This is a genomic window from Kitasatospora sp. NPDC040550 (assembly GCF_055594965.1).
In genome coordinates this window covers 160,207-270,478 of record NZ_JBVIWC010000001.1, presented here as the reverse complement: position 1 = coordinate 270,478, position 110,272 = coordinate 160,207, and the positions used below count along the sequence as shown (strand labels likewise).

Here is a 110,272-nt window from a genome sequence, read left to right as displayed (position 1 = left end):
CGCCGGAGCTGGTGACGACCAGGTCGGCGGCGGCCATCAGGGCCGGGATCCGGTCGGTGTAGCCGAAGGCGTGCAGCCGTGGTTCCCGGCGGGCGGCCGCCCGCAGCCGCAGTTCGAGCTCCTGGTTGCGCCCGGCCACGGCGAGCACGTGCGGTCCGGCGGCGGCCAGCGAGGCGGCGGTGCGGGCGATCGGGCCGAGCCCCCAGGAGCCGGACATCAGCAGCACGCATCCGGCGTCCGCCGGCACGCCGAGGTCGGCCCGCGCCTCGGCCCGGCCGGGCGGCCGGTAGAACGGCTGGCGCAGCGGCGCGGGCAGCACCGCGACCTCGGCGTCGGGCCGGTAGCGGCGCACGGCGCAGGCGGCGACCTCGGAGGTGACCAGGAACAGGTCGGTGCCGTCCTGCACCCAGAGCCGGTGCGGGGTGACGTCGGTGCAGAACACGAAGTGCCGGAACTCCCGCCCCGGCAGCCGGTTGACCGCCGAGGTGGCGGTGGAGAACACCGAGACCACCAGCTGCGGCCGCTGCGTCCGCACGAGCGCGCCGAGCGCCGGAACGAGTCGGCTGCGCGCGGCCGCGTCGGCGAGCAGGGCGAGCCGGGCGCCCGGTCGCAGCGCCGAGAAGTGGAACGCGTCGTAGACCCCGGGCAGGTCGAGCAGCCGCCGGAAGACGGCTTCCCCGGCGGCGCCCGACCGCTGCCCGAGCAGTGCCATCGCGTCCACGGTGCTGGTGCTCCAGCCGCGTTCCCGCAGGGTGTCGGCACAGGCCTGGGCCATCACGTCGTGGCCCTGGCCGAGCGAGCCGGAGACCAGCAGGGCGTGCGGCATCGGGCGGTCCCGGTCAGCCGGCGGCGGGTGCGGTGGTGCCGGCCCGGTACCAGTCGGCGTAGCGGTGCACGCCGTCGGCGAAGTTGGTCCTCGGCGACCAGCCGAGCAGCCGCTTGGCCTGGGCGGAGGAGATCCGCCGCCCGGTGTAGTCGGCCTTGCGCCCGTCGATGTGCTCGATGGTGACCGGCCCGAGCAGCCGGTCGACGGTGTCGGCGATGTCGCGCACCGAGACGGCCGTGGAGCCCTCCAGGGCGAAGGTCTGGTCCTCGGCGGCGGGGGAGAGGGCGCGGACGTGGGCGTCGGCGAGGTCCTCGACGTAGACGAAGTTGCGGCTCTGCCGGCCGTCCCCGGCGATGGTGATCGGCCGCCCCTCCAGCGCGGCCTGGACGAATCGGGCGACGACCAGTTCGTCGCGCATCCGCGGACCGTACGGGATGCCGTAGCGCAGGATGGTGAAGTGCTGTCCGTAGAGCTCGCGGTAGCTGTGCACCAGCATCTCGGCGGCGAGCTTGGTGGCCACGTACAGGTGTCCGCTGTGTTCCAGCTCGATCGGCACGTGCTCGTCCAACTCCTGCTCTCCGCCGTCGAGTTGATCGTCGGTGAGGGCGGCTCCGTAGACCCAGACGGTGCTCGCCAGGACGGTGCGGCTCAGTCCGCTGCGCCGGGCGGCCTCCAGGACGGCCTCGGTGCCGTCGATGTTGGTCCGCACCGCCCGGACGGGGTCGGCGGACACCTGCTCGACGTCGGCCATCGCGGCCAGGTGGTAGACCACTTCGCTGCCGGCCAGCGCCGAGGTCAGGGCGGGCAGGTCGAGGATGTCGAGGCGGGCGTGTTCGGCGTCGGGGTTGAGGTACTTGTCGGTGGTGTCCACGGCGAGGACCTCGTGGCCGGCCGCGATCAGGTGGTCCACGACGTGAGAGCCGATGAACCCGCAGCCCCCGGTGACGGCTATCCGCACGGTCTTGCTCCTTTCGGTCCGGCTGTCCGGCTGTTCGGATGGCCGACTAGCCGGCCATCCGCCGGTGCACGGTGGAGACGGCCTCGATGACCAGCTCCGTCTCGTCCTCGGTCATGTCGGAGTGCACCGGCAGGCAGACCTGCCGGGCGCAGACGTCCTCGGCCACGGGCAGCGGACCGCCCCGGTAGGGGGCGAGGACCGGTTGGAGGTGCAGCGGCAGGTCGTAGACCTCGCCGGACATCCGCACCCCGTACTCCTCGGCGACCGCCCGCTTGAACGCGGCGCGGTCGACGCCGGGCGCCAGCAGCGCCACGTACTTGTAGTAGTTGCCGCGGCTGCCGGGCGGTTCGAGCACCGGGCGCAGGCCGTCGACGTCGGCCAGCGCCGAGTCGTAGCGGCGGGCGACGGCCCGGCGGGTCTCGATGAACTCCTTGAGCCGGCGCAGGTGCACGGCGCCGACGGCGGCGTGCAGCTCGCTCATCCGCCAGGAGTAGCCGAGCCGGACGTGGTGGTTGGTGCCGAAGGAGCCCTTGCCCTGGTCGCGGTGGATCCTCGCCTCGTCGCGCAGCTCGGGCGACTCGGTGAGGATCATGCCGCCCTCGCCGCTGGTGGTGACCTTGGTCGGGTAGAAGGAGAAGGCCCCAGCCAGGCCGAAGGTCCCGGCGGCGCGGCCGCCCAGGCTGCTGCCGTGGGCGTGCGCGGCGTCCTCGACCAGCGGGATGCCGCGTTGGTCGCAGAGCTCGCGCAGGGCGTCCACGTCGGGCGTGACGAGCCCGCCGATGTGGACCAGTACGACGGCTGCGGTATCCGGGGTGAGGGCGGCGGCCAGGGTCTCGGGGGAGAGCGCCAGGGTGGCCGGGTCGACGTCGGCGAACACCGGGCGGCCGCCCGCGTGCACGACGGCACCGGCCGTGGCGTAGAAGGTGACGGCGGGGACGACCACGTCGCGGCCGCGCACGTCGACGCCGCGCAGGACGATCTCCAGGGCGGCCGTCCCGCTGCTCACCGCGACGGCGTGCGAGGCGCCGTGCTCGGCGGCGAAGGCCTGCTCGAACCGCTCGGTCCACGGACCGAGGGTGAGGGCGCCGGTGGTGAGCATCTCGGTCACGGCGTCGGCGACGGCCGCGCGGTCGTTCTCGTCGAACACGATGCGGGCGGCTGGCACGCCCATGGGGCACCTCCGGCGGCGGGCTGGGGTCAGCACCGATCGGGACGGGTCGGCCCGGACCAGGACAGAACGGTCGGGCCAGTGGCCCATCACGCTACTGGGCCGGGGCGGCCGCGGCCCGTCGTCACCGGCCGGCCGGGTGACCCGGGCCTACTCCCGCCGCAGGCCAGCGGGCTGGTCCCGGCTGCTCCCGGTGCGGGGCGTGCGCTCCTCCGTACGGGGGAGGGCCGTACTGCGTCCGCAGTACGCAAACGGCCTGCGCAGGGACGACGACGGAGCAGGGGCCGGCGATCAAGGATTGGTCATGCTGCGAGCGGACCGCCTCCGGGCTCCCGCTCCCGCACCCGTCCCCGTCCGCGCACCTGCTTCCGAATCCGAAGGAGCCCGTTCTCCCGTGGCAACGTTCCTGTACCGCCTTGGCCGATGGGCCTTCGTCCGGCGCCGGCTGGTGACCCTGCTCTGGGTCGCCGTGCTGGCGCTCGCCGGAGTCCTGGCGGCCAAGGCGCCCGCCGCACCCGACGACGGATTCTCGATGCCCGGCACGGAGGCGCAGAAGGCCTTCGACCTGATGAACGAGCGCTTCCCCGGCGGCCACGCCGACGGCGCCTCGGCCCGCCTGGTGTTCGTCGCGCCCTCCGGGCAGAAGATCACCGCCGGCCCGAACCAGCAGGCCGTCGAGAAGACGGTCGCCGAGCTCGCCCACGGCGAGCAGGTCACGTCCGCGGTGGACCCGTTCAAGATGCCGGGCGCGGTCTCCAAGGACGGATCGACGGCCTACGCGACGGTCAGCTACTCCGCCAAGGCGGGCGAGGTGTCCAAGGGCGCCACCGACGCCCTCCAGCAGGCCGCCCAGCACGGCCGGGACGCCGGGCTCAAGGTCGAGATCGGCGGCAACGCGCTGATGGCCAAGCCCGACGCGGGCGGCAGCAGCGAGGCGATCGGCATGGCGCTGTCCGCCGTCGTCCTGGTGATCACCTTCGGCTCGCTGGTCGCCGCCGGCCTGCCGCTGCTCACCGCCGTGATCGGCGTCGGCCTAGGCATGTCGCTGATCACCGCGTTCGGCAGCGCGCTCGGCCTCTCCTCGACCACCGGCACGCTCGCCATGATGCTCGGCCTCGCGGTCGGCATCGACTACGCCTTGTTCATCGTCTCCCGCTACCGGGCCGAGCTCGCCGAGGGCCGTACCCCGCAGGAGGCGGCCGGCCGGGCGATCGGCACCGCCGGCTCCGCGGTGGTCTTCGCCGGCCTGACCGTGGTGATCGCCCTCGCCGGGCTCTCCGTGGTCGGCATCCCGATCCTCGCCAAGATGGGCATGGCCGCCGCCGGGACGGTCGTCATCGCCGTGCTGGTCGCGCTCACCCTGGTGCCCGCGCTGCTCGGCTTCATCGGCCGCCGGGCCCTGCCCCGCAAGGTCCGCAAGGCCCAGGGCGGCGGCGACGGCGCGGCGCGGCCGGTCGGCGCCAAGGAGAACGGCGGCGCCCGCTGGGCCCGGTTCATCGTGCGCCGCCCGCTCGGGGTGCTGCTGCTCGGCGTGGTCGGCCTGGGCGTGCTCGCCGCTCCCGCGCTCGACCTGCGCCTCGGCCTGCCCGGGGACGAGGCCAAGCCCACCTCCACCACCCAGCGGCGCGCCTACGACCTGCTGTCCGAGGGCTTCGGCCCCGGCTTCAACGGGCCGCTGACCGTCCTGGTGGACGTCAAGGGCACCGCGGACCCGAAGGCCGCCGCCGACTCGGTCGCCAAGGCCGTCTCGGGCGTGCCCGGGGTGGTCACCGTGATGCCGCCGATGTTCAACAAGGCGGGGGACACCGCCCTGGTCAACGCCATCCCGGCGACCGGCCCGGCCGAGGCCGCGACCAAGGACCTGGTCCACACCATCCGTGGCCAGGCGGCCGGGCTCAAGGCCTCCACCGGGGCGACCGTCCTGGTCAGCGGTACGACGGCGATGAACATCGACGTCTCGCAGAAGCTCAGCGACGCCCTGGTGCCCTACCTCGCGGTGGTCGTCGGCCTCGCCGTCCTGCTGCTGCTGGTGGTCTTCCGCTCGATCCTCGTCCCGGTCAAGGCGGCGCTCGGCTTCCTGCTCTCGGTGGCCGCCGCGCTCGGTGCCGTCGTCGCGGTCTTCCAGTGGGGCTGGCTGGCCGACCTGATCGGCGTGGAGCAGACCGGCCCGGTGATGAGCATGATGCCGATCTTCATGATCGGCGTGGTCTTCGGCCTCGCCATGGACTACGAGGTGTTCCTGGTCACCCGGATCCGTGAGGCCTTCGTCCACGGCGAGGAGCCGAGCGAGGCCATCGTCACGGGCTTCCGGCACAACGCCCGGGTGGTCACCGCGGCCGCCTTCATCATGATCGCCGTCTTCGCGGGCTTCATCGGGATGAGCGAGCCGATGATCAAGATGATGGGCCTGGGCCTCGCCGCGGCCGTCGCCTTCGACGCCTTCGTGGTCCGGATGACGATCGTCCCGGCCGTCCTCGCCCTGCTCGGCCGCCGCGCCTGGTGGCTGCCGCGCTGGCTCGACCGCCTGATACCCGACGTCGACGTCGAGGGCAGCAAGCTGCACACCGCCGCCCCCGAACCGGCACCGGTCAAGGAGTCGGTCACCGTCTAGGTCCGGCCTCGCCGGCACCGCCCGGCACCGCCGGGTACTACGTGGCACCGCCCCGTCCCGGCCCGGCCCGAGCACCCCTCGGGCCGGGCCGGGCCGTCCAGGCGCCGACCGGCTCGGACACCGGTTCGAGCCCCAACCGTTACCGTTGCTGTCGGGGGCCGCCGCCCGCGCGCCGGCCCCCGACCCGGTACGCCGCACCCCACCGGGGGCCGCGGCGCGACACCGACTGGCAGAACCCGGCGAGGGTGCCGCCAGGGCACCCCGACCCGGAGAACAGGACGATGAGCTACACCTGGCAGCGCCTGCGCCGCGACCACCCCCGGTCGCTGGACGTCGCCGGCGGCGTGGCCCTGATCGGCTTCACCGCCCTCGGCGCCACCGTCGACCAGACCAGCGGCCGCTTCGCCCCGGTCGACCCGGCCACCGGCCTGCTCGCCCTGATCGCCGCCGTCGCCGTGTTCTTCCACCGCCGCTACCCGCGCGCCGTGACCGCCGTCACGCTGGCCTGCACCATGGTGCTGACCTGGACCAGCCCCCGGCTCACCCCGATGCTCGCCACCCCACTGCTGCTCGCCCTCTACTTCCTCGCCACCCGCACCGACCGGGCCACCGCGCTGCGCGCCTCGATCGGCACCGCCGTCCTGCTCACCGGGATGACGCTGATCTTCGGCCCCGGCGGCCCGATCGGCGAGCGGATCGGCGTCCTCGCCTGGGCCCTGCTGCCCGGCGCCCTCGGCGACTCCATCCGCAACCGCCGCGCCCACCTCGCCGCGATCGAGGAACGCGCCGAACGCGCCGAACGCACCCGCGAGGAGGAGGCCCGCCGCCGGGTCGCCGACGAGCGGATCCGGATCGCCCGCGACCTCCACGACGTCGTCGCCCACCACATCGCCCTGGCCAACGCCCAGGCCGGCATCGCCGTCCACCTCATGGACAGCCACCCGGTGCAGGCCCGCGAGGTGCTCAGCCACATCACCGACGCCACCGGCTCCGCCCTCCAGGAGCTGCGCGCCACCGTCGGCCTGCTGCGCCGCGCCGAGGAACCGGCGCCGCTCGAACCCGCCCCCGGCCTGGACCGGCTGCCCGAGCTGGTCAACACCTTCGAGCGGGCCGGCCTGCCGGTGCGGCTCACCGTCGAGGGGGAGGCCCGGCCGCTGTCGCCCGGCGTCGACCTCACCGCCTTCCGGATCGTCCAGGAGTCGCTGACCAACGTCGCCAAGCACGCCCACGGCGCCGACGCCGAGGTCACCCTCTCCTACAGCGGCAGCCGGGTCGCCGTCAGCGTCGCCAACGGCCGCCCGACCAGCCCAGGCCGCCCCCGCACCGCCCTGCTGCCTGCGGCCGCCCCGGGCCAGAGCGGCTTCGGCCTGATCGGCATGCGCGAGCGGGCCGGCGCCGTGGGCGGCCGCCTCACCGCCGACCGGCAGGTGGACGGCGGCTTCCTGGTCACCGCCGAACTCCCGCTGCGCACCGGCGCCCGGGAGGACGTCGCGCCCCCGGCGGGGGGCACCGCCCGGCCCGCAGCCGCCCCCGGACCGGGCCACCCGGCCGGGCCCGTCGGCAGGGACCGGCCCGCCCACGCCTTCTGGCGCGACTGCACCGTCCGGCCCGCCCGCCCCCCCGGCTCCGTCCACCCCACCGGCCCCGTCGGCTCCCCCGACCAGGCCGCCCCCGCCGACCAGACCCGACACGATCACGCCATCCGGAAGGACAAGGACCGCGCATGACCATCCGCGTGCTGCTCGCCGACGACCAGGCCCTGCTGCGCGGCGCCTTCCGGATGCTGATCGACGCCGAGGAGGACATGGAGGTGGTCGGCGAGGCCGCCGACGGCCGGGAGGCGGTGGAACTCGCCCGGGCCACCAAGCCCGACCTCGTGCTGATGGACATCCGGATGCCCGGCGCCGACGGCCTCGGCGCCACCGCCGAGATCTGCGCCGACGAGGACCTCTCCGGCACCCGGGTGCTCATCCTCACCACCTTCGAGATAGACGAGTACGTGGCCCAGGCGCTGCGCGCGGGCGCCGGGGGCTTCCTCGGCAAGGGCGCCGACCCGAAGGAACTGCTCGCCGCCGTGCGCACCGTGGCGGCCGGCGACGCCCTGCTCTCGCCCGCCGCCACCCGCGCCGTGATCGAGCAGTTCCTCGCCCAGCCCGACCCGGCCGCCGCCGCGCCCGCCGAGCGGCTGGCCGTGCTCACCGCCCGTGAGCGCGAGGTGATGTCGATGGCCGCCACCGGGCTCACCAACGAGGAGATCGCCGAGCGGATGTTCGTCAGCCCGTTCACCGTCCGCACCCATGTGCACCGGGCGATGTCCAAGCTGGACGCCCGGGACCGGGCCCAGCTCGTCGCGATCGCCTACCAGTCCGGGCTGGTCCCGCCCGGCCGCCCGTCCTGACGCAGCGTCAGGCCTCCCTCCCGGAAGCCCTTCAAGATCCGGTCCTGGCCGAAAACCGACTCCGAACGGGTGTATCAGCGAGTAGTCTGCCGATGACTCAGAATGAGGAGGATGTTCGTGGAAACCAAGGACACGGCCGGCGAGGTGCGGGCTCTCCAGCCGTTGCCCGAGCGCACGGAGGGCGGATCGCAGGCGTTCGAGCTGCGGCTCGCGCGTCTGCTCCGCGTGCTCGGGGCCGAGGTCGCGACGGGGGCGGACTACGCCGGTGCGGCCCGATGGGAGGTCCACAAGGCGCTCGCCGGTCGGTCCGAGCTGCCCGAGGAGTACTTCGAGCCGCTGCTGGAGGCGGCGGTCCACGACCCCAACCCGAGCTTCAACCGCCGCTTCGTCGAGCCCGCCCTGATCGCCTTCGGCCAGCGCCGGGTCCGGCTGGCCCTGCTCGGCTACCTCCGGACCGGCACCAACCCGGAGCGGGCGGGCGCCGCCCGGGCCTGGTACTGGACGGCGCTGACGGTCGTCGGCGGCCGGCACGCGGCCGCCGACGAGGGCGCCACGGTGCGCGACAGCTGGAACCGGGCCGCACTGCGGGAGTTCGTCGGCAACGAGGACCTGGACGTCCGCCGCTGCATCCTGCCCGGCCTCCCGCTGGTGCCGCGCGCCTACCCGGTCGAGCTGCACACCCTGGTGGAGACGGCGGTCACCATCGCCCGCTCCCACCCCGACGAGTACATCCGCCACCGCGCCGAGGTCCAGACCGGCCTCTGACCCTCGCGCCACGCGTCCATCGGCAGCGCGGACGGGCGCGACCACGCGCCTCTGGACGGCGCTGATCAGCGGGTACTTCTGCAGCGGGAGGCTACCTCACTCACGGGTGCCGCAAAATCTATGCGCGCCGGAGTAGACATTGCTCGCGGGTGGGTCTAACGTTTCTCTCGTAGACAGCAGTCGGCGATACCGGCCAGACACGAACTGGCCGGGGTTGTTGGACAGAAGTTCGCAGTTCGGTCCGGCAGTGGAGTTCCGAAGCCAGGCAGGTGCAGGACGGCGACGGGACTGACTGCCGGACCGGGCGGCCCGCAGGCATCAGGGGCCGCCACCAGCGGTACCGAGCAGTACGCAGTTCAGTGAGTGCAGTACCCGCAGTACGAAAGTGACAGTTCAGTACAGAGGATGAACGGAGGGCGCAAGCGCCATCAGGATCGCCCGGCCCGTGAACACTCGTCCGGGCGGACACCGCAGACCCCAACGCAAGGACGGTGGTTTCCGGTCACGCATTCGCGATCCCCGCACACACCCCACCCCGGGGCAGTGCGGAAATAGAAGGACCGGCCCAGGCCGGTAGATGGTGTTGTTCCCCTTCGGGGCCCCGGAGCCGACACGGCCCCGGGGCCCCTCGACGCGTTCTCCTCGAGAACCAGAGAGGTGCAGTGACTACAACGGCCAGCCCCGACACACCCGACAAGCTCGACGACGACGACTACCCCGCCTACACCATGGGACGCGCCGCCGAGATGACCGGCACCACCCCCGGCTTCCTACGCGCCCTCGGCGAACACCGCCTCATCACCCCACTACGCTCCGACGGCGGCCACCGCCGCTACTCCCGCTACCAACTACGCATCGCCATGCGCGCCCGGGACCTCGTCGACCAGGGCACCCCCATCGAAGCCGCCTGCCGCATCGTCATCCTCGAAGACCAACTCGAAGAAGCCCTGCGCATCAACGAACAACTCCGCCGCACCCAGAACCGCCAGGAACCCACGGCGGACACCTGACCCGCCCGCCAGGCCGCCCCGAGAGCGAGAAGCGGCGGCCTGGTTCGTGGGGCAGGCGGGCTCCGACCCCGTGGAGGCCGCCGGCGCGCAGGGGATTCCAGGAGCCCGCGCCGCCCGGTCTCCCCGGTGCGCCCGGGCCGGCCTAGAGGCTGAGCAGGCCGATGGCGTGGCCGTCGGGGTCGACCACCGGCCACGTGTCCAGGCCGCGGGCGCGCATGGCGGCGGCCGCGGTGGCGGCGGGCATGTCGGCGGTGGCGAACGGGGCCTGGTCGAGGACGATGTCGCGCACCGGGGTGCGCTCGGTGGACCGGGTGCGGGTCTGGAACGGGGCGAGGTGCGGGCGGGTCAGCAGCCCGGCGCAGCGGCCGTCGTCGTCGCGGACCAGGAGGTGGTCGGCGCCGGAGCTGTGCAGGATGTCGATTGCCATGTCGACCATGACGTCGTCGCTGATCTGCAGCTCGGGGCCGGTCATGAGGTCGCCGACCGTGGCGGTGGTCGCGGGGTGTTCGGGGGTGACGGTCATGGGCGGGCTCCTTGGTGTCGGTTCCGCCGGGGCCGGACCGGGGGAGTGGTCCGGCCCCGGGCCTGGCCTCTAGGCGGCGAGGGCGACGCGCCTGGGTGCCCGGCGGCGGCCGGAGGAGCCCCGGGCGCTGCGGCTCGCTCCGTTGGCGCGGGTGTCGCCGCCGGTGGTGGCGGGGCGTCCGCGGCGTCCGCGACTGGTGGCCGCGCCGCGGCGCGGGCGTTCGACGACGGGGTCGGCGATGACGACCGGCACGCCGGTGGGGACGCGGGCGCCGGTGATGCGGGCCAGGTCCTCGTCGCCGGCGGTGACGCGGGTGGTGACGGGGGTGATTCCGGCGGTGGTCATCATGCGGGTCGTCTGGCGGCGCTGGTTGGGCAGGACGAGGGTGACGACGGTGCCGGACTCGCCGGCCCGGGCGGTGCGGCCGCCCCGGTGGAGGTAGTCCTTGTGGTCGGCCGGCGGGTCCAGGTTGACGACGAGGTCGAGGCCGTCGACGTGGATGCCCCGGGCGGCGACGTTGGTGGCGATCAGCGCGGTCACCTGGCCGGTGCGGAACTGCTCGAGGGTGCGGGTGCGCTGGGGCTGGGACTTTCCGCCGTGCAGGGCCGCGGCCTTGACCCCGTTGGCGAGCAGGTCCTCCACCAGGCGGTCTGCGCCGTGCTTGGTGTCGATGAACATGATCACCCCGCCGTCGCGGGAGGCGATGTGGGCGATCGTGGCGTTCTTGTCGTAGTTCTGCACGTGCAGCACGTGGTGCTCCATGGTGCTGACCGCTCCCGCGGACGGGTCCACCGAGTGGGTGACCGGGTCCTTGAGGAAGCGCCGCACCAGGCGGTCGACGTTGCGGTCCAGGGTGGCGGAGAACAGCATCGTCTGGCCGCCTTCGGCGACCTGGTCGAGGAGTTCGGTGACCTGCGGCAGGAAGCCCATGTCGGCCATCTGGTCGGCCTCGTCGAGCACCGTGATGCCGACGCCGTCCAGCTGGCAGTCGCCGCGCTGGATCAGGTCCTTGAGCCGGCCGGGGGTGGCCACCACGACCTCCGCCCCGCGGTTGAGCGCCTGGGCCTGGCGGCCGATCGACATCCCGCCCACCACGGCCGCCATCCGCAGCCGCACCGCGTGCGCGAACGGGGTGAGGGCGTCGGTGACCTGTTGGGCGAGCTCGCGGGTGGGGACCAGCACCAGGGCCAGCGGGCGGCGCGGCTCGGCGCGCCGGCCGGCGGTGCGGGCCAGCACGGCGAGGCCGAACGCGATGGTCTTGCCGGAGCCCGTCCGGCCACGTCCGAGGACGTCACGTCCGGCCAGCGAGTTCGGCAGTGTCGTGGCCTGGATCGGGAACGGCGAGGTGACGCCCTGGCGGGTCAGCACCGACAGCAGCGCCTTGGGCATGGCCAGCTCGTCGAACGTTTCGACGGCGGGCAGCGCCGGGGTGGTGCTCACCGGCATCGTGAACTCCCCCTGCGGGAAGGAGCTTTGACGGGCGCTACGGCCTCCGGTGGGCCGGTCGCCGTAGAAGGAGCTGCCGCCGGAGCGGGAGGAGGCCGAGGAGCGGGAGTTGGCGTTCTGGTACGAGGAGCGGCGGGAGCGGTTCATGCGAGACCTTCCTGGGGCGGCACGTCGCGAGGAAGCTCCGCAGCGCGAGGCGCCGGCAGGAGGCCGCAAGGAACGGGCCGAAAGTGTGGGGCGGGGCGTGGACGGTGGAACCGTGCGGCACGTCACTTCGGGTCGGCGCTCTCCGCCGGGGCGGGAACGGGGATCCTCGAACCGCGGGGTGTCACGGCAGGGCGGCGATCCGGACGCGGCGCTGTGCGTCTCGCGCGGGGATGGCCGCCGGTGGCGGAGCCAGGGGGGCCTGAACGGCCGGGGACGGGCAGGGTGGAGCAATGCCGAGGGGCCCGCACCGGGCATCATGTACGCGGTGCGGGCCCCTCGCTACCAGGCGGGTGCCGTGGCGGAAAAACTACAGCGGACGAATGTTCTCGGCCTGCGGGCCCTTCTGGCCCTGCGTGACGTCGAACTCGACCTTCTGGCCCTCGAGCAGCTCACGGAAGCCGTTGGCGTTGATGTTCGAGTAGTGGGCGAAGACGTCCGGGCCGCCACCGTCCTGCTCGATGAAGCCGAAGCCCTTTTCCGCGTTGAACCACTTCACAGTGCCATTAGCCATAAAGAAATCTCCTTCAAGGGGCTGTCCGAAGCCCGCACAGCGCGCGCTCCGAGTCGCCGCGATGAGCACCCACCCGGGGAAGTGCCGGGAAACAAAAATGCGCCTGCGAAACATCAGCAGGCGCACACAAAGTTCATGGGAACCACTACTGCAACTAAAACGACTGTAGCAGGCCCGGGCCCGCCGCGGGTGGATATTCCGCCCCCGGTTTTGTGGCGCCCCTGCCGAGGGGGCCGGTCGGGAGGCTGTGGAGACTGCCAAAGTGCCTGCATGGCAGCCCAGTTGGTCATGTCATCCGCCCCTCGGGTGCGGGCCGGTCGATCCCCCGAGCGGGCGAATCGCGCAGGCGCCGAGCCTCTGCCCTCGGCGCGGCGGACCCGTGGAAGCGAGTGCCACGCCCGCCGGCGCCGTCCTGAGGCGCTCCGAAATCGAGTGCACGAAGAAGGCGCGCTCCCGCGACTTTCGGCGCATACTGCAGGGAATGAGGAAATCTGCAGCAGTCCGCCGTGTCCTGCCCGCCAGCCCCTTCAAAGCCCGGATCGAAGCACCGCGCAAGCACTTCGCCGTCGGTGACCGCGTCAGTCACGACACGTACGGCCTCGGCCGGGCCATCGGCGTCGAAGGCGACAGCGACATCGCGGTACTCGTCGACTTCGGATCGCGACAGGAACGCATCACCCAGCCCTACACCGCGATGTTCAAACTCTGACACCGGACGCACACCGCCGTCGCTGCGGCCGCGGCTGCTGCCCAGGGCCTTGGGCTCGCGGAGGCGGTGTCATAGTCTGTGGGACATGTCGAACCCTGACAGGCTCCTCGTCGACATTGCGGCGATGGTCGAGTCCGAGCACAGCAATCAGATGTCCCTGACCGTGGTGGTCCCTGGCGCGGTGATCACCGGCAGGCTCGCGCCGGTGACCTTGTGGTTGGAGCGGGTGGCGGAGGTCCTCCAGGCCTCGGAGCACCTGAAACCGTTCGCCGCTCTCTTCGCCGCGCGGGCCGACGGCCCGCCCGCACGGCCCACCCACCTGCATCTCCACCGGGCGAAGATCCTCCAGGGCGACTTCGGGCTGCCCCACACCGGCGGCATGTACCGCATCGCCATCGAGGACGTCAGCAGCTGGACGGTCGGGGACCTCAGCTACTCCGATTCCTGATCGCCACCGCAGGCCGATCGGTCGACCGGCGAGGAGCCCGAGCGAGCGGTAGAACGCCGTAGCAGGCCGCCTCGTCGGCGGAGCTGGTCCGGGCCGGTCCGAGCAGTCCGCCCCACTCGTCCCGCGCGGTGACGGCCAGGCCCGTCGTGTCCGAACCGGCCCCGTCCTGCCCCGGGCCGGGCCGCCTGTTAACGGTGGTCCGGCCCGGAGTTCGAGGTGCGGTGGTGCCGTGTCGCCCGCCGAACGGGGGCCCGGTCAGCCGGTCTTGACGGTGATGTCGCCGATGTCCGTGCCCAGGTCGAGCTCGTACTTGGCGGTGGGGTCGTTCTGGACGCCGATGTGCTTCTCGCCGATGTCCGTCCCGGCGCTCACGTGGTAGGAGCCGGCGGGGACGGTGAGGTGGATCTCGCCGTTGGAGGTGCCGGCCTTGATGTCCTGGGCCTTGCCGGGGGTGAGGGTGATCCCGCCGTTGTCGGTCTTGGCCCGGATCCGGTCGCCCTTGAGTGAAGTGCCCTTGATCTCACCGTTGTTGGTGCGTACGTCGACCGGGCCGGCGGCCTGGTCGACGGAGATGTCCCCGGCGTCGGTGTGCACCGAGACCTCGCCGATCCGGGAGAGGTGGATCCCGCCGGCGGAGGTGCCGCCGCTGACCGGCAGTCCGGCGGGCAGTTCGACGGTGTAGTCCACCGAGCAGTTGTGCCCGCAGCCGCCCAGGACCAGCGCCCCGCCGTCGACCCGGGTGGTGGTGCCGGGTTTCCCGCTGTGGTAGGTGATCTTCCGGTGGACGGAGACGCCCCCGGCGCCGGTCTTGCCGTGGACGGTGACGTCCCCGGAGGAGTTGTCGAGCTTGACGGCGGTGACCTCGTCGGACACGGTCGCGTCGTCGCTGAACGAGGTGCCGACCGGATCGCAGGCGGTGAGCACTGCGGTGGCGAGCCCGGCGGCCAGGACGACCCCGGCGAGACGGTAGGTGCGGCGGTGGTGGGCGTGGCGGCGGTCGTGGACCATGGTGGTTCCCCCCAAGTCATGCGCGTGCGCGGCGTGCTGACCCCGTGTGACCGCCCCGTTCCGGAGCCGTCCCACCGACAGTAGCCGGGGCCCCAGGGCCGGGTCGGTGGTGAGAACCCCCCGATCCGCACTACGGCCAGCACCACCCCGGTCCGCCGCACCGCACGTGACGCCGGGTCAGGGCTTGCGTGCCACCGCGCCGTACATGCTCACCCGCTCCGCGCCCGGGGCCGGTGCCTCCTCCGGGCGCCAGAGCGGGACGGTGACCACCCCGGGCTCCAGCAGCTCCAGCCCGTCGAAGAACTCCCGCACCTGCTCCCGGCTCCGCCCGACCAGGGGCGCGGTGGCCTTGTCGTACACGCCGGTGACCTGGTCCCGGACCGCGGCGGGGATGAAGTCGGCCGTGCCGTGCGAGAGCACCAGGTGACTGCCGGACGGCAGGGCGGCGAGCAGCGTGGCCACCGCCCGGTACGGCTCGTCCTCGTCGCGCAGGAAGTGCAGCACGGCGGCGAGCACCAGCCCGACCGGGCGGGAGAAGTCCAGCAGCCCCTCGGCCCGGACGGCCTCCAGCACCGCCGCCGGCTCCCGCAGGTCGGCCCGCAGCACGGCGGTGCGTCCGGGCCCGGCGCCCGCCATCAGGGCACGGGCGTGGCTGAGCACGATCGGGTCGTTGTCGACGTAGACGACCCGGGCGCCCGGGTCCACGGCCTGGGCGATCTGGTGGGTGTTGCCGGCGGTCGGGATGCCGGTGCCGACGTCGAGGAACTGGTCGACGCCCAGCCCGGCGACGCAGCGCACCGCCCGGGTCAGGAAGCCCCGGTTGGCCCGGGCGGTGGAGCGGAACTCCGGGTTGGCGGCGAGCGCCTTCTCGGCGGCGGCGCGGTCGGCGGGGAAGTTGTCCTTGCCGCCCAGGTAGTAGTCGTACATCCGGGCCGGGTGGGGGGTGTCGGGCCGCAGGTCGGCCGCTGTCCGGGGGTCGCCGGACTCCCACATGCTCTCGTACCCCATGCCTGCCGCCCCTCTGGCCGTCCCGGCCGGGGCGCTCCCCGGGCGGGCTGTTCCCGAACCTCGGCGGACAGCCTAAAGCCCAGGTCAGTGCCCTGGTGGCGGTTGGCCGGCTCGCCCCCGTATGTCCCTTTCATGGTGCCCCGGCGCCCGTCCCGGCGCAGGATGGGTACTCCGGGGGCCGAAGGCAGGGGCCGACGGCTGTGGAAGCGCGTGACACGGGAGGTCCGGGTCCATGGGAATCGCTATGGCAGACATCCGCGAGTGGCGGGGCCAGGACGTGGTCGACGAGAACGGCAAGCGGATCGGCACGCTGGAGTCGGTCTACGTCGAGACGTCCACCGACGAGCCGTTCTTCGCCACCGTCACGATGGGCGTGATGGCCAAGCGCCGCCTGGCCTTCGTCCCCCTGGAGGGGGCGGTGGCCGGTCCGGCCTACCTGCGGGTGGCGTACCCGCGGAACAAGGTCAAGGACGCCCCGGCGATCGGCACCGACGACATCCTGCCCGCCACCGACGAGCCCGAGGTGTTCGCGTACTACGAGCTGCCGTACGCGACGGGCGCCGGGGGCGAGCGCCGCCTGGCCCGGCGCTGACCCTGGCCCGAAGCGCTGGCCCAGGCCCGGCGCCGAGCCCGGCCCGCCGCTGACCGGCCGCGCCGGCCGCGGCCGGCCACCTCGTGACGGTCTTCGTCCGGCCGGGAATGAATACCCCACCGGGTACACTTGGCCATCGAGAGTCGAGGTGAAAGGCGGCCCGCACATGCAGGTGGACGAGGAGGCGGTCGGCGCGGTCCTGAACCGACTGCGCCGGGCCCAGGGCCAGTTGGCCGGGGTGATCGCGATGATCGAGGCGGGGCGGGACTGCAAGGACGTGGTCACCCAGCTCGCCGCCGTCTCGCGCGCCCTGGACCGGGCCGGGTTCAAGATCGTGGCGAGCGGGATGCGCCAGTGCATGGCCGCCGCCGACGAGGACGCCGCGCCGATGAGCGAGGCCGAGCTGGAGAAGCTCTTCCTCGCGCTGGCCTGACCGCCCGGCCTGACCGCCCGGCCTGACCGCCCTGGCCCGACCGCCCCGGCAGGGCCGCACGGCAAGGCCGCCCAGCGAGGCCATGCGGCAAGGCCGCCCAGCAAGGCCACCCAGCAAGGCCGCCCCGGAGGGCCGCGACGAATCGCCCGTCGCGGCCCTCCGCGCGTGTCCGGAGCCGGTCGCGCCACGGAGTTCCCGAACCGCCCGATGCCCCGTCACGCGCCGTTCACGCCCCGGTCGCTGACCTTCGGATGAATGAGCCCGCCCCTAGTTGTACAGCCAACTGCGGGCGTCCTCCCTCCCAGCCTCCGTGACCAGCCGCGTGCGGCCCCGGTACCGTCCCCCGGCGGACCGGGCCCGCCGGCGGCGGACAGGACAACCGTGGCCGCAGGCAGCGCCCTGACCCCGACCTCATCCAGCAGCCCCGCCGAAGGCGACCGGCTCACCTTCCACTGGACCACCGACGCCCCCGACGCCAAGAACTGGGTCGGCATCTACGACGGCAGCCGCCAGCCCGGCACCGGCTCCTCGCTGCTCTGGAAGTACACCCCCGGCACCTCCGGCGACGTCCAGCTCGACACCTCCGCGCTGACCGGCGGCCCGTACACCGCCTACCTGCTGGCCAAGGACGGCTACGGCATCCTGGCCCGGACCGCCCCGTTCAGCTTCCGTCCCAAGCCCCCGGTGGTCCGCCCGCACGCCGTCGTCGACTCCTTCACCGCCACCCCGGTCGCCCCCGGTGCGGCCGTGCGGATCCGGCTCGGCGGCCTCTGGTCCCGCCCGGCGGGCAACGCCCCCGGCTCGGCCGCCCACCGCAAGCTCGGCGGCGCGGCCTGGGCCTCGGTCGCCGCCGACGGCACGATCACCGGCACGGCGCCGGCCGCTACCCGCAACCCCGAGCTGGTCGTGGTCGGCGTCAAGGACAGCACCGGTGCGACCGACACCGTCACCGTGCTCGTCCCCGTCGTGGACCAGGCCGCCCCGCCCCGGCTCAAGGCCGCCAGCTGGAACCTGCACGACGCCGGCAACGGCTACACCGACGCGCTGGAGAAGCAGCTGCGCGTCGTCCTCGCCCAGGGCCTGGACGTGCTCGCGCTCCAGGAGACGGGCGGCGAGCGGGCGAAGACCCTGGCCGACGCCCTCGGCTGGTACGCCCTCCAGAGCCCGGGCAGCGTCGGCATCCTCAGCCGCTACCCGCTCACCGAACCGACCGCGGCCACCGCCGAGTTGCCCGCCGTCGCGGCCACCGTCCAGCTCCCCGGCGGCCGCGCCGTCCGGTTCTGGGCCGCGCACCTCGACGAGGCGGGCTACGGCCCGTACGCCGTGCAGGACGGCGGCACCGCTGCCCAGGTGCTGGCCGCCGAGAACGCCTCGCTGCGGCTCAAGCAGGCCAAGGCGCTGGCCGCCGCCGTGCGCGCGGACGCCGCCCGGCGCCTCCCGGTGGTGCTGGCCGGCGCCCTCTCCTCGCCCTCCCACCTGGACTGGACGGCCGCCACGGCCGCCGCCCACCAGGGCGTCGGCGCGCTCGCCTGGCCGGTCACCAAGGAACTCCAGGCCGCCGGACTGACCGACACCTTCCGCGAGGAGAACCGCGACCCGGCCAAGGCCCCGGGCGCCACCTGGTCGCCCACCCGCAAGCGCCGCGGCGACCGCCCCGAGCCGCAGGACCGGATCGACGTCGTCCAGTACACCGGAGCGCTCAAGCTGGTCGAGGCGCACACCCTGGTCGCCGACTGGCCCCAGTCGGAGCCGAACGCCGCCGCCAACGAGTGGCCCTCCGACACCGCCGCCGCCGTCGCCACCTTCCAGCTCTGAGAGGCCAGTTCGTGATGTCCGAGCTCTCCCGCCGCACCTTCGTCGGCGCCTCCGCGGCCGTCGGCGCCACCGCCCTGACCGGCCTGGCCGCCACCCGGGCCGACGCCGCCCCGGCCGCCCCCGCCGCGGCGCCCGCCACCGCCCTGACCGGCACCGTCAAGGACGTCAAGCACGTTGTCGTCCTGATGCAGGAGAACCGCAGCTTCGACCACTACTTCGGCACCCTGAGCGGTGTCCGCGGCTTCGGCGACAAGCAGGCGCTCCAGTTCCCGGACGGCACAGACGTGTTCCGCCAGCCCGACGCCCGCCGCAGCGACGGCGGGGTGATGCTGCCGTACCGGATGGACACCTCGAAGTACAACGCGCAGAACGCCGGCGGCCTCGCCCACGACTGGGCGACCGGCCACCAGGCCATCAACAACGGCGCGATGAACAAGTGGATCGCCGCCAAGGGCGAGCGCACCATGGGCTACTTCACCCGGGAGGACATCCCCTTCCAGTACGCCCTGGCCGACGCGTTCACCCTCTGCGACGCCTACTTCACCTCGCTGGCCGGCCCCACCGACCCCAACCGGCTCTACCTGTGGACCGGCACCGCCGGCCCCGGCCGCGACGGCACCACCGGCCCGTGGATCGACAACACCCCGGTCACCGACAACCCCGTCGCCGACTGGACCACCTACGCCGAGCGCCTCCAGGCGGCCGGCGTCAGCTGGCGGGTCTACCACAACCCCAGCAAGGACGACCGCACCGGCGACTACGACGACAACGCGCTGTCCTACTTCAAGCAGTTCCACGACTTCCCGCACGACGACCCGCGTTACATCAACGCGATGACCACGTTCGACCCCACCGACTTCGACCGCCACTGCAAGGACGGCACCCTGCCGACCGTCTCCTGGCTGGTCGCGCCCTACCTGTTCTCCGAGCACCCGGAGGCCGGCCCGGCCTACGGCGCGCACTGGGTCAACCAGGCGCTGCAGTCGCTGATGTCCAACCCCGAGGTCTGGAAGCACACCGTCTTCCTGGTTATGTACGACGAGAACGACGGCTACTTCGACCACGTCGTCCCGCCCACCCCCGAGCCCGGCACCCCCGAGGAGTTCACCCAGGGGCGCGCCATCGGCCTCGGCAACCGCGTCCCGCTCTGGGTGGCGTCCCCCTGGTCGCGCGGCGGCTGGGTCAACTCCCAGGTGTTCGACCACACTTCGGTGCTGCGCTTCATGGAGGTGGTGACCGGCGTGGCCGAGCCGAACATCTCCGCCTGGCGCCGGGCCGTCTGCGGCGACCTCACCAGTTGCTTCGACTTCGCCGCCCCGGACACCTCGATCCCGAAGCTGCCGGACACCAACGCCCTGATGGCCAAGGCCGACGCGGGCACCAAGCTGCCCGGCGTCGCCCTCCCGGCCGCCGGCGCCCAGGCGATGCCCGTCCAGGAGCGCGGCGAGCGCCCGCACCGCCCGCTGCCGTACCAGCCCTGGGCCGACGTCGCGGTGGACCGCAGGACCGGCAAGGTCACCTGCACCATGAGCAACGACGGTTCGGTGGCCTTCCCGTACACCGTCTACCCGAACATCCTGCTCCCGTTCGCGGGCACCCCGTACACCGTCGCCCCCGGCGCCAACGCCACGTACGTCTGGGACGCGGCCGCCACCGACGGCCGCTACGACTTCACCGTGCACGGCCCGGACGGCTTCGTGCGACGCTTCGCCGGGACGGTCGTCCGGGACGGGCAGGACGGCCAGAACGACATCGGCGTGCCGATCGTCACCGCCGACCTGCACGGCACCCTCAAGCTCACCCTCCAGGTGGCCAACGACGGTCTGACGGACGTGGCGTTCACCGCCGCGCCCAACGACTTCGCGGGCAGCCCGCAGACCGTCTGGGTCAAGCCCGGCAAGCAGGTCGACCTGTCCTGGCCGCTGGACAAGCAGGGCCGTTACGACGTCGTGGTCACCGCCCACACCGGACAGCGCTTCGTCCAGCGCTACGCGGGCTGGGTGCACTGACCCCGGGATCGTGGTCCGACCGGCCGGGGGCGCCGATCCGGTGACCCCCGGCCGTGGCTCGGCCGCACTGTCGGAGCCCGCCGCTACCGTCGGGCCCATGCAGAAAATCACCACCTTCCTCTGGTACGACGACCAGGCCGAGGCGGCCGCAGCCCTCTACACCTCGCTGTTCCCCGACTCCCGGATCACCAAGGTCACGCGTTACGGCGAGGGCGCCCCCGTGCCGGCCGGCACGGTGATGACCGTCGAGTTCGAACTCGCCGGCCGGCCCTACACGGCGCTGAACGGCGGCCCCATGTTCCGTTTCACCGAGGCGATCTCGCTCCAGGTCGAGTGCGAGGACCAGCAGGAGGTCGACGACCTCTGGACGAAGCTCACCGCCGACGGCGGCGAGCCGGGCCCGTGCGGCTGGCTCAAGGACCGCTACGGCCTCTCCTGGCAGATCACCCCGCGCATCCTGCTCGACCTGGTCGGCGGTGAGGACCGGGCCAAGGCCGACCGGGTGACGGCGGCCATGATGCGGATGGGGAAGATCGAGATCCAGCAGCTGCTCGACGCGGCCGAGGGCTGAGGCCGTGACCGACTTCCGCCACCGCGGCACCGTCTACCTGCGCGCCACCCCGGAACGGGTCTGGCACGCGCTCACCAACGCCGACGAGTCCGGCCTCTACTGGGGCCACCGCAACGTCTCCACCTGGCTGCCCGGCGCGCCCTGGGAGCACCAGCGCACCGACGACTCCGGGATCGCCGACGTGATCGGCACCGTCGAGGTGGCGGACCGCCCGCACCGGCTGGTCACCACCTGGGGCGGACCGGAGGGCGAACGCCCCGGTGGGCCGTCCCGGGTCACCTTCGAGCTGCGGCACTGGCAGGACCTCACCCGGCTCACCGTCACCCACGAGGACCTCGCCGACGAACCCGAGCGCGCGGACGCCGAACGGGGCTGGTCGGCGGTGCTGTCCAACCTCAAGACCTACCTGGAGACCGGCCACCCGCTGCCGCAGCAGCCCTGGCTGATGCCCTGACCTCCACCGCCCCTGCCCGTCGCCCGATCAGCCCCCGTCGCCACCCGTCAGCGCCCGGCGCCCGCCGCCGGGCGCTCCCGTTCCCCCCGCCGTCGGCCGCCGACGGCCCGGCGCAGCCCGGCGAGGCGGGAGAACCGCTCCCGGCCGGCCAGCGAGGCCCGGTCCAGCTCCTCCATCAGCCGCCGACTGCGGTGCTCCAGGTCCAGTTCGTCCAGGATCCGGTCGACCTCGGCCAGCATCGCGCCGTGCAACTGCCAGGCCTCCGGATGCTGTTGGACCTTGCGCAGCAGCACCTGGGCGACGTTCTCCCGGCAGGTCCAGGCCGCCGCCAGCTCGGCGGTCAGCCGCTCCTCGGCCTCCTCGGCGTTGCGGCTCACCTGGGTGGTGACCAGCACCGCGAAGCTCACCATCGCCCCGCCGACGTGCGCCAGCAGCTCCTCCAGCCCGACCGCGACCTCCGGCGGGAACAGCCGTTCCGACGGCCCGCGCTGCTTGGCCAGGTCGGTCACCGAGCGGGCCAGCACCCGGATGACCACCACGCAGATCTCCAGGGTGTCCAGCCCGGTGCGCAGCACCAGCCGGGAGAGCAGGCCCTCGCTGATCCGGGGGTTGAGGCGCAGGCTGTCCTCGGCCTGGCGCAGCGCCGCGTCCACGTCCGCGATCGCCTGGTCGAGCCGCCGGGCCTCGTGCAGCCGTTCGGCGGCCCGGGCGACCGGGGTGGGGCGGCCCAGCTGCTCGGAGATGTCGACCAGCAGCTGACGGGCCCGCCGGGCGAGGTCCTCGATCGACTCCCCGGCGGTGTCCACCCAGACCGGCGGGGCGAACAGCAGGTTGAACAGCAGCCCGACAGCCGCACCGATCAGCGTCTCCAGCACCCGGTCCCAGGCCTGGGAGGTCAGCTTGGTGACGCCCAGGATCAGCATCGCGCTGATCGCGACCTCCTGGACGAACTCCTCGACCCGGACGAAGCGTCCGATCACCAGGGAGGCCAGGATGATCAGCCCGAGGCTCCACCAGGAGAGCCCGACCACGGTGCTGAACCCGATCGCGATCAGCACCCCGACCACCACCGAGACCACCCGGCGGACGCTGGTCTTGAGCGTCGAGTAGACGGTGACCTGGACCACCAGCAGCGCGGTGAGCGGTGCCGTCAGCGGAGCGGGCTCGCTGCTGAGCTGGGTGGCCACCGCGTACGACAGGGTGGCGGCCACGGTGGCCCGCAGCGTCTGGACGGCGAACGGGTCCCGGGCAGCGCGGCGGACCAGGGGCGTCAGGGACTCCGGGAAAAGGGCCATGTCGGCCTTGTTCCCCGCACCCGCCGTCCGCACCGCCCGCCGGGGCCGGGACTACTCGTTCAGGCCCCCTGGCCCTCGCGGTTGAAGCGCAGCTTCCAGGGCGCGAGCGCGGACTCGACCTGCACCCCGATGCTCATCTTGGAGGCGCCCTCGATCCGCTCCTCGAAGCGGATCGGCACCTCGCGGATGGCCAGCCCGTGCTGGACGGCCCGGTAGTTCATCTCGACCTGGAACGAGTACCCGTTGCTCTGCACGGTCGGCAGGTCGATGGCCCGCAGCGCGCTCGCCCGCCAGGCCTTGAAGCCCGCGGTGGCGTCCCGGACGCCGAGGCCGAGGATCGCGTTGACGTAGAAGTTGGCCCAGGCGGAGAGCGCCTTGCGGTGCCAGGGCCACTCCGCGGCGGTCGAACCGCCGGGCACGTAGCGGGAGCCGAGCACCACGGCGGTGCCCTCGTCGGCGAGCAGGGTGCTCACCATCGCGGGTATCGCGGAGGCGGGGTGCGAGAGGTCGGCGTCCATCTGGACCACGACCTCGGCGCCCTCGTCCAGCGCCCGGGCCATCCCGGCCAGGTAGGCGCGGCCGAGGCCGTCCTTCTCGGTGCGGTGCAGCACGCCGACGGTGCCCGCGGAGTCGGCGGCGAGCTTGTCGGCGATCTCGCCGGTGCCGTCGGGGGAGTTGTCGTCGACCACCAGCAGGTGCAGGTTCGGCACCGCGAGGTCCGTGAGGAGCCTGGCGAGGACCGGAAGGTTCTCCCGCTCGTTGTACGTGGGGACGACGACAACGACCTTCGGGGAGGCCTCGACCATGTTCTGTTTCCCTCGTACCCTCGCCGGCCGGCACCCCGTGCCGCACCGGTCGGTTGTCCTGGACGACCTTCGCTGCTGTCAGACCGTGCGAGTGTAGCCGGGCCGACGGCCCCTTCCCGCCCCGGGGGAGCAGGGCGGATCCCCCGGGGCGGGGCCGTGGGCCGGTTCGATCACGATGGACCGCAGGACGCTTCCTACGCCTTGCCGTAGACGGCCGCCAGGTTGTCCCGGGCGGCGTGGGTGCGGCCGGCCGGGCCGGCGGCGAAGAGGCGCAGGACGTTCTCGGTGACCTTGCGGACCACGTCCCCGGCGTGGGCGTCGATGCCGTGCACGCCGGTGCCGTGGGCGTCCAGGGCCTCCACCCAGCGCATCGTGCCGGTGGCGAAGACGCCCGCGCCGCCGGGCACGGTGTAGTAGGCGGTGTCGGAGTGGGAGCGCCGGCCCTCGCAGACCACGGGGGAGTGGGCGATCACCTCGATCGGGCGCGGGGTGGGGAAGGCGGTGTCGACCCGGTCGTACTCGACGCCGACCAGGTGCGGGAAGGACGTCCCGGCCGTCACGCCCGTCCCCTCGAAGGCCCAGTGCTCCGGCGAGGTGACCACGTACGGGGCGTCCACCGGGTAGCCGTCGTAGATCACGCCGAGCATCGAGCTCTCCGGGTCGGCGCCCGGGCCGGTGCGGAAGTCGGTGGTCGCCGGCGCGCCGGCCTGGTGGCCCGGGTCCTGCGCCCAGGCGTCCTTGTAGCAGACCACGGTGCGGTCCGGCCCGAGCTCGCTGGGCTCGAAGCGGACCCGGCGGAAGCAGCAGTTGGCGCCCAGGATCGCCAGGTTGGTCCCGGCGTCGCGGGCCGCCGTCACGTTGGCGCGCTGCTCGGGGGACCAGTACTCGTCGTGGCCCAGCGAGAGCAGGGCGCTCGCCCCGTGCAGCAGGCCCGGCTCGCGGGCCACGTCGATCCCGGTGGTGTACGCCAGCGGCAGCCCGAGCCGCTCGGCCAGGGCGATCAGCGGCGCCTCGTAGACCAGGAAGCGCCCGGCGCCGTGGTCGTAGTCGTGCGGCCGGTCGAGGACGACCCGCAGCGAGCGGGTGGCCAGGGTGCCGGTCGGGCCGTTGTAGAGGCTGTAGCCGCCCCACTCGTTGTAGGCCTGCCAGGTCGCCGGGGCGCTCATCACCACGGTCTTCCCGGCGGTGCTCGCGGAGCGCACGGTGAGCGGGACGTAGCTGCGGCCGGAGCCGTCCTCGGCGTCCAGCCGCAGCAGGTAGGCGCCCTCGGGCCAGCCGGCGGTGTCCACGGCGAGGGTGCGCGGCCAGCCGGTCAGCACGGTGCGGGTGGCCGGGTCGATGTGCGGGGCGGCCTGCTTGCCGCCGGGGACGTGCTCGCGGCGCCAGACCAGCCGGCCCCGGGCGCCGCCGTACCAGCCCATCCGGTACGCGGAGACGGTGAAGGCGGCGGCCGCGGTGGAGACGTGCAGGCCGAAGGTCTCACCGGGCAGCACGCTGACCCGGTCGGCGAAGCCCTCGACGGCGCCGGGCGCGCCGGGGTCGGTGATCTGCCAGTCGGCGTTGCCGGGCAGCGACTGCTCGTTCGGGGCGGCGTCCTCGGGCCCGGCGTGCCGGGCGCCGGAGGGGTCCGCCGGGCCGGGGGCGCCGGGGGCGTCGGGCGTGGGGTGCGGGGCGGCGTCGGAGTGCCGGGTGCCGCAGGAGGTGGCGGCGGCGGCCATCAGGCCGAGGCCGAGGATCCTCCGCCGAGTCGGTTCCGTCACCGCTGTCTCCCTGCCGTCCGTCGCCGTACCCCTGGGCGCGTCAACTCCGTGGGTCAACCTGGAGGGTCAATCCGGTGAGTCAACGCGCGCGGACATGTCTACCCCGTTCGAGGGGTCACCGGACACCGCCGCGCCGGGGGCCCGACCACGGCCGGGGGCAGGCCCCCGGCCGGCAGGGCCGTCCGGGCGCACCCCGGCGTGTCGGCCCGCGCGGCTGCCCGGCCGCCCCGGCCCCGTCCCCTAGCCTGGCCGGGCCCGCCGTCCGGCGGCCTTGGGGGTCCGGAACCGTGCGGCGGCCGGCCGAAGTCGTGGACAGGGGTGTACGTGGTCTCCTCGGGTTCGGTCGAACCGGGAACGGCGCCATCGACGCGGGGCACGAGGTTCCGGGCATGGATGCTCGAAGGCCTCTCGGACATGGCCAAGCAGCACCCCGGCCCGCACGTCGAGGCACCGGCCGAGAAGGGCACGCGCTGGTGGCGGGTGATGTGCCTGACCGGCCTGGACTACTTCTCCACCCTCGGCTACCAGCCCGGCATCGCCGCCCTCGCGGCCGGCCTGCTGTCACCGATCGCCACCGTCGTCCTGGTGCTGGTCACCCTGTTCGGCGCCCTGCCGGTCTACCGGCGGGTCGCCGCCGAGAGCCCGCACGGCCAGGGCTCGATCGCGATGCTGGAACGACTGCTGTCGTTCTGGCAGGGCAAGCTCTTCGTGCTCACCCTGCTCGGCTTCGCCGCCACCGACTTCATGATCACCATCACCCTGTCGGCCGCCGACGCGACCGCCCACCTCATCGAGAACCCGCACCTGCACAGCGCCCTGTCCGGCAAACAGGTGATGCTCACCCTGATCCTGGTGGCCCTGCTCGGCGCCGTCTTCCTCAAGGGGTTCAGCGAGGCCATCGGCCTGGCCGTCGTCCTGGTCGGCGTCTACCTCGCGCTCAACGTCGTCGTGGTGGCCAACGGCCTCTGGCACGTGTTCAAGGAACCGCACCTGTTCGGCGACTGGACCGACGGACTCACCGCCGAGCACGGCAACGCCTTCGCGATGATCGGCGTCGCCCTCATCGTCTTCCCCAAGCTGGCCCTCGGCCTGTCCGGCTTCGAGACCGGCGTCGCCGTGATGCCGCTCATCGAGGGCGACCCGGACGACACCGAGGAGAAGCCCACCGGCCGCATCCGCGGCGCCCGGCACCTGCTCACCACCGCCGCCGTGATCATGAGCGCCTTCCTGATCTCCACCAGCATCATCACCACGCTGCTCATCCCCAAGGACGCGTTCAAGGCCGGCGGCCCGGCCAACGGCCGGGCCCTCGCCTACCTCGCCCACGAGAACCTGGGCAGCGCCTTCGGCAGCGTCTACGACCTGTCCACCATCGCCATCCTCTGGTTCGCCGGCGCCTCCGCCATGGCCGGACTGCTCAACCTGATGCCCCGCTACCTGCCCCGCTACGGCATGGCCCCGCACTGGGCCCGGGCGGTGCGGCCGACGGTCATCGTGCTGACCCTGATCGCCTTCCTGGTCACCTGGATCTTCGACGCCAACGTCGACTCCCAGGGCGGCGCCTACGCGACCGGCGTCCTGGTGCTGATCAGCTCCGCCGCGGTCGCCGTCACCATCGCCGCCCGCAAGGCCGGGGAACGGCACTGGACCGTCACCTTCGCGGTGATCGCCGCCGTGTTCCTCTACACCACGGCCGTGAACATCGCCGAGCGGCCGGACGGCGTCAAGATCGGCGCCTGCTTCATCGCCGGCATCATGCTGGTGTCCTTCCTCTCCCGGCTCAAGCGCGCCTTCGAACTGCGCGTCACCGCCGTGGTCCTGGACGACGTCGCCGAGCGGTTCGTCCGGGACTACACGTACCGCCCGCTGCGCCTGATCGCCAACGAGCCGAACAGCCGGGACCTCGCCGAGTACCGCGACAAGGTCCACCAGATCCGCCGGGACAACGACATCCCGCCGGAGGACGACCTGGTCTTCGTCGAGGTCACCGTGCTCGACCCGTCCGACTTCGAGGCCGAACTGACCGTCCGCGGCGAAGTGCTGCACGACCGCTACCGGGTGCTCTCGCTGCAGAGCTCCAGCGTCCCCAACGCGCTGGCCGCGCTGCTGCTCCAGGTGCGCGACCTGACCGGGCAGCTGCCGCACATCTACTTCGAGTGGACCGAGGGCAACCCCTTCGCCCAGTTCCTGCGGTTCTTCCTGTTCGGCCAGGGCGAGATCGCCCCGGTCACCCGCGAAGTCCTCCGCGAGGCCGAACCCGACCGCACCCGCCGCCCCGCCGTGCACGTGGGCTGAGCGGGAATCAGGCCTCGTCGAACGGCTCGTCCGACCACCGCCACGACGCCCGGTCGCCACGTATGTGCAGGAGGAACTCGGCGACCGGGCCGCTCGGGGACGCCAGGGTGAGAGCACCGTCGATCCGGTCGTACGCCTGCTCGAAGGCCTCGTAGTCCTCGGCGTCGACGAAGGCGGCGGACTCGTCGAACCACGGCTTCACCTCGGCGAAGCCGGCCCGGGGGACGAAGTGCCCGTCCAGCCAGGGGAAGTCGGTGCCGTCCACGACGATGTCGCCGAGCGGCAGGCCTCCGCGCAGCAGTTGCCAGCAGTCTCCGATGGGCATCGTGTGCTCCTCCCGTCCGGGCCGGGTCGTTGGGCCCGGACGGGATTCTGGCAGCAGCCACTGACAGGCCGGGCCCGGCGGCAGGTCAGCGGGAGGCGCGTTTCCTGCTCCAGGCCGGGGCGACGAGGGCCACCAGGGCCACGGCGAAGCCGAGTTGGAGGAGGTGACGGATCCAGTCGATGCCGGAGGTGTGGCGGACGCCGATCCAGCCGGAGACGGCGTTGCCGAGCCAGGCCCCGGCGGCGCCGAGGAGCATGGTCAGCCACCAGGGGATCGACTGAGGCCCGCGCAGGATCAGCTTGGCGAGCACGCCGAGCACGAAGCCGATGAGCAGAATCCACAGGAGCTGGAACATCGCGGTCCACCTTCCGGGCGCGCCGGAGTGGACCGGCGCGCCGTGTCGCCGAAGACGCGGTTCGTCCCATGATCACCCGGTTCCGTCGAACGGGCACGTCGGCGGGAGAGCTCGCAGGTCGCGGACGGGGTGCGGGCCGGCGCGGGGTGCGGGACGGGCGATAATCCGCCGTCGGCAGGGCTGGAAACGCACTGTTCGGACGGAGTTTCGTACCGATAGGAATGGCTCCTGACGCGGACCGTCCGCGTCACCCGAATGGAGCCGCCCCGTGACCCGACTTCGTGCCGCCGTCCTCACCCTCGGCTGTACCGCCGCCGCCTTCACCCTCACCCTGGGCACTGCCCAGGCCGCGCCCGGCAGCACCAGCACCATCTGCGGATCCTCGCTGACCCCGGCCGGCTTCGTGGACGTCCAGTGGTGGAACAGCGCGGGCTGCGGTTCCGGGTTCACCCCCAACACCAAGAAGATCATGGACCTCACCGGCTACCCCGTCGGCACCACGGTCAACGCCTGCGCCTCGACCTGGCCGCCGGCCGGCTGGACGATCGTCAGCAGCTTCTACAGCTCCGGCTGCCAGTACTCGGCCGTGCCGAGCTTCGACAAGAACTCCTGGCAGCTCAAGCGCGTCTCCTGACCCGGAGCCGTACCGAGTCCCCTGGACCCACGGGCAGCCGGTCCAGGGGCCTCAGGGCTCCTGCTCGTCCATGAGCGCCCGGACGTCCGCGACGGCCTCGCGGACATCCGGGTGCGGGTCCTCGGCGAGGGGGGCCAGCAGTTCGGCGACGCCGGGCGTGGACCAGCCCTGGACCGCCCAGACCAGTTCGCGGCGGACGGTCGGGTCGGGGTGGGCGGCCAGCCCGGCGAGTCGGTCCACCGGGCCGCGGCGGCGCAGGCCGAACCAGTGCAGGGCGTCCCGCAGGGCGGCCGGATCGCCGGGGTCGCCCGCCGCCTCGATCCGGGCGAGCAGGACGGGGACGGGCGGCGGCGGCCCGTCCAGCGGGTGCGGGTGGCGTTCGCGCAGCCGTCGGCCGCTGTACTCGCCGCGGATCCGGCAGCCGAAGCAGGTGCAGGGGCGGGTGCCGTGGGCGCCGGGGACGTAGCGCCAGCCGGCCACCTGCGGCACGGCGCGGATCCGGTGCACCTCGCGCGGGCCGATCGCCCGCGGCACCACCACCTCCCAACCGCGCGGGTCGGGCTGGTCGGCGACCCGGGCGACCGCCTCGGCGGCGGTCAGCCACTGCTGGGCGGCCCTGGCGCGGTCGCGGTAGTGCCCGACCAGCACCTCCTGCGCGTCGTCCAGCCGGACGTGCACCGCGGACAGCGCGCCCTTCGGTCCGAACCGGGCGAGTTCGCGCAGCCACTGGTGGGTGAGGGTGTAGGAGGGCAGGACGGGGAAGCAGTACACCCCGCGCACCCCGCCCTGGCCCCGGCTGTCGGCCCGGATCCCGGCGCGGCGGATGCGCGGCGTGTTCGCCGCGGCCGTCAGGTGCACGAACATCGCCATGGGAGCGGATGTTAGGGCGCGTCGTGTGGATCAGGCCAGGCCCGCGACGCTTCCCCAGCCTTCGGCCGGGAGGTACGCCCAGGGCACGAGCGCACCTCGCCGCGTTGTCGTCAGTCGCCGATGGCCCCCAGCCTTCGGCCGGGCCCGGTGCGCCGGTCGATCAGGGCGGCCAGGCCGTCCAGGATGCGGGCCAGGCCGAAGTCCAGGGCCTGGTCGCGGCCGTCCGGGTCGGCCATCGCGGCGGCCACGGCGGGGTAGCGGTCGGCGTGCCGGTGGACCACCGTGCCGAGGGCGGCGAGGAGTTGGGCCTCGGGGGAGCCGTCCGGGCCCACCGCGCGGGCCTGTTCGGCGATGGTGCGTACGTGTCCGGCGAGCAGGACGGCGGCGTCCATCCGCTCGGCGCCGGTCAGTCCGTGGCCGTCGAGGGCGGCCACCACCCGTTCCAGCCAGGCGAGTTCCCGCGGGCCGGGCACCCGGGGGCCGAGGGTGGCGTCCAGCAGCCACGGGTGTCGGGCGATGGCCTCGGACAAGTGGGTTGCCCAGGAGGTGAGTTGATCCCGCCAGTCGACCCGGTCCGCAGGTGCGGGCGGCTCGCCGAAGGCCGACTCGACCATCAGCGCGACGAGTTCGGCCTTGCCGGGGACGTACCGGTAGAGCGACATCTTGGTGAAGTCCAGCAGAGCGGCCACCTTCTGCATGGAGACGGCGCCCAGCCCCTCGGCGTCCGCGACCTCGACGCCCGCGGCGGCGATCCGCTCCAGGCCGAGGGCCGGCTTCGGCCCGCGGGTCGGTCGTGCGGGCTGTTCCCAGAGCAGCCGCACCGTGTCGTTCGCCGCCTCGCCCATCGCCTGCTCCCGTCCCGGGGGTTGCCCGTCCGCACCAACTGTGTCTACCGTACACAGCAATGAACTGCGTCCCATGGACACAGTTTTCGGATCCTCGAACGGAGTGGTTCCCATGAGTGCTTCCGCGCGCACCAGCGTGCTGATCTCGGGCGCGAGCATCGCCGGCCCCGCCCTGGCCCACTGGCTGGGCCGGTACGGCTTCGACGTCACCGTGGTCGAACTCGCCCCGGCACTGCGCGGCGGCGGGCAGAACGTCGACTTCCGCGGGTGCACCCACCTCACCGTGCTGGAGCGGATGGGCGTGCTGGAGGAGCTGCGCGCCCTGGACACCGGCGGCAGCCCGATCACCTTCGTCGACCAGGACGGGCGCCGACTGCTGCACCTGCCCGCCGAGTTCGCGGGCGGCGAGCTGGAGATCCCGCGCGGAGAACTGGCCCAGGTGCTGCACCGGCACAGCGCGTCCCGCGCCGAGTACGTCTTCGGCGACTCCGTCGAGGCCCTGGAGCAGACGGCGACCGGGGTGCGGGTCGCCTTCCGGCGGGCCGCGCCGCGCGAGTTCGACCTGGTGATCGGCGCCGACGGGCTGCACTCCACCGTCCGGCGGCTCGCCTTCGGGCCCGAGCAGCGGTTCGTCCGTCACCTCGGCTACTACGCGGCCACCTGGCAGCTACCCGCCGCCGGCGCGCCGGCGGCCGGCGGGACGGCCCTGAACGTCCCCGGCCGGCTGATGTCCGTCGGCGCCGACCCGCGCGACCCGGAGCGGGCGGGCGCCTTCTGCCTGTTCGCCTCGCCCGAACTGCGCTACGACCGCCACGACACCCGGCAGCAGAAGGAGTTGGTCCGCGCCGCCTTCGCCGGCCTGGGCTGGAAGGTCCCGGAACTGCTGCGGAGCCTGGACGAGGCGCCCGAGCCGTACTTCGACTCGATCAGCCGCGCCGACGTCCCCGCCTGGTCCGCCGGCCGGATCGCCCTGCTCGGCGACGCCGCCTGCGGGGCCACCATCGGCGGGATGGGCACCGGTACGGCGGTGGTGGCCGCGTACGTCCTGGCGGGCGAGCTGGCGCTGGCCCGCGGCGACCACCGGGTCGCCTTCGCCCGGTACGAGGGGCTGCTGCGCGACTACGCCCGGGGCTGCCAGAAGGGCGGGGACCGGACCGGCCCGTTCCTGGCGCCGCGCACCGCGGCCGGGCTGCGGCTGCGCAACGGGCTGCTCAACCGGCGGTGGGTGCTGGACCGGATGCTGGAGCTGGGGAAGCAGGTGTCGAGCGTCCAACTGCCGGACTACGGCGCGCTGTTGGCGGGGCGGTTCAGTGCTGCGGGCTGATCCGGTTGCCGTTGTCGAGCAGTGCCTCGACCTGGACGGCGCCCCGGGCGGGCCGTTCGACCGCGAGGGTGTGGTCCGGGGCGGGCCGGTCGGCCGACCAGTCCGGGCCCTTGACGGTCAGCCGGGTGACCCGCCGGCTGCCCGCCGCGAGCAGGTAGTCCGCGCCCTGCGGGGAGTGCCACCACGTCCAGGCGACGGTGTCCTGCTCGAACCGGCTGCACCCGCGGCCCGGTCCGCCGCCGGTGCGCTGCGGGCCCCGGGCGGTCGGCAGCAGCACGGCGGTGGCGGCGCTGCCCTCGCCGGTCCAGCGGTCGGCGCGCAGGCAGTACCAGGCGGCCGAGCCGGCGTTCTGCGGCAGCGGCTGCACCGCGAACGCCCACAGGTTGAGCTGCTTGACGCCCGGCGTGCCGTCCGGCACCGCGCAGCCGGCCCGCGCCCAGGCCGCCAGGGCGTCCTGGCCGGTGGACTCGCGCGGCGAGCGGGCGGGCTGGGTGCGGTCCGGTGGCGGGGTGTAGGTGAGGTGGGCCGGGACGAGGCCGCCGAGGTCGGCCAGCAGGAAGGCGTGCTTCTCGGCGATCACCGAGGAGGAGCGCAGCTGGAGCACGGTGGCGCCCCGGCAGTCCGCGAGCCCGCCGCCCGGCGCGGCCGGGGTGACCCCGTCGGGGTGGTCCAGCGGGCGGGCGGCGGTGTCGGGCTGGTCGATCCGGCGGGTCTCGGCGGTGTCCACCCAGGGCGCCAGCAGGTAGCGCAGGGCGGTGCCCCGGCGGCTCAGCACCACCGCGCCCGCCGTGGTCGGGTCCGAGTCGTCGGCCCGGGCGAGGTCCAGTCCGCCGTCGTGTCCGTCGGTGTACCGGGCGATCCGGCGGCCGTCGTACAGCACGGCCACGCCGGCGCCGTCGACCGTCCCGGCGTACAGCAGCTGCGGCGGGAGGTCGGGCGGGGCGGTGTCCGTTCCCGGTTCGGCCCGGGTCCGCGGGCCCGGCTGGGCCCAGGCGGCCAGGGCCCGGCCGAGCAGGGCCGCGTCCTCGCGCCGGTCGCCGCGGGCGGGCCAGGCGGTGAAGTCGATCCGCGCGGTGTGCTGCCAGGCGTCCGGCGCGACCCGGACCAGCCGGGCCGGGTCGGTGACGGCGCCCGGGGGCCGGACGGCCGACCGCGGGGCGCTGCTCGCCGGGGCCGAACCGCCGCCCAGCACCGCGGCCGTCGTGGTCAGCCCGAGCACCCCGACCGCCAGCGCGGCGGTCAGCGTACGGCGGCGGCGCAGCAGGTCGGTGGGCTGGACCCGGACGGCGCACGGGTCGAAGGCGAGCGGTTCGTCCTCGGGCCCGGCCGGGACCTCGGCGGCCGCCGCGAGCGCCTCGGTGGGCCGCTCCACTCCGGCGTCGCGCAGCACCTCCAGCGCCTCCGGGCCGTCCAGGCCCTCGACCACGCGCAGGGCGAAGGCGACCCGGGCCGGGGCGTCCAGGGCGGCGAGCGCGTGGTCCAGCGCCGCGTCCTGCTCGCCGCCGTGCGGGGTGAACAGCCGCAGGCCCCAGACCCGGGGCGCCAGCAGTCGTGCGGCCGGGCGCGGCCGCAGGGCGGTGCGCAGCACCCGTAGGCGCAGCGTTCCGTAGACCTGGTCCGGGTCGCTGCCGGTGGTCGTGGGCGCGCTGTCGGCCGGCTCGGCGGAGTCGGGCGCGGGGGCGGGCGCGGGCGCGGGGGCGGTGCGGCGGGTCCAGCGGAACGGCAGGGCGCGCTGGACGGCCGCGTGCGCGGCGAGCACCCGGCTGTGCCGGTCCCGGTCGGCGGGCAGGGCCAGGTAGGCGAGCCGGACCAGCCTGCGGTAGTGGTGCACCAGCGCGGCCTCGGCCTCCGCCACCGGGCGTGCCTGGCCGCTCCGGGCCCCCGGTTCCGCGCCCACCGTCCGTGCTGCCAACGGGCCCTCCCGGTGCCGATCGTGCTGTCGTGGTGGACGGTCCAACGAGTCGATCATGTGATGGTTGCGCCGTTCGGGGTGTGCGGCGGGTTGCCGCGCGCCGTCCGATCCGCCCGACCCGCCGGATCCTCGGACCGGGCCCGCCGGTCGGCTCCGGTCCTCCGCGCTGGTCGGGCAGTGTCCCGTGTCGGAGGCGTGTGCGCAGGTCAGGGCCCTTGGTCCCACCCGTTCGGCCCCTTGGCCCCTGGCGCTCCGCGCGGCCTGGGGCCATGCTGCCGGTACCGGCCGGGACGATCCGCGCCCGATCGGACCAGCATCGTTGGACGAGGTGAACCGGCGTGCGGCATGCCACCGTCGAATCTGTGATGACCAGCCCCGTGGTCCGGATCGCGCCCGAGACCGGCTTCCGGGAGATCGTCGCGCTGCTGACCGACTACGACATCACCGGAGTGCCGGTGGTGGACCCGGACGGGCGGCCGCTGGGTGTGGTGTCGGAGGCGGACCTGTTGCGCACGCTGGCGGCGCAGGAGGACACGGGCAGCCTGCTGCCCGCGCCCGAGTCGGCGAAGGCCGGGCCGGGCGGCGAGATCACGGCGGCGGAGCTGATGACCGCGCAGCCGGTCTGCACCACGCCCGGTACCAGCGTGGTCGCGGCCGCCCGGCAGATGAGCCGGCACGGGCTCAAGCGGCTTCCGGTGCTGGACGAGGAGGGGCGGGTCGTCGGCATGGTGAGCCGCGGCGACCTGCTGCGGGTGTTCCTGCGCGAGGACCGGGTGATCCGGCGGGAGATCGTCGAGGAGGTGCTCGGGCGGATCGACGGGGTGAGCCCGGCGGAGATCGGGGTGGAGGTCGACCAGGGGCGGGTGGTACTCAGCGGCACCGTGCCCGAGGCGCACCTGGTGCCGATCGTGCTGAACCTCTGCCGCTCGGTGGACGGGGTGGTCTCGGTGACCGACCGGCTCCGGGCCGGGGGTGCCACCGCGTCGGTCGGCTGATCGGCGCGGTCCGCTCTGGAGCGGTGCCCGGTCAGGAGCCCGGCGATTTGCTTCGCATACTGCGGAGCGTATCGGGTAACTCACTCTGTGTGCCCGGCGGTTCGGACTGCCGGGGCGACGGAGCACTGGGGAGGCGGCCGTGGCGGTCGTGTTCGACGCGGACTTCACTTCGACCGGGCAGTGGGTCGCCGGGCGCAGCAGCGCATACCCCCGGATGGGGCCGACCAACCGGAGCGACCACAAGCTCGACTACCTGAGTCACGACTACTGCCCCGGTGGGCAGTTCACCGCCGTGCGGCGGCGCACCGGCGGGCTGTGGACGTGCAACCTGCTGACCACCGAGGGCAGTCCGGAGGGCTTCCAGGTCCGCACCGGGGACGTCCTGTCGGCGCGGGTGACGCTGCCCGTCCAGCTGGGCGCCTGGCCGGCGATCTGGACCTGGCGGGACGGCGGCAACGAGGTCGACCTCTTCGAGTACCACCCGGACAACCCGGACCTGCTGGAGATCTCCAACCACGTGCGGGGCGGCTTCCGTTACTGGCACGGCGGCGGCGTCGGGGTCGGCCCGGGGGCGAGCATCGGCCTGCGGGTGGTGCTCGGCGCGCACTCGGTGGACTGGTACGTCGAGGAGGAACTGGTCTACGCGGACCTGCACGGGGTCGGGTCCGGCTGGCACGCCTACCTGATCGTCAACATGTCGGTGGCGGACGGGACGTACCACGCCCGGCCGCCGTTCGACGGGCCGGACCGGCTGAGCTGGGTCTGCGAGAGCCTGACGGTGGAACGCTGAGCGGTCCGGAGCGCCCGGGCCGCCGGGCGCGCTCGCACGGTCGGGGGCGCTCGCGCTGTCCCGTGCGCCTGAACCGTCCGGTGTGCCTGAGTCGTCCGGTGCGCCTGAGCAGTCCGCTGCGCCGTCGCTACGGTGCGAAGGTGGCGGTGACCGGGCCGCCCGGTCCGGAGCGGTGGAACCAGACCGCGCGGCGGTGGGTGCCGATGTGCGCGGGGTCGGTGACGTAGAGGTCGTCACGCGGGGCGCGTTCGTTCCCGGGGGCGAGGGCGGCGTCCACGGCCCGGTCGGCGAGGGTGCGGAGCAGGGCGGCGGCGGTGGCCTCGGCGGCGGTGGGGGCGATCGCCAGGGCGGCGAGCTCGGTCCAGAGCGCGGTGGCGACGTAGGTGATCGGCGAGTGGTTGAGCGCCGGGTGGGGGTGCCCGTCGGTGTTGCGGCGGAGCAGCCCGGCCGCGACGAGCTGCTCGGGAGAGCGGTGGTCGTCGGGCGGATGGTGGTTCATGGACGAAACGCTACCCCGGTGCGCGGGGCCGGTTCCGCAGGAACGTTTTCTCAGGCTTTCTTCACGACGCTTTGACCCGTCGCGGGCGCACGATGGTGGTAGGGCGCTGGTCACCCCGGGCAGCGCGGCAGCTCAGGCCGTACGACACCCCGGTGGTCATGGCGTCGATCACCTCGGCGGGCCCGCAGGGTCGGAGGAGGAGGACCTGATGAGGCACTGGCATTGGCACGGCTACGGGCCCGGCCACGGACCGGGCGGCTGGGGCATCGCCCTGATGGCGATCGTCTCGCTGCTCGTCCTGGCGGTGCTGGTGCTCCTGGCCGTCGCCCTGTTCCGCTACGTCTCCCGCTCGCGGCAGCCGGTCCCGCACGGACCGGGCGCGGCCGGGGTCGCGGGTGCCGGTTCCGGTGGATCGCACGGCTGGGGGCACGGCCCGACCCCGGAGCAGGTGCTCGCGGAGCGCTTCGCGCGGGGTGAGATCGACGCGGAGGAGTACCGGCACCGCTTGGAGACGCTGCGTTCGCCGGGTGGCCCCGGCGGGCCGGGCGGCACGAACGGCCCGGTCGCGCCTCCCGGCAGTTGACCGGGTGCGGGATCGGGGCACTGGACCGGGGGTTTCCGGGGGTAGGGGCGGGGGAGCGGCTGAGGCCCGCCGCACGTGAGGTGCGGCGGGCCTCGTCGCCGGGCGGGGCGGGCGGGTTCCGGGCGGATCGTCGGGCCCCGCCCGGGGCCAGCTCGGGGGAGCGGGTGTTACTCGACGACCAGCTCGACCGGGATGTTGCCCCGGGTGGCACGGGAGTACGGGCAGACCTCGTGCGCCTGCTTGACCAGCAGCTCGCCGCCCTCGCCCGCGAGCGCCTCGGGCAGCTCGACGCGCAGGACGACGGCCAGTCCGAAGCCCGCGCCGTCCTTGCCGATGGACACCTCGGCGGTCACCGAGACCTCGCTGGTGTCCACCCGGGCCTGCCGGCCGACCAGGCCGAGGGCGCTGGCGAAGCAGGCGGCGTAGCCGGCGGCGAACAGCTGCTCGGGGTTGGTGCCCTGGCCGCTGCCGCCGAGCGCGGGCGGCATCGCGAGGGCGAGGTCCAGCTGGCCGTCGGAGCTGACGGCGCGGCCCTCGCGGCCGTTGGCGGTGGCGGCGGCGGTGTAGAGCGCGTCCATGGTGGGTCCCTTCGTGGTGCGCGGTCCGCGGTGCGTCGCGGTGCGCGGGGGCGGGCGGAGTCGTCCTGTTCCGGCGGCCGTCCGGCCCTCCGTGGAGGTCCGGCTGCCGACTGCTCCATAAGTAGAGCACGCAATTCAGTTGTGCACAACTAGATGGCGCGACGGAGATCGGTACCATGGGGTCATGACCACGCTCCCCGGCATGGCGGACGAGGAACTGCTCCGCCTCGACCAGCAGATCTGCTTCTCGCTCAACGCCGCCTCCCGCGCCTTCGGCGGCGTCTACCGGGTCCTGCTCCGGGACCTCGGGCTCACCTACCCGCAGTACCTGGTCATGCTGGTGCTCTGGGAGGACGGCGACCTGCCCGTCAAGCGGATCGGCGAGCGCCTGCGACTCGACTCCGGCACCCTCTCCCCGCTGCTCAAGCGCCTGGAGGCGGCCGGGCTGGTGCGCCGCGAGCGCAGCCCGGAGGACGAGCGGTCGGTGACCGTCAGTCTCACCGCCGAGGGGTCGGCGCTGCGCGAGCGGGCCGGGCAGGTGCCGCGCCGGCTGCTCGCCGCGACCGGGCTGCCGGTCGAGGACCTGGCCGCACTGCGGGTGCTGCTGGAGCGGGTGACCGTCGCGCTGGACTCGGCGGACGTCGAGCCGGCGCCGTAGGGCGCGGCGGTCGGGGTGCTGCGGTCGGGGCGGGGTGGGGAGGCGTTGGCGTGGGGCGGCCGCCCTCGGTGGTGGGCGGTCGCGAGGCTTGTCAAGCCGCCATCCGAACGAGTGTGATCTGGGTCACTCGGGGGTGGCCGGGCGCCCGTTCGCGCCCACGAACGGGCAGGTCAGTGGCCTTGTTCGAAAGTGAACAGAATTGTTCCCAATTGTCCGCCCGATCCGGTCGACAACCCGCGCCTCCCGGACGGTTACACCACGAGCCCCGAAACGGGCCGTCGGCGTGCCAACCGGTGGGCCGGCCAGCTGACCCAGGAGAAGGGGGCGCGTGTGAACACTCCCGGGCCGGGGGAGGAGCGGGGCCTTCGGGCGGACCCGCTCGACGACCTGCCGAACGACTTCGAGGCGTTCTTCACCCGCGAGAACACCGGCTACCTCCGGTACGCCCAGCAGCGCCTGCGCCACCGTGAGGACGCCCAGGACGCCGTGCAGAACGCCGGCACCACGCTCTACCGGAACTGGCGCCGGGCCCTGGCCAGCGCGGACCCGCAGGCCTTCGCCTTCAAGATCGTCAAGGACGCGGTGGTCGACGTCCTGCGCGAACGCGGCCGGGCCGAGCGCAGGCGGCTCCGGGTGATCGCCCAGCGCCGCCCCGACACCAGCCAGGACGAGCTGGAGGAGCTCGCCGAACTGGACGCCCTGGACTGGGCGATGGACGCCCTCGCGCGCGCCGCGCCCGTCCAGGCCGACGTGGTCCGGCTGCGCCAGGCGGGCACCTCCTACCACGACATCGGCCGGGCGCTCGGCATCGCCCACACCACCGCCCGCACCTACTACAGCCTCGGGCGGCGCCACCTGGAGTACCTGCTGGAACACCCGGACGACGGGCAGGCGACATGAGGGTCACCGAACTGCTGCGCGCGCACGCCGCCGAGCTGGACGAGGAGTTCCGCGACCACGACCCGGTGGCCTTCACCCGCCGGCTGGCCGACCGGCTGGCCGCCGCCCGCCGGCCCACCCCGACCGGCCGCGAGCGCCCGGCCCGTCCCCCCGCCGTCGCCCGGCCGCCGCACGCCGGAGCCGCCGGGGACCACCTCCGCTCCGGCGGGCGGGCCGAACTGCGGCGGGACCTGCGCCACCTGTGCGCGGGGGTGGCGGGCGCGGTCGAACCCGGCGAACTGGCCCTGGACCTCGAACTCGCCGAGAAAGCCGCCTTCCGCACCCTCGGCTGCCTGCTCTACGGCATGGGCCGCACGGCGGACGGGGTCTTCTGGTGGCGGATCGCCGCCCAGTACGGCGACCAGCTGGCCGTCCACTGCCTGGCCGTCCACTACGCCGCCGAGGGCGAACGGGGCGACGCGGCACGCTGGGCCGCCGAGGCCGAGGACCTCAGCGACCCGGGGCGGCTGCCGGAGCTCGCCCCGGCGGTGCGGCCGGGCTGCGCTGCCGAGCTCACCCGGCTGCTGGCGGAGCGGTACGACGGGGAGATCCTGCTGACCCTGCGGGACGCCGTGGCGGCACCGCCGACGGCGTCCGGGGCGGCGGGGGTGGCGGTGGCGGGGGCGGTGGCCGGGCCGCTGGGCGCCCACCCGGTGCGCGGGCGGGGGGCGGTGCGGATCCGCTGAGGGGTGCCGGCGGAGGGCGCCTGGGAGCGGTTGGGGGCCCTGGGGTGGCGGGCGGTGCGGGAACGGCCGGGGGCCGCCGCACCGGTGTGGTGCGACGGCCCCCGGCCGTTCCGGCGCGCTGCCGGTCCGGTACCCGTCGGTCCGGTCCCCGTAGGTCAGTCGGTGCCGGACTCGATCGCCGCGTGGTCCAGCGCGGTGGACTCCGCCTCGTCGCCGGTGCCCGCCGCGATCGGCGCCGCGCCGCCCGGGGTGAGCTCGCCGATCAGGCCGGTCCACGGCGCCAGCTGGCCGTGACCCGCGTACTGCTCCAGCTTGCTGCGGGAGTCGGCGATGTCCAGGTTGCGCATGGTCAGCTGGCCGATCCGGTCGTCCGGGACGAAGGCGGCGTCGACACTGCGCTCCATCGACAGCTTCTCCGGGTGGTAGCTGAAGTTCGGGCCCTGGGTGTCGATCACCGAGTAGTCCTGGCCGCGCCGCAGCCGCAGCGTGACGCTGCCGGTGACGGCCTGGCCGACCCACTTCTGCAGGCTGTCGCGCAGCATCAGCGCCTGCGGGTCGAACCAGCGGCCCTCGTACATCAGGCGGCCGAGGCGCCGGCCCTGGGTGTGGTAGGTGGCGAGGGTGTCCTCGTTGTGGATCGCGTTCAGCAGCCGCTCGTAGGCGATGTGCAGCAGCGCCATGCCCGGGGCCTCGTAGATGCCGCGGCTCTTGGCCTCGATGATCCGGTTCTCGATCTGGTCCGACATGCCCAGACCGTGCCGTCCGCCGATCAGGTTGGCCTCGTGCACCAGGTCGACGGCGGAGCCGAACTCACGGCCGTTGATCCGGACCGGCCGGCCGAACTCGAAGTCGACCGTGACGTCCTCGGTCGCGATCTCGACGGCCGGGTCCCAGAAGGCGACGCCCATGATCGGGGCGACGATCTCCAGCGAGGCGTCCAGGAACTCCAGCCGCTTGGCCTCGTGGGTGGCGCCCCAGATGTTGGCGTCGGTGGAGTAGGCCTTCTCGGCGGAGTCCCGGTACGGCAGGTCGCGCTCGGCGAGCCACTCGGACATCTCCTTGCGGCCGCCGAGCTGGGTGACGAAGTCCTGGTCCAGCCACGGCTTGTAGATCCGCAGGTTGGGGTTGGCGAGCAGGCCGTAGCGGTAGAACCGCTCGATGTCGTTGCCCTTGTAGGTGGAACCGTCGCCCCAGATCGAGACGCCGTCCTCCTGCATGGCCCGGACCAGCAGGGTGCCGGTCACGGCGCGGCCGAGCGGAGTGGTGTTGAAGTAGGTCTGCCCGGCGGAGCGGATGTGGAAGGCGCCGCAGGCCAGGGCGGCCAGGCCCTCCTCGACCAGCGGGGCCCGGCAGTCGATCAGACGGGCCTGCTCGGCGCCGTAGGCACGGCCACGGGCCGGGACGTCGGCGAGGTTCGGCTCGTCGTACTGGCCGATGTCGGCCGTGTAGGCGTAGGGGACGGCACCGTGCTCGCGCATCCACGCGACCGCCACGGAGGTGTCCAACCCACCGGAGAATGCGATGCCGATCCGTTCACCGACCGGCAGCTTGCTCAAGACCTTCGACATGCTTGCACCCTTGACCCACCCGCGCGGCGCGGGCTCCTGATTTAGCGACGTGTGAGGCGATTCGGCCTGGTTGATCCGATGCCCGCACTCTGGCATACATTTGCAGAGTACCGCAAGGGCATACGGACGCGTCGATCGGGGCTGCGGCTCCGGAGGGTGGCTTCCGAGGGCCGGGGCCGACGTCAACTCCGTTGGGTGGAGCGGTGTTTGACGGGTGCGGCGGGGCGCGCGGCCTCGCGGTGCGGCCTCGGGGCACGGCCGGGAAGGGGGCGGGGGAAGACGCAGGGCCGGACTCCCTGGGGGAGTCCGGCCCTGCGCTGGTCCGGGGGTGGCGGGGGTCAGGGCTTGCGGCCCACGCCCGCGTACATCCAGCGGGTGGAGTCCGCGGTCGGCCCGTCCGGGCGCCAGAGCGGGACGAAGTCCACGCCCGGTTCCAGCGGTTCCCAGCCGGTGAGGAAGGCCTCCACCTCGGCCCGGCCCCGGAGCCGGATGCGCGAATCGGTGTCGTCCCAGGTCTTCACGACCTCGGCGGCCCGCTGCGGATTGCCCTCGGCGGTGCTGTGCGAGAGCAGCAGGAAGCTCCCCGGGGCGAGGCGGTCGCGGACGGCCTTGACGGCCGCGGCGGCCTGGTCGTCGTCGACGAAGTGCAGGACGGCCATCAGCAGGACGGCGACCGGCCGGGAGAGGTCGATCAGCTCGCGCAGCGCGGGCCGGTCGAGCAGCTCGTCGAGGTCGCGCAGATCGCCGGTGAGCACGGTGGTGGAGTGGTTGCTGGCGAGCAGCGCCCGGCCGTGGGCGAGCACGATCGGGTCGTTGTCGATGTAGACCACCCGGGACTCCGGGGCCAGCTCCTGCGCGACCTCGTGCACATTGCCCTGGGCGGGCAGGCCGGAGCCGATGTCGATGAACTGGCGGACACCTGCCTCGACGCAGAGCCGGACGGCGCGGCGCAGGAAGGCCCGGTTCTCCCGGGCGGCCTGCGGGATGTCGGGCGAGGCGGCTATCGCGTGCTCGGCGGCGGCCCGGTCGGGCGGGAAGTTGTCCTTGCCGCCCAGCCAGTAGTCGTAGATCCGGGCCGGGTGGGGCCGGTGGGTCTGGAGCATCACCGGGTCCACGAAGCCCACCGGGTCGGTCACGTCCGCAGGGTTCGTGGCGTTGTCGAACTCGGGCATCGGGTCCCCTCCGTTTGGCCTGATCAACGGTCACCAGAAGCTGGCAGCCAGCCGGTTGATCGGTTCTGCATCGTACCCGGCCCACTGGTAAGGACGATCACTGACCCTGGTCGGGTTCACCGTGGGGCCGGGTGGAGGTGAGGGCATGGGCAGTCGCGCGGTTGCTGACGCGGTTGCTGACGCGGTTGCTGGGGCGGTTGCTGGCGCGGGCAGTGGTGCGGGCGCGGGCGCGCAGCCAGGGGGTGCGGGCGGCGAGGACGCCGAGGGCCAGGGCCACCAGGTGGCCCGCGTCGGCCAGCTGCTGGTCCGCCGCCCAGGCGCCGGCCAGCACCAGGGCGAGGAGCGGCAGACCGTACCGGCGCAGCGTGCGCGGGCCCAGGGCGAGCAGGCAGCCGATGGTGGCGACCAGCCCGTAGCTGATCCCGACGTCCCGTGCGCGGGAGAGCGCCCCCGGGATCCGGGCGGTCAGCATCACCCACATGGCGCCCTCGGTGAGCAAGGTGGCGCCCAGGTGCCCGAAGACGAACACCGCGCCCGCGCGGGCCGGGCCCCAGCGCCACTCGGCCAGGCCCAGGGCGAGCGCGACGGCGGCGATGCCGGCCCAGGCCGGGACCCCGTCGACCACCAGGCCGCTGGTGAACATCGTCCACCACTTGCCCACCTCCATGTGGTGGACGTTGCTGCTGTTGTGCCGGACGAACCGGGCCCGCCCGGCGTGGCCCTGGGTGGCGAGCCAGGCGGCGGTGGCGGTCAGCAGGACGACGTAGACGGAGGTGAGGCGCAGCCGGAGGGCGGCGGCGCGGGCGGTCGCCGCGAGCGCGGCCCGGCCGCCGGGGGCCGTCCCGCCGGGGGCCGTCCCGCCCGGGCCCGTTCTGTCGGCGGCCGTTCTGGAGGCAGGAGTCCGGGGGGTGGCGGTGTCGGTCGGCTTCGTCGTTCCGAGGCGGTCCCTCATCGTGCCTGGCGCCCTTTGCGTGCGGTGTCCGGTGTCCGGTGCCCGGCGGCCCTGTGGGCGGCCGGAGAGCCAGCCTACGGCAGTCGGGCGCGGCCGCCCGTCGCCGGTTTCGCGGGCGGAGGCCGGGCGCGGACGGCGCCGGGCCGGTCACCCGAACGGGCCGTCGCGGCGGCGGGCGGCGGCCGGGGCGGGCCAGGGTGAGGTGGGGGCCGTCGAGGAGGAGGGGACCGTCGAGGAGGCGCCGATGACCGGCAGCACCACCGGCGTGCCGCAGGTGCACCGGGGGCCCTGGTGGGCGCGCGCGGCCCGGGCGGCGTGGCGCTACGTCCGGCGCGCCCCCGGCACCTACATCTGGCTGGCGATCCTGCTGGCCACCACCCAGGTGATCCGGCACGTCGACCCCGTGACCGCCGACCGGATCCTGCAGCGGCGTTCGACCAATCTGCACCACCTCCAGGTCTCACCCGTTCGGGTGCTGCTGACCAGCGCGCTGTGGATCGCGGGCGGCGGCTGGCTGAGCTACTTCGCGCTGTACAACCTCTTCCACGTGCCCGCCGAGCGCTGGCTGGGCACGCTGCGCTGGCTGTCGGTGGCGGTGCTGGCGCACGTCGGGGCGACCTACCTCAGCGAGGGGGTGCTCGGCTGGGCGATCCACCGCGGCCTGGCGGCGCCGAAGGCCGTCTACACGCTCGACTACGGCGTGAGCTACGCGCTCGCCGGGGTGGTCGGGGTGCTCAGCTACCTGATCGTGCGGCCGTGGCGGTACCTCTACGTGGTGGGGGTGCTCGCCGTGTACGTCTACGGCGTCCACCAGAGCCGGGACTACACCAGCATCGGCCACCTCAGCGCGGCGCTGATCGGGCTCGCCTGCTATCCGATCACCCGGGACCGGCCGGGAGCCTTCGACCCGGCCGCCGTGGTGCGGGAGTCGTGGCGGCGGGTGCGCGGATGGCGGGTGCGTGGCGGGCGGCTGCGCGGGCAGTGAGCGGGGCCGCCGGACCCGAGGCTGCCGGACCCGAGGCTGCCGGACCCGAGGCCGCCGGACGCGGGGCCGCCGGACGCGGGGCCGCCGGACGCGGGGCTGCCGGGCGCGGGCCGCCGGACCCGAGGCGTTCGGGCATCCGGGCATTCGGTGAATACCAACTGTCCGAAACGGTAAGGGTCTTAACCTCTTCTTACCGTTCGGGCCTTCCCCCGGGCGGGCACACCGGACAGGCTTACCCCCTGTTTCGCCGGGGTCGCGCGACCGCGCGACCGGCCACAGGGGAGGACCGCACCCGTGCCCATCAGGCAACGCCGTCGGCTGCTGCTCAGCGCAGTCACGCTCACCGCCCTCGGACTGACCACCAGTCAGGCGCTCGCCGCGCCGCTACCGTCCGCATCGCAGCCCTGGCAGGTGCGGCACCAGGCGGACGTCGGGAAGCAGCACGCGAAGAAGATCCAGGGCGCCGCCGCGCTCTCGACCGCCCCCCGCTCGACCACCGCTCCCGAGGCCGACTCGCCGGGGGACGGCGGCGACGAGACGGAGAACTCCGCCGAGGGCGTCGCCCAGTACACCGAGGCGCGCACCGCGCCGGGTGTCGTGGCGCCGGGCGCCTACGGCGCGGCCTGGGCGCAGTTGCAGTCGATGCCGCACACGGGCGGCACCTGGGACCACGTCACCGACAAGCCGTACAACTCCGACGACCCGCGCTACCGGGACGTCAACTCCAACTCCAGCGGCGGCGCCGGACTGGTGACCGGCCGGATCACCGGCATCGCGGCCGACAACGACGGCTACGTGTACGCGGGCGGCGCCAACGGCGGGGTGTTCCGCTCCCGTTCGGGCGGCGGCCGGTGGGAGCCGATCGCCGACAAGCTGCCCACGCTCTCCACCGGCACCCTGAACCTCGACGGCGGCGGGCGGCTCTGGTACGCCACCGGCGAGTCCAACACCGGGGCCACCTCGTACGTCGGCACCGGCGTCTACGTGCTGTCCGACCCGCAGCACGGCAAGTTCCAGCCCGGCAACCGGGTGGGCGGGCCGGAGCTGGAGTCGACCATCATCCACGCGCTGCGCTTCGGCGGTGGCAAGGTGTGGGCGGCGACCAGCCGAGGCGTGTGGAGCCACTCGACCTCCGACCTGTCGGGGCCGTGGACGCTGGAGTTCGCGCCCAACCCGGAGTACCTGCCGGGCGGTTCGCTGGCCAAGGACCCGAGCGCGCCGTACAAGAACATCGCCAACGACATCGCGATCGACCCCAAGGACCCGTCCAAGGTGGTCCTGGCGGTCGGCTGGCGCGGCGGCGACACCTACAACGGCTTCTACAGCAAGGCGGCGGACGGGAGTTGGCAGCGCGTCGGCGCGCTGGGCGACCTGCCGTCGGACGCCGCGAACGTCGGCAACGTGACCTTCGCCCGCTCGGCGGACGGCTCCCGCTACTACGCGATCGACCAGTCGCCCGATGTGGCCGCGCACAACCCGGACACCGGGCTCAAGGGCATCTACGTCTCCAAGTCCGGTTCTCCGTACGGCCCGTGGACGCAGATCGCGGACAAGGACAAGCTCAAGGCGTCCGGCTCCGCGCTCCAGGACCCGGGCTACCAGCCCGGCATCCAGGCCTGGTACAACCAGTCGCTCCAGGTCGACCCGGCCAACCCGGATCACGTCTACGCGGGTCTGGAGGAGGTCTTCGAGACCACCGACGGCGGCAACGCGTGGGCGACGGTCGGGCCGTACTGGAACAACGGTTTCCCGTGCTGGAGCATCGACCCGAGCAAGCAGACCGGTGACTGCTCGCCGACCACCCACTCCGACCAGCACGCCGTCGCCTTCGGCAGCTACCAGGGCAAGGTGAACGTCTACGTCGGCAACGACGGCGGCATCTACCGGCGGCCGGGCAAGGGCCAGTTGGACGCCTGGGGCCACGGCAAGGACTGGACGCCGCTCAACGACGGCACCATGGACACCCTCCAGTACTACTCGGTCGGCGTCGGCAAGGACCCGGCGGACAGGTCCGGCAAGGGCGTCATCGTCAGCGGCGGGCTCCAGGACAACGGCGAGTCCATCCTGCGGGCGCACGACAAGGTGATGGGCTCCAACTTCGGCGGGGACGGCGGCGACACCCTGGTCGACCCGGCCAACGGCTGCGACATCGCCGAGGAGTACGTCTACCTGGACATCTGGGTCACCCAGAACTGCGCGGTGAACGACGGAAGTTGGACGAAGGACCCGAGCAAGGCCACCTCCTACGAGGTCGCCCCGCCGGACAAGGACACCAACGCCGCCCGGTTCATCGCGCCGATGACCGCCGACCCCAAGGACGCCAACACCTGGATCGCCGGCGGCCAGCACGTCTGGGTGCAGCACAAGGGCTACGCGATCCGCAGCGGCAGCGAGTGGACCTCCGCCTACGACCTGGGCGCCGGCCACGTGGCCACCGCCGTCGCCACCGTCAACGGCACGGTGTACGCGGGCTGGTGCGGCCCGTGCAACAACCAGGGGTTCAGCCGCGGCATCGCGGTCGGCAACATCGACGGCACCGGCTGGCACCAGCTGAACCTGCCCGTCGACGGGACCGTCCCGAACCGGTACATCTCCTCCTTCGCGGTGGACGAGAAGGACGCCCGGCACGTCCTGGTGGCCGTCAACGGCTTCTCGCGCACCTGGACGGAGGGCCCCGGCGCGGGCACCGGCCACCTCTTCGAGACCCACGACGGCGGCGCCACCTGGACCGACGTCTCGGCCAACCTGCCCGACGTCCCGGCGACTTCGGTGAAGCTCCTGCCCGACGGCGGCCTCGCCCTGGGCACCGACCTCGCCGCCTTCTACCGGGCCCCGGGCGAGAGCCGGTTCTCGGTGCTCGGCCGCAACCTGCCGACCACGGCGGTGCAGCAGCTCAAGCCGGGCCCCGACGGCCGGCTCTACGCGGCGACCTTCGGGCGCGGCATCTGGTCGATCAACCCGCACGAGCTCGGCCGGGACGGCGACAACCAGGGCGGCGACAACCAGGACGGCAACAGCCAGGGCGGGGACGGCCAGGGCCGCAACAGCCAGGGCTGACAGTCCCGTTCATGCGCCGGTGCCCGGCCCGCTCCCGACGAGCGGGCCGGGCACCGGCGTCCCGGGTGCGGTGGTGGGGGTGTGGGTTGGGGGTGGGTCAGCTTCCGACGCGCTGGGCCACGCAGAGGATGTTGCCCTCGCTGTCCTTGAACCAGGCGGCGCGCATGCCCTCGCCCTCGGCGACCCCGTTGACCGTCTTGAGGCCGGGGAAGTCGTACTCCTCGAAGGTGATGCCGCGCTCACGCAGGGCGGCCATCTCGCCGTCGAGGTCGGCGACCTTGAAACTGGCGAGGGTGTGGGCGGCCTGGCCGCCGCTGGGGGTGCGGTAGATGGTGAACTGCGTCGCGCCGCATTCGCCGGTCAGCTCCTCCTCGCCCTCCTCGACGACCTTGAGGCCGAGTGCGTCGGTGTAGAAGGCCTTGGCGCGGGCGAGATCGGTGGCGGGGATGACTGCTTGCAGCGGTCCGTCTCCAAGCATGGTGGTTCGCCTCCTCTCGGTTACCAGGCTAGGGAGGTACGCGGCCGGGCGCTCGGTGGGCCGGTGAGCGCAGCGGGCCGTGCGCGGCCGGTCACGCGGGGGTGCGGACGATCAGCTGCCCCGAGCCCACTCCTGCGGCACCCGTTCCAGCACGCCCGCGCCGAACAGCTCGTACAGCGGCAGTGTCTCCAGGTGGACGTAACCGATGTGGCAGTCGCAGACCGGCAGCGGACAGGGGCGCGGACGCAGCCGGGCGCGGTAGCTGCCGTCGTAGAGGTTGCCGAGGACGTCCCGGACGAAGTGGCAGCGGCGCACCGTGCCGTCGCCGTCCACGGAGAGCACCGACTCGCCGGTGCGGCAGGGCAGCCCGGCGCTCGGGTGGGCATGCCGGCTGTAGCCGAAGTGCGGGTCGAGAGCCGTCCACCGCGCGGCCTCGGCATCGGTGTAGCTGCGGCCCTCGGCCGCGTTGATCCACAGGTACACCTCGGGGGCGAGCGCCGCGCGCAGCCTCCGGGCCTCGGGGAGGTGGTCCGGTTGCCCGACCACACCCACGCTGTAGCGCACGCCCAGCGCGTCCAGCTCGCGGCACTTGGCGAGGAAGCGGTCGAAGGGCACCTGGCCGGGGTGGTAGGTGACCCACAGGGCGAGGGTGGTGGGGTCGGCCTCCGCCAGCCACTCGGTGCGGCAGCTCAGGTTGGTCTGGATCGCGACCCGGCGCACGTGCGGGAGCCGGCTCAGCTCGACCAGCGCGCGGCGGTACCAGGAGCGGACCAGCCCCTCGCCCCAGGGGGTGAACAGCAGCGACAGGGTGTCACCGCTGCCCGCGCGGGCGCCGGCCCAGGCGGTGAAGCGGTCCAGCGCGGCCCGGTCGGCGCGCAGCTGCTCGGGCGAGTCGCGGCGCTTGGCGAACGGGCAGTAGGGGCAGTCGTAGTCGCAGGAGGCGAGCGGGCCGCGGTAGAGCAGGGTGAGGTCGCGGGCCTGCGCCGCGTCGGTGTCGACGTCCACGGCGGCGACGGCGGGCTCGACCCCGGTCGTGGGCGCGGGGACGGGGGCGCTGGAGGGCATGCCGAGGAAGGTCATTTCGCCTCGTAGCCCGCCATCAGGGCCCGGACCTCGGGCGAGAACAGCAGCGGTCCGACCGCGTCCGAGTGGGCCAGGCCTTCCGGGGTGAGCCGCAGCCGCTCCGGGTCGGCGGCCAGCCAGTCGCGCTCGGCGAAGCCGGCCAGCTCCGCGGCGAAGTCCTCGGCCGGTGAACTGCCGAAACGGGCGCGGTAGTCGGTCAGCGGCATGCCCTCGGCCTGGAGCAACGACTGGACGAGGTGACGGCGGCGCGGCTCCCCGCCGCCCATCCAGTGGCCCACCTCGGCGTGGTGGAAGTCCTCGGTGGAGACGTAGTCGTCGATGATGCCGCGCACCTGGGTGGCGTTCACCGCGTAGTCGAAGGAGTAGTGCAGCCGCGAGGTGTAGGAGCGGGCGCCGCAGCCCAGGCCGACCATGCCGTCGGTCTGGCAGGCGTACTCGCCCTGGCCGGCCTGCGGGGAGGCCGCGCGACGGAACATCCGCATCGACACCTGCTGGTAGCCGTTGGCCAGCAGGTGGTCCCGGCCGGCCCGGTAGAGCGCGAGCCGGCGGGCGTCCCAGGCGGCGGCGCTCTCCTGCTCGCCGCGCCGGGCCAGGCCGGTCAGCGGGCGGACGTACAGCGGGTAGAGGTAGAGCTCCTCGGGCTGCCAGTGCAGGGCCGCGTCCAGTGAACGCAGCCAGCTCGCCTCGGTCTGGCCGTCGATGCCGTAGATGAGGTCGATGTTCAGCACCGGTATCCCGGCGGCCCGGATCCGGGCCAGGGCGGCCTCCACCTCGGCGCGCTTCTGCGGGCGGACGGCCGAACGGGCCTCGGTGTCGTCGAAGGACTGCACCCCCAGGCTCAGCCGGGTGGTGCCGCGGGCGGCCAGCACCTCCAGCCGGTCGGCGGTCGCGGTGGCGGGTGAGGCCTCCACGGAGAGCGGTACGGCCCGCAGGTCGGCGCCCATCCGCTGCTCGGCGATGTCGCACAGCCGCTCCAGCTCGGCGGCCGTCAGGTAGGTCGGCGTGCCGCCGCCGAACGCGGCCAGCGCGAACCGGGCGTCGCCGTCCAGCGCCGAGCGCACGGCGTCGGCCTGGCGCTCCAGGGCGTCCAGGTAGGCGGTGGTCAGGCCCTCGGGGCTGCCGATCCGGGTGAACAGGTTGCAGAAGCCGCAGCGGACCTCGCAGAACGGGATGTGCAGGTAGAGCGAGAGGGCGTGCTGCGGCTCCCCGGCCCAGAGCTCGCTGAGCGGCGGGCGCTCAGGCAGCGGGCGGTAGGCCGTTTTGTGCGGGTAGGCGTAGACGTAGGACTGGTAGGGCGAGTCGGGGAGCGGGGGTGCGGTGGTCATGCGCGCTCCTCGGGGGTGGCGGTGGGGGGCTGCTCGGTGCGCGTGCCGTGTCCGGGCGGGATGGTGAAGTGGGCGTACGGGACCGTCCAGACCACCTCGTGGCCGATCCGGTGCCCGGTGTAGCCGTCCTCGCCGTACGCCGTGCCGTGGTCGGAGCAGATGACGGCGAAGCAGGGCCGGCGGGCGCTCATCGCGGTGAAGAGGCGGCCGATGTGGGCGTCCACGTACTCCAGGGCGGCGGCGTGGCTGGCTCGTGAGTCGCCGTGCTCGCGGGTGGCGCCCGGCAGGTGGAACCAGTTGGGCTGGTGCAGCGCCGAGACGTTCAGGAACAGGAACAGCGGCCGGTCGGCGGGCTGTTCGGCGGCGACCCGCTCGGCCCGGGAGACCTGCTCCTCGAAGGAGGTGGGGGACGCCACGCCCATCGCGGGCTCCCAGTGGCTCTCCTGGAACAGGCCGGGCAGGACCGAGCCGAGCGAGCCCTGCTTGTTGAAGAACCCGACGCCGCCGATGCAGACCGTCCGGTACCCGGCCGCGCCCAGCGCGGTCGGCAGGTCCGCCGCGTCGAACACCCAGGTACGGGTGGCCGTGCTCTCCGAACCGGCGAAGCGGGCCGCGAACAGGCGCGGGTGCGGGCCGCCGGGGGTGGCCGGGGTGGGCAGGAAACCGGCCATGATCGCCTGGTGGGAGGCGTAGGTGAAGCTGCCGGGCGCGTGCCGGCGCTCCCAGCGGCCCCCGGGCAGGAAGGCGGCGAGGTTCGGGATCCGGCCGGCCGCGGCCAGCTCCTCGGCGACGTCGAAGCGCAGCGTGTCGAGGGTGACGAGCAGCAGGTCGTGGCTGCCGACGACCGCGTTCATGTCGGGGTTCGGGGCGGCCGTCTCGGGCGGGGGCTGGTGGTTCATCGGCAGGGTTCCATGCTCTGGTGGTGCGTCGGGCTGGGGGTGCGGGGCTCGGTGCGGTCGGTACGGGTGGCCCGGTCGGTGCGCCGGGCGAGGGCGGCGAGCTGGGCGCCGTAGGTGTCGAGGCCCTCGGCCGGGCCGCCCGGCAGGCCGGTGAGCCCGGGCAGCAGGTCGCCGAAGGCGTTCACCTCGCCGACCAGGGCGCGGCGCCAGCCCGCGGTGGGCAGGACGTCCACGCCGACCATCTGGGAGCCGGGAAAGCAGGCCGCCGCCCGCTCGGCCGTCTCCAGCAGGGTGGGCCAGGCCGGGCCGGCCGCCTCCCGGGCCAGGTCGAGGCTGCCCCGGGCGCCGCCGAGGTGGAGGTTGGTCATCGGCTGGGAGCTGGTGCGCACCACCACGTGGGCGGCCCGGCCCTCGACCACCACGACACGAAGGTCCGCCGAGCGGCCGGACTGGGAGGCCTTCGGGATCCACTGCTCGACGTGCAGCCCGTCCGGTGCCAGGCGGTCGACGATCTCGGCGATCTCCCGCTCGTCGCGGTAGCGGCGCACTCGCAGCGAGTTGTGCAGTCGACCGTCGGCCAGCTCGACCGAGGTGGTGGCCAGCAGCTGTCCGCGCGGGCCGAACTCCAGGGCCATCACCCCGGAGGCGGAGGAACCGTGCGCGGGCTTGACGAAGACCCGGTGCAGACCGGCCGCGGCGAGCCGCTCGCGCAGCTGCTCCCAGCCGGAGAGCTCGCCGCCGGAGTCCGGGCCCCCGGCGCCGGCTTTGTCGCCGGGGGCCCGGGCGGGGAGCGCGCGGGGCACCGGCACGCCTGCCGCGGCGAGCAGGGCGTGCGCCCGGCGCTTGTCGAACATCACGGCGATCTCCTCCGGATCGCCGAGCAGCCGCACACCGGGGTGGCCGGCCAGCCCGCGCAGGGCGGTCAGTACCCCGCTGTACCAGGCGGCTGTGCCCTCGACCCTGGTCGGCGCGTAGCTCGAGCCGAGCGCCGGGCCGCGGAGCAGCTCGTCGACCAGCGGCTCCTCGCCGGGGGACTCGATCCGCAGCAGGGTGCCCTCCGGCAGCCGGTAACCGCCGCGCAGGACGTCCAGCCAGGGCAGCACCGCAGGTTCGGGCAGGCCGGCGGCCCGGGCGGCGGCGGCGAACAGCGTCACCCGCCGGTGCCCGGGGTTGCCGAGGACGGTCAACCGTTGCGTCATCGTGCCGTGTCCTCTCTCCGTTGCCGTTGCCGTTGCCGTTGCCGTTGCCGTTGAAGTCGAAGTTGCCGTTTCCGGTCTCCGCCCGTGCCTACTCGGCGACCGCGACGTAGCGGTCCTCGTCGTCCTCGCCCGCGTCCTCCGCCTCGGTGAGGTCGAGGTCGACACCGGGCAGGGCCTGGCGCAGGCGCTGTTGCATCTCCTCGGTGAGGTAGTGGTGGTGGAGGTCGAGTGCGCGCAGGTGGGTGAGCGGCTGGCCCTCCAGCAGGGCGGCCGCACCCTCGTCGGAGAGCACGCCCATGGACAGGTCGAGCGACTCCAGTCGGGCCACGACGGGGGCGTGGGCGAGGGCGGCGGCGATCTCGTCCTGGAACTCGCTGTTCTGCAGGCCGAGGTGGCGCAGCCGCGGCAGGCGCGAGCCGTCCAGGAAGGGCGCCAGGTCGTCCAGCGTGGTGTCGCCGCCGTACTCGTCGACCCCGAGCCAGAGCTCCAGCCGCTCCAGGGCGGGCAGTTCGGAGCCGGACACCGCGCGGACCACGGTGGCCGGCAGACCGCCGGACTCGAAGCGCAGGGACGTCAGCCGCTCATGCTGCACCGGGAGGAGGCAGAGGTCCGTGCCGCCGCGCACGGTCAGCGAGGCCAGCCGGGGGAAGGCCGTCAGGAGCGGGGTGACGTCGTCCATCTCCAGCCAGGAGATCTCGCACTCGTCGAAGGTGACGTCGCCGAGGAAGACCGCCTCCAGCGCGGGCAGCCGGTCGGCCTCCGCCGCCATCGCCTCGACCGCGACCCGCACGGAGGAGTAGCCGCCCTGCCACCAGGGGCCGATCACCAAGGCGCGGACCCCGGCCGGGTCGACGGCCCGGAGGAAGGACCGAAAGAGCGCCTCGAAGCCGTGCGGGGCGTCGTACTCCAGCGCCAGCCGCCAGGCGACCTCGCCGGCGGCGGGCCGGGGTCGGGTGTCGTCGGGGGCGAACTCATGGATGGGCAGCTCGTGGAAGTGCTTGAGGTGGTGCGAGACCGTCATGTCGGATCCTGGCGGGTGTGCTCGGGCGGGTACGGGGTGGGCGGGGCCGGAGGGGTGGTGCGGGCTATTCGGCGACGGCGACGTAGCGCCACCGGTCGTCCGGCTTGCCCGGTTCGGTGAGGTCGAGGTCGACGCCGGGCAGGGCCTGGCGCAGGCGCTGTTGCATCTCCTCGGTGAGGTAGTGGTGGTGGAGGTCGAGTGCGCGCAGGTGGGTGAGCGGCTGGCCCTCCAGCAGGGCGGCCGCGCCCTGGTCGGTCAGCACGCCCATGGAGAGGCTGAGCGACTCCAGCCGGGCGACCACGGGGGCGTGGGCGAGGGCGGCGGCGATCTCGTCCTGGAACTCGCTGTTCTGCAGGCCGAGGTGGCGCAGCGCGGGCAGCCCGGCGCCGTCCAGGAAGGGCGTCAGATCGCCGATCGTGGCGTCGCCGCCGTAGTTGTCCACCCCTAGCCAGAGCTCCAGTCGCTCCAGCGCGGGGAACTCGCAGGCGGCCACCGCGCGGACCACCGTGGCCGGCAGGCCGCCCGCCTCGAAGCGCAGCGCCTTGAGCGCCTCGTGCCGCAACGGCTGGAGGGCGAGGCCGCCCCGGCCCTCCCAGTCCTCCGAGGCGCCGCGCACCACCAGCTCGGCCAGTGCCGGGAAGGCCGTCAGCAGCGGCGTCACGTCGCACTGCTGGATCCAGGAGATCTCGCACTCCTCGTACGTGACGTCCCCGGCGAACAGCGCGCGCAGGGCGGGCAGTCGCGGCGCGGCGGCGACCAGTGCCTCCAGCGGCTCCTGGAAGGAGTCCGGCTCGTCCGGTGCCCACTGGCCGATCACCAGGGCGGTGACCCGCTCGGTGTCGACGGCCTCGAGGAACTGCTGCCAGCGTTCGGGCCACGTCCGCTCGGACTCGTAGTCGAGCCGGATCCGCCAGGCGACCGCGGCCGCGTCCGGTAGCGGGGCGGGCCCGGCGCCGTCGGTCGGCCCGGCCGCCTCTGTCGCCTCCAGGGCCTGGACGAAGTCGAAGACCGGGAGACCGTGGAACTGTTCGAGGTGCTGGTTGACGGTCATGCGCTGCTCCTCCGGGGAATCGGACCGAACGACTGTCTACCAGGCGGGTCCGACAGATCGGCGGCCGGGTGGCGGCCCGGGCGCGTTGTCAGACCCTTGCTCTACGTTCGGGTCGTGGCTCCGGAGCGTGACCGTGTCCGGTCGGGCGGAGCCGTGGGTTCCGGCGCCCGCCGGGGTCCGGCCGTACGGGGTGGGAGGACTGATGTACCGCCAGGGTGATGTGTTGATCGTGCCGGTCGCGGAGGCTGTGGTGCCGCTGCGGGTGTCCGGGTTGGCCGTGCAGCCCCGGGACGCGCGGGGCCGGATGGTGCTCGCGCTCGGTGAGGTCACCGGCCACGCGCACGCCGTGGTCGGCCCCGGTGAACTGCGCCGGGAGGCCGGGCCCTTCGGCGAGGCCTGGCTGCACCTCCCGGAGGGCGGTCGGGTGGTGCACGAGGAGCACGCGGCGATACCGCTGCCCAAGGGGCGGTACCGGGTGGTCCGCCAGCGCGAGTACGTGCCGGGCGCGGTGCGGGTGGTCGCGGACTGACCTGCGGGAGCGGGTGCGGGGGCGAGTGCTGCCGCGAGTGCGGGAGCGAGTGTCGGCGCGGGTGCGGCACGGGCTCGGCACGGGTTCGGCACGGGGAATGCGAACGGGAACGGACGGCCGGGTGGGGAGCCCGGCCGGGGAACGGAGCAGACGATGACGACGGAGACGGTGATCCGGGCCAACCCGGCGGACGCGGGCGCCGGCGGGGGCGGGGCGGTCGACACCGCCGGGGCCACGGCGCGCTGGCGGGCCGCTTCGGCCGCCACCGGCCCGGCCGACCGGGCGGCGGTCGAACGCGCGGTGCGGGCCGCCTACCGGGCGGCCGGGCTGCAAGAACCGGCGGCCGTGCGCTGGTTCGGCTCGCCGCTCGCGGCCGCCGAGGCCGCGCTGGAGCTGCGGGCCGCCGGGGCGGTGAGCGTGCGCGAGGAGGTCCGCACCCGGCCCTGGGAGGAGGCCCGGCGGCGGGCCGTCGAGCGGGTCGGCCCGGCCGGCTGGGCGGCGCACTGGGCGCTCACCGGCGGTGAACTCGGCCCGGTCAGCACGCCGCTGGCCGAGCGGGTGCGCAACGCCGTGCTCGACCGGCTCGCGCCCGAGGCCGACCGCGACCAGGCCTCCGGCGGCGAGGCAGCCGCGGCCCGGAGCCGCCGCACCGCCGTCCGCCTCGCCCTGCTGGACGCGGTGCGCGGCCAGCACGACGCACCCTGGTTCGCCGCCCTGGAGGCCGCCGGCGCGGGCGTCGAGGCCGTCGCACCGCTCGCCGAGGTGGGGCGGGGAGCCGGCTGGTGGTGGCCCTACCAGGAGGTGGCGCTGGTCTCCGAGCGGCCCGTCGCCCTGCACCGCGACGAGGCCGGCCGGCTCGACCGGGCGGACGGCCCCGCGCTGGAGTACCCGGACGGCTTCGCGCTGCACGCCTGGCGCGGGATGCCCGTCCCCGCCGAGTTCCTGGCAGGCCTCGCCGAGGTGACGGCCGAGCGGATCCGCACCGAGGAGAACGCCGAGCTGCGCCGCGTGCTGCTGGAGCACTACGGCTACGAGCGGTACCTCGCCGACTCCGGTGCGGAGCCTGTCCACCGCGACGAGACGGGAGTGCTGTGGCGGATCGTCCTGCCGGACGACGAACCGGTGGTGATGGTCGAGGTGGTCAACTCCACGCCCGAGCCCGACGGCACCTCCCGCACCTACTGGCTGCGCGTCCCGCCGAGCACCCGGACGGCCCGGGCCGGGGTCGCCTGGACGTTCGGCATACCGGAGACGGCCTATCACCCGCAGCGCGAGACCTGACGGTCCCACCCGCGCCCGTCAGGCCCACGGGGCCCGGCGGCCGCAGGTCACCGGCCACTCGGCGGCGGGGACGCCGGCGCACCACAGCCAGGGGTCGTCGGAGGACTCCTTCCGCGCGGTCAGGCCGCGGTTGACGTCGGCGCAGGCGGCGACGGGGGAGTACTGCGGGCAGTGGCCGGCGGCGTCCTTGATCGCGTGTGCGCGCCAGGCGTCCAGGCCCATGTCCTGGACCCCCGGGGCGGTGGTCGGCATGTACCGATTGGCCGACCAGGAGCCGGCCATCGCGGTGAACAGCGCGATCGCGCAGACTCCGGCCGCGGTGGTCCGGCGGACCGTCAGGAGGCTCCGGCCGGTGGCCGGGCCGCCGCCGGGCCGGGACAGCGTGCGGCTCCAGGCCGCCGTGCGCCGGACGGCCAGCATCAGTCCGAGCACCGCCAGGACGATCAGGCAGTACATGATGATCCACGTCGTCCGCGGGTAGAGCTGCACGGCCTGGGTGCGCTCCATCTGCGCGGCGAACCAGAACCGGAGCAGCCAGGAGCTGACCAGGACGGTGGCGACGGTCCGCACCAGGACGCCACCCGAACCGAGGCCGATCGCGAGCGCCGCCGCCGCGAGGAGCAGCAGGGTGAACGCGCTCTGCCCGGCCAGCTCGCCGCTGACGGGCCAGTTGTGGTAGGTCTGCGCGCCGGCCCGGTCGGACGCCCATCCCATCACGTAGGCGGGATCGGCGTAGACCGTGATCATCGCGTAGCGGTCCTTGGTCGTCGCACCGAACCGGACCAGCTGGTAGAGCAGCGGCGCGCCGACCACCGTCGCGCTCACCGCCGTCACCCCCAGGAAGAGCAGCGTCCGCCGCAGGCGCGCCGCCCCCGCCCGCCAGGGGATCGAGAACCCGACCAGGACGAGCACGCCGGGAGCGGCCCAGACGAACCAGCCGGAGTACCAGAGGAACACCACGCCCATCGCGGAGCCGTACGCGACCGCCCACCGCACGGCGGTGCGGGTCGGCAGCCGGTGCGCCCGGCGCAGGTCGCGCAGGCAGGCGGCCAGCAGCGGCAGCATGACCAGCATGGCGCTGTGGCTGTAGGGGCGGATGGGGTCGATGAAGAGCACCGCGGCGGGCGCGGCGACGAGCAGGGCCCAGAACGGCCGGAGCAGCAGTCGCCAGGCCAGGTAGGCGATCGGGCCGGCGACGGCGGTGCAGAGCAGTTGCAGATCCTGCATGGCGAACCCGACGCCCGCGACACCACCGTGGAACAGCTTGCCCCACACGGCCAACAGCGCCGGGAAGAGCGGCGGGTAGACCCCGGGCAGGCCGTTGCCGCGGATCATGTCGTCGGCCATGCCCATCACGTTGCCCGGGTCGCCCTCCTGCCCCCCGAGCCCCCACGGGGTCCCGTGCAGCGCCACCGCGATGCCGCCGGCGACCAGGCCGGTGCTCAGCCCCGCGATCACCGCGCACCCGAGGCGCAGCGCCGGACGGTAGCGGTCGGGGCCGACGCGGTGCGCGGCGTACAGCAGCGCCGCGAGGACGGGCACGGCGACCACCGCGGCATGCAGTTGGAGACCGGCGAGGCCGCTCACCTGGCCGATGCGGACCAGCGGGTTCACGTCGATGCTGTGGGCCCAGAGCATGAATCCGACGCCGGTGACCAGGCTGACGACGGCCTCGGCCACCGCCATCGCGTGCCGCCGGGGCCGACGTGCGTCCGCTGCGCGCGCGGACGTGACGGCGGCGGGTTCGGGGTCTGCCCCGGTGATCCCGGCGGCCGGTGGTGCAGCGGTCGGACAAGTGGTCGCATCAGTCATGCAGTTGTGCTCTCTCACTGTGCATCCGCCGCACCCGGGTGGGTTCGCCGGACCCGGAGTCCCCCGCTTGACGGTCGCCCTGGGGAACGACCGGCACCCGCCCCGGTCACGTGGCATGACCTGGACGGAGCAACCGGACGGGACCGCGCCCGGCCTCAGGCCCGCAGGCCGTGGCGCTTGGTGTAGGCGAGGTGGAAGAGGAACAGCGGCACGGCGATGACCGGCCAGCAGGCGTGCATCGCGGCGGGCGCGGCGCGGACGTCCTCGGCCGCGAGCAGGCGGGGGAGCGCGTTGTCGGCGCACACTACGACGTCGAACCGGCCGTCCGGGAAGGGGAGTTCGCGCATGTCGGCGGCCGCTGTGGGCAGTCGGAGCCCACGTGCGGCGGCCTCTGCCGTGGCCCGGGCGGCGGCGACCGGGCTGAGGTCGGTGCCGGTCCCCCGGTGGCCCAGCGCGGCCAGTCCGATCGCCTGGGTGCCGATGTCGTCAGTAGACGCGGCCGAGGTCGGACTGCGGTGTCCTGGTCGTGGCGTCGAGGCCTCCCCGCGTGGTGGTCGACAGGACCAGTGGGCGGCTCGCTGCCCTGGCCGGCCTGGCCGTCATGGCCGCTATCCTCGCGCAGACGTACCGACGCGGAGTGGCGGTCTTCGAGGCCGCGGTTCCGGAACCGAAGGAAGGGGCGGACCGTGGAACGGATACCGGACGAGGACTCACTGGACGGGATCCGTCCGCTGCTGGAGGCGGGGGAGGCGGTCCTCGGCTACGAGCCGGACGGGAGTTGGCCCGGCTCTGGGCCGGAGCCCGGGTTCGCCGACCGTTGCTGGGTGCTGCACACCTTGCGGGTGGACGGGCGACCGGTGCGCTGGGCCGAGGCGCTGGCGGGCGCCGGGCGGCGCCTCGCCGACTGGCCCTTCACCCTGTCGCACCTGGTGTTCGACCGCCGCGTCGTGCTCCCGGGCGAGGTCGGCCACCCGCTGATCGGGGTGCCGGACCGGGACTGCCTCGCGCGGCTGGTGGAGGTGCTGGCCCGGCACAGCGCCGACGGGCCGGCGACCGACTGCCGCTTCGCCTCAGCCGCGATCGAGGACCTGCCTCGACCGGTGACGGCCCATCGAGGCCGACTGGACGAGGTGCTCGCCCACTACGACGCCCGGCCGGAGTACGCCCAGTTCCCCGCGCACTGGTGGCCCGCCGACCGCTCCTGGTTCGTGCTCACCAACTGGGACCTCAGCGCCACCGAGGTCTTCGGCCCGCCCGCCCTGATCGCCGACCTGCTCGCCGACCCCGGGCTGGAGGCCGTCCGCCACCCGAGCATCGCGGCGATCCCGGACGGCCCGGTCCGGTGGCCGGAGTGATCGAGCTGCCGGAGGGGTCCTGGTGGGACTGGGAGGTGTACGCCTGGCATCCGGGCGAGCTGCGGCTGGCCGCCGGTCACGACCTCGGCTACCACCACGGCCTGGAGCTGGTCCTCACCGACCCGCTGTACGTCCGCTGCCCGGCGTCCTTCCAGGATCCGGTGTTCCGCGAGCCGACCGCCGAGGAGCGGCGGCTGGTCGAGCGGCAGTGCGGGGAGCAGCCGGACGTGCTGCTCGCCTTCGAGGCGGACGGCGGCGGGGCGGAGCCGGTGTCCGGGCTGATCGCCGCCGGGGGCCTGGAGGTGCGGGCGGAGTGGGTACGGAGGTACCAGGCCGGTTCCGGATCCACTGGCAGCACGGCGCCGGCGCCGCGATGATGCAACGCATGCGCACCTTCGAAGAGCTGATCGCCGAGGCCGGGTCCGTCTCCGTGGACGGCTGGGACTTCTCCTGGCTGGACGGCCGGGCCACCGAGGAGCGCCCCTCCTGGGGCTACCAGCGGCTGCTGGCCGGGCGGCTGGCGGCGGCGTCGGCGGCCCTGGACATCCAGACCGGCGGCGGGGAGGTGCTGGCCGGCGCCCTGCGCCAGGGCGGCCGCCCGCCGGTCCTGGCGGCCACCGAGTCCTGGCCGCCCAATCTGGCCCGGGCGACCCGGCTGCTGCACCCGCTGGGCGCGGTGGTGGTCGCCGATCAGGACGAGCCGCCGCTGCCGTTCGCGGACGAGGCCTTCGACCTGGTCAGCAGCCGGCACCCGGTGAAGGCCTGGTGGTCGGAGATCGCCCGGGTGCTGCGGCCCGGCGGTACGTACTTCGCCCAGCACGTCGGCCCGGCCTCGGTCTTCGAGCTGGTCGAGTACTTCCTCGGGCCGCAGCCCGAGGCGCGCGAGGGCCGCCGCCCCGAGGTGGAGGGTGCCGAGGCCCGGGCGGCGGGGCTCGAGGTGGTGGACCTGCGTTCGGAGCGGCTGCGGATGGAGTTCCGCGACATCGGCGCGGTGGTCCACTTCCTGCGGAAGGTGATCTGGATGGTTCCGGGCTTCACCGTCGAGGGCCACCTCGACCGGCTGCGCGAGCTGGACGCCCGGATCCGGGCGGAGGGGCCGTTCGTCGCCCATTCGGCGCGCTTCCTGATCGAGGCGCGCAGGCCGTAGCGGCCCACCGGGGGGACGGCGGACCGCTACGGGCGGGGGCGGGGGCTCAGGCCTGGGCTCAGGCCTGGGCGACCAGGTCCAGGTACTCGTCGTGCCAGAGGTCCTCGTCGCCGTCCGGCAGCAGCAGCACCCGGTCCGGCCGGAGCGCCTCGATGGCTCCGGGGTCGTGGGTGACCATCACGATCGCGCCCGGGTAGGTGCCGACCGCGGCCAGCACCTCGGCCCGGGAGGCCGGATCGAGGTTGTTGGTCGGCTCGTCCAGCAGCAGCACGTTGGCGCCGGAGTGGACCAGGGCGGCCAGCGCCAGCCTGGTCTTCTCGCCGCCGGAGAGCACACCGGCCGGCTTGTCGGCGTCGTCCCCGCGGAACAGGAACGCGCCGAGGACGGTCCGCAGTTCGCCGTCGGTCAGGTCGGGCGCGGCCGCGGCCAGGTTGTCGCGCACGCTGAGCGCCGGGTCGAGGGTGTCGTGCTCCTGGGCGAAGTAGCCGAGCCGCAGGCCGGTGCCGGCCACGACCCGGCCGGAGTCCGGGCGTTCCCGCCCGGCCAGGACGCGCAGCAGGGTGGTCTTGCCGGCGCCGTTGAGGCCGAGCACGACCATTCGGCTGCCGCGGTCCACGGCGAGGTCCAGGCCGCTCAGCACCGTCCGGCCGCCGTAGGCCTTGGCGAGGCTGACCGCGCCGAGCGGGATCCGGCCGCAGGGCGCGGGTTCGGGCAGTCGGATGCGCGCGGTGCGCTCGGCCTGCCGTACGGGTTCCAGCTCGGCGAGCATCCGGTCGGCGCGCCGGGCCATGCTGCGGGCGCTGGTCGCGGTGGCGACGTTGGAGCGCATCCGGTCGGCCTGGGCGTGCAGGGTGGCGGCCTTGCGCTCGGCGTTGGCCCGTTCCCGGGTGCGGCGGCGCTCGTCGGCCGCGCGCTGGGCCAGGTAGGCCCGCCAGCCGGTGTTGTGGACGTCGAGCGCGGCGCGCTGCGGGTCCAGGTGGAAGACCCGGTTGACGGTCTCCGCCAGCAGGTCGAGGTCGTGGCTGATCAGTACCAGTCCGCCCCGGTGGGCGGCGAGGAAGCCGCGCAGCCAGCCGACCGAGTCGGCGTCCAGGTGGTTGGTGGGCTCGTCCAGCAGCAGGGTGCCGTGGTCGGCGAACAGGATGCGGGCCAGTTCGACCCGGCGGCGCTGGCCGCCGGAGAGGGTGCCGACGGGGGAGTCCAGCACCCGGGAGGGCAGCCCGAGCCCGGCCGCGACCCGGGCGGCCTCGGCCTCGGCCGGGTAGCCGCCGCGGGACTGGAACGCGGCGTCGGCGCGCGCGTAGGCGTCCATCGCCCGGCGTTCCTCGGCGGCGGAGCCGGCCAGGGCCATGGCCCGTTCGGCGTCGCGCAGCGTGCGGACGGCGGTGTCCAGGCCGCGGGCGGACAGGATGCGGTCGGTGACGGTGACGGCCGGGTCGGCGGCGCGGGAGTCCTGCGCGAGGTAGCCGACCGGTCCGGTGCGGGTGACCGTACCGGCGGCGGGGGGCAGTTGCCCGGCGAGGGTGGAGAGCAGGGTGGTCTTGCCGGCGCCGTTGCGGCCGACCAGGCCGATCCGGTCGCCGGGGGCGATGTGCAGGGTGACGTCGGACAGCAGCAGACGGGCGCCGACGCGCACGTCGACACCACGGGTGGTGATCATGGGATGACGCTCCGAAACAGCTAGCGGACACACGGGTGGCGTGGAGGCGGGTCCGTCAGCTAGGAGATTCGGGGCGTAGACATGTCGGCCAGGGTAGCGGGCGGCCGGAACGGACGCACCCGAATTGACGGGCGCGTCCGGACCGGACCGGCCGGCCCGGCGGGCCGCACCGGCCGGAGGCGGCCCGGGACGGCCCGGGACGGCCGTCAGCCGCGCAGCACGGCGGCCACCACCGCCGGGTGGAACAGCCGGGTCGGCGGCGCGACCAGCGACAGCACCTCGTGGAAGGCCGCCGTGATCGCGGGGTTGTGGGTGGCACCCCGGAGCACCTTGTCCAGGTAGCGGTGCTGGAGCCTGATCAGCGCTCCCGAGGGCCCGCCGGTGGTGGCGGCGAACCGGACGTCCTCGGCGCTGGACATCATCCACGCGGTCTTGGACACCGCCGCGATCTCCTGGCGCGCGTCACGGGCCGTGGCCGGCCCGACACCGCCGTGCCGGGCGGCCGTGCGGCGCAGCACCTGAGCGCAGAACAGGGACACGGTGATGCCCTGCCCGTACACCGGGTTGAAGGTGCTGGCGGCGTCGCCGACCGCCACCAGGCCGTCCGGGGCGCCACGTTCGTAGTGCCGCCGCACGCCCGGACCGGGCAGGAAGCCGCGGACCTCGCCCGCCGGTTCGGCGCCCCGCAGCATGTTCGCGAGGGCCGGGTCGCGCAGCCGGGACAGGTGCTCGGTGAAGCCCTCGGTGCCGGGTGCGGGTTCGGCGCCGCGCATCCCGGCCAGGCTGACGATCCAGCGGTCGCCCTCGACCGGCAGCAGGACGCCCATCCGGGGCTTGTCCGGGGCCTTGGTCTGGAGGTAGACCGCCTGGTGGCCGAGGTCGACGCCGGGCGGGCGGTGGAACAGCCGGGAGGCGTACGCGACGCCCGCGTCCACCCGCTCCTCGGGCACCGGGCGGCCCAGTTCGCCGAGCCACTTCGGCACCGGGGTCGAGCGGCCGGCCGCGTCGATCACCAACTCGGCTGGGAGCTCCCGGACTTCGCCGCGCTCCTGGCCGCGCTCGCGGACCTTCACCCCGGTCACCCGCTGCGCCGAGCCGAGCAGGCCGACCACGTCGGTGCCCTCCAGGAACTCGATCGACGGCTCGGTGCGGACCCGGTCCAGCACCACCTTGTCCAGCACCGGCCGGGTACAGGAGAGGAAGGCCAGCCGGGCCGGGTAGTCGGCCATCCAGCCGGCGGAGCTGAGCCACCGGAGGTCGCCCGAGGTGGAGACCCGGTGCGCGCCCGCGTCGGTCAGCTCCTGCTTGATGCCGGGCATCAGCTCCTCCAGCGCGCGGTGGCCCGCCTCCAGCACCAGGTGCGCGTGCCGGCCCTGCGGCACCCCGGCCCGGAACGCCGGCTCGTCCGGGTAGCGGTCCCGTTCCACCACGACGATCCGCTCGGCGCGGCCCCGCAGTGCCCAGGCCGCCACCACGCCGGCCAGCCCGCCGCCGATCACCACCGCCGTGCCCCGCGCGGGGGCCGTCTCCGAAGAATTCATGCGACGTAGCGTAGTGGCGGCCCCGTCGGACCGTAATCGCTCCTGCTGGACGAACGGGCCCATCGCGCAGGCCCGTTGACGCCGGGTCGGGACGGTCCAGGAGCCGCCCCGGGGGTCCGGTCCCAACGGTGCCGGCGAGGGGCGGGGGAGAGGATCGGTCGCGTGGGTACTAAAATCGGGCGGGTTGCGTCGGCGCCCTCCGGGGCGCGCGGATTCGAGGAGGTGAGGGCCGTGGAGTGCAGTAGTACGGGTCGAAGTCGGCCCCGCCCCCGGTTGTCCCGCAGGATTCGCGGCCCCCGGCACTCCTCCTCCCGTACGGCTCCCGCGCAGGGCTGACCCCGCCACCGGCGGGGGTGTGCTGCCGGTCGCGCCGTGCGCGTGGCGGCGGGCCGGGCGCCCCCGGCCCGCCGTGCCGAGCACGGCGGCGGCCGGGCACCCACCGTGGAGGTTCCCCGCCATGTCCGACTGGCGTGTGCGCGCCGTGCGCGCGAGCAAGCGTCCGTTCTCCCGTCCGACGGCCGAGCGGCGGCCCGTCGATCCCCGGTCCGCGCCCGAGCACTCGATGGACCCGCGCCCGGACCAGCCGGTCGAGCCGGTGGCACTGGAACGTTCCGTCGTGGACGCGGCGGTCTACCGCGACGGCCGCCGCACGGACGCGCCCGCCGACCTCGCCGAGATCTACCGCGAACTGCCCGACCGGCCCGGCACGATGGCCTGGATCGGGCTGTTCCGCCCGGCGGAGGCGCAGCTGCTGGAGGCCGCGGACCGGTTCAACCTGCACGAACTGGCCGTCGAGGACGCCATCGTGGCCCACCAGCGGCCGAAGCTGGAGCGCTACGGCGACACCCTGTTCGTGGTGCTGCGCGCCGCCCGCTACCTGGACGAGGCGGAGGAGGTGGACTTCGGCGAGATCCACCTGTTCGTCGGCCCCGAGTTCGTCATCACCGTGCGCCACTCGCAGGCCCCGGACCTCTCCGCGGTGCGCCGCCGCCTGGAGGACGACCCGGAGCTGCTGGCGCTCGGCCCGGAGGCGGTGCTGTACGCGGTGCTGGACGCCGTGGTGGACGGCTACGCGCCGGTGATCGCCGGTCTCCAGCACGACATCGACGAGATCGAGACCGAGGTGTTCGGCGGGGACCCGCACGTCTCCCGCCGGATCTACGAGCTGTCCCGCGAGGTGATCGAGCTCCAGCGGGCCACCCGTCCGCTGCTGGAGATCATGCGGAGCCTGGAGGCGGGCTTCGGCAAGTACGGCACCGACGAGGAGCTCCAGCGCCGCCTGCGGGACGTCGCCGACCACGCCACCTACGCGGCCGAGCGGGTGGACGGCTTCCGGCAGATGCTGCAGAACATCCTGACGGTGAACGCGACGCTGGTCTCGCAGCGGCAGAACGAGGAGATGAAGCAGCTCGCCGAGGCCGGGCACGCGCAGAACGACGAGATCAAGAAGATCTCCTCCTGGGCGGCCATCCTGTTCGCGCCGACCCTGATCGGCACGGTCTACGGGATGAACTTCGAGATCATGCCGGAGCTCAAGTGGGCCTTCGGCTATCCGTTCGCGATCGGGTTGATGGCGCTGGTCTGCACCGGGCTGTACCTGGTGTTCAAGCGCCGCGACTGGCTCTGACGGCCCCGGGCGGGCCGTCCGTGTGCCACCGACGACCCCCGTGCTAAGGAACCGTCAAGATCCCCCTCCGCCGGTGTCAAGGAGCCGTCAGGGAGCGTCTCATCGCCGGTGGCGCGGCACTAGCGTCGCGCGGCGGAGAGAAACGGTTCTGTGTGCGGTTCCCGCCGGGAGCCCCCGGAGGACCGTGCCACGGGGGAAAGGGACGTGCGGTCATGACCACCTCGACAGCAGGCAGATCGGCCACCTCGGAGGAGGCGGCCGCCGAAGGGGACGACGGCCCGGAACCGGCCGGGAGCGGGGAGTCCGCCGGACCGGGGGGACCGTCCGGGCCGCTGGCCCGGCTCGGGCAGGGCCTGCGGACGATCGGCAGCCGCTCCTACTGGACCACCCCGCGCCTGGTCCGCGGGCTCACCGCGCTCAGCCTGGCCGCCCTGATCGGCCTCGGCGCCACCGCCACCGCCGTGCTCGGCGGCGCCCGGGACGGCACCGACACCATCGGCCACCGGGCGGCCCCGCAGGCCACCCGCGCCGCCGACCTCTACTTCGCGCTCAGCGACATGGACGCCCAGGCCGCCAACCTGCTGCTGGTCGGCGACGACCAGGACTACGCCGCGCTGCGCAAGCAGACCCTGGACACCTACGAGCGGCGCCGCAACCAGGCCGACGACGACCTCCAGCAGGCCGCCCAGGCCGCCGCCGCCGACCCGGCCGGGCAGCGCGCCGTCCAGCTGGTGCTCGGCCGACTCGGCAGCTACGAGGCCCTGGTGGCCCGCTCCCAGCTGCTGGAGGAGCAGGCCAAGGCCCCGGCCGGCCAGCCCTCGCCCGCCGCCCTGGACGCCTACCGGCAGGCCTCCGACCTACTGCGCAGCCAACTGCTGCCCGCCGCCGACCAGGTCACCGCCGCCAACGAGGCGACCGTCGACCGCGTCTACGGCCAGCAGCGCGACGCCCTGGGCGCCGGCTGGTGGTGGCTGTTCGCCGTCGGACTGCTCGCCCTCGCCGCGCTGGTCGGGCTCCAGCGCGCGCTGTTCGTGCGCTACCACCGGGTGTTCAACCCCGCGCTGGCCGGCGTCACCCTGCTGACCGGCGTGGTGCTGGTGACCGGCCTGGCCCTGGTGGGCCGCACCTCGGACCACCTGGTGACGGCCAAGAGCGACGCCTACGACTCGGTGATCGCGCTCAGCCGGTCCCGCGCCGTCGCGTACGACATGAACGCCGACGAGAGCCGCTACCTGATCGACCCGACCCGGGCGGCCGTGTGGGAGCAGGCCTACCTGGAGCAGAGCCAGGCGATCGTCCACCTCGACGGGGCGACCCTGGACACCTACGGCACCCGGCTGCAGACCGCCGTCGAACGGCACCACCAGAACCGCTCGACCGTCCTCTTCGGCGGGTACCTGGGCGACGAGCTGAACAACATCACCTTCCCCGGCGAGCAGGCGGCCGCGGAGCGGGTGCTGAGCGCCTTCCAGGAGTACCAGACCATCGACCACCGGATGCGCGTGCTGCGCGGCGCGGGGCAGCTCAAGGACGCGATCACGCTCAACACCGGCCTCGCCGAGGGGCAGTCCAACTACCAGTTCGGGCAGTTGAGCGCGGCCGTGCAGGACACCATCGACGTCAACCAGAAGGCGATGGACTCGGCCCTCGCGGCGACCGACGGCGACCTCGACGGCACCACGGCGGCCCTGGGCGGGGTCGTCCTGGCGGCGGCGGTGGCGCTCACCGCGCTGGGGGTGCGGCCCCGGCTGCGCGAGTACCGGTAGCGCGCGGCCCGTTGACGGGACGACCATGTGACGGGACGACCGCATGACAGGACGACCGCATGACGGGACGACCATGTGACGGGATGACTGGAAGGCCGTGATCCGGGAAGCCGGAGGACGGGGCCCGGTGGCGATCGGCGGACCGCCACCGGGCCCCGCCGACCGGCGGGGTGGCCGTCACCGGTGTGCCGGATTGACAAGCACCCTTGCCGTCCCGGCGAATAGCAGGCATGGCCGACGAAGAGTTCGAGAACGTCCTCACCACGGTGGGTCCGCGGCTGCGGGCCCTGCGCCGGGAGCGCGGCACCACGCTCGCCACACTGGCCGCGGCGACCGGGATCTCGCTCAGCACGCTGTCCCGCCTGGAGTCCGGGCAGCGCAAGCCGACCCTGGAGCTGCTGCTGCCGCTGGCCCGGGAGTACCGGGTGCCGCTGGACGAACTGGTCGGCGCCCCGGCCACCGGGGACCCGCGGATCCACCCGCGCCCGGTGACCAGGAACGGGCAGACCGTCGTCCCGCTCACCCGCCACCTCGGTGGTCTGCACGCGTACAAGCACATCGTGCCGCCGGGCCGGAACGCCGGGCCGGAGCTGGAGTTGAAGGTCCACGAGGGCTACGAGTGGCTGTACGTGCTGTCCGGGAGGCTGCGGCTGGTGCTCGGCCCGCACGACCTGGAGCTGACCGCCGGTGAGGCCGCCGAGTTCGACACCCGGACCCCGCACGGCTTCGGCAACGCCGGCCCGCAGCCGGTGGAGTTCCTCAGCCTGTTCGGCCCGCAGGGCGAACGGATCCACATCAGGGCGCGCCCGGGAACCTCTGTTCGGTAGGTTCGTTCCCTGACAGGGGGTCTCCGCTTCGGGCTCCCCCCAGGCCATCGGGAGGGGCCGATTACATGAGTGTGCAGCAGAGCACGGAGTCCGGCGAGAGCGGCGGAACCGAGCAGAGGCCGGAGACCGCACCGGCGGGGCCGGACACCGGGCCGGGCGGCGGGCCGGGCAGTGGCTCGGGCACCGGTTCCGGAGCCGGGACGGAGGAGCCGTCGGAGCCGGAAGCCGGGCGGGCCGCCGGACCGGAGGAGCCCACCGGGGCCGGTGCGAAGCCCGCGCGGAAGAAGCGCCCGTTCTGGCAGGAGCTGCCGATCCTGCTGGTGATCGCCCTGCTGCTCTCGCTCGGCATCAAGACCTTCTTCGTGCAGGCCTTCTCGATCCCCTCCGGTTCGATGGAGAACACCCTGCAGATCGGCGACCGGGTGCTGGTCGACAAGCTCACCCCGTGGTTCGGCGCCGAGCCGGAACGCGGGGAGGTGGTGGTCTTCCGCGACCCGGGCGGCTGGTTGGAGGACACCCCCACGACGAGCTCCGGCGGCTTCATGGGCACCGTTCAGAAGGCGCTGAGCACCGTCGGCCTGATGCCCTCCGCGGACGAGAAGGACCTGATCAAGCGGGTCATCGCGGTCGGCGGCGACACCGTGGAGTGCAACGCGGGCAGTCCGGTGAAGGTGAACGGCGTCGCGCTGGACGAGCCGTACGTGTTCCGCGGGGCGGCGCCCTGCGACAACGACCCGGTCGGCACCGTCACGGTGCCCAAGGGCAAGCTCTGGGTGATGGGCGACCACCGGAACAACTCCCGGGACTCCCGCCCGCACCAGAACCTCACCGGGGACGGCTTCGTGCCGGTGGACAACGTGGTCGGCCGGGCGTTCGTGGTGGCGTGGCCGATCTCCGACTGGTCCACCCTGCCCGTCCCGGACACCTTCGACAAGGTGCCCTCCCGGGCCGCGGGCAGCCCGGTGGAGGCGCCCCCGGCGCCGGCGGTGCTCGCCTTCGCCGGCGTGGTGCCGATCGCGCTGTGGAGGCGCCGGCGGGCGCGGCGCGCCGGGCGCTGAGCGGGACCGCATCGCCGGAACTCCGCCCGCCGTGTTCTACACGGCTGTAGAGTTCCGGCGTCGGGCCGCGGCGTCGGGCGCGGTCGCACCGGTCGGATCGGAGGCGGAGCCGTGGTGGAGGGGTCGAGCGGGCCCGCAGAGCCCACCGTGTCGTCTGCGGTGTTCGCGGCGCCTGGTGTGGTGCCCGCGGTGTTCGTGGCGCCCGCCGAAGTGCCCGCGGTGTTCGCGGCGCCCGTCGAGGTGCCCGTGCCGCCGGCGGACCGGGAGGTCCGGTGGGTGTACCAGCCGGTCGAGGTCGACCTCGGTGACGGCCGCTGGGCGCCCGGCTGGATCAGCGGCTGGTGGCAGGACCCGGCCGGGCGGAACTGGTGCCGGCTGCGGGTCGGCCGCAGCGGACGGCCCGCCGACTGGCGGCCGTTCGAGCCCGACCGGGTACGGCTGCTGCCGGTCTCCGGTTTGTGAAGAGAGTGTCAGGAGTTCTTGGCGGAACCGTTCGAGTGCACCGGTCGTCCCTGGGAGCGAACGCCGACTAGGCCACTTTCAGCAACCGGGGACGACGTGAGTTCCGAGATCTACTTCAGCAACAACTACCGCGACCTGTGCGAGCAGCACGGGACCGGCGCGGGCTTCCAGTTCGAGTTCTCCTGCTACCGCTGCTCCGACACCTGGCGCTCGCCGTTCGAGCGGTTCACCACCGGCCAGGTGGCGGGCTGGATAGGCAAGGGCGTCAGCGCGGCCTGGAACCTCATCGGCGGCAACGCCAACACGATCAGCAACGCCGCGGACGGCCTGGCCGGCCAGACCTGGGGCACCTCCCGGGACGCCGCGTTCCAGCGCGCGATCGACAACGCCCAGTCGCACTTCAACCGTTGCGCCCGCTGCACCCACTACGTCTGCGGCCGCTGCTTCAACCCGGAGCAGGGCCTGTGCTTCACCTGCGCCCCGGACACCGCGGCCGAGGCGGCCGCGGCCCAGCGGCGCGGCCTCAACGACATGGTGTCGGACCGGGCCTACCAGGTCGGCCAGCAGTCCGGCGCCGAGTACGACGTGCGGACGCCGCGCCAACTGGTCTGCCCGCAGTGCCACACCGAGACCCACGGCACGCCGTTCTGCCCCGGCTGCGGGTTCAAGCTGGCGCAGCCCGTCCGGTGCGGGCAGTGCCACAAGGACGTGCCCGAGGGGTCGGCGTTCTGCCCGTCCTGCGGGTCGAGGCGCTGAGCGGCCGGTACGTCGCGGCGCGTCGGGGCGCCCGCGGGCCGGTGAGGTCCACGGGCGCCCCGTCGGTCGTCCGGGGGCCGTCGGTTGCGGGACGGCTCCCGGGAGGGCGGCTCAGCCGTACGACACGTTGGCGCACGGGTCGTCGTCCGCCGAGCGGGCGGTGCCGCTGACGCTGGTCGGCAGCGGGGCCGGGGCGGCGGGCGCGCCGGGCGTCGAACCGGTGGCGGGGGCCGGGTTGGCGGCGGCGAAGTCGTGGCCGAGCACCACGCTCAGGCCCTTGCCGCCGGCCTGGACGGTCGCCCCGGGGAAGAGCTTGGCGACGGCCTCGGCGTTGCTGCGCTCGCCCGCGCCGTACTCGACCACGGTGGTACTGCGGGCCTTGCCGACCGCGTTGCCGACGGTGGTGACGGTGTAGCCGGCGCCCTTGACGGTCTCGGCGCCCTTGCTGCCGATGCCGTTCTCGCCGGTGCCGTTGAGGACGGCGACCTTGATGTCCGCGTTCCTGGCGGCCGCCGCGGCGGAGGGCGTGGCCTCGGCGGCGGGCGGGGTGCTGGGGGCGGCGGAGTCGGTGGCGGCCGGGCTCTGGGCGCTGGCGTCCTGGCCGTCGATGGTGCGGTCGGCCTTGAGCGCGGCCCAGAGCTGGTCCACGTCGGGGTGGACCAGGGCGACCCGGGGGCCCTCGTAACGCCACGGCGCGGTGAGGAACTTGACGTCGTGCAGGTCGACGTCCTTGATCGACATGGCGAAGGACATCAGCTTGGCGGCCGAGCCGAGGTCGGGGTCGACGGTGAGCGACTTGGTCGCCGCGTCGGCGAGCGGCAGCAGGGTGGTCGGGTCCATGCCCCGGGACTTGACCTCCTTGATGAGGGAGGAGAGGAAGGCCTGCTGGCGCTTGGTACGGCCGATGTCGGAGCCGTCGCCGATGCCGTGCCGGACCCGGACGAAGTCCAGCGCGGACTGGCCCTCGACCTTCTGCTTGCCCTTGGCGAAGACCAGCTTGCCCTTGTGGCCGAGGTTGGGGTTGAGGTCCCCCTCGTAGACGTTGTTCGGCAGGCAGACCTCGACGCCGCCGACCGCCTTGGTCATCGCGGCGAAGCCGCCGAAGTCCACCACGATGGTGTGGTCGACGCGCAGGTTGGTGAGCTTCTCGACGGCGTTCTGGGTGCAGGCCGGGTTGCCCTGGTCGGTGTTGCCGACCGAGAACGCGCTGTTGAACATCACCTTGGTCTGTTCCTTGGTCCACGTGCCGTTGGGCAGCTTGCACGGCGGGATGTCGACCAGGGAGTCGCGGGGGATCGAGATGCCGACGGCGTGCTTGTGGTCGGCGTAGACGTGCAGCAGGATCGCGGTGTCCGAGCGGGCGCCGTCGTCCCCGCCGCCGCCCAGGTCGCTGTTGCCGTTGCCGCGGCTGTCCGAGCCGATCATCAGCAGGTTGACCGGGGTGCGGCCCTGGGCGTCCGGGGCCGCCGCCTCGGGGCGGTCCTTGCTCAGGGCGTCGCGGTCGAAGGTGGTGATGTTGCTGTTCAGGCGGTAGTAGACGGCGCCGCCGGCGAGGACCAGCAGGGCGGTGCAGCCGGCCGTCACCCAGAGCACCTTCTGCTTGGTGCTGCGCTTGGGCTTCGGCCTGGCCCGGCCGGCGGGGCGGGCGTCGGGTATCTCCTTGCCCGCGCCGTCCTCGACCGAACCGTCCTTCGACGAACCGTCCCTGCTCGAACCGCCCGCGCCCGTACCGGGTTTGCGGTTCGCCGCTCTGCGTCCACCGGCCCGGTGCGACGAATTCTCGCTCTCGGTGGAACCCCTGCGACCCGACACGGCGTCATCCTCCACAGTTGCCACGGAACCCCGACGGAGCGGTGGCTTGCGTGGTCCTGGGTCGGAGTCGATCCGGGTCGTCCCGCCGCTAAACTTTTACACCGCTGTAGAACTTCCAGAGGAGCATACTAGGCGCAGATGAGAAAAATACTGGTCAGACCATGAGAGAAGGTCGACCGGGTCTCATCTCCGTCGCTCCGTACCCGCACGAGGAGCACGATGACTCACCGGATCGCACGTTCGATAGCCGGCGCCCTGGTGGCACTGCTGGCCGCCGCCGGCGTCAGCGCCGCGGCGTCGAGCGCGACGGCGGTGGCCGCACCCCGGACCGCCGTGAGCGGCACGGCCGTTGCCGGCGGACCGGCCGCCGCCCAGGCGCCCGCCGCGCCCGTGGCCGTCAGCGCCGTCGCTCAGGGCGCGCAGGACCGGCAGGCCGCGCACGTCGCGGCCAAGGCGGAGAAGAAGAAGTCCGGCTTCTTCGCCAAGCTCGGCAAGTTCCTGCTGGTCGTGGTCATTCTGATCATCCTGTTCGTCATCCTGGTGATCTGGGGCATCGTTCACCTCGTGCGGAAGCTCTTCCGCCGTCGCTGAGCCGGTTCCGGGGCGGCCCGCCCGGGTGCCGACACGGCGCCGGGGCGGGCCACCCGGCTGTGATTGGCCCTGTCCCGCCCGGCCGCCGCGCCCCAGGATGGGCGGCATGAGCGACTTCTCCCGCAGCCCCGCCGCCGACGCGCTGCGCCCCGAGAGCCGGATCGTCCACCCGCCGCTGGCCGGACTCGGCGGCGCCCGGCCGATGGGCGTCCCGCTGCACCAGGGCCACCTGTACGCCTTCGAGACCAGCGAGGCGCTCACCGCCTCCTTCGCCGGCCCCGACGGGGCCTTCGTCTACAACCGCTACGGCAACCCCACCGTCCGCTCGCTGGAGGACGCCGTCGCCGACCTGGAGGGCGGCACCGGGGCGCTCGCCACCGCCTCCGGCATGGGCGCGATCAGCACCGTGCTGCTCGCCCTGCTGCGCTCCGGCGACCACCTGATCGCCCAACGGAGCCTGTACGGCGGGACGTTCGCGCTGCTGGCCGACCTCGCGCAGCGGTGGGGCGTCGAGGTCACCCACGTCTCCGGCTCCGACCCGGACGAGGTGGCGGCGGCGCTGCGGCCCACCACCCGGCTGCTGCACCTGGAGACCGTCTCCAACCCCACCACCCGGGTCACCGACCTGCCCGGGCTGATCGCGGTCGCCAAGCGGGCCGGGGTGCTCAGCGTGGTCGACAACACCTTCGCGACCCCGCTGCTGTGCCGCCCGATCGAGCACGGCGCGGACGTGGTGGTGCACTCGGCCACCAAGTACCTGGGCGGCCACTCGGACGTGCTGGCCGGGATCGCCGTCTTCGCCGACCCCGAACTGCACCGGAAGGTCTGGCACCACGGGACCGAACTCGGCGCCAGCGCCGACCCCTTCGCCGCCTGGCTGACCCTGCGCGGCCTGCAGACCCTGGCGCTGCGGGTCCGCCGCCACTGCGACACCGCGCTCGACCTGGCCACCCGGCTGGCCGCCCACCCGGCCGTCGACGCCGTCCACTACCCGGGCCTGCCCGACCACCCCGACCACCGACTCGCCCGCCGCCTGCTGCCGGACGGCCACGGCGGCGTGCTGGCCTTCGACCTGGCGGGCGGCCGCGAGGCGGCCCGGGTCTTCACCGAGTCCGTCCGGCTGGCCGCGCTGGCACCCTCGCTGGGCGGCGTCCACACCCTGGTGGTCCACCCCGCCAGCACCTCGCACCGGCAGCTGTCGGACGAGGAGTTGGCGGCGGCGGGCATCGGCCCGGGCACGGTGCGGGTCTCGGTGGGCATCGAACACCCGGAGGATCTGTGGGCGGACATCGAGCAGGCCCTCGCGAAGGCCGGGTGAGGCCCGCCCCGGTGGGGCGGTGAACCGGGTGCGGGGATCGCGGCCGACCGGGCATGATCCGGCCCATGGGAACGGACATCCGAGGCTTCGTGGAGTGCCGTACCTGGGCCCCCGGCCTCGACCCCGGGGAGCCGGCCTGGCAGGCGGCCGTCGACCTCTCCCTGCTCGGCCCGACCAGGGACTACGCCGCCTTCGCCTGCCTCTTCGGGGTGCGGGACCCGCACGGCCACTGGCGGCCGGTGGTCGGCGCCCGCGGCCTGCCCGCGGACGCCTCGGCCACCACCCGCGCCGGGCACGCCTGCTGGGGCCCGGCGGCCTTCGGCGCCACCTGGCTGGGCTGGGACGAGGTGCTCGCGGTGGACTGGGACGAGCCGGCGCTGCCCCGGGCGACCAGGATCGCCCGGTACCGGCGGCGGCCCGACGGCTCGCTGGAGCCGGTCCGCCGGGAGGACTGGAGCCGGACCTTCGCCCGGGCCGCCGGGATCGACAGCCGGACCTTCGACTTCGGGCGGCTCGGCGAGCACTGGCCCGAGGGCACCGAGTGGGACACCGGCCCGCTGGTCTTCCGGGCCGAGCGCGACCGGCGCCGCGACGCCGTCCCCGAGGACGGGTCGTGGCGGCCGGTGTGGACGGTGCTGCGCACCCTCGCCGAGGTGCACGGGGAGCAGCACGTCCGGCTGGTGGTCTGGTTCGAGGAGTAGGTCGGCGGGCCCGGCGGGCGAGGAGCCGGCCGGTGGGCGGTCAGCGGGCCTTGGGCCGGGCGGCGAGCAGGGCGATGTCGTCCTCCGCGGCGGGCGCCGGTGGCGGGGCGAGGGAGTGCAGGACGGCGTCGAGCAGCTCGTCGAGGTCGCCGGTGGCGGGCAGCCGGAGGGCGGCCAGGCGCTCCAGCGAGGTGTCGATGTCCTCGTTCCGGCGCTCCACCAGGCCGTCGGTGTAGAGCAGCAGGGTCTGCCGGGGGTCGAGCGGGTGGGTGGACTGCTCGTAGCCGCCGAAGCCGGTGCCGAGCGGTGGGCCGGTGGGGACGGGCAGCAGCTCGGTGGGGTGGTCCGGGGTGATCAGGGCGGGCGGCAGGTGGCCGGCGCTGGAGAAGGTCCAGCGGGCGCGGCCGGGGTCGGCGAGGGCCAGCAGACAGGTCGCGGGGCGGGCGGTGTCGTCGGCGGAGATCACGTTGTCGAGCTGGCGCAGGATCCGGTGCGGGGGCAGGTCCATGGTGGCGATGTCGCGCAGCGCCGCGCGGTAGTGGCTCATGTCGACGGCCGCTTCGACGCCGTGCCCCATCACGTCGCCCATGGCCAGCAGGGTGCGGCCGAAGGGCAGTCGGACCGTCTCGTACCAGTCGCCGCCGACCACCGAGCTGCTGCCGGAGGGCAGGTAGCGGGAGGCCAGCGAGAGGTTCTGGTGCGGATTGCCGGGCTCGCTCAGCAGGGCCCGCTGGAGTTCCAGGGCGATGCCCTGGGAGCGGGTGTAGCTGCGGGCGTTGTCGATGCCGGTGGCGGCGCGGGCGGCGAGGTCGCCGAGCAGGGCGGCCTCGTCCGGGGTGAAGGCCGGGGTGGCGGCGGTGCGGCCGAGGGTGAGCACCCCGACCAGGTGGCCGCGGGCGGCGAGCGGCAGGACCAGGAGTGAGGCGGTGCCCGCCGGGCAGGCGTCGGCGGGCCCGGGTTCGGTGAGCACGGCGACGCCGCCGGCCAGGCCGCGGGCCGCGGCCGAGCCCTCGCGGTGGCGCACGGACTCGCCCGGGCGGGCCAGTTCGGCGAGGGCGGCGTCGAGTCCGGGCACCGCCCGGACCGCGGCGCGGTGCAGCCGTTGGGCACCCGCCCGGCCCGGGCGGGCGGGCTCGGCCTCGGGCGGCAGCACGTCGACGACGGCGAGGTCGGCGAGGGCGGGCACGGTGAAGGCGGCGAGTTCGGCGCAGGTGGTGCCGATGTCGAGGGTGGTGCCGATCCGTTCGGCGGCGGCGTCCAGCAGGGCGAGCCGGGCGCGGGCCTGTTCGAGTTCGCGCAGCTGCTCGCGGGCTGGGTCGGGGTCGTCCAGGACCACGACGATCACGCCGGTGGTCCGCCCGCCGTGCCGCAGCGGCCGGTAGCGCACCCGCAGTCCGGGCGGCACGGGGGTGCCCGCGCCGTCCGGGCCGCCGGTGACGTGCTCGCGGTCGCGGCCGTCGGCGAGGACGCGGCGCAGGGTGGCGACGGTGCCGGCGAAGGGGGTGGCCGCGGCGGCGCGGCCGAGCAGGTCGGCGCGGCGCAGGCCGGTGACGGTGGTGAACGCGGGGTTGAGGTAGTGCCAGCGCAGGTGGTCGTCGAGCAGGGCGACGCCGACCGGGGCGGTGGCGAGCAGCTCGCGGAGCAGGTCGGGGTCGTTGGCGGGGGGCCCGTCGGCGGGGTTCTCGCTGCCGGGGTCCTGCTGGCCGGGATTCTGCTGGCCGGGATTCTGCTGGTCAGGGTTCTGCTGGTCGGGGTCCTGACGGCCGGGCTTCTCGATGTCACGGCCCGGGTGTCCGGGGCGGTCACGGCCGGTGATGGAGCCGAGGCGGGCGGCGAGGGCTGCCGCGGTCGCCGTCAGGGAGCGGGCGTCCGGGGGTGGGGTGCCCTCTGCGCGGGGCCCGTGCCGGAAGTGCATAGGCCCATGATCACGCGCCGGGGCGCGGCACGCCCACAACTGGGTGAAACCTTGACCGGTCGGAGACGGTGTTGTAGCGAAGCGCGACCGGTTGCGTGCGCGCACACGCACTTGTAGAGTGCGTGCACACGCACACAGTCATCGACCGCCGGAACCGCCGGCGGTCGCGAGGAGGGCCCGCATGGCAGTCACCCCGATGAACGGCACCCGGATCGTCCTGATCACCGGCACCTCCTCCGGGATCGGCCTCGCCGCCGCGGTGGCCGCCGCCCGGGTCGGCTTCCGGGTGGTCGCCACCATGCGCGACACCGGCAGGGCCGGGAACCTGCTGCACGCGGCGCAGGAGGCGGGCGTCGCCGAGCGGATCGAGATCGAGCGGCTGGACGTCACCGACCCGGCCTCCGTCGCGGACTGCCTGGCCGTCGTCCTCGACCGGCACGGGCGGCTGGACGCCGTGGTCAACAACGCGGGCGCGGGCGTCGTCGGCACCGTCGAGCAGGACGGCATGGCACCGGTGCGCGCCGCCATGGAGGTCAACTACTTCGGCGTGGTCGAGGTGACCAGGGCCGCGCTGCCGCACCTGCGCGCCGCCGGCGGCCGGGTGGTCACCGTGACCAGCGTCGGCGGGGTGGTCGGGCAGCCCTTCAACGAGGCCTACTGCGCGGCCAAGTTCGCCGTCGAGGGCTTCATGGAGTCGTTGGCGCCGGTCGCCGCCGCCGTCGGGGTGGCCGTCACCGTGGTCGAACCGGGCGCGGTGGCCAGCGAGTTCATCGGCAACCAGGGCATCGACGTGCCCGCGCTGGTGGCTGCCGCCGGCCCGTACGGCCCCGCCCTGGAGGCGTACGTCGACCGGACCTCGAAGGCCTTCGGCAACGCCCAGACCCCCGAGGAGGCGGCCGCGCCGATCGTCGACGTGCTCACCGCCGAGCGGCCGCCGCTGCGGGTGCAGACCTCCGAGACGGCCCGGGCCTTCGTCGGGGTCAAGCTGGCCGACCTGGACGGGTCGGCGGTGGGGGCGATGACCGGCGGCTGGGTCACGACCGGCGGCGCCTGAGCGTCGGGCGGGTTCTGGCGCGGCGCGCGGGGCGGGCGGGTATCGGCGCGGGGCGGGCGGGGCGGGCGGCGTGTGCGGGGCGGGGTGCGCCGGTCCGCGCGGGCGTTCGGGCGGGTCCGGGCGGTGGGTCGCGGGTGATCACCGGTCATACTTGGGCGGCGGCAACGGGGCCGTCGGCGGCGTCGGCCGCGGGCAGCCCCGCCCGTGTGCAGGACAGCCCGTCAGCAGCCCAGACCGGAGGAACCGATGAGCCCCCACCAGCCGACCAGTCGTCCGGCGGCAGGGGCCCCGGGGGTGCCGTGGAACCGGCAGCGGCAGCGCAGCAACAACGAGTGGCTGCTGCTGGAGCTGCTGCGCACCGGCGGCGGTACCTCGCGCGCCCAACTGGCCCGGGACACCGGACTGTCCAAGCCCACCGTGTCCGCCGCACTGGCCGACCTGGAGCAGGCCGGGCTGGTCCGCGAGGCCGGCCGGGTGGCCCCGGAACGGGGCCGCACCGCGGTGCTCTACGAGGTCGACCCGACGGCCGGTCACGTGCTCGGCGTGGACGTCGGCCGGGCCCGGCTCCGGGTCGCCGTGGCGGACCTGGCCGGCACCGTGGTCGCCCGGCGGGACGTGCCCAACCGGGGCCGGACCGCGGACGCCGTCGCGGACGCCGTGGTCGCCGCCGCGCGGGAGGCGACCGCCGAGGCGGGCCTGGCCGCCGGGGACCTCGTGCACGCGGTGATCGGCACGCCCGGGGTGTGGGACGAGGAGCGCCGCGGCCTCCGGTACGCCACCAGCCTGCCCGACTGGGGTCGGCCTGGGCTGTTCGACCGGATCGGCGAGGGCCTGGGTACGGCCGTGACGGTGGCCAACGACGCCAACCTGGCCGCGCTCGGGGAGTACACCCTGGGGGCCGGGCGCGGCAGCCGGATGTTCGCCTACCTGCTGGTCGGCACCGGCCTCGGGGTGGGGGTGGTGAAGGACGGCGAGCTGCTGCTCGGTGCGCACGGCGCGCTCGGTGAGATCGGCCTGGTGCCGCTGCCCGCCCGCCCGGGCGAGCCGACCGGGACCACGCTGGAGGAGGAGGCTGCGGCGGACGCGGTGGTCCGCGCCGCCCAGGAGTTCGGGCTGGCGGGGAAGGGCCGGAGCCGGCTGACCGCCAAGCAGGTCTTCGAGCGGGCCCGGGCCGGGGAGGACGCGGCGCTGCGGGCGGTGGAGTGGGAGGCGGAGCGGCTCGCGTACGCGGTGGCGGTGCTGTCCGCCGTGCTGGACCCGGACCTGCTGGTGCTCGGCGGGGGGATCGGCAGCAGCGCGGACCTGCTCCTGGCACCGCTGGAGCGGGCCCTGCGCCGCTTCGCGCCGATGCCTCCGACGCTCGCCCCGAGCCTGCTGGGGGAGGAGGCGGTGCTCCTGGGCGCGGTGGCCACGGCGCTGGAGACGGCGCGTCCCGATGTGTTCGAGCGCCGGACGGCGGAGCTGTGAGGCGGAGCTGTGGGGCGGAGTCGTGAGGCGGGGTTGTGAGGCCGGGGCCGGTGGGTGCTGTGGACCCCGCCGGCCCCGGGCGGATCAGCCGGTGGCCAGGGTCAGGCCGTAGGTGCTGAGGATCGGGTTGACCGGCTGGAAGTAGGTCTCGCCGCCGGAGGTGCAGTCGCCGGAGCCGCCCGAGGTCACGCCCTGGGCCTGGTTGCCGGAGATGAACGAACCGCCGGAGTCGCCCGGTTCGGCGCACACGTCGGTGCGGGTGAGACCGTAGACGCTGCCCTCCTGGTAGTTGACGGTGGCGTTCAGCTCCTGGACGGTGCCGCAGTGCCAGCCGGTGGTGGATCCGGAGCGGCAGACCGAGCCGCCGACCGCCTGCTCGGACGAGCCGCCCACCGTGACCGCGCCGCCGGCGTAGTCGTTGACCTGCGGCTGGGCCGTCCAGTCGGATCCGGCCGCCACCCAGGAGTAGTCGTTGCCCGGGAAGGTCGAGCCCTGGAAGGTGCCGATCGAACTTCCGTCGGAGGCCGTGGCGTTGGAGCCGGGCTGGCCGCAGTGGCCGGCGCTGACGAAGCCGGGCTGGCCGTTCTGGGTGACCGGGAAGCCGATCGAGCAGCGGGCGGCGTTGTCGATGTAGTACGCGTCCCCGCCGTGCAGGTCGGCGAGCGGCCGGGGTGCGGCGGTGGCGCGCTCGACCCGGACCAGGGAGCGGTCCACCCCGGCCCGGTCCAGGAAGGCCCCGGTGCGGGCGTCGTCGGCGGACCGCACCACGACGGCGTTGGAGCGGACGTCGACGTACCAGAGCGGGGTGGCGTCCGGGGCGGCGGCCCGGGAGGCCCGGTCGAGTGCGTCCTTGGCCCGGTCCAGGGAGGCAAGCGCGTGCCGGACGACGGTGGCCCGGCCGCCGTGGGCGGTGATGGTCCGGGCGGCGGAGGCGTCGGTGGTGGCGACCACCAGGTCGGCCTGCGGTCCGTCGATCCAGGCGCCGGCCCAGCGGTCGCCGAGCGCCTGGGTGAGGGCGCGCTGGACGGCGGTGGCGTGGCCCTCGCGGGCGATCCGGTCGGCGGCGGCCTGCGGGGCGAGCCCGAGGTCGCGCCGCATCGCGTGCAGCAGGGCGGTCGGCACGGCCGCGGTGCGGGTGGGGGCGGCGGCCAGGGCGGCGGCTATGGACGGGTCGTCAGCGGGGGCGCTGACGGCGGGTGCTGCGGTGAGCGCGACGGTCGCGAAGGCTGCGGCGACGGCGAGCGCACGGATTCGGAGCATGGGGTCTCCTCGTTCGGTGTGGGGGTTGCCGGAACCGTAGCGACTCACTTGGCATGTCCGGAACATGTCGTAACGCCCCGCGCTCCGGCGCTATACCCCTGCGGGGGTGCGGGCGTTCGGGGCGGTGCTCGGTCGCGTCGGGTGATCGGAAGATCTCGATCCGCCAACGAGTGGGGAAACCGTGCTCGTGGCGTGTGCGGGTTCTGCTTGAATCGCACGCCTCATCCGTACGGACCTACGGAACGGAGCGTTCCCCCTTCATGGCTTCACCGATATCCGGGCGTCGCAGAACAGCCGGCCTGGCCGGATTCGCCGGACTCGTCCTCACTGTCGGTCTGGCGCTGACCGGTTGCGACCCGTCGGCGGCGGACACCACGCCGACCTCCTCCCCGAGCGTCGCGGCCACCCCGAGTGCCGCCGCGCCGACCTCGGCCGCGCCCGCGAGCCCGACGGTCCCCGCGCCGCCGCCGTCCACCCCGCCCGCCGCGCACCCGCAGACACCGTCCGCCAAGCCGCAGCCCAAGGTGACCACCGCCCAGCCGCCGAACGACCCGCAGCCGCAGCACACCCAGGCGGCGGCCGGTACCGAGTGCGAGATCCGCTCCAACGCGGGCAACTGCTACGCGGCCGGGCAGTTCTGCCGCAACGACGACCTGGGCCGGAGCACCCACGACGCGAACGGGCGGATGATCTACTGCCGGATGGTCAGCGGAAAGCCGCACTGGCAGGCGTGAGTCATCCGCCGAGGGTGTCCCGGGGCAGGTGCTCATAGGCTCGGAGCGGCAGGCCGTACCCCCGGGCGGCGGCCCCGGGTGCGGTCGTCCAGTGGGTCCGGCCCGAGGGCGTCGGCGGCCTGCTGCTCCAGTTCGGGGCCGGGCCTGGGGCAAGCGCCCCAGGTCCCGGGGGTCGTTGGGGCCCTCGGGAACGGCGTTGTCGCGCAGCTCGTACCAGCGGTCAGGATGCGGCACTGCTCGGGGGTCACTCGGCCCGCACTCCCGGCTGCAACGCCCGGCACCTGTCAAGGAATTCGGCTATGGATCACCCGATGGAATGACCTGTGCCATGCCTGGTGATCACAGGGGCATACTCGCCAGCGGCCACCGAGTAACCAGATAGAAGGAGTTCGGAATGTCCACTGAGGATGAAGACAAGACGATCTACACGGTCGTCATCAACCACGAAGAGCAGTACTCCATTTGGCCGGCGGGCAAGGAGTTCGCGGCGGGCTGGCGGGACGCCGGTAAGTCCGGCAACAAGGAGGAATGCCTGGCGTACATCAAGGAGGTGTGGACGGACATGCGGCCTCTGTCGCTCCGGAAGGCGATGGAGGAGGGGACACTGCGAGACGCCTGATTCATCACGCCCGTCCCGGCGCGCGCTCATGGCGTCGCGGGCGTTGCGGCCCCGGGGGTTGCCTCCGCCTTCTGCGCCTTCTCCGCTTCTCCGCTTCTGCGCTTCTGCGCGGACCTTCGTGGCCGGGCAGTTCTGCCGGGACGACGACCTGGGCCGGAGCACCCACGACGCGAACGGGCGGATGATCTACTGCCGGACGGTCAGCGGGAAGCCGCACCGGCAGGCGTGAGTCATCCGCCGAGGGTGTCCCAGAACAGGTGCTCGTAGGCCTGGAGCAGCAGGCCGTACTCCCGGGCGGCGGTCAGCGTGCGGTCGTCCAGTGGGTCCGGCCCGAGGGCGTCGGCGGCCTGCTGCTCCAGTTCGGGAGCCGGCTGGGCGAAGAAGTCGAAGAAGGCGCAGGCCTCGTCGGAGAAGCCGTGGTGGCGGCGCAGTGCCGAGGCGATGGCGGCGCAGTAGCTGCCCCAGGCGGCGAAGTTGGCCACCAGGGCGGCGGCCGCCGCCGGCGGCGGGGCGTTCAGGGCGAGCCAGGCGAGGTAGGACGGGTAGGCCTGGCAGCCGGGCAGCGGCGCCCGGGCGGCGACCGCCCGGCGGTCCGGGCCGCAGGCCGCGGCCAGGGCGGGCAGGGTGCGCAGCGCGGCGCTCTCGCCCCCGGCGAGGGTGACGAACCAGGCGCCGAGCGGCCGGTCGGCGCAGCGGGTGGCGAGCAGCAGCAGGCTGCGCCGGTCCGAGGTGATGATCCGCTGCTGCTGGGCGGCGAGTTCGGCCACCGCGGAGAGCGGGGCGGTGCCCTCGGTGAGCGCGGTGACCAGGGCGGGCGCGGTGTCGCCGGGGGCCAACTCGGCGCGCAGGCGGCGGATCTGGTCGAGGATCGGGTGGTTCACCGGTGCCTCCGGGGTGCGGTTCGGTCCGATGCCCATTCCTACCGGTTGCGGGCCCTCGGGGCGGTGGCGACAGGCCGGGGGCTCCGGGGGCGCTCGGGCGGTGGGGATGCTCGGGCGGTGGGGGTGCCGGGAGCGCGCGGCGGTTCGGCGCTCCCGGCCCGAGTGGCGGGCTGAGCGGGGGTCAGGCTCCGGCGCAGGCCCTGGTCAGCCCGCCGGCGGCGTCGCCGATCGGACCGAAGTCGGGCTCCTTGCCCTGGGAGACGGCGGTCTGGGCGTTGTCCACGGCCTTGGACAGCTTGTCGGCCGCCGCGTCCACCGTGCCGTCGCCGTCCTGGCGGATCTTCTTGGCGTCCTCGACGATCTTCTTGAGGGCCGTGACGGTGTGTTTGCGCCGGCTCTCGTCGGTGATCTGGCCGACGTTGAGCGCGGAGTCGGTGAGGTCCTGGACGTCGCCGGTGAGGCTGATCGCCCGCTTTCCGCAGTCGAGAGCCTGGTCGGTGTTCTTGCACGCGGTGAACAAGGGGGACGCCACGAGCAGGACGAGCGCGGTGGCGGCAAGGCGGTACGGCTTCTTTGTCATGTCTGTATCCCTCCCGCGTCCTAGAACGCCCCGTGCGCGCGCGGTGGTTCCGGTGGGGCGGGTGAACGGCCGGGGAAGTCTCGGCTGCGGGTGCGGGAGTGACGGGATGTCAGGTGCGCTGGTGGTGCCAGCTCTGCCCGCTCCGCCAGTCCTGCCAGTCCTGCCAGGCGGTCGGCGGGAGCAACGTGCGGCTGCGGGAGAGGAGTTCGGACAGGCCGGGCCCGTAGCGTGCGGCCAGGTCGGCGTTGTGGACGAGCACGTCGAGCTCGTTGGCGGCCGTGATGGCGAGAAAGGCCCGCAGGTCCTCCTCCGGTGGGGTGTGGTCCTCCCCGGTGAACCGGTCGTGGAACAGCGGCGCCTCGTCCCGGCCCAGGCGCGGGTAGACGGCGGCCCGGCCGCAGCTGGCGTACAGGTAGACGATCGCCTCGGCGCGGTCGCCCAGGAGCTCGACCAGGACGGCCCGTTCGTCCAGGGCCAGCAGGGCGCCGTCGAACCCGTCGGTCCCGTACGCGGCATGGCAGAGCCCGGCCACCTGGACGGCGGACTCGGTGCCCCAGTCGGCCAACCGGGCCGCCACCCGGGTCAGGTGGTCCAGCAGGGTGCCGCCCGGGTGCGGGATCCGGTCGGCCTCGTGGGCGCGCAGGAAGTCCTCGACATGGCTCCACGCGGGAGCGGTGCGGTGGTCGGGTGAGGTCACCCGACGAGTTCTACTCCGGTGCCCGACCGCCCCGCAACCGGGCCCGGCCGTGGGCCTCGAACGCCCGTCGCTGGTCCGCACGGTCTTTCGGTGGCGGGAGTTCGACGACGGGGGTTCGACGACTGAGGTTCGGCGACGGGGGTTCGAGGTGGTGCGTACCGGCTAGGACAGCTCGCGCACCAGCCGGGCGATGGCCGGGGTGGGGACGGAGTGGGCCTCGGCGGCCCGCAGCACCGCGCCTCCGATCGCGTCGAGCTCGGTCGGCCGGCCCGCCTCGACGTCCCGCTGCATCGAGGACTTCATCCCGGCGGGGATCCGGTCGAAGGCGGCGAGCAGCGCCCGCGCGTCCGCCGGGGCGCCGACCGCGTCGGCGACGGCGGTGATCTCGTCCAGGACGGCGAGCAGTTCGGCCCGGTGCTCGGTGCGCACCACGCCGACGCCGTCGGCGTGCCGGGTGGTCAGCAGGGCGAAGGGCGCGAGGAAGGAGAGCTTGCTCCAGAGCATCGCGGTCTCGTCCTCGCGCAGCGTGACGTCCAGCCCGGAGTGCCGCAGCCGCTCGGCGAACTCCGCCACCGGAGCGGCGAGTTCCACGGCCGCGAACGGGCTGGTGTGCTCGATCCGGCCCGGCGCGGTACGGGTGGCCTCGACCCGGATCGTGCCGGCCACCACCTGCCCGGCCGGGTAGCGCCCGCGCAGCAGTGCCATGTGGTCCAGGCCGTTGAGCAGCGGTACCACGATGCCGGTGCCGAGCGTCTGCGGTGGCATCCGGTCGAGCGCGGGGGTCAGGGCCGTCTCCTTGACGGTCACGAAGGCGGCGTCGACCGGCTCGCGGAGCTCGGTCGCGGCCTCGACCCGGGCGGTGAACTCGCCGAACTGGGTGCTGCGCACGTGCAGTCCGTCCTGGGCGAGGACGGCGGCGGTCCGCTCGCCGGCCAGGCAGATCACCCGGTGGCCGTCGCGCGCGAGCAGACCGGCGATCAGGCCGCCGACGCCGCCGGGGCCGAGGACGGCGACGGTGAGGGGGGTGGTGGTCATGCTGACTCCTTCGTGGGGTGGGAGGGGTTGGTGACCGGTGGGTGGGCGGGGCGTTCGGCGGCGTTCGGGGTCGTCACGGGGCTTCCCAGGAGAAGCGGCCCTCCAGGCCGTCCGGGCTGAGGAAGCCGGAGCCGACGCCGTAGCCGAAGTTGAGGAAGTACGGATCGTCGTCGTCGGGGGCGTCCGAGAGCGCGAAGAGGAACTGCCAGGGCGCGGACACCCGGGCCTCACCGTTCGGGAAGGACGGGAGGCCGCCGAGGTGGTCGTGCACGTGGTCGCCGTCCGGGAACGGGGTCTCGGGGCCCTCCTGGCGCAAGTACCGCTGGAAAGCGGCCCGTTGGTCCATCGACCGGTCCGACTCGGCCGGCAGCGGCAGCAGGTCGAGGTGGAACTCGACCGGGACGGTTCCGTCGGTGTCGGGATCGTAGCGCCAGAGCGTGCGGCCCCGGGTGCCGGGCGGGCCGATGACGGCGAAGGACGGGACCCGGCCGCCCGGCTGGACGAGCAGCACGCCGTCGCCGGCTTCCGGGTTTCGGCCGCCCATGATCAGCTCGTCCTCCTCCAGAAAGAGGTAGGCCAGCCGCAACTCCTCGCCGGGCACGGGGAACTGGCCGATGAACACCAGGGGCTCGCCGGTGCCGGGGGCCAGCGGCCAGGTGGGCTCGGCCAGCCAGCAGGGCTCGCCGCCGAGCTTGGCGACCGGCTCGGTGATCGGCCGTTCGGCGGGGCGGGCGGAGAGCTCGAAGCGGGGGAGGAAGGCGGCGTCGTACGGGCCGGTGGCGGTGCCGGTGGGGTGCGGGCCGGTGGGGCGCGGGCCGGTCGACTGCGGGGTCGACTGCGGGGGGTTCATCGGGCGGCCTCGGTGGTGGTGGTGCGGTGGAGAGAGACGAAGTCGAAGTGGTAGGGCGCCTCGTGGCGGGCCTTGCGGCCGGGGGCCGGGCGGGGTGGGCGGCCGCTGCTCGCGTGGAGGTACAGCTCGTGGTGGCGCAGCGTGCCGTGCTCCGGGTCCGGTACCGGCAGGCCCTGGGCGCGCAGGGCCTCGGCCAACTCCCGGGCCGGCCAGCCGAACACGTCGATCCCGAGGTAGCCGACCGGGCAGGCGGGCCGGTCGTCGTGCCGGTTCAGGCCCACCGAGACCCCCTCCAGGCCGCCGTCCTCGCCCCCGGACAGCGTGACGCCCACCCCGGGGAGTCCGAAGCCCAGCGCCCAGCCGGTGCCGCAGACGAAGGCCGGGTGCACCCCGTCCGGCAGCAGCTCGCCGTGCGGGGCCAGCAGCGCGCGCACGGCCTCCTCGCCGAGGCCGAAGCGCAGTTCGGGTAGCGGGGCCGGCAGGCGGACGCCTTCACCGGGCAGCAGGTCGATGGTCACCCGATCATGATTCCTCCTCGGGCCCGCCGACGGGAGTCCGTCCCGCCGTGGCAGGCGTCACGGAGCGCGAGCCGCCGTAGGCCCGGTGCGGGGCAGCGGGGGCGAACCGGAGGGGCAGCGGGGGCGAACCGGAGAGGCAGCGGATGGCGGCGGATCAGGTACCGGCGGACCACGCGGTGGCCCACACGGTGGCCCACGCGGTGGTCGGCACGGGGCCCGAGGGGGCGCATGGGGGGTGTCGGGTGGCTCAGGCCGGGCCCGCGCTGATCCGACCTGTGCCACCCGACACCTCCTAGCACCACCTGCGGGGTTCGGTTTTCCGAACCCCGGATTGGGGTGCCAGCACAATCGACCCGGTCGTCCCGGATGTCCAGGATTGGGGACATGAACGGGATGACGACAGCCGCCGACCGGGCGGCGTACGGCGGGGTGACGGGGGCGGCGCTCAGTGGCGAGGGGCTGCACCGCGAGTACGGGCGCGGCGCGGCCGCCGTCCGGGCGCTGCGAGGGGTGTCCGTGGCCTTCGCGCCGGGCACCTTCACGGCGGTGATGGGGCCTTCGGGCTCCGGCAAGACCACCCTGTTGCACTGCCTGGCCGGGATGGACCGCCCTACCCGGGGCACCGTCCGCTGGGGCGGTACGGAGGTGTCCGGCCTGCCCGAACGGCGGCTCGCCGAACTGCGGCGCACCAGGGTGGGGTTCGTCTTCCAGGCCTTCAACCTGATGCCCGCGATGACGGTCGCGCAGAACGTCGAACTGCCCGGGCGGCTGGCCGGGCACCCGCCGGAGCGGGCCCGGGTGCGGGAGGCGCTGGCCCGGGTGGGGCTGGCCGGGCGGGAGCGGGACCGGCCGGGCCGGCTCTCCGGCGGCCAGCAGCAGCGGGTGGCCATTGCCCGTGCCCTGGCCGCCCGGCCCGAGGTGCTGTTCGCCGACGAGCCCACCGGCGCGCTGGACCGGGCGACCGGCCGCGACGTCCTGGACTTGCTGCGCGCGGGTGTGGACGAGGACGGGCGGACGTGCGTGATGGTCACCCACGATCCGGTGGCGGCCGGCTACGCGGACCGGGTGCTGCTGCTGGCGGACGGCCTGCTGGTGGACGAACTGGACCGGCCGACGGCGGCGCAGGTCGGCGAGCGGCTCAGCAGGTTGGGCGGGTGAGGGCGATGCGTGGCGGTTCCGTGCCGACCCTGGCGGTCGGTCAGATCAGGCGCCGGCCGGCGGCCTTCGCCGGGCTCGCGGCGGCGTTGTTCCTGGCGGTGGCGGCGGTGACGCTGTTCGGTTCCCTGGTCGCCGCCCAGGTCACGGCGCCGGCCCCGGTGGCGCGGGCGGCGGTGGCCGGGCCCGGGCTGCTGGTGATCGCCGGGGCCTTCGGTGAGATCGCCGTCCTGGTCGCGCTGTTCGTGGTGGTGAACGCGCTCGGGTTCACCCTCCGCCAGCAGCACCGCGACCTCGCCCTGTTGCGCACGGTCGCGGCGACGCCCCGCCAGATCCGACGGCTGGTGCGCCTCCAGGTCACGGCGACGGTGCTGGTGGCGGCCGTTCCGGCCGGTGCGGCGGGCCATTTCGCCGCCCGGGCCTTCCTCGCCGCGCTGCAACGGCGCGGGATGGCCGCACCCGGGCTGCGGATACCCGGGACACCGGTGCCGGTGCTGATCGCGCTCGCGGTGGCGCTGCTGGTCGGCCTGGCGGCCACCGCGCTAACGGTCCGGCGGATCACCCGGCCCGCCCCGGCGGCCGCGCTGACCGACAGCGCGGTCGGGCAACGGTGGACGGGCGTGCTGCGGCTGCTGGTCGGCGGGGCGGTGCTGGCGGGCGGCGGCCTCCTGCTGCGGCTGGCCGGCAGCCGACCGGCCGGGGAACTGGACAAGGCGGGGCAGGCGGCCCTGCTCGGCGCTCTGGTGCTGCTGGTCGCGGTCGCCCTGCTGGGGCCGGTGCCGGCCCGGCTGCCGGTGGCGGTGCTCGGTGCCCCCGTCCGGGCGCTGCTGCCCCGGGTCGGCTGGCTGGCGGACGCCAACCTGCGCGGCTACGCGGTCCGGCTCTCCTCGGCGGTGGTCCCGGTCGCGCTGCTGGTCGGGCTCTCGGCCACCATGCTGATCATGACCCGCACGGCGGAGCGCGCGGCCCTGGCGACGGGGGCCACGACCAGCGTCACCAAGGCCAGCGACGTCTGGCTGCGGCAGGCGGAGCTGGGCCTGCTGGCCGGCTTCGCGGCGGTCTCCACGGTCAACACCCTGGTCGCGCTGACCGCCGACCGCCGGCGCGAGTTCGCGCTGCTCCGGCTGGTGGGGGCGACGCGGCGGCAGCTGCTGCGGATGCTGCTCGTCGAGGCCGTCCTGACCACGGCGGTGGGCGTGCTGCTCGGTGCGGCGGTGGCGGCCGCGGCGACCGGGGCGTTCAGTCGGGCGGTGACCGGGTCACTGCTGCCGGTGGTGCCGGGCGCCGCCTGTGGCTGGGTGGTGGCGGGCGCGGCGCTGCTGACGGTGCCGGGGATCGTCGGCACGGGGCTCTGGGCGATCGGCGGGCGCGCGGTGGAGGAGGTGGGCGGGGAGCGGGGGTGAGCGAGAGGAGGGCGATCGAGGACGGCTTTGGACGGCCGAGGACGGCTGAGGTGAGGGGAGGTTCGGGGCCGTGAGGTGGCCTGCGGTGACGGAGGGTCCGGGCGTGCGGCGGATCCGGTGGTGGCTGAGGGATGCTGGGGTTCGGTTGATCGGTGAACGGTGGGGCACGTGGTGACTCGGTGGCGGTGCGGACTGTCGGTGCGGGGCGGTGAGGTGGCGTTCGCCGTCCTCGGACTGCCGCTCGGTGTGCTGGGCGGCGTCTACGCGGTGGCCGTCCTCTACGCGGGGGCCCTGCTCTCGCTCACCGTCCTGGGGCTGCCGTTCGTCGCCGCCGCCCTGGCCGGGGCGCGCGGGATCGGCGGGCTGCACCGGCGGCTGGTCGGGCGGCTGCTGGGCGAACGGGTGGCCGCGCCACCGGCGCCGGTGCGGCCCCCGGGGCTGCTGGCCCGGGGGCGGGCCGTCCTGACCGATCCGGTCGCGTGGCGGGCGCTGCTCTACCTGCTGCTGCGGCTGCCGCTCGGCGCGCTCGGCTTCCTGACCGTGGTCGGGCTGCCGCTCAGTTCGGTGTGGCTGGCGGGCTTCCCGCTCTGGGTACGGCTGTTGGAGCCCGGGCCGCGACCGGTCGACTGGCTGGACGTCGCGGGGCCGCCGGTGGGGCTCGCGGTGCTGGCCGCCGTACCGGCCGTACTGCGGGCCCTGAGCGGGGCCAACCGCGCGCTGGCCCGGGCGCTGCTCGGACCGGTGCGGTCGCAGCAGCGGGTGCGCGAGCTGGAGCACGCCCGTGCCACCCTGCTCGCCGAGAACACGGACCGGCTGCGGCGGCTCGAACGCGACCTGCACGACGGCACCCAGGCGCAGCTGGTCGCGCTCGCCATCACCCTCTCGCTGGCGGACGACGCGCTCGGCGGGGCGGAGGCGTCCGGGGGCGAGGGCAGGGCTGTTGCCGGGGCCGGGGCCGGGGCCGGTGTCGCGAGCGGCGCCGGGAGCGGTGCCGACCTCGGGCGGCTGCGCGCCCTCGTCGACCGGGCGCGCGGCCAGACCGACGACACCATCACCGGGCTGCGCCGGCTGACCCGGGGCATCCACCCGGTGGCGCTGGACGGCGGCCTGGCCGAGGCACTGCCCGCGCTGACCGCGACCTCGCCGGTGCCGGTGACGCTCCGGCTGGACCTGCGGGAGCGGCCGGCGGAGGTGATCGAGCGCGCGGTCTACTTCTGCGCGGCCGAACTGCTCACCAACGTCGCCAAGCACAGCGGGGCCCGGGCGGTCGACCTGACGGCGAGTGCGGTCGACGGCCGGGTCCGGCTGGCGGTGCGCGACGACGGGCGCGGGGGCGCCGGGATCGGTGCGGGGACGGGGCTGGCCGGGTTGGCCGAGCGCCTCGCGGCGGTGGACGGGAGGCTGCGGGTGGACAGCCCGCCCGGCGGGCCGACGGTGGTCACCGCGGAGCTGCCGAGCAGGCTGTGAGGCCGCCCGCCCGGCCGCCTGCCCGGCGGTGCGCCCGGCGATCGGCCGGGCGCCGCGTCGGGCGCTGTGGCAGGTGCTGTGGCGGGCGGTGCGGGGGCCAGACCGGGCGGGAGGCCAGACCGGGCGGGCGGTCGGGCCGCTCAGGCCGTGGTCTCCGCGAGGTAGGCCAGTACGGCCTTGACCCGGCGGTTGTCCGCGTCCGTCGCGGGCAGGTCGAACTTGGTGAACACGGCGGCCACGTGCTTCTCCACGGCGCGGTCGGAGACCACCAGCCGTCCCGCGATCGAGCGGTTGGAGTGGCCCTGGGCCATCAGCTCCAGCACCTCGCGCTCGCGGGCGGTGAGCGAGTCCACCCGGTTGCGCCGTCCGCCGTGCATCAGCCCGTTGACGATCTCCGGGTCGAGTGCCGTGCCGCCCGCGGCGACCCGGTGCAGGGCTTCCACGAACTCGGAGGTGCGGGCCACCCGTTCCTTGAGCAGGTAGCCGATGCCCGCGGCGCCGCCGGCCAGTAGCCGGGCGGCCCAGGCGGTCTCCACGTGCTGGGAGAAGACCAGGATGCCGACCCCGGGTGCGGTGGCCCGGATCTCGACCGCGGCCCGGATGCCCTCGTCGGTGTGGGTGGGCGGCATCCGGATGTCCACCACGGCCACCTCGGGCCGGTGCTCGGCGACGGCGGCGACCAGTTCGGGGGCGGTGCCGGCGGTGGCGACCACCGCGCAGCCACGGGCGGTCAGGAGCTCGACCATCCCCTCGCGGAGGATCACCGAGTCCTCGGCGAGGACGACGCGGAGCTGCTTGTCGATCATGACGCCATTATCCGGACCGTCCGGGTGGGCGGTGCTGCCGGGTGCGGGTCGTCCGCGTGGCGCCGGCCCAGCGGCAGATGTACAGCAAGGCTGGACAGTTTGGGCTGATGAAATTACCGTGGAGCGGTGACCGAGCAGCGAACCGCCCCGGCCGTTCCGGAAACCCACGCCGTTCCGGAGTCCCACGCCGTTCCGCAGACCCCCGTCGACACGGCCGCGCTGGCCGCCCGGGAGCTCCGGGCGGTGTTCAGCAGGTTGCGCCGGACCCTCCAGGAGAAGGGGCAGGGCGCCAGCGGGCTCACCCCCTCCCAGACCGCGGTGCTCAACCGCCTGATCACCGACGGGCCGGCCGCCGCGAGTGCGCTGGCCGCGGCGGAGCGGGTCCGGCCGCAGTCGATGGCCGCCACGCTGGCCGCGCTGGAGGCGCACGGGCTGGTCGCCCGCCGCCCCGATCCCGAGGACGGGCGGCGCCAGGTGGTGGACCTCAGCGCGACCGGGCTGGAGTGGATCGCGGACAGCCGCCGGGCCCGTGAGGAGTGGCTGGCCATGGCCCTGGAGGAGGAGTTGAGCGAGGCCGAGCGCGCCACCGTACTGGCGGCGCTGCCCCTGCTGGACCGCCTGAACCGGTCGAGCCGGTCAAGCAGGTCGAACCGGTCGAGCCGGCTGAGCCAGCGGTGACCGGCCCGTCGATGCTGCTGGCACGGTTGCGCTCCCGGCGCCAGGGTGCCGAGCGGGCGGCGGAGCCGTCGGCCCCGGCCCGGGCGGGAGCGCCCACCGGGTCCGATGGGCCGACCGGGCCCGGCGACGGCTTCAACCGCCGACTGCTCGCCCCGATGGTGCTGGGCTCGGTGCTCAACCCGATCAACTCCTCGATGATCGCGGTGGCCCTGGTGCCCGTCGGCACCGCCTTCGGGGCGCCGCCCGCCGAGACGGCCTGGCTGGTGAGCGGGCTCTACCTCGCCACCGCCGTCGGCCAGCCGGTGATCGGTCGGCTGGTGGACACCTACGGGCCGCGCCGGCTCTACCTGGCCGGGACGGCGCTGGTCGGCCTGGCCGGCCTGGTCGGCGTGCTCGCGCCCACTCTCGGAGTGCTGGTCGTCGCCCGGGTGCTGCTCGGGATCGGCACCTCCGCCGCGTATCCGGCCGCGATGCACCTCACCCGCAGCGAGGCCGAGCGGACCGGGCGGAACAGCCCCACCGGGGTGCTGACGGCGCTCGCCGTCGCCAACCAGACCATCGCCGTGATCGGGCCGACACTCGGCGGCCTGCTGATCGGGCTGGGCGGCTGGCGGACGATCTTCGCCGTCAACGTCCCGCTGTCGCTGGCCTGTCTGGTGCTCGGCTCCGCCCGGCTGCCCGTCGCCGGGCCGCGCCGGGACGGCGGGGAGCGGCTGGACCGGGCCGGGATCGCGTTGTTCGCCGTCCTCCTGCTGGCGCTGATGCTGTTCGTGATGCGCCCCGGGGCGGAGCGCTGGTACCTGCCGGTGCTCGCGGTCCTGGCCGGTGCCGGATTCGTGCTCCGGGAGACCAGGGCCCGCAGCCCGTTCATCGACCTGCGGGCCCTGGCCGGTAACCGTCCGTTGATCGCCACCTACCTGCGCCAGGTGCTCGGCTACACGGCGAGTTACGCCTTCCTGTACGGCTACACCCAGTGGCTGGAGCAGGGGCGAGGTCTGAGTGCCGCCTCCGCCGGGCTGGTGCTGCTGCCGCTCTCGCTGACCGCCCTCGCGGTCTCCGGTGCGACCGGTCGCCGTGCGGCGGTGCGCGGCAAGCTGGTGGTCGGCGCGGCGGTCCAGATGGCCGCCTGCGCGGCCCTGTTGACGGCGGGGTCGGCGAGTACGCCGGTGCTGCTGATCGCCGTCGGGGTGCTGGCGGGCATCCCGCAGGGGCTGATCGGCCTCGGCAACCAGACCGCGCTCTACCACCAGGCCGACCCGGCCGCCATCGCCTCCGCGGCCGGGCTGTTGCGGACCTTCATGTACCTCGGGGCGATGGCCGCCTCGGCCGCGAACGCGGCCTTCTTCCCGCACGGCGCCACCACGGCCGGGCTGCACCACCTCGCGCTGTTCATGTTCGGCGGTGCGGCCCTGCTCTTCCTCCTCGTCCTCCCCGACCGTTCGCTCGGTCGGCTCGGAAGTACTGCTGCCCAAGGGAGTTGACGGATCGTCGGTCACGGTTGCGCGGGCCCGTCCGACCGGGAGCCGGACGGGCCGTGCTGGGGCTCTGCCGGGGCCGTGCCGTACCGGGGCTGTGCCCGTGCCCGCCCGTGGTGTGCGGGTCAGTGCCGGTCGGGTCGGCCGGTGAGGACCGTGGTGAAGACCGGCTCGCCGTGCTGGTGTCCGGTCACGGTGGTGGTGACGGTGCCCGGCTCCTCGCCGGGGGTGTGCCGGGCGGTGACGGTGGTGGGCGCGTCGTGTTCGGCGTAGCGGTGGAAGGTGGTGGCGGCGGTGGACGGGGCGACGGTGGCCGGGGCGGTGAGGGCGTTGGCGGCCTGGCGGGCGGCCTCCAGCAGCACCATGCCGGGGATGTGGTCGCCGGCGTGGTCGAAGAGGATCGGGTGCCGGAGGTCCGGGGTGAGGTACCAGGTACCGGGGGTGCCGGTCGGGGTCAGGACGACGTCGCAGGGCCGGACCCGGCCGACCAGGGCCGGTGGCAGGGGCCGGGAGGCCCCTGCCGCAGTCGCGACCGGTATCGGGCCGCTCGCGGGGCGGGCGCCGCGCAGCCGACGGTAGGTGGAGTCCGGCACGGTGGTGAAGCGGGCCTCGCCGGTCGCGGCCAGGTGGGGGCCGCGGCGGACGGTCGCGGTGAAGGTGAAGTCGATCGTGCTGCGGGTGCGCCGGGGCCGGGGGAGGAGTCTGGCCTCGATGGTGAGGTCGGTGGGTGTCGCCCCGATGGACAGCCGGCGGGTGCGGGCGGTGTAGTCGAGGTTCCACATCAGGAATCTGTGGTCGAGCGGGATGTCGTACCGGCTGTGGGCGAGGTAGAGCCCGGCTTGGCGAACCGTTTCGGCGGCGAGCATCGGGTCGTACCGGGTCCCGTCCGGGGTGCTGAAAAAGGTGTGCGCCCGCGGCCACTGGGCGGTGACGGTGAACGCGCTGTCGCCGAGCGGCTCGCTGCCGGTGATGAAGACCTCGGCGTGGCAGGCCCGGTGGACGTACTCCTTGGCGACGGTGCTGGTCAACCGGGGTGCCGGGGCGCCCAGGGCGGCCGGAGCGGCAGGCAGGCCCGGTGCGGGGGGTGTGCCGAGGGCCGTGGCGGCCGGGGTGAGGACAGGGGCGGGGGAAGCGAGCAGGGACATGGGGGAGCGCTCCAAGGGACCGGGGTGGGCGGGGCCGGCTGCTCAGGGCTCGTGGGGGTACGCACCTGCCGGTCCGCTCGTCGGGGAGCCGGGACGAAGGTGCGTCGGCGGCCGAGCGCAGCCGTGTCGACGCCGGGGTCGTCCGTCCGCGCCCGACCGATGGCCTCGACGGTCAGCACACGGCCGTTCACCTGCGGTGATAACGACGACCCGGGTCGACGCGTCCATCATCACAAGCGCTGGGCGGAGGGGCGTCACCGGCTCGGGCGGCGCGGGTGTCGACGCGGGAGCCGGGCCGGCGCCCGACCTGCCACAGGGCCGTCAAACGGCCGGTCGGAAAGCCCAGTTGCCGTGCCGCTCCAGCCGCTCGACGGGTGTGCCGGCGCGTTCGGGTGCCGGATAGACTTCGGCACTCCCCGCCCCCACCTCACGGCCCCGGTGCCACCGAGACGATGGCACCCGGAGAGCAGAGAGCAGGCCTTTCGTGAACCACCCTCCGACCACGTCGCCCGGCGGACTGCTGGTCATCGGCAGCGCCGCCCCGGCGGACGTTCCCGGCGCGGGGCTGTGCACGGTCAGCTACGACGGCACCGGCGCCATGAGCCTCCTCCGCACCCTGCCGCTGGACCACCCCTCCTACGCGGCGGTCGACCCCGGCCGGGCAGTCGTCCACGCCGTCCTGGAACAGGCGGCCGGACGGGTCGTCTCCCTTCGAACGGACTCGGGGGCCGAGGGAGAGGGGTCGCCCGCCGCCGCTGCCAGCGGTGGTGCGGGCCCGTGCCACATCGCGGTCCACCCCAGCGGTTCGCACGTCTTCGTGGCCCACTACGGCGACGGCGTCCTCTCGGCCGTCCCCACCGGCGCCGACGGCACGGTCGCCACCGCCGCGCCGGTACAGACCATCCGGCACCCCGGCCGGGAGGCCTCCGGGGACCTGCTGACCTCCCCGCACGCCCACATGGCGGCCCCCTCGCCGGACGGGCGGTTCCTGCTGTGCACCGATCTCGGTACCGACCGGGTGTACGTCTACGCCTTCGATCCGGACGACGGCCCGCTCAGCGCCCACCGGACGGTGCAACTGCCGTCGGGCCGCGGCCCCCGGCACCTGGTGTTCCACCCGTCGGCCCGGTACGCCCACGTCCTGAACGAACTCTCCTCCACCCTCACGGTGTGCACCTGGGACGCGCTCTCCGGCCGCCTCGAACCGGTCGCCGAGGTGGAGACCCGACGGGATCCGGGCGCGCCGAACGCCAACTCCGCCGCCGCGGTCCGGATGTCGGGTGACGGCCGCTTCCTCTACACGACCAACCGTGGCGACGACGCGATCTCGGTGTACGCCGTGCGCGACGACGGCGCGACCGTGGAACTGCTCACCACCGTTCCCTGCGGCGGGACTTGGCCGCGCGACATCGCGCTCACCCCGGACGGCCGGCTGCTCTTCTGCGCCAATCAGCGCTCGAACACGGTCACGGCCTTCCACCGCGACCCGTCCACCGGCCGGCTGGGCCCGGCCGGGGAGCCCCTGGTGGTCACCGAGCCCACGTCCGTCCTGCCGATCGCCCGCTGAGCGGAGGCCCGAGGTGCCCGGCGCGCGTGAGCCGTCGGGCACCGACGGACCTGTGAGCGTTCTCATGTGAGCGCTCTCAACACCTTGACACCGTCCGGCCGCAAGCCCCAGGATCGCCCTGTGAACCTGTCAGACAGCCAGACAGCAGGGTCGGCCCCCCGGCGCGTGAGCGCGATGGAAGCGGTGTTCGGCCACCTGCGCAGCGCCATCGAGCGCGGCGAGTACGTCGTGGGGGACAAGCTCCCCTCCGAAGCGGAGCTGTGCCGCACGCTGGAGGTCAGCCGGCCCGTGCTGCGGGAGGCGCTCCGGGCGCTCCAGACCATGGGCCTGACCGTCTCGAAGACCGGCAAGGGCACCTTCGTCGTGGCGAACACGGTCGACGACCCGACCTTCGGCGACTACGCGGCCAGCGACCTGCTGGAGGTGCGTCGGCACGTCGAAATCCCGGTCGCCGGGTACGCGGCGCTGCGCCGGACCCCGGAGGACCTGGACCACCTGACCCACCTGCTCGACCGGATGGAGCGGGAGACCGACACCACCGCGTGGGTCGCGCTGGACACGGTCTTCCACCTGGCGGTGGCCGAGGCCTCCCGCAACCCGGTCTTCCGCCGGGTCATCGAGGAGATCCGCGACGCACTGGCGCGTCAGTCGGCCTTCCTCAACGAGCTGGGCGATCGCCGCGAGCAGTCCAACTGCGAGCACCGGGCGATCGTCGAGGCGCTGGTCGACGGTTCCGAGCCCGACGCGGTCGCGGCGATGTCGCACCACCTCCACCGCGTCGAGGCGACCCTCACCGACATCGTGCACCCCAGGCGCACGGAGACCCCCACGGAAGGCAGAGCCGAGGCGTGAGCGAGCAGTTCCTCGACGACGAGAAGCGCCCCACGACCCCCAACGCCCCCACAACCCCCACCACCACGACGACCCCCACCGCCACGACCCCCATCACCCCCACGACCCGGCACGTCGACGCCGGTGACGCCGGCTACAGCAAGTCCTTGAAGCCCCGGCACGTCAACATGATCGCCATCGGCGGTGCCATCGGCACCGGCCTGTTCCTCGGCGCGGGCGGGCGGCTCGCCGACGCCGGGCCCTCCCTGTTCGTCGCGTACGCCGTCTGCGGCGTCTTCGCCTTCCTCGTCGTGCGCGCGCTCGGCGAGCTCGTCCTGTACCGCCCGTCCTCCGGTGCCTTCGTGTCGTACGCCCGGGAGTTCCTGGGGGAGAAGGGCGCGTACACCGCGGGCTGGATGTACTTCCTCAACTGGGCGACCACCGGCATCGCCGACATCACCGCCGTCGCCACCTACACCCACTACTGGCACCTGTTCTCCGACATCCCGCAGTGGGTGATCGCGCTCATAGCCCTGGCCGTGGTGCTGACGGTGAACCTCATCTCGGTGCGGATCTTCGGTGAACTGGAGTTCTGGTTCGCCATCGTCAAGGTCGGCGCGCTGCTGGTCTTCATGGGCATCGCGATCTTCCTGCTGGTCACCCGGCACCCGGTCGACGGCGCCGTCCCCGGCCCGTCCCTGATCACCGACAACGGCGGGATCTTCCCCAACGGCCTGATGCCGATGCTGCTGATCATCCAGGGCGTCGTCTTCGCCTACGCCTCGGTGGAGCTCGTCGGCGTCACGGCCGGGGAGACCGAGAACCCCGAGAAGATCATGCCGAAGGCGATCAACTCGATCATGTGGCGGGTGGGCCTGTTCTACGTCGGCTCGGTCGTCCTGCTGTCGATGCTGCTGCCCTGGAACAGGTACAGCTCCGGCCAGAGCCCGTTCGTGACGGTGCTGTCCCACATCGGCGTCCCGGCGGCGGGCAGCGTGATGAACCTGGTCGTCCTCACCGCGGCCATGTCCTCGCTCAACTCCGGCCTCTACTCCACCGGCCGCATCCTGCGCTCCATGGCCGTGAGCGGCTCGGCCCCCCGGTTCACCGCCCGGATGAGCCGCAGTCAGGTGCCGTACGGCGGCATCCTGCTGACCAGCGGCATGTGCGTCCTCGGCGTCGGCCTCAACTACGTGGTGCCCGCGGACGCGTTCGAGATCGTGCTCAACTTCGCGGCGATCGGCATCCTCGCCACCTGGGGCATGATCATGGTCTGTCACCTCTTCTTCTGGCGGAAGACCCGGGCCGGCGAACTGACCCGCCCCTCCTACCGGCTGCCGGGCTCGCCCTGGACCGAGCTCGTGACGCTGGCCTTCCTTGCCACCGTCCTGGTCCTGATGTACGCCGACGGCGGCGCCGGACGCACCACCGTGCTCTGCGTACCACTGATCGCCGCCGCGCTGGTGGCCGGCTGGTACGCGATCCGCCGCCGCCTCGCGCGCGACGGCGCCCGGTCCGACGGCTGACCCGGGCGGCGGCCTTCGGTGCGGGGGCGACCCCGCGGCTGTCGAGGGCCGCCCGCCCGGCCGGCGGAGCAGCAAGCGAACCACCACCCAGCGAGGCAGTGATGCACAGAACCACCCCCGCGGACGCGCCCGCGATCCGCGAGCCCCGGCACGCCCCCGTCGCCCACGTCATCCGCGGCGGCATGATCGAGGGCGTCCACCACGGCTCGGTCGTCGTCCTCGACGCCGACGGCGAAGTCCGGTTCCGGCTGGGCGACATCGAGGCCGCCTGCTACCCGCGGTCCGCCCTCAAGCCGCTCCAGGCCGTCGCCATGGTGCGGGCCGGTTTGCCGCTCGACGGCGAACTGCTCGCCCTCGCGATGGGCAGCCACTCCGGGGAGGAGCGCCACCTCGCGGGCACCCGGCGGATCCTCGAACTGGCCGGTCTCGGCGAGGACGACCTGCGCAACGTCCCGGACCTGCCGTACCACCCGGCGGTCCGCGACACCTGGGTCCGGGAGGGCCGCCCGCCCTCCCGGCTCGCCCAGAACTGCTCGGGCAAGCACGCCGCGATGCTCTACCTCTGCCGGCTCAACGGCTGGCCGTCGGCGGACTACGACGATCCCACCCACCCGCTCCAGCGGGTGATCGCCGGGGTCGTCGAGGAACTCACCGGTCAACGCATCGCGCGGGTCAGCGTCGACGGCTGCGGCACCCCGCTGTTCGCCGTCTCGCTGCACGGCCTCGCCCGCGCCGCCGCCCGCATCGCCACCGGCGCGCGGGGGACACCCGAGTTCCGGGTGGCGGACGCGCTGCGCGCGCACCCGGAGATGGCCTCCGGCGCCGACCGGGACGTGGCCGCGCTGATGCGCGCCGTGCCCGGGCTGCTGGCCAAGGACGGCTTCGAGGGCGTGCAGGTCGCCGCGCTGCCGGACGGCCGAGCCGTGGCGGTGAAGATCGCCGACGGGGCGAACCGGGCGCGCGTCCCGGTGGCGGCGGCCGCGCTCGCCCTGGCGGGGGTCGAACCGGGGCTGCTCACCGGCTTCGCGGGCGAGCCGACGACCGGCGGCGGCCGGCCCGTCGGCGGCGTCCGGCCGGTGGCGGCGCTCGATCCGTCGGCCCTGCCCGCCCCCGTTTGACCCGATCCACCGTTCCACCGTTCCACCGAGGAAGAGGACCGCACCCCCATGACCGCCGCCACTCGCAGCGAACACGACCTGCTCGGAGACCGCGACGTCCCCGCCGACGCCTACTGGGGCGTCCACACGCTGCGCGCCACCGAGAACTTCCCCATCACGGGCACGCCCATCTCCACCTATCCGCACCTGATCGACGCGCTCGCCGCCGTCAAGGAGGCCGCCGCCCTCGCCAACGAGGAACTCGGCCTGCTGGAGCCCGCGAAGGCCGCCGCGATCGTCGCCGCCTGCCGGGAGATCCGGGGCGGCGGGCTGCACGAGCAGTTCGTCGTGGACGTCATCCAGGGCGGCGCCGGAACCTCGACCAACATGAACGCCAACGAGGTCATCGCCAACCGGGCGCTGGAACTGCTGGGACACGCCAAGGGGGAGTACCGGCACCTGCACCCCAACGAGCACGTCAACCTGGGCCAGTCCACCAACGACGTCTACCCGACGGCGGTCCGGATCGCGACCGTCTTCGCCGTGCGCGGCCTGCTCGACGCGATGGCCGTGCTCCAGGACGCCTTCGCCGGCAAGGCCGTCGAGTTCCGCGACGTGCTCAAGATGGGCCGTACGCAGTTGCAGGACGCCGTGCCGATGACGCTCGGGCAGGAGTTCTCGACGTTCGCGGTCATGCTCGACGAGGACCGCAGCCGGCTCGCGGAGGCCGTCCAGCTGATCATGGAGATCAACCTCGGGGCCACCGCGATCGGCACCGGCCTCAACGCCCCCGCCGGGTACGCCGAGTCCGCGCGCCGCCACCTCGCCGACCTCACCGGGCTGCCCCTCGTCACGGCGGCCAACCTGGTCGAGGCCACCCAGGACTGCGGGGCGTTCGTCCAGATGTCCGGGGTGCTCAAGCGCATCGCCGTCAAGCTCTCGAAGAGCTGCAACGACCTGCGCCTGCTGTCCTCGGGGCCGCGCGCGGGCCTCGGTGAGATCAACCTGCCGCCGGTGCAGGCCGGTTCGAGCATCATGCCCGGCAAGGTGAACCCGGTGATCCCCGAGGTCGTCAACCAGGTCGCCTTCGAGGTGATCGGCAACGACGTCGCCGTCACCATGGCCGCCGAGGCCGGGCAGCTCCAGCTCAACGCCTTCGAGCCGATCATCCTGCACTCGCTGTCGGAGTCGATCACCCATCTGCGGGCCGCCTGCCTGACTCTCGCCGAGCGTTGCGTCGTCGGCATCACCGCCAACACCGAGGTGCTGCGCGCGACCGTCGAGAACTCCATCGGGCTGGTGACCGCCCTCAACCCGCACATCGGGTACACCGCCGCCACCGACATCGCCAAGGAGGCCCTGGCCAGCGGCCGGGGTGTGGCCGAGCTCGTCCTGGAGAAGGGGCTGCTTCCGGCCGAGCGGCTCGCCGCCCTGCTGCGGCCCGAGGTGATCGCGGGCACCGGCGCGCCGGTGGCCTGACGGAGCGCACGGCGAGCGCGCCGGGCGAGGCGTCGCCGCGCCGGTGGGCCCGGCCAACGCACCGAACGAGGCGTCGCCGAAACGGAGTTCCGGTGCGGCGACGCGTCACGCGGGCCGGGGCAGGTCGGTCAGGCCGCCGCGTCGAGGTCGGAGGCGAGCAGTTCGGCGAGCGCCCGGAGGGCGTCCTCGGCCCCGTCGCCGGAGGCGGTGAGCTCCAGGACGTCGCCGGGGCGGGCGGCCAGGGCGAGGACGGACAGCAGGCTGCGGGCGTCGACGGGGGTCTGGCCCGGGCGGCCGACGGTGACCTTGACCGGCTGCCGGGCGGTGGCGGCCTGGACGAACAGTGACGCCGGGCGGGCGTGCAGGCCGCTGCTGGAGCCGACGGTGACCTGGGTCGAGTGCATGGGGGTCCTTGGGGGAGAGGGAGGGAGGGGACGGCGGTCGGCCCGGGTGGGATCCGGGCCGGGTGGTGCCCGGCCGGTGCGGTACGGGGGCGGTCGCGGGGGCCGGGCGATCTGTGGGTTCACACCCGTTGGCGTGTTGTTCCGGTTGGTTCTACGCCCGGTTGCGAGGAGATGTCAACACATTCGGGCGCATCTCAGGGTGTGGACCATGGCGGAGCGAACGCTTGCGTTTCTGCCTGGAGGGCGTACGCTCTGCGTTCACCAGGCATGAACGGACATGAAACGGACCCAATCCCACATGTACGCACCCGAGCGGCAGCAACAGATCCTCCACCTCGCCCAGGAACAGGGCCGGGTGGACGTGCCGACGCTGGCCGAGGACTTCGGTGTCACCCAGGAGACCATCCGGCGTGACCTGAGCGCCCTGGACCGGGCCGGCCTGCTGCACCGGGTGCACGGCGGCGCCCTGCCCGTCGGCGCCCTGCACCTGGAACCCGGCCTGGCCGAACGGGACTCCACGGCCGCCGCCGAGAAGGAGCGCATCGCCAGGGCCGCCCTGGCCCTGCTGCCCGCCGAGGGCAGCGTGATCCTGGACGCCGGGACGACCGTCTCCCGGCTGGCCGGACTGCTGCCCCCGGACTGCGCCCTCACCGTCGTCACCAACGCCCTCCCGGTCGCGGCCCGGCTGGCCGACCACCCCGCGCTCGCCCTGCACCTCGTCGGCGGGCGGCTGCGCCACCGGACCCAGGCCGCCGTCGACGCCTGGGCGCTGCGCGACCTGGCCGACATCCACGCGGACGTCGCGGTGGTCGCCACCAACGGCTTCTCCCCGGAGGGCGGACTGTCGACGCCCGACCTCGCCGAGGCCGCCGTCAAGCGGGCCATGCTCGCGGGTGCGCGACGCGTCGTCCTGGTGGCCGACTCCTCCAAGTACGGCGCCCGGCACTTCGCCCGGTTCGGCTCGCTGGACCAGGTCGACGTGCTGGTCACGGACACCGGACTGACCGACGAGCAGACCGCCCAGATCGAGAACCACGGACCGGAAGTCATCCGCGCATGATCGTCACCATCACCCCCAACCCCAGCCTCGACCGCACCTACGAGCTGGGAAAGCTCGCCGTCGGTGAGGTCAACCGGGCCGGGCAGGACCGGCTCGACCCCGGCGGCAAGGGCGTCAACGTCTCCCGCGCGCTCACCGCCGCGGGCCACCGCACCACGGCCGTCCTGCCGCTGGGCGGTCCCTCCGGCGGACTGCTCGCCGACCTGCTGCGCCGCCAGGGCATCGACGTCGCGGCGGTCGGCATCGGGGGCGACACCCGGATCAACGTCTCGATCGCCGAGGACGGCGGCGGCCTCACGAAGATCAACGCGGTGGGCCCGGAACTCAGCGCCGCCGAGTCGGCCGCGCTGCTCGCCCTCGTCCGCGACACCCAGCAGGCCGGCCGGGGCACCGGCGACGACGTCGACTGGCTGGCCTGCTGCGGCAGCCTGCCGCGCGGCCTCCGGCCCGGGTGGTACGCGGACCTGGTCGCGCAGGTGCACTCGGGCGGTGCCCGGATCGCCCTGGACACCTCCGGCCCCGCACTGCTCGCCGCGCTCCCGGCCCGCCCCGACGTGGTCAAGCCCAACCGGGAGGAACTCGCCGAGGCCGTGGGCCGCCCGGTCGCCACCGTCGGCGACGCCGTGGCGGCGGCGGCGGAACTGCGCGAGCGCGGCGCCCGGCAGGTCCTCGCCAGCCTCGGTGCGGACGGGATGCTGCTGATCGCCGAGGAGGGCAGCTGGTACGGCACCGCGCCGGTCGCCGCCGTCCGCAGCGACGTGGGAGCGGGCGACGCCTCGCTCGCGGGTTTCCTCGGAGCCGGCGGCACCGGCCCCGAGGCCCTGGCGGCGGCCCTGGCACACGGCGCCGCCGCCGTGCGACTGCCGGGGAGCGTCATGCCGACCCCGGCCGATCTGGACCCGGCCGCCGTGGTCGTGACGGCGGACATCCCGCTCGAACGACCGCTCCGCGGTTGAGAACCGCCTCCCGGCCGGAGGCACCCCGCCCGACCGTGTGGGACGGAACGGCGACCATTCCCGGGGGCAAGGGAACACTGTCAGGCACCAGTTGAAGGACCGACACGATGAGCGACACCAGCGGACTGATCACACCCGCACTCGTTGACCTCCACCTCGCCCCCGCGGACAAGGGCGAGGCCCTGCGCTCCCTCGCCCAGCGCCTGGTCGCCGAGGGCCGGGTGACCGACCTCGACGGCTTCCTCGCCGACGTGGCCGCCCGCGAGGCCCAGGCCCCCACCGGGATGGGCGACGGGATCGGCATCCCGCACTGCAGATCACCCCACGTCACGCGGCCGAGCCTGGCCTTCGGCCGGAGCAGCGGGGGCGTGGACTTCGACGCCCCGGACGGTCGGCCCGCCGACCTGATCTTCATGATCGCGGCACCCGCCGGTGCGGACGACGCCCACCTGCGGATCCTCGCCGCGCTGGCCGGCCGGCTGATGGACCCGGCGTTCACCGGGGCCCTCCGCGCCGCCGAGAGCCCGGTCGAGGTCGCGGCCCTGGTCAACGGGGAGGAGGCACCGGCCGTCACCGGCGAGCCGGCCGCTGGCACCGCTTCGGAGGACGTTCCGCGGACGGCCGGTGCGGGAGGGCTGCGGCTGGTCGCGGTGACCTCCTGCCCGACCGGCATCGCCCACACCTACATGGCCGCCAAGGCCCTCGAACTGGCCGCCGCCCGGGCGGGTGCGCGGATCCAGGTCGAGACCCAGGGGTCGGCCGGGACGACGGTGCTGCCCCCCGAGGTGATCGCCGCCGCCGACGCGGTGATCCTGGCCCATGACGTCGAGGTCCGGGACCGCGCCCGGTTCGCGGGCAAGCCGACCGTGGACGTGGGGGTGAAGGCCGCCGTCAACCGTGCCGACGACCTGGTCGCCCGGGCCGCCGGGCTGGTCGCCGAGGCCGGCAGCGGCGCACAGGCCGCCGCCCCGGTCACCGCGGCGAGCGCGCCGACCGGCGAGCACTGGGCCCGGCGGCTGCGCACGTACCTGATGACGGGCGTCAGTTACATGATCCCGTTCGTCGCGGCCGGCGGCCTGCTGATCGCCCTCGCCTTCGCCATCGGCGGCTACCAGATCGCCTCCGCGCCGTCCGTGCTGGGCCACTTCGACTGGACCTCCTCGCACAGCTGGGCGGCGATGCTGTTCCAGACCGGCAAGACCTCCTTCGGCTTCCTGGTCCCGGTCCTCTCCGGGTACATCGCCTGGGCGATCGCGGACCGGGCGGCACTGGCCGCCGGCATCGCGGGCGGCGCCGTCTCGGTGGCGGTCGGCGCGGGCTTCCTCGGCGGCATCGTGTCGGGCCTGGCCGCGGGCTTCCTGGTGCTGTGGATGATCCGCTGGAACGTGCCGCGCGCGATCAGGGGCATCATGCCGGTGGTGGTGATCCCGCTGCTGTCGGTGGCACTGGTCGGCTTCCTGATGTTCGTGCTGGTCGGTTCGCCGATCGCCTCGGCGATGAACGGCCTGACCGACTGGCTGAACGGCCTCTCCGGCTCCCACGCGATCCTGCTCGGCGTGCTGCTCGGCGCGATGATGGCCTTCGACATGGGCGGCCCGCTCAACAAGGTCGCCTACACCTTCGCGGCCGGCGCGCTCACCACCGCGGGTACCACCCCGGACGCCGGCAGCCTCAAGGTGATGGCCGCGGTGATGGCCGCCGGCATGACCCCGCCGCTGGGCATGGCCCTGGCCACCGTCGTCCGGCGCAGGCTCTTCACCCCCGAGGAGCGCGAGAACGGCAAGGCGGCCTGGGTGCTCGGTGCCTCGTTCATCACCGAGGGCGCGATCCCGTTCGCTGCGGCGGACCCGCTGCGGGTCATCCCGGCGGGCATCGCCGGCAGCATGACGGCCGGCGGCCTGGTGATGGCCTTCGGCTCCACGCTGCGCGCGCCGCACGGCGGGATCTGGGTGCTCCCGCTGATCGGCAGTCCGCTGCTGTACCTGCTCGCGGTCGCGGCGGGCACGGTGGTCACCACGGCGGTGGTCGTCCTGCTCAAGGGGACGCGGAAGGACGCCGACCCGGCGGCCGTGGACTCCGCCGTCGACGGGAAGACGCTCGTCGGCGCCTGAGCCGGCCCGGATCCGAGCGGTTCCCGCTCGGATCCGACGGCCCGTCAGGATTCGCCCCGGGGCGAACCGGATCGCTTCGGAAGATCGACTTCGGAGAACCGCGTGGCCGCCGCGTCGACCGGTGGACGCCGGGGCCGCTGCTCCTCGTCCACGTCCGCCGCCCGCGGCGGCCGGCGGTCCTGCTCGAGCCGGGAGCTGTCCGCACCGCCGGGCAGCGCGCCCGACGCCGCGTCAGGCGCGCTCCGCCTCCTCCAACTGTCGTGGTGCGGTGGACTTCTGGTCCAGGAAGTGGTGCGCGCGCCGGTCGTACTCCAGTTGGTGCGCCCGGATCTCCTCCGAGTTGGCGGCGGTCCAGGCGCACAAGCGGTTGAACGGTTCCCGCAGGGACACGCCGAGTGGAGTGAGGGAGTACTCGACTCCGACCGGCGAGGTCGGCAGTACTTGGCGCATGATCATTCCGTTGCGCTCCAGCCGGCGCAGGGTCTGGGTCAGGACCCGCTGGGTGACGCCGTCGATGCGGCGTTTGATCTCGTTGAACCGCCTGGGCTCGTCAAGGACCGCCATGACCGTCATCGACCACTTGTCGGTGATCTGGTCGAGGATCGAACGGCGTATGTCGGAGCACTGGACGGGGTGTTCGGTGGTCATGATCCCCCAACGTTCACGGGGCACAGCGGCGGCCTCGGGCGGGGTGCGGGTGCCCCAAGTCGTGCGTGATGTGCGTGATGCGCGTGATGTGAGCAAGGTGCGCAAGGTGCGTGATGCACGTGATGTGACCATCATGTTCGTGTCAGTGAAGGGCTGTCAATCCCGCGCACCCTTACCGGGAAGTGACGGAACTCCGGTCGCCGCACAGCGGTCACGCGGCCGCGGGCAGCCCCTCCGGCAGCTCGTCCGGGAGCGCGAACAGCAGGTCGTACAACGGCCGCCCGGTGCCGTGCCAGATGGACAGCGCGTAGACGCTGATCGGGTAGTCGACCCAGCGCGGCGGCGCCCACACCGTGCCGCGTACGACGTTCCCCTGCCGGCCGGTGTCGAGGCTCGACGGCACGTCGCCGGCCTCGACGAGCAGGTCCCAGCCCTGCCGGGGGACGGCGAACTCCGCCTCGGCGAGGTCGCCGCGCAGGCTGGCGCGCAGGATCGTCGTCGCGGCGATGTCGAGGGTCAGCGCGCTGTCGACCAGCACGCGGTCGACCTCGAGGCCGGAGTCGGCCAGCCAGGTGCACAGGTGGTCGACGGCCGCGCCGAGCAGGTCCGCGGTGGCGCGTTCGGTGCGCACCGCGCGGCACAGCAGCGCCTGGTAGTGCACCTCCTCGGGTACGACGACCTGGTCGCCGATGACGGTCCTCAGCAACCCCATGTCCAGGGTGGAGGGGTCCCGGTAGACGGCGGCGACGTCGCGGGCGACGTGGCGCAGGAACGGGTCGGTGCAGTCGTCCAGCAGGAACGACCACAGCCGCCGGCACAGCTCGACCATCCGGACGCCCGTGGTCGTGTGGAGGACACGCAGCGCGCAGCGCAGCAGGATCTTCTGGAACAGCGTCATGGAGACCCGGAACTCCATGCCCCGCACCCACTCCTCGGCGGTCATGGAGCCGTGCTCGACGACCACGTCGGCGATGAGTTCGGGATTGGTGATGTCAGCGGGCATCCAGCGGGTCCGCAGCCCCTGTTCGTCCTTGAAGGCCTCGCGCGAGTAGTCGGTGTTGTTCAGCAGCAGCAGTGGATAGATCACCGGCGATCCGCCCGCGGTGAGCACCTCCTCGATCCCGTCGAGGTAGGAGTCGAAGGTCTCGCCGGGCAGACCCCAGATCAGGTCGGTGTAGGTGGGCACGTCGAGTTCGCGGAAGCGGGCCAGCAACCTGCGGTAGTGGTCGGTGCGGATGTTGGCGCGGTTGGCGATCTTGAGCACGTTCGCGTCGAAGGACTGCGCGGAGAGCGTGATCGCGCCGGTCAGCTCGGCGGCGTGCAGCATGCTCGCGATCTCCACGATGCGCTCGTTGCCGTTCTTCGCCCAGTTGGTGCTGACGATCAGGCGCTTGCCGTAGCGCCGGCTGAGCTCCACGATGTGCTCGGCGATCTGCCGGTCGCGGCCGAGGATGCCGAAGTTGGCGTCCGCGATGAACAGCGTGGCGTCCTGGGGCATCAGCCGGATCAGCCGGTCCAGTTCGGCGAAGATCCGCTCCAGGTCGAACTGGCGGACCTTGGAGTTGGTCGCCCCGCCCCAGTAGCAGAACGCGCAGCCGTAGGGGCAGCCCCGGTTGGTCTCGTAGACGATCATGGACGAGCCGGTGATCTCCTCGTCGGAGTACACCGGGGTGAGGATCGGCGAGACGACCTGGTCGAGGTCGGTGATGCGGTCCGCGTCCGGGTTGGTGACGACGGCCCCGTCCCGCCAGTGGCTGATGCCGGGGATCGCGGTGAGGTCCCCGTCGGTCAGGAAGGCGTGCAGCAGGTCGCGGAACCGCAGTTCGCCCTCGCCGTGCACCAGCACGTCCAGCCAGGGCGCCTCGGCGAACAGCGGCTCCTGCTGGTAGCTGACGTCGTTGCCGCCGACCACGACGCGGCAGTTCGGCCAGCGCTCCTTCACCTGGCGGGCCAACTCCAGGGACTGGGCGCGGTTCCAGAAGAACACGGTGAGCGCGACGGCGAACGGCTCGTCCCAGGTGTCGAGCAGCTCCTTCGTGGCCTGCTCGCCACCGCTCTGCTCGCGCACGCTGATCCGGAAGTCGCAGGCCGCGTCGAGGGCGGGGTCGGCGGTCGCGGTCGCCTTGAGGTAGCCGAGGGTGACGCTGTACCGGACCCCTTGCATCGCGGTGAACTCGACGAGCTGGACGGTCTTCCGCCGCTCGGGCACCGGCATCGGCCGCCGGCCGGCGTCGGCCACGTCGTCGGCCACGCCGTCGGCGACGTGGTGGGAGTCGATGGTGGAGGTCATGACGGCACTTCCCGGCGAGGTAGGGCGAGCTCGGACATTTCGCACGTCGGAGCGGCACCGTGTGCGCGCTCCTCGTGATCGCTCACAACGCCGTGACACCCCGCATGCGCGACTTCGCCCGGGTTCCGTTTCCGGCACCGTCCGCCCGGGCGCAATGCCCCTGCTATATGGGGCGCCGGCGGCTGCCAAGATTTCCAGCGCATTGCAGCGGCGTCAATAACGCACTCCCAGGACCGTAGGTATCTTCGGGGATACCGGGAAGATTTGAGCTTAATTTGAGTTACGGCCCGGAATGCCGGTCGTCATTGACGGTCCTGGTGGCCCGATGTAGCGTCAGCGGCGAAACACCCGGTGGCGTGCCGACTGGGACCGGAGTGCTCGGGTGACGAACCCCCGAGATTCATCCGGTGGAAATCCGGCTGTTAAAGGGAGTGTGGTATCGGTGCGCTTCGGGCTTTCATTTCTTCCGGACTGCACGCCGGAGACGAAATCTCCGCAGGACTATTTCAGCGACGCGCTGGAGTTGTCGGTCCGGGCGGAGGCGGGCGGTCTGGATTCGGTGAAGATGACCGAGCACTATCTCCACCACTACGGCGGCTACTGCCCCAGTCCGCTGGGTTTCCTCTCCGCGGTGGCAGCCCGGACGAGCTCGGTCAGGCTCATCACCGGCTGCGTCCTCCCGGTCTTCCACCACCCGATCCAGTTGGCGGCGGAAGCCGCGCAGGTGGACGCGATCAGCGGCGGCCGGCTGGACGTGGGGTTCGCCCGGGCGTACCTGCCGGACGAGTTCGACGCGCTGGGCGTGGACATGGACGAGAGCGTCGACCGGTACCGCGAGACCATCCGGGCGGTCCGGCGGATCTGGACCGAGGAGAAGGTCAGCGAGGAGACACCGTTCTTCTCCTACCGCGACGTGACCGGACTGCCCCGGCCCACGCAGCGGCCGCACCCGCCGATGTGGGGGGCCGCGGTGCGCACGCCGGAGAGCTTCACCTGGCTGGGCACCGAGGGGCTGGGACTCCTGATCACGCCGATGATCTCGCCGCACGAGTTCCGCGGCCAGCTGACCCTCTACCGTGACGCCTTCGGGGCGGCGCACGGCGGTTCCGGGCTGCGGCCCCGGGTCGCGGCCAGCCTGCCCCTGGTGGTCGCGGAGACCGACGAGCGCGCGACCGAGATCGCCGAGACCTATCTGCGGCGCTACCTGGACGTGTGGGCGGAGGCCGTGAACCCGTGGGACCGGAGGGAATCCTCCGCCTATCGCGGCTACTCCGGATTCGGCTGGATGCTGCGCAATCTGCGGCCCGAAAAGCTCTACACCGAAGGCGGCGCGATCGTCGGATCGCCGGCCACGGTCATCGACCGCATCCGTGCTTTCAACGACCACATCGGCGGCGTCGACCAGATCCTGTGGCAGATCGATTTCGGCGCGATGCCGCTCCCCGAAGCTCGGCAGACCCTGGAGCTCTTCTGCGACCAGGTCCTGCCGGAGGTGAAAGCACTCTGACCGCCGGTGCCGGCTCCCCGTGTGGGTGGGGTCGCACCGGCCCGACGACGGGAAAGGAGGTGAACGACATGGAGGACTTCGACTTGGTGCTGGACGAGAGCGCCTTCGAGCTGGTGGACCTGGGCGAGGTGGTCCCCGCTTCGGTGACCGCCGGCTACGGCCTGACCGAGCTGTCCGCGTCCGGCGGCCAGAGCAGCTGCTGCTGTTGCTGCCCGTGCTGCTCCTGCACCTGATCCGGTGCACGACGCCGCGACCGCGGTGTTCCGCGCGAGACCCACGAAGGAGGTGAACGACATGGAGGACTTCGACCTGGTGCTGGACGAGAGCGCCTTCGAGCTGGTGGACCTGGGCGAGGTGGTCCCCGCTTCGGTGACCGCCGGCTACGGCCTGACCGAGCTGTCCGCG

The 110,272-nt window shown here is 73.9% G+C and carries 102 protein-coding genes and 1 pseudogene (1 of these 103 cut by a window edge); 57 read left to right on the top strand and 46 right to left on the bottom strand.

Translation table 11 applies throughout. The features are described 5' to 3' along the window. The 3 genes in view from ACZ58X_RS01220 to ACZ58X_RS01210 are tightly spaced (at most 46 nt apart) and all read right to left on the bottom strand, a layout consistent with a single transcriptional unit that may run on beyond the window. Positions 1 to 826: the 5' portion of a glycosyltransferase family protein gene (locus tag ACZ58X_RS01220; protein ID WP_470331568.1), read on the bottom strand. 254 nt of this gene lie to the left of the window's left edge; 826 of the gene's 1,080 nt are visible here — the first part of the coding sequence; it begins with the start codon at positions 824 to 826; its stop codon lies beyond the left edge, outside the window. Between the two features lie 13 nt (positions 827 to 839). After that, on the bottom strand, positions 840 to 1,784 hold the full coding sequence (locus tag ACZ58X_RS01215; RefSeq protein WP_470331567.1) for an NAD-dependent epimerase/dehydratase family protein: 945 nt from the start codon (positions 1,782 to 1,784) through the stop codon (positions 840 to 842). Between the two features lie 46 nt (positions 1,785 to 1,830). Further along, complete coding sequence (locus ACZ58X_RS01210; protein WP_470331566.1) at positions 1,831 to 2,955, bottom strand: DegT/DnrJ/EryC1/StrS family aminotransferase; 1,125 nt, start codon at positions 2,953 to 2,955, stop codon at positions 1,831 to 1,833. A gap of 391 nt (positions 2,956 to 3,346) precedes the next feature. On the opposite strand from ACZ58X_RS01210, the gene ACZ58X_RS01205 reads away from it, so the two are divergent. The 5 genes from ACZ58X_RS01205 to ACZ58X_RS01185 all read left to right on the top strand — a co-directional run bounded on the left by ACZ58X_RS01205 (position 3,347) and on the right by ACZ58X_RS01185 (position 9,736). Then, positions 3,347 to 5,563 (top strand): MMPL family transporter, encoded by a 2,217-nt coding sequence (locus tag ACZ58X_RS01205; RefSeq protein WP_470331565.1) that lies wholly within the window; start codon positions 3,347 to 3,349, stop codon positions 5,561 to 5,563. A 281-nt stretch (positions 5,564 to 5,844) separates the two neighbouring features. Next, on the top strand, positions 5,845 to 7,290 hold the full coding sequence (locus tag ACZ58X_RS01200) for a sensor histidine kinase (protein ID WP_470331564.1): 1,446 nt from the start codon (positions 5,845 to 5,847) through the stop codon (positions 7,288 to 7,290). Then, complete coding sequence (locus ACZ58X_RS01195; protein ID WP_470331563.1) at positions 7,287 to 7,961, top strand: response regulator transcription factor; 675 nt, start codon at positions 7,287 to 7,289, stop codon at positions 7,959 to 7,961. The genes ACZ58X_RS01200 and ACZ58X_RS01195 overlap by 4 nt, the downstream gene beginning before the upstream one ends. A gap of 111 nt (positions 7,962 to 8,072) precedes the next feature. Next, on the top strand, positions 8,073 to 8,726 hold the full coding sequence (locus ACZ58X_RS01190) for a hypothetical protein (protein WP_470331562.1): 654 nt from the start codon (positions 8,073 to 8,075) through the stop codon (positions 8,724 to 8,726). A 728-nt stretch (positions 8,727 to 9,454) separates the two neighbouring features. Then, positions 9,455 to 9,736, top strand: a complete 282-nt coding sequence (locus tag ACZ58X_RS01185; RefSeq protein WP_470331876.1) for a helix-turn-helix domain-containing protein — start codon at positions 9,455 to 9,457, stop codon at positions 9,734 to 9,736. Positions 9,737 to 9,878: 142 nt separating this feature from the next. Here the strand turns inward: ACZ58X_RS01185 and ACZ58X_RS01180 are convergent, their stop codons facing one another. The 3 genes from ACZ58X_RS01180 to ACZ58X_RS01170 form a co-directional block, all read right to left on the bottom strand. Next, complete coding sequence (locus ACZ58X_RS01180) at positions 9,879 to 10,259, bottom strand: CBS domain-containing protein (protein WP_470331561.1); 381 nt, start codon at positions 10,257 to 10,259, stop codon at positions 9,879 to 9,881. A 69-nt stretch (positions 10,260 to 10,328) separates the two neighbouring features. Continuing rightward, positions 10,329 to 11,852, bottom strand: coding sequence for a DEAD/DEAH box helicase (locus ACZ58X_RS01175; RefSeq protein ID WP_470331560.1), 1,524 nt, complete (start codon positions 11,850 to 11,852; stop codon positions 10,329 to 10,331). A 367-nt stretch (positions 11,853 to 12,219) separates the two neighbouring features. Then, a complete protein-coding gene (locus ACZ58X_RS01170) occupies positions 12,220 to 12,423 on the bottom strand; it encodes a cold-shock protein (protein WP_031068443.1) in 204 nt (67 codons plus the stop codon). Between the two features lie 481 nt (positions 12,424 to 12,904). Here ACZ58X_RS01170 and ACZ58X_RS01165 point away from each other — a divergent pair, with 481 nt between their 5' ends. Both ACZ58X_RS01165 and ACZ58X_RS01160 read left to right on the top strand, forming a co-directional pair. Then, positions 12,905 to 13,132: a hypothetical protein gene (locus ACZ58X_RS01165; protein WP_470331559.1), complete on the top strand. Its 228-nt coding sequence runs from the start codon at positions 12,905 to 12,907 to the stop codon at positions 13,130 to 13,132. Between the two features lie 85 nt (positions 13,133 to 13,217). Continuing rightward, positions 13,218 to 13,580, top strand: a complete 363-nt coding sequence (locus ACZ58X_RS01160) for a hypothetical protein (protein WP_470331558.1) — start codon at positions 13,218 to 13,220, stop codon at positions 13,578 to 13,580. 255 nt (positions 13,581 to 13,835) lie between these two features. On the opposite strand, the gene ACZ58X_RS01155 is transcribed toward ACZ58X_RS01160, so the two are convergent. After that, on the bottom strand, positions 13,836 to 14,588 hold the full coding sequence (locus tag ACZ58X_RS01155; RefSeq protein ID WP_470331557.1) for a DUF4097 family beta strand repeat-containing protein: 753 nt from the start codon (positions 14,586 to 14,588) through the stop codon (positions 13,836 to 13,838). Between the two features lie 177 nt (positions 14,589 to 14,765). Next, positions 14,766 to 15,596: an SAM-dependent methyltransferase gene (locus ACZ58X_RS01150; RefSeq protein ID WP_470331556.1), complete on the bottom strand. Its 831-nt coding sequence runs from the start codon at positions 15,594 to 15,596 to the stop codon at positions 14,766 to 14,768. Between the two features lie 244 nt (positions 15,597 to 15,840). Between ACZ58X_RS01150 and ACZ58X_RS01145 the strand changes: the two genes are divergently transcribed. From ACZ58X_RS01145 to ACZ58X_RS01120, 6 genes are all read left to right on the top strand, one after another. Continuing rightward, positions 15,841 to 16,188 carry a PRC-barrel domain-containing protein gene (locus tag ACZ58X_RS01145; protein WP_470331555.1) on the top strand — a complete coding sequence of 116 codons (348 nt, stop codon included), beginning with the start codon at positions 15,841 to 15,843 and terminating at the stop codon, positions 16,186 to 16,188. Between the two features lie 166 nt (positions 16,189 to 16,354). After that, entirely contained in the window at positions 16,355 to 16,621 is a 267-nt protein-coding gene (locus ACZ58X_RS01140) for a metal-sensitive transcriptional regulator (protein WP_188303232.1), read from the top strand. 381 nt (positions 16,622 to 17,002) lie between these two features. Continuing rightward, a complete protein-coding gene (locus ACZ58X_RS01135; protein ID WP_470331554.1) occupies positions 17,003 to 18,436 on the top strand; it encodes an endonuclease/exonuclease/phosphatase family protein in 1,434 nt (477 codons plus the stop codon). Positions 18,437 to 18,450: 14 nt separating this feature from the next. Beyond that, complete coding sequence (locus ACZ58X_RS01130) at positions 18,451 to 20,445, top strand: phosphocholine-specific phospholipase C (protein ID WP_470331553.1); 1,995 nt, start codon at positions 18,451 to 18,453, stop codon at positions 20,443 to 20,445. A gap of 97 nt (positions 20,446 to 20,542) precedes the next feature. Further along, on the top strand, positions 20,543 to 21,016 hold the full coding sequence (locus tag ACZ58X_RS01125) for a VOC family protein (protein WP_470331552.1): 474 nt from the start codon (positions 20,543 to 20,545) through the stop codon (positions 21,014 to 21,016). 4 nt (positions 21,017 to 21,020) lie between these two features. Beyond that, positions 21,021 to 21,470 (top strand): SRPBCC domain-containing protein, encoded by a 450-nt coding sequence (locus ACZ58X_RS01120; protein WP_470331551.1) that lies wholly within the window; start codon positions 21,021 to 21,023, stop codon positions 21,468 to 21,470. A 47-nt stretch (positions 21,471 to 21,517) separates the two neighbouring features. Here the strand turns inward: ACZ58X_RS01120 and ACZ58X_RS01115 are convergent, their stop codons facing one another. The 3 genes from ACZ58X_RS01115 to ACZ58X_RS01105 form a co-directional block, all read right to left on the bottom strand. Beyond that, positions 21,518 to 22,765 (bottom strand): FUSC family protein, encoded by a 1,248-nt coding sequence (locus tag ACZ58X_RS01115; protein ID WP_470331550.1) that lies wholly within the window; start codon positions 22,763 to 22,765, stop codon positions 21,518 to 21,520. Positions 22,766 to 22,824: 59 nt separating this feature from the next. Then, positions 22,825 to 23,571, bottom strand: a complete 747-nt coding sequence (locus ACZ58X_RS01110) for a polyprenol monophosphomannose synthase (RefSeq protein WP_470331549.1) — start codon at positions 23,569 to 23,571, stop codon at positions 22,825 to 22,827. A gap of 194 nt (positions 23,572 to 23,765) precedes the next feature. Then, entirely contained in the window at positions 23,766 to 25,331 is a 1,566-nt protein-coding gene (locus ACZ58X_RS01105) for a N,N-dimethylformamidase beta subunit family domain-containing protein (protein ID WP_470331548.1), read from the bottom strand. Between the two features lie 393 nt (positions 25,332 to 25,724). Between ACZ58X_RS01105 and ACZ58X_RS01100 the strand changes: the two genes are divergently transcribed. Continuing rightward, complete coding sequence (locus ACZ58X_RS01100) at positions 25,725 to 27,626, top strand: APC family permease (RefSeq protein WP_470331547.1); 1,902 nt, start codon at positions 25,725 to 25,727, stop codon at positions 27,624 to 27,626. 7 nt (positions 27,627 to 27,633) lie between these two features. Here ACZ58X_RS01100 and ACZ58X_RS01095 read toward each other — a convergent pair whose 3' ends face one another. After that, positions 27,634 to 27,951 (bottom strand): hypothetical protein, encoded by a 318-nt coding sequence (locus ACZ58X_RS01095; protein WP_470331546.1) that lies wholly within the window; start codon positions 27,949 to 27,951, stop codon positions 27,634 to 27,636. A gap of 85 nt (positions 27,952 to 28,036) precedes the next feature. Continuing rightward, complete coding sequence (locus ACZ58X_RS01090) at positions 28,037 to 28,306, bottom strand: GlsB/YeaQ/YmgE family stress response membrane protein (RefSeq protein WP_470331545.1); 270 nt, start codon at positions 28,304 to 28,306, stop codon at positions 28,037 to 28,039. Between the two features lie 268 nt (positions 28,307 to 28,574). Between ACZ58X_RS01090 and ACZ58X_RS01085 the strand changes: the two genes are divergently transcribed. Further along, complete coding sequence (locus ACZ58X_RS01085) at positions 28,575 to 28,940, top strand: hypothetical protein (protein WP_470331544.1); 366 nt, start codon at positions 28,575 to 28,577, stop codon at positions 28,938 to 28,940. Positions 28,941 to 28,991: 51 nt separating this feature from the next. On the opposite strand, the gene ACZ58X_RS01080 is transcribed toward ACZ58X_RS01085, so the two are convergent. Together ACZ58X_RS01080 and ACZ58X_RS01075 are read right to left on the bottom strand one after the other, a co-directional pair. Continuing rightward, a complete protein-coding gene (locus ACZ58X_RS01080) occupies positions 28,992 to 29,810 on the bottom strand; it encodes a HEAT repeat domain-containing protein (RefSeq protein ID WP_470331543.1) in 819 nt (272 codons plus the stop codon). 110 nt (positions 29,811 to 29,920) lie between these two features. Beyond that, a complete protein-coding gene (locus ACZ58X_RS01075) occupies positions 29,921 to 30,655 on the bottom strand; it encodes a TetR/AcrR family transcriptional regulator (RefSeq protein ID WP_470331542.1) in 735 nt (244 codons plus the stop codon). Between the two features lie 112 nt (positions 30,656 to 30,767). Between ACZ58X_RS01075 and ACZ58X_RS01070 the strand changes: the two genes are divergently transcribed. Then, complete coding sequence (locus tag ACZ58X_RS01070) at positions 30,768 to 31,979, top strand: FAD-dependent monooxygenase (RefSeq protein ID WP_470331541.1); 1,212 nt, start codon at positions 30,768 to 30,770, stop codon at positions 31,977 to 31,979. Here the strand turns inward: ACZ58X_RS01070 and ACZ58X_RS01065 are convergent. Next, positions 31,963 to 33,891, bottom strand: coding sequence for a hypothetical protein (locus tag ACZ58X_RS01065; protein WP_470331540.1), 1,929 nt, complete (start codon positions 33,889 to 33,891; stop codon positions 31,963 to 31,965). The genes ACZ58X_RS01070 and ACZ58X_RS01065 overlap by 17 nt on opposite strands. A gap of 365 nt (positions 33,892 to 34,256) precedes the next feature. On the opposite strand from ACZ58X_RS01065, the gene ACZ58X_RS01060 reads away from it, so the two are divergent. Then, the gene (locus tag ACZ58X_RS01060) at positions 34,257 to 34,886 is read left to right on the top strand and encodes a CBS domain-containing protein (RefSeq protein WP_470331539.1); all 630 of its coding nucleotides are present in this window, start codon (positions 34,257 to 34,259) and stop codon (positions 34,884 to 34,886) included. Positions 34,887 to 35,025: 139 nt separating this feature from the next. Then, on the top strand, positions 35,026 to 35,676 hold the full coding sequence (locus ACZ58X_RS01055; RefSeq protein WP_470331538.1) for a LamG domain-containing protein: 651 nt from the start codon (positions 35,026 to 35,028) through the stop codon (positions 35,674 to 35,676). A gap of 127 nt (positions 35,677 to 35,803) precedes the next feature. Here ACZ58X_RS01055 and ACZ58X_RS01050 read toward each other — a convergent pair whose 3' ends face one another. Further along, positions 35,804 to 36,175, bottom strand: a complete 372-nt coding sequence (locus ACZ58X_RS01050; RefSeq protein WP_470331537.1) for a hypothetical protein — start codon at positions 36,173 to 36,175, stop codon at positions 35,804 to 35,806. A gap of 208 nt (positions 36,176 to 36,383) precedes the next feature. On the opposite strand from ACZ58X_RS01050, the gene ACZ58X_RS01045 reads away from it, so the two are divergent. Continuing rightward, the gene (locus ACZ58X_RS01045) at positions 36,384 to 36,758 is read left to right on the top strand and encodes an SHOCT domain-containing protein (protein WP_470331536.1); all 375 of its coding nucleotides are present in this window, start codon (positions 36,384 to 36,386) and stop codon (positions 36,756 to 36,758) included. A gap of 167 nt (positions 36,759 to 36,925) precedes the next feature. Here the strand turns inward: ACZ58X_RS01045 and ACZ58X_RS01040 are convergent, their stop codons facing one another. Further along, positions 36,926 to 37,336 (bottom strand): organic hydroperoxide resistance protein, encoded by a 411-nt coding sequence (locus ACZ58X_RS01040; RefSeq protein ID WP_360245460.1) that lies wholly within the window; start codon positions 37,334 to 37,336, stop codon positions 36,926 to 36,928. Positions 37,337 to 37,520: 184 nt separating this feature from the next. Between ACZ58X_RS01040 and ACZ58X_RS01035 the strand changes: the two genes are divergently transcribed. The 3 genes from ACZ58X_RS01035 (at position 37,521) to ACZ58X_RS01025 (ending at position 39,619) form a co-directional block, all read left to right on the top strand. Continuing rightward, positions 37,521 to 37,994, top strand: a complete 474-nt coding sequence (locus tag ACZ58X_RS01035) for a MarR family winged helix-turn-helix transcriptional regulator (protein WP_470331535.1) — start codon at positions 37,521 to 37,523, stop codon at positions 37,992 to 37,994. A gap of 330 nt (positions 37,995 to 38,324) precedes the next feature. After that, positions 38,325 to 38,894, top strand: a complete 570-nt coding sequence (locus tag ACZ58X_RS01030; protein WP_470331534.1) for an RNA polymerase sigma factor — start codon at positions 38,325 to 38,327, stop codon at positions 38,892 to 38,894. Further along, the gene (locus tag ACZ58X_RS01025) at positions 38,891 to 39,619 is read left to right on the top strand and encodes a hypothetical protein (protein ID WP_470331533.1); all 729 of its coding nucleotides are present in this window, start codon (positions 38,891 to 38,893) and stop codon (positions 39,617 to 39,619) included. Before ACZ58X_RS01030 ends, ACZ58X_RS01025 begins: the two co-directional genes overlap by 4 nt. A 155-nt stretch (positions 39,620 to 39,774) precedes the next feature. On the opposite strand, the gene argG is transcribed toward ACZ58X_RS01025, so the two are convergent. From argG to ACZ58X_RS01010, 3 genes are all read right to left on the bottom strand, one after another. Continuing rightward, positions 39,775 to 41,187, bottom strand: a complete 1,413-nt coding sequence (gene argG, locus ACZ58X_RS01020; protein ID WP_470331532.1) for an argininosuccinate synthase — start codon at positions 41,185 to 41,187, stop codon at positions 39,775 to 39,777. A gap of 338 nt (positions 41,188 to 41,525) precedes the next feature. After that, positions 41,526 to 42,359: an SAM-dependent methyltransferase gene (locus ACZ58X_RS01015; RefSeq protein ID WP_470331531.1), complete on the bottom strand. Its 834-nt coding sequence runs from the start codon at positions 42,357 to 42,359 to the stop codon at positions 41,526 to 41,528. 97 nt (positions 42,360 to 42,456) lie between these two features. Next, positions 42,457 to 43,311 (bottom strand): rhomboid-like protein, encoded by an 855-nt coding sequence (locus ACZ58X_RS01010; RefSeq protein ID WP_470331530.1) that lies wholly within the window; start codon positions 43,309 to 43,311, stop codon positions 42,457 to 42,459. Between the two features lie 244 nt (positions 43,312 to 43,555). Between ACZ58X_RS01010 and ACZ58X_RS01005 the strand changes: the two genes are divergently transcribed. Beyond that, entirely contained in the window at positions 43,556 to 44,296 is a 741-nt protein-coding gene (locus tag ACZ58X_RS01005) for a rhomboid-like protein (RefSeq protein ID WP_470331529.1), read from the top strand. A gap of 294 nt (positions 44,297 to 44,590) precedes the next feature. Continuing rightward, positions 44,591 to 47,353 carry a glycosyl hydrolase gene (locus ACZ58X_RS01000; protein ID WP_470331528.1) on the top strand — a complete coding sequence of 921 codons (2,763 nt, stop codon included), beginning with the start codon at positions 44,591 to 44,593 and terminating at the stop codon, positions 47,351 to 47,353. 97 nt (positions 47,354 to 47,450) lie between these two features. Here the strand turns inward: ACZ58X_RS01000 and ACZ58X_RS00995 are convergent, their stop codons facing one another. The 7 genes from ACZ58X_RS00995 to ACZ58X_RS00965 all read right to left on the bottom strand — a co-directional run bounded on the left by ACZ58X_RS00995 (position 47,451) and on the right by ACZ58X_RS00965 (position 54,409). Beyond that, positions 47,451 to 47,831, bottom strand: a complete 381-nt coding sequence (locus ACZ58X_RS00995; protein ID WP_375896821.1) for a VOC family protein — start codon at positions 47,829 to 47,831, stop codon at positions 47,451 to 47,453. A 111-nt stretch (positions 47,832 to 47,942) separates the two neighbouring features. Continuing rightward, positions 47,943 to 48,896, bottom strand: coding sequence for an STM4011 family radical SAM protein (locus ACZ58X_RS00990; RefSeq protein WP_470331527.1), 954 nt, complete (start codon positions 48,894 to 48,896; stop codon positions 47,943 to 47,945). An 11-nt stretch (positions 48,897 to 48,907) separates the two neighbouring features. Continuing rightward, a complete protein-coding gene (locus ACZ58X_RS00985) occupies positions 48,908 to 50,239 on the bottom strand; it encodes an STM4012 family radical SAM protein (RefSeq protein WP_470331526.1) in 1,332 nt (443 codons plus the stop codon). Continuing rightward, the gene (locus ACZ58X_RS00980) at positions 50,236 to 51,093 is read right to left on the bottom strand and encodes an STM4013/SEN3800 family hydrolase (protein WP_470331875.1); all 858 of its coding nucleotides are present in this window, start codon (positions 51,091 to 51,093) and stop codon (positions 50,236 to 50,238) included. The genes ACZ58X_RS00985 and ACZ58X_RS00980 overlap by 4 nt, the downstream gene beginning before the upstream one ends. A 41-nt stretch (positions 51,094 to 51,134) precedes the next feature. Then, positions 51,135 to 52,337, bottom strand: a complete 1,203-nt coding sequence (locus ACZ58X_RS00975) for an STM4014 family protein (RefSeq protein ID WP_470331525.1) — start codon at positions 52,335 to 52,337, stop codon at positions 51,135 to 51,137. A gap of 88 nt (positions 52,338 to 52,425) precedes the next feature. After that, positions 52,426 to 53,358 (bottom strand): STM4015 family protein, encoded by a 933-nt coding sequence (locus ACZ58X_RS00970; protein ID WP_470331524.1) that lies wholly within the window; start codon positions 53,356 to 53,358, stop codon positions 52,426 to 52,428. A 64-nt stretch (positions 53,359 to 53,422) separates the two neighbouring features. Continuing rightward, positions 53,423 to 54,409 (bottom strand): STM4015 family protein, encoded by a 987-nt coding sequence (locus ACZ58X_RS00965; RefSeq protein WP_470331523.1) that lies wholly within the window; start codon positions 54,407 to 54,409, stop codon positions 53,423 to 53,425. A gap of 202 nt (positions 54,410 to 54,611) precedes the next feature. Here ACZ58X_RS00965 and ACZ58X_RS00960 point away from each other — a divergent pair, with 202 nt between their 5' ends. Further along, a complete protein-coding gene (locus ACZ58X_RS00960) occupies positions 54,612 to 54,938 on the top strand; it encodes a hypothetical protein (RefSeq protein WP_470331522.1) in 327 nt (108 codons plus the stop codon). 153 nt (positions 54,939 to 55,091) lie between these two features. Next, positions 55,092 to 56,219 carry a DUF6745 domain-containing protein gene (locus ACZ58X_RS00955; RefSeq protein WP_470331521.1) on the top strand — a complete coding sequence of 376 codons (1,128 nt, stop codon included), beginning with the start codon at positions 55,092 to 55,094 and terminating at the stop codon, positions 56,217 to 56,219. An 18-nt stretch (positions 56,220 to 56,237) separates the two neighbouring features. On the opposite strand, the gene ACZ58X_RS00950 is transcribed toward ACZ58X_RS00955, so the two are convergent. Together ACZ58X_RS00950 and ACZ58X_RS00945 are read right to left on the bottom strand one after the other, a co-directional pair. Continuing rightward, on the bottom strand, positions 56,238 to 58,031 hold the full coding sequence (locus ACZ58X_RS00950) for a hypothetical protein (protein WP_470331520.1): 1,794 nt from the start codon (positions 58,029 to 58,031) through the stop codon (positions 56,238 to 56,240). Positions 58,032 to 58,267: 236 nt separating this feature from the next. Further along, positions 58,268 to 58,513: pseudogene (locus ACZ58X_RS00945) on the bottom strand (class I SAM-dependent methyltransferase); the annotation flags it as partial. Between the two features lie 204 nt (positions 58,514 to 58,717). On the opposite strand from ACZ58X_RS00945, the gene ACZ58X_RS00940 reads away from it, so the two are divergent. From ACZ58X_RS00940 to ACZ58X_RS00930, 3 genes are read left to right on the top strand one after another with little or no spacing between them, the layout of a single operon-like run. Continuing rightward, the gene (locus tag ACZ58X_RS00940) at positions 58,718 to 59,386 is read left to right on the top strand and encodes a hypothetical protein (protein WP_470331519.1); all 669 of its coding nucleotides are present in this window, start codon (positions 58,718 to 58,720) and stop codon (positions 59,384 to 59,386) included. Further along, a complete protein-coding gene (locus ACZ58X_RS00935; RefSeq protein ID WP_470331518.1) occupies positions 59,383 to 59,763 on the top strand; it encodes a hypothetical protein in 381 nt (126 codons plus the stop codon). The genes ACZ58X_RS00940 and ACZ58X_RS00935 overlap by 4 nt, the downstream gene beginning before the upstream one ends. An 8-nt stretch (positions 59,764 to 59,771) precedes the next feature. Next, positions 59,772 to 60,533, top strand: coding sequence for a class I SAM-dependent methyltransferase (locus tag ACZ58X_RS00930; RefSeq protein WP_470331517.1), 762 nt, complete (start codon positions 59,772 to 59,774; stop codon positions 60,531 to 60,533). Between the two features lie 58 nt (positions 60,534 to 60,591). Here ACZ58X_RS00930 and ACZ58X_RS00925 read toward each other — a convergent pair whose 3' ends face one another. Further along, positions 60,592 to 62,193, bottom strand: a complete 1,602-nt coding sequence (locus ACZ58X_RS00925; RefSeq protein WP_470331516.1) for an ABC-F family ATP-binding cassette domain-containing protein — start codon at positions 62,191 to 62,193, stop codon at positions 60,592 to 60,594. Between the two features lie 206 nt (positions 62,194 to 62,399). Next, a complete protein-coding gene (locus tag ACZ58X_RS00920) occupies positions 62,400 to 63,734 on the bottom strand; it encodes an NAD(P)/FAD-dependent oxidoreductase (protein ID WP_470331515.1) in 1,335 nt (444 codons plus the stop codon). 457 nt (positions 63,735 to 64,191) lie between these two features. On the opposite strand from ACZ58X_RS00920, the gene ACZ58X_RS00915 reads away from it, so the two are divergent. The 6 genes from ACZ58X_RS00915 to ACZ58X_RS00890 all read left to right on the top strand — a co-directional run bounded on the left by ACZ58X_RS00915 (position 64,192) and on the right by ACZ58X_RS00890 (position 70,230). Beyond that, positions 64,192 to 65,361 (top strand): magnesium and cobalt transport protein CorA, encoded by a 1,170-nt coding sequence (locus tag ACZ58X_RS00915; RefSeq protein ID WP_470331514.1) that lies wholly within the window; start codon positions 64,192 to 64,194, stop codon positions 65,359 to 65,361. A gap of 212 nt (positions 65,362 to 65,573) precedes the next feature. After that, on the top strand, positions 65,574 to 67,127 hold the full coding sequence (locus tag ACZ58X_RS00910; protein WP_470331513.1) for a hypothetical protein: 1,554 nt from the start codon (positions 65,574 to 65,576) through the stop codon (positions 67,125 to 67,127). 230 nt (positions 67,128 to 67,357) lie between these two features. Beyond that, positions 67,358 to 67,954 (top strand): helix-turn-helix domain-containing protein, encoded by a 597-nt coding sequence (locus tag ACZ58X_RS00905; RefSeq protein WP_470331512.1) that lies wholly within the window; start codon positions 67,358 to 67,360, stop codon positions 67,952 to 67,954. Positions 67,955 to 68,019: 65 nt separating this feature from the next. After that, on the top strand, positions 68,020 to 69,012 hold the full coding sequence (gene lepB / locus ACZ58X_RS00900; protein ID WP_470331511.1) for a signal peptidase I: 993 nt from the start codon (positions 68,020 to 68,022) through the stop codon (positions 69,010 to 69,012). A gap of 147 nt (positions 69,013 to 69,159) precedes the next feature. Continuing rightward, positions 69,160 to 69,474: a hypothetical protein gene (locus ACZ58X_RS00895; protein ID WP_470331510.1), complete on the top strand. Its 315-nt coding sequence runs from the start codon at positions 69,160 to 69,162 to the stop codon at positions 69,472 to 69,474. A 96-nt stretch (positions 69,475 to 69,570) separates the two neighbouring features. Further along, positions 69,571 to 70,230 (top strand): double zinc ribbon domain-containing protein, encoded by a 660-nt coding sequence (locus ACZ58X_RS00890; RefSeq protein ID WP_470331509.1) that lies wholly within the window; start codon positions 69,571 to 69,573, stop codon positions 70,228 to 70,230. Between the two features lie 111 nt (positions 70,231 to 70,341). On the opposite strand, the gene ACZ58X_RS00885 is transcribed toward ACZ58X_RS00890, so the two are convergent. Next, the gene (locus ACZ58X_RS00885; protein ID WP_470331508.1) at positions 70,342 to 72,042 is read right to left on the bottom strand and encodes an LCP family protein; all 1,701 of its coding nucleotides are present in this window, start codon (positions 72,040 to 72,042) and stop codon (positions 70,342 to 70,344) included. Between the two features lie 219 nt (positions 72,043 to 72,261). Here ACZ58X_RS00885 and ACZ58X_RS00880 point away from each other — a divergent pair, with 219 nt between their 5' ends. The 3 genes from ACZ58X_RS00880 to ACZ58X_RS00870 all read left to right on the top strand — a co-directional run bounded on the left by ACZ58X_RS00880 (position 72,262) and on the right by ACZ58X_RS00870 (position 74,652). After that, positions 72,262 to 72,633, top strand: a complete 372-nt coding sequence (locus ACZ58X_RS00880; protein ID WP_470331507.1) for a hypothetical protein — start codon at positions 72,262 to 72,264, stop codon at positions 72,631 to 72,633. Positions 72,634 to 72,739: 106 nt separating this feature from the next. Next, complete coding sequence (locus tag ACZ58X_RS00875; RefSeq protein WP_470331506.1) at positions 72,740 to 73,951, top strand: trans-sulfuration enzyme family protein; 1,212 nt, start codon at positions 72,740 to 72,742, stop codon at positions 73,949 to 73,951. A 65-nt stretch (positions 73,952 to 74,016) separates the two neighbouring features. Next, positions 74,017 to 74,652, top strand: coding sequence for a hypothetical protein (locus tag ACZ58X_RS00870; protein WP_470331505.1), 636 nt, complete (start codon positions 74,017 to 74,019; stop codon positions 74,650 to 74,652). A 40-nt stretch (positions 74,653 to 74,692) separates the two neighbouring features. Here the strand turns inward: ACZ58X_RS00870 and ACZ58X_RS00865 are convergent, their stop codons facing one another. Beyond that, entirely contained in the window at positions 74,693 to 76,567 is a 1,875-nt protein-coding gene (locus tag ACZ58X_RS00865) for a PP2C family protein-serine/threonine phosphatase (protein WP_470331504.1), read from the bottom strand. A gap of 181 nt (positions 76,568 to 76,748) precedes the next feature. On the opposite strand from ACZ58X_RS00865, the gene ACZ58X_RS00860 reads away from it, so the two are divergent. Beyond that, positions 76,749 to 77,621 carry an SDR family NAD(P)-dependent oxidoreductase gene (locus tag ACZ58X_RS00860; RefSeq protein WP_470331503.1) on the top strand — a complete coding sequence of 291 codons (873 nt, stop codon included), beginning with the start codon at positions 76,749 to 76,751 and terminating at the stop codon, positions 77,619 to 77,621. A gap of 246 nt (positions 77,622 to 77,867) precedes the next feature. Then, positions 77,868 to 79,088, top strand: a complete 1,221-nt coding sequence (locus tag ACZ58X_RS00855; RefSeq protein WP_470331502.1) for an ROK family protein — start codon at positions 77,868 to 77,870, stop codon at positions 79,086 to 79,088. An 84-nt stretch (positions 79,089 to 79,172) separates the two neighbouring features. Here ACZ58X_RS00855 and ACZ58X_RS00850 read toward each other — a convergent pair whose 3' ends face one another. Further along, entirely contained in the window at positions 79,173 to 80,348 is a 1,176-nt protein-coding gene (locus ACZ58X_RS00850) for a S1 family peptidase (RefSeq protein ID WP_470331501.1), read from the bottom strand. Positions 80,349 to 80,608: 260 nt separating this feature from the next. Between ACZ58X_RS00850 and ACZ58X_RS00845 the strand changes: the two genes are divergently transcribed. Then, the gene (locus ACZ58X_RS00845) at positions 80,609 to 81,082 is read left to right on the top strand and encodes a hypothetical protein (protein WP_470331500.1); all 474 of its coding nucleotides are present in this window, start codon (positions 80,609 to 80,611) and stop codon (positions 81,080 to 81,082) included. A 394-nt stretch (positions 81,083 to 81,476) separates the two neighbouring features. Then, on the top strand, positions 81,477 to 81,701 hold the full coding sequence (locus ACZ58X_RS00840) for an MbtH family protein (protein WP_470331499.1): 225 nt from the start codon (positions 81,477 to 81,479) through the stop codon (positions 81,699 to 81,701). A gap of 230 nt (positions 81,702 to 81,931) precedes the next feature. Here ACZ58X_RS00840 and ACZ58X_RS00835 read toward each other — a convergent pair whose 3' ends face one another. From ACZ58X_RS00835 to ACZ58X_RS00810, 6 genes are all read right to left on the bottom strand, one after another. After that, positions 81,932 to 82,582: a thiaminase II/PqqC family protein gene (locus ACZ58X_RS00835; RefSeq protein ID WP_470331498.1), complete on the bottom strand. Its 651-nt coding sequence runs from the start codon at positions 82,580 to 82,582 to the stop codon at positions 81,932 to 81,934. A gap of 181 nt (positions 82,583 to 82,763) precedes the next feature. Continuing rightward, positions 82,764 to 83,162, bottom strand: a complete 399-nt coding sequence (locus ACZ58X_RS00830; RefSeq protein ID WP_470331497.1) for a hypothetical protein — start codon at positions 83,160 to 83,162, stop codon at positions 82,764 to 82,766. 109 nt (positions 83,163 to 83,271) lie between these two features. Then, positions 83,272 to 83,859, bottom strand: coding sequence for a DUF6817 domain-containing protein (locus tag ACZ58X_RS00825; protein ID WP_470331496.1), 588 nt, complete (start codon positions 83,857 to 83,859; stop codon positions 83,272 to 83,274). 162 nt (positions 83,860 to 84,021) lie between these two features. Then, entirely contained in the window at positions 84,022 to 84,894 is an 873-nt protein-coding gene (locus tag ACZ58X_RS00820) for a ketopantoate reductase family protein (protein WP_470331495.1), read from the bottom strand. A gap of 73 nt (positions 84,895 to 84,967) precedes the next feature. Next, complete coding sequence (locus tag ACZ58X_RS00815; protein WP_470331494.1) at positions 84,968 to 85,744, bottom strand: hypothetical protein; 777 nt, start codon at positions 85,742 to 85,744, stop codon at positions 84,968 to 84,970. Continuing rightward, positions 85,741 to 86,262, bottom strand: a complete 522-nt coding sequence (locus ACZ58X_RS00810; RefSeq protein ID WP_470331493.1) for a hypothetical protein — start codon at positions 86,260 to 86,262, stop codon at positions 85,741 to 85,743. The genes ACZ58X_RS00815 and ACZ58X_RS00810 overlap by 4 nt, the downstream gene beginning before the upstream one ends. 393 nt (positions 86,263 to 86,655) lie before the next feature. On the opposite strand from ACZ58X_RS00810, the gene ACZ58X_RS00805 reads away from it, so the two are divergent. From ACZ58X_RS00805 to ACZ58X_RS00795, 3 genes are all read left to right on the top strand, one after another. After that, positions 86,656 to 87,420 (top strand): ABC transporter ATP-binding protein, encoded by a 765-nt coding sequence (locus ACZ58X_RS00805; protein WP_470331874.1) that lies wholly within the window; start codon positions 86,656 to 86,658, stop codon positions 87,418 to 87,420. Between the two features lie 5 nt (positions 87,421 to 87,425). Continuing rightward, positions 87,426 to 88,820 (top strand): FtsX-like permease family protein, encoded by a 1,395-nt coding sequence (locus ACZ58X_RS00800; RefSeq protein ID WP_470331492.1) that lies wholly within the window; start codon positions 87,426 to 87,428, stop codon positions 88,818 to 88,820. Positions 88,821 to 88,991: 171 nt separating this feature from the next. After that, positions 88,992 to 90,287, top strand: coding sequence for a sensor histidine kinase (locus tag ACZ58X_RS00795; protein WP_470331873.1), 1,296 nt, complete (start codon positions 88,992 to 88,994; stop codon positions 90,285 to 90,287). A gap of 140 nt (positions 90,288 to 90,427) precedes the next feature. Here ACZ58X_RS00795 and ACZ58X_RS00790 read toward each other — a convergent pair whose 3' ends face one another. Further along, a complete protein-coding gene (locus ACZ58X_RS00790) occupies positions 90,428 to 91,093 on the bottom strand; it encodes a response regulator transcription factor (protein ID WP_470331491.1) in 666 nt (221 codons plus the stop codon). 219 nt (positions 91,094 to 91,312) lie between these two features. On the opposite strand from ACZ58X_RS00790, the gene ACZ58X_RS00785 reads away from it, so the two are divergent. Next, complete coding sequence (locus ACZ58X_RS00785) at positions 91,313 to 91,771, top strand: MarR family winged helix-turn-helix transcriptional regulator (protein WP_470331872.1); 459 nt, start codon at positions 91,313 to 91,315, stop codon at positions 91,769 to 91,771. Between the two features lie 11 nt (positions 91,772 to 91,782). Continuing rightward, entirely contained in the window at positions 91,783 to 93,252 is a 1,470-nt protein-coding gene (locus tag ACZ58X_RS00780; RefSeq protein ID WP_470331871.1) for an MFS transporter, read from the top strand. Between the two features lie 119 nt (positions 93,253 to 93,371). Here the strand turns inward: ACZ58X_RS00780 and ACZ58X_RS00775 are convergent, their stop codons facing one another. Continuing rightward, entirely contained in the window at positions 93,372 to 94,391 is a 1,020-nt protein-coding gene (locus ACZ58X_RS00775) for a ScbA/BarX family gamma-butyrolactone biosynthesis protein (RefSeq protein WP_470331490.1), read from the bottom strand. Between the two features lie 484 nt (positions 94,392 to 94,875). Between ACZ58X_RS00775 and ACZ58X_RS00770 the strand changes: the two genes are divergently transcribed. The 5 genes from ACZ58X_RS00770 (at position 94,876) to aspA (ending at position 100,891) form a co-directional block, all read left to right on the top strand. Next, positions 94,876 to 95,958, top strand: a complete 1,083-nt coding sequence (locus tag ACZ58X_RS00770; RefSeq protein WP_470331489.1) for a lactonase family protein — start codon at positions 94,876 to 94,878, stop codon at positions 95,956 to 95,958. Between the two features lie 174 nt (positions 95,959 to 96,132). Continuing rightward, on the top strand, positions 96,133 to 96,810 hold the full coding sequence (locus tag ACZ58X_RS00765; RefSeq protein ID WP_470331870.1) for a FadR/GntR family transcriptional regulator: 678 nt from the start codon (positions 96,133 to 96,135) through the stop codon (positions 96,808 to 96,810). Between the two features lie 92 nt (positions 96,811 to 96,902). After that, positions 96,903 to 98,315: an amino acid permease gene (locus tag ACZ58X_RS00760; protein WP_470331869.1), complete on the top strand. Its 1,413-nt coding sequence runs from the start codon at positions 96,903 to 96,905 to the stop codon at positions 98,313 to 98,315. Between the two features lie 101 nt (positions 98,316 to 98,416). Further along, on the top strand, positions 98,417 to 99,433 hold the full coding sequence (locus tag ACZ58X_RS00755; RefSeq protein ID WP_470331488.1) for an asparaginase: 1,017 nt from the start codon (positions 98,417 to 98,419) through the stop codon (positions 99,431 to 99,433). Positions 99,434 to 99,481: 48 nt separating this feature from the next. Next, positions 99,482 to 100,891: an aspartate ammonia-lyase gene (gene aspA, locus ACZ58X_RS00750; protein ID WP_470331487.1), complete on the top strand. Its 1,410-nt coding sequence runs from the start codon at positions 99,482 to 99,484 to the stop codon at positions 100,889 to 100,891. A gap of 128 nt (positions 100,892 to 101,019) precedes the next feature. Here aspA and ACZ58X_RS00745 read toward each other — a convergent pair whose 3' ends face one another. Beyond that, positions 101,020 to 101,295, bottom strand: a complete 276-nt coding sequence (locus ACZ58X_RS00745) for an HPr family phosphocarrier protein (protein ID WP_470331486.1) — start codon at positions 101,293 to 101,295, stop codon at positions 101,020 to 101,022. 298 nt (positions 101,296 to 101,593) lie between these two features. On the opposite strand from ACZ58X_RS00745, the gene ACZ58X_RS00740 reads away from it, so the two are divergent. From ACZ58X_RS00740 to ACZ58X_RS00730, 3 genes are all read left to right on the top strand, one after another. Continuing rightward, positions 101,594 to 102,355, top strand: coding sequence for a DeoR/GlpR family DNA-binding transcription regulator (locus ACZ58X_RS00740; protein WP_470331485.1), 762 nt, complete (start codon positions 101,594 to 101,596; stop codon positions 102,353 to 102,355). Next, on the top strand, positions 102,352 to 103,311 hold the full coding sequence (gene pfkB, locus ACZ58X_RS00735; protein WP_470331484.1) for a 1-phosphofructokinase: 960 nt from the start codon (positions 102,352 to 102,354) through the stop codon (positions 103,309 to 103,311). Before ACZ58X_RS00740 ends, pfkB begins: the two co-directional genes overlap by 4 nt. Positions 103,312 to 103,418: 107 nt before the next feature. Continuing rightward, positions 103,419 to 105,422 carry a PTS fructose transporter subunit IIABC gene (locus ACZ58X_RS00730; protein WP_470331483.1) on the top strand — a complete coding sequence of 668 codons (2,004 nt, stop codon included), beginning with the start codon at positions 103,419 to 103,421 and terminating at the stop codon, positions 105,420 to 105,422. A gap of 231 nt (positions 105,423 to 105,653) precedes the next feature. On the opposite strand, the gene ACZ58X_RS00725 is transcribed toward ACZ58X_RS00730, so the two are convergent. Both ACZ58X_RS00725 and ACZ58X_RS00720 read right to left on the bottom strand, forming a co-directional pair. After that, positions 105,654 to 106,070 carry a winged helix-turn-helix transcriptional regulator gene (locus ACZ58X_RS00725; protein ID WP_470331482.1) on the bottom strand — a complete coding sequence of 139 codons (417 nt, stop codon included), beginning with the start codon at positions 106,068 to 106,070 and terminating at the stop codon, positions 105,654 to 105,656. Between the two features lie 211 nt (positions 106,071 to 106,281). Further along, a complete protein-coding gene (locus tag ACZ58X_RS00720) occupies positions 106,282 to 108,360 on the bottom strand; it encodes a radical SAM protein (RefSeq protein ID WP_470331481.1) in 2,079 nt (692 codons plus the stop codon). 442 nt (positions 108,361 to 108,802) lie between these two features. Here ACZ58X_RS00720 and ACZ58X_RS00715 point away from each other — a divergent pair, with 442 nt between their 5' ends. After that, on the top strand, positions 108,803 to 109,867 hold the full coding sequence (locus ACZ58X_RS00715; RefSeq protein ID WP_470331480.1) for an LLM class flavin-dependent oxidoreductase: 1,065 nt from the start codon (positions 108,803 to 108,805) through the stop codon (positions 109,865 to 109,867). A 68-nt stretch (positions 109,868 to 109,935) separates the two neighbouring features. Next, complete coding sequence (locus tag ACZ58X_RS00710; RefSeq protein ID WP_380523047.1) at positions 109,936 to 110,100, top strand: thiomuracin/GE37468 family thiazolyl RiPP peptide; 165 nt, start codon at positions 109,936 to 109,938, stop codon at positions 110,098 to 110,100. Positions 110,101 to 110,272: the final 172 nt, after the last annotated feature.

Excerpts from the sequence above, each read along its gene's own strand:
- ACZ58X_RS01090 (WP_470331545.1), bottom strand. The coding sequence starts at position 28,306 with ATGTTCCAGCTCCTGTGGATTCTGCTCATCGGCTTCGTGCTCGGCGTG.
- ACZ58X_RS00910 (WP_470331513.1), top strand. The coding sequence starts at position 65,574 with ATGACCACCTCGACAGCAGGCAGATCGGCCACCTCGGAGGAGGCGGCC.
- ACZ58X_RS01115 (WP_470331550.1), bottom strand. The coding sequence starts at position 22,765 with ATGGCCCTTTTCCCGGAGTCCCTGACGCCCCTGGTCCGCCGCGCTGCC.
- ACZ58X_RS00730 (WP_470331483.1), top strand. The coding sequence starts at position 103,419 with ATGAGCGACACCAGCGGACTGATCACACCCGCACTCGTTGACCTCCAC.
- ACZ58X_RS00970 (WP_470331524.1), bottom strand. The coding sequence starts at position 53,358 with ATGACGGTCTCGCACCACCTCAAGCACTTCCACGAGCTGCCCATCCAT.
- ACZ58X_RS01005 (WP_470331529.1), top strand. The coding sequence starts at position 43,556 with ATGACCGGCAGCACCACCGGCGTGCCGCAGGTGCACCGGGGGCCCTGG.
- ACZ58X_RS01080 (WP_470331543.1), bottom strand. The coding sequence starts at position 29,810 with ATGGCGATGTTCGTGCACCTGACGGCCGCGGCGAACACGCCGCGCATC.
- ACZ58X_RS01190 (WP_470331562.1), top strand. The coding sequence starts at position 8,073 with ATGTTCGTGGAAACCAAGGACACGGCCGGCGAGGTGCGGGCTCTCCAG.
- ACZ58X_RS00815 (WP_470331494.1), bottom strand. The coding sequence starts at position 85,744 with ATGAACCCCCCGCAGTCGACCCCGCAGTCGACCGGCCCGCGCCCCACC.
- ACZ58X_RS00980 (WP_470331875.1), bottom strand. The coding sequence starts at position 51,093 with ATGAACGCGGTCGTCGGCAGCCACGACCTGCTGCTCGTCACCCTCGAC.
- ACZ58X_RS00775 (WP_470331490.1), bottom strand. The coding sequence starts at position 94,391 with ATGTCCCTGCTCGCTTCCCCCGCCCCTGTCCTCACCCCGGCCGCCACG.
- ACZ58X_RS00870 (WP_470331505.1), top strand. The coding sequence starts at position 74,017 with ATGGGAACGGACATCCGAGGCTTCGTGGAGTGCCGTACCTGGGCCCCC.
- ACZ58X_RS00930 (WP_470331517.1), top strand. The coding sequence starts at position 59,772 with ATGCGCACCTTCGAAGAGCTGATCGCCGAGGCCGGGTCCGTCTCCGTG.
- ACZ58X_RS01060 (WP_470331539.1), top strand. The coding sequence starts at position 34,257 with ATGACCAGCCCCGTGGTCCGGATCGCGCCCGAGACCGGCTTCCGGGAG.
- ACZ58X_RS01165 (WP_470331559.1), top strand. The coding sequence starts at position 12,905 with ATGAGGAAATCTGCAGCAGTCCGCCGTGTCCTGCCCGCCAGCCCCTTC.
- ACZ58X_RS00850 (WP_470331501.1), bottom strand. The coding sequence starts at position 80,348 with ATGCTCCGAATCCGTGCGCTCGCCGTCGCCGCAGCCTTCGCGACCGTC.
- ACZ58X_RS00915 (WP_470331514.1), top strand. The coding sequence starts at position 64,192 with ATGTCCGACTGGCGTGTGCGCGCCGTGCGCGCGAGCAAGCGTCCGTTC.
- ACZ58X_RS01010 (WP_470331530.1), bottom strand. The coding sequence starts at position 43,311 with ATGAGGGACCGCCTCGGAACGACGAAGCCGACCGACACCGCCACCCCC.
- ACZ58X_RS01170 (WP_031068443.1), bottom strand. The coding sequence starts at position 12,423 with ATGGCTAATGGCACTGTGAAGTGGTTCAACGCGGAAAAGGGCTTCGGC.
- ACZ58X_RS01025 (WP_470331533.1), top strand. The coding sequence starts at position 38,891 with ATGAGGGTCACCGAACTGCTGCGCGCGCACGCCGCCGAGCTGGACGAG.
- ACZ58X_RS00880 (WP_470331507.1), top strand. The coding sequence starts at position 72,262 with ATGACTCACCGGATCGCACGTTCGATAGCCGGCGCCCTGGTGGCACTG.
- ACZ58X_RS00960 (WP_470331522.1), top strand. The coding sequence starts at position 54,612 with ATGTACCGCCAGGGTGATGTGTTGATCGTGCCGGTCGCGGAGGCTGTG.
- ACZ58X_RS01180 (WP_470331561.1), bottom strand. The coding sequence starts at position 10,259 with ATGACCGTCACCCCCGAACACCCCGCGACCACCGCCACGGTCGGCGAC.
- ACZ58X_RS00725 (WP_470331482.1), bottom strand. The coding sequence starts at position 106,070 with ATGACCACCGAACACCCCGTCCAGTGCTCCGACATACGCCGTTCGATC.
- ACZ58X_RS01150 (WP_470331556.1), bottom strand. The coding sequence starts at position 15,596 with ATGGGGTACGAGAGCATGTGGGAGTCCGGCGACCCCCGGACAGCGGCC.
- ACZ58X_RS01125 (WP_470331552.1), top strand. The coding sequence starts at position 20,543 with ATGCAGAAAATCACCACCTTCCTCTGGTACGACGACCAGGCCGAGGCG.
- ACZ58X_RS00745 (WP_470331486.1), bottom strand. The coding sequence starts at position 101,295 with ATGCACTCGACCCAGGTCACCGTCGGCTCCAGCAGCGGCCTGCACGCC.
- ACZ58X_RS00995 (WP_375896821.1), bottom strand. The coding sequence starts at position 47,831 with ATGCTTGGAGACGGACCGCTGCAAGCAGTCATCCCCGCCACCGATCTC.
- ACZ58X_RS00800 (WP_470331492.1), top strand. The coding sequence starts at position 87,426 with ATGCGTGGCGGTTCCGTGCCGACCCTGGCGGTCGGTCAGATCAGGCGC.
- ACZ58X_RS01015 (WP_470331531.1), bottom strand. The coding sequence starts at position 42,359 with ATGCCCGAGTTCGACAACGCCACGAACCCTGCGGACGTGACCGACCCG.
- ACZ58X_RS00875 (WP_470331506.1), top strand. The coding sequence starts at position 72,740 with ATGAGCGACTTCTCCCGCAGCCCCGCCGCCGACGCGCTGCGCCCCGAG.
- ACZ58X_RS00830 (WP_470331497.1), bottom strand. The coding sequence starts at position 83,162 with ATGACAAAGAAGCCGTACCGCCTTGCCGCCACCGCGCTCGTCCTGCTC.
- aspA (WP_470331487.1), top strand. The coding sequence starts at position 99,482 with ATGACCGCCGCCACTCGCAGCGAACACGACCTGCTCGGAGACCGCGAC.
- ACZ58X_RS01095 (WP_470331546.1), bottom strand. The coding sequence starts at position 27,951 with ATGCCCATCGGAGACTGCTGGCAACTGCTGCGCGGAGGCCTGCCGCTC.
- ACZ58X_RS00990 (WP_470331527.1), bottom strand. The coding sequence starts at position 48,896 with ATGCCCTCCAGCGCCCCCGTCCCCGCGCCCACGACCGGGGTCGAGCCC.
- ACZ58X_RS00925 (WP_470331516.1), bottom strand. The coding sequence starts at position 62,193 with ATGATCACCACCCGTGGTGTCGACGTGCGCGTCGGCGCCCGTCTGCTG.
- ACZ58X_RS01100 (WP_470331547.1), top strand. The coding sequence starts at position 25,725 with ATGCTCGAAGGCCTCTCGGACATGGCCAAGCAGCACCCCGGCCCGCAC.
- ACZ58X_RS00860 (WP_470331503.1), top strand. The coding sequence starts at position 76,749 with ATGGCAGTCACCCCGATGAACGGCACCCGGATCGTCCTGATCACCGGC.
- ACZ58X_RS00975 (WP_470331525.1), bottom strand. The coding sequence starts at position 52,337 with ATGACGCAACGGTTGACCGTCCTCGGCAACCCCGGGCACCGGCGGGTG.
- ACZ58X_RS00740 (WP_470331485.1), top strand. The coding sequence starts at position 101,594 with ATGTACGCACCCGAGCGGCAGCAACAGATCCTCCACCTCGCCCAGGAA.
- ACZ58X_RS00965 (WP_470331523.1), bottom strand. The coding sequence starts at position 54,409 with ATGACCGTCAACCAGCACCTCGAACAGTTCCACGGTCTCCCGGTCTTC.
- ACZ58X_RS01210 (WP_470331566.1), bottom strand. The coding sequence starts at position 2,955 with ATGGGCGTGCCAGCCGCCCGCATCGTGTTCGACGAGAACGACCGCGCG.
- ACZ58X_RS01040 (WP_360245460.1), bottom strand. The coding sequence starts at position 37,336 with ATGGACGCGCTCTACACCGCCGCCGCCACCGCCAACGGCCGCGAGGGC.
- ACZ58X_RS00905 (WP_470331512.1), top strand. The coding sequence starts at position 67,358 with ATGGCCGACGAAGAGTTCGAGAACGTCCTCACCACGGTGGGTCCGCGG.
- ACZ58X_RS01140 (WP_188303232.1), top strand. The coding sequence starts at position 16,355 with ATGCAGGTGGACGAGGAGGCGGTCGGCGCGGTCCTGAACCGACTGCGC.
- ACZ58X_RS01160 (WP_470331558.1), top strand. The coding sequence starts at position 13,218 with ATGTCGAACCCTGACAGGCTCCTCGTCGACATTGCGGCGATGGTCGAG.
- ACZ58X_RS01075 (WP_470331542.1), bottom strand. The coding sequence starts at position 30,655 with ATGGGCGAGGCGGCGAACGACACGGTGCGGCTGCTCTGGGAACAGCCC.
- ACZ58X_RS01155 (WP_470331557.1), bottom strand. The coding sequence starts at position 14,588 with ATGGTCCACGACCGCCGCCACGCCCACCACCGCCGCACCTACCGTCTC.
- ACZ58X_RS00845 (WP_470331500.1), top strand. The coding sequence starts at position 80,609 with ATGGCTTCACCGATATCCGGGCGTCGCAGAACAGCCGGCCTGGCCGGA.
- ACZ58X_RS01175 (WP_470331560.1), bottom strand. The coding sequence starts at position 11,852 with ATGAACCGCTCCCGCCGCTCCTCGTACCAGAACGCCAACTCCCGCTCC.
- ACZ58X_RS00780 (WP_470331871.1), top strand. The coding sequence starts at position 91,783 with ATGCTGCTGGCACGGTTGCGCTCCCGGCGCCAGGGTGCCGAGCGGGCG.
- ACZ58X_RS01200 (WP_470331564.1), top strand. The coding sequence starts at position 5,845 with ATGAGCTACACCTGGCAGCGCCTGCGCCGCGACCACCCCCGGTCGCTG.
- ACZ58X_RS01195 (WP_470331563.1), top strand. The coding sequence starts at position 7,287 with ATGACCATCCGCGTGCTGCTCGCCGACGACCAGGCCCTGCTGCGCGGC.
- ACZ58X_RS01185 (WP_470331876.1), top strand. The coding sequence starts at position 9,455 with ATGGGACGCGCCGCCGAGATGACCGGCACCACCCCCGGCTTCCTACGC.
- ACZ58X_RS00985 (WP_470331526.1), bottom strand. The coding sequence starts at position 50,239 with ATGACCACCGCACCCCCGCTCCCCGACTCGCCCTACCAGTCCTACGTC.
- ACZ58X_RS01035 (WP_470331535.1), top strand. The coding sequence starts at position 37,521 with ATGACCACGCTCCCCGGCATGGCGGACGAGGAACTGCTCCGCCTCGAC.
- ACZ58X_RS00840 (WP_470331499.1), top strand. The coding sequence starts at position 81,477 with ATGTCCACTGAGGATGAAGACAAGACGATCTACACGGTCGTCATCAAC.
- ACZ58X_RS01130 (WP_470331553.1), top strand. The coding sequence starts at position 18,451 with ATGTCCGAGCTCTCCCGCCGCACCTTCGTCGGCGCCTCCGCGGCCGTC.
- ACZ58X_RS00805 (WP_470331874.1), top strand. The coding sequence starts at position 86,656 with ATGACGACAGCCGCCGACCGGGCGGCGTACGGCGGGGTGACGGGGGCG.
- ACZ58X_RS00765 (WP_470331870.1), top strand. The coding sequence starts at position 96,133 with ATGGAAGCGGTGTTCGGCCACCTGCGCAGCGCCATCGAGCGCGGCGAG.
- ACZ58X_RS00755 (WP_470331488.1), top strand. The coding sequence starts at position 98,417 with ATGCACAGAACCACCCCCGCGGACGCGCCCGCGATCCGCGAGCCCCGG.
- ACZ58X_RS00820 (WP_470331495.1), bottom strand. The coding sequence starts at position 84,894 with ATGACCACCACCCCCCTCACCGTCGCCGTCCTCGGCCCCGGCGGCGTC.
- argG (WP_470331532.1), bottom strand. The coding sequence starts at position 41,187 with ATGTCGAAGGTCTTGAGCAAGCTGCCGGTCGGTGAACGGATCGGCATC.
- ACZ58X_RS01145 (WP_470331555.1), top strand. The coding sequence starts at position 15,841 with ATGGCAGACATCCGCGAGTGGCGGGGCCAGGACGTGGTCGACGAGAAC.
- ACZ58X_RS00855 (WP_470331502.1), top strand. The coding sequence starts at position 77,868 with ATGAGCCCCCACCAGCCGACCAGTCGTCCGGCGGCAGGGGCCCCGGGG.
- ACZ58X_RS00920 (WP_470331515.1), bottom strand. The coding sequence starts at position 63,734 with ATGAATTCTTCGGAGACGGCCCCCGCGCGGGGCACGGCGGTGGTGATC.
- ACZ58X_RS00720 (WP_470331481.1), bottom strand. The coding sequence starts at position 108,360 with ATGACCTCCACCATCGACTCCCACCACGTCGCCGACGGCGTGGCCGAC.
- ACZ58X_RS00790 (WP_470331491.1), bottom strand. The coding sequence starts at position 91,093 with ATGATCGACAAGCAGCTCCGCGTCGTCCTCGCCGAGGACTCGGTGATC.
- ACZ58X_RS01045 (WP_470331536.1), top strand. The coding sequence starts at position 36,384 with ATGAGGCACTGGCATTGGCACGGCTACGGGCCCGGCCACGGACCGGGC.
- ACZ58X_RS00955 (WP_470331521.1), top strand. The coding sequence starts at position 55,092 with ATGACGACGGAGACGGTGATCCGGGCCAACCCGGCGGACGCGGGCGCC.
- ACZ58X_RS00710 (WP_380523047.1), top strand. The coding sequence starts at position 109,936 with ATGGAGGACTTCGACTTGGTGCTGGACGAGAGCGCCTTCGAGCTGGTG.
- ACZ58X_RS01110 (WP_470331549.1), bottom strand. The coding sequence starts at position 23,571 with ATGGTCGAGGCCTCCCCGAAGGTCGTTGTCGTCGTCCCCACGTACAAC.
- ACZ58X_RS00865 (WP_470331504.1), bottom strand. The coding sequence starts at position 76,567 with ATGCACTTCCGGCACGGGCCCCGCGCAGAGGGCACCCCACCCCCGGAC.
- pfkB (WP_470331484.1), top strand. The coding sequence starts at position 102,352 with ATGATCGTCACCATCACCCCCAACCCCAGCCTCGACCGCACCTACGAG.
- ACZ58X_RS00950 (WP_470331520.1), bottom strand. The coding sequence starts at position 58,031 with ATGACTGATGCGACCACTTGTCCGACCGCTGCACCACCGGCCGCCGGG.
- ACZ58X_RS01070 (WP_470331541.1), top strand. The coding sequence starts at position 30,768 with ATGAGTGCTTCCGCGCGCACCAGCGTGCTGATCTCGGGCGCGAGCATC.
- lepB (WP_470331511.1), top strand. The coding sequence starts at position 68,020 with ATGAGTGTGCAGCAGAGCACGGAGTCCGGCGAGAGCGGCGGAACCGAG.
- ACZ58X_RS01050 (WP_470331537.1), bottom strand. The coding sequence starts at position 36,175 with ATGAACCACCATCCGCCCGACGACCACCGCTCTCCCGAGCAGCTCGTC.